The sequence below is a fragment of the Sphingobium sp. EP60837 genome, from assembly GCF_001658005.1.
GTDB lineage: Bacteria > Pseudomonadota > Alphaproteobacteria > Sphingomonadales > Sphingomonadaceae > Sphingobium > Sphingobium tyrosinilyticum.
The window spans coordinates 288,357-403,416 of the sequence record NZ_CP015987.1 but is presented as its reverse complement, the minus strand read 5'-3'; the positions used below and the strand labels follow the sequence as shown (position 1 = coordinate 403,416).

General features: G+C 61.0%; 101 protein-coding genes and 4 pseudogenes (2 of these 105 only partly in view). 57 read left to right on the top strand and 48 right to left on the bottom strand.

The window, feature by feature from the left end; all coding sequences use genetic code 11:
* Positions 1–95, bottom strand: partial view of a hypothetical protein gene (locus tag EP837_RS14900; RefSeq protein WP_197486403.1) — the beginning only. It extends 193 nt beyond the left edge of the window; the window shows 95 of its 288 coding nt (coding positions 1–95); its start codon is at positions 93–95; its stop codon lies beyond the left edge, outside the window.
* A gap of 170 nt (positions 96–265) precedes the next feature.
* The gene (locus EP837_RS14895; protein ID WP_066530289.1) at positions 266–1,018 is read right to left on the bottom strand and encodes a DUF72 domain-containing protein; all 753 of its coding nucleotides are present in this window, start codon (positions 1,016–1,018) and stop codon (positions 266–268) included.
* A 354-nt stretch (positions 1,019–1,372) separates the two neighbouring features.
* Between EP837_RS14895 and EP837_RS14890 the strand changes: the two genes are divergently transcribed.
* The 3 genes from EP837_RS14890 (at position 1,373) to EP837_RS14880 (ending at position 3,000) form a co-directional block, all read left to right on the top strand.
* Positions 1,373–1,732 (top strand): DUF1622 domain-containing protein, encoded by a 360-nt coding sequence (locus EP837_RS14890; RefSeq protein WP_082919803.1) that lies wholly within the window; start codon positions 1,373–1,375, stop codon positions 1,730–1,732.
* A gap of 120 nt (positions 1,733–1,852) precedes the next feature.
* On the top strand, positions 1,853–2,740 hold the full coding sequence (ku, locus tag EP837_RS14885; RefSeq protein WP_066530286.1) for a non-homologous end joining protein Ku: 888 nt from the start codon (positions 1,853–1,855) through the stop codon (positions 2,738–2,740).
* A gap of 5 nt (positions 2,741–2,745) precedes the next feature.
* The gene (locus EP837_RS14880) at positions 2,746–3,000 is read left to right on the top strand and encodes a hypothetical protein (RefSeq protein WP_066531643.1); all 255 of its coding nucleotides are present in this window, start codon (positions 2,746–2,748) and stop codon (positions 2,998–3,000) included.
* 10 nt (positions 3,001–3,010) lie between these two features.
* On the opposite strand, the gene EP837_RS14875 is transcribed toward EP837_RS14880, so the two are convergent.
* Positions 3,011–3,223 (bottom strand): KTSC domain-containing protein, encoded by a 213-nt coding sequence (locus tag EP837_RS14875; protein WP_066531641.1) that lies wholly within the window; start codon positions 3,221–3,223, stop codon positions 3,011–3,013.
* A 166-nt stretch (positions 3,224–3,389) separates the two neighbouring features.
* Here EP837_RS14875 and EP837_RS14870 point away from each other — a divergent pair, with 166 nt between their 5' ends.
* Both EP837_RS14870 and ligD read left to right on the top strand, forming a co-directional pair.
* Positions 3,390–4,337: a GNAT family N-acetyltransferase gene (locus EP837_RS14870; RefSeq protein WP_066530280.1), complete on the top strand. Its 948-nt coding sequence runs from the start codon at positions 3,390–3,392 to the stop codon at positions 4,335–4,337.
* Between the two features lie 73 nt (positions 4,338–4,410).
* Positions 4,411–6,924: a DNA ligase D gene (gene ligD, locus EP837_RS14865; RefSeq protein WP_066530277.1), complete on the top strand. Its 2,514-nt coding sequence runs from the start codon at positions 4,411–4,413 to the stop codon at positions 6,922–6,924.
* A 340-nt stretch (positions 6,925–7,264) separates the two neighbouring features.
* Here the strand turns inward: ligD and EP837_RS14860 are convergent, their stop codons facing one another.
* From EP837_RS14860 to EP837_RS14835, 6 genes are all read right to left on the bottom strand, one after another.
* Positions 7,265–10,525, bottom strand: coding sequence for an error-prone DNA polymerase (locus tag EP837_RS14860; RefSeq protein WP_066530275.1), 3,261 nt, complete (start codon positions 10,523–10,525; stop codon positions 7,265–7,267).
* Positions 10,525–12,333, bottom strand: coding sequence for a DUF6504 family protein (locus tag EP837_RS14855; protein WP_082919729.1), 1,809 nt, complete (start codon positions 12,331–12,333; stop codon positions 10,525–10,527). The genes EP837_RS14860 and EP837_RS14855 overlap by 1 nt, the downstream gene beginning before the upstream one ends.
* A complete protein-coding gene (locus EP837_RS14850; RefSeq protein ID WP_335676265.1) occupies positions 12,251–12,907 on the bottom strand; it encodes an ImuA family protein in 657 nt (218 codons plus the stop codon). The genes EP837_RS14855 and EP837_RS14850 overlap by 83 nt, the downstream gene beginning before the upstream one ends.
* Positions 12,908–13,130: 223 nt before the next feature.
* Positions 13,131–13,553 (bottom strand): DUF1810 domain-containing protein, encoded by a 423-nt coding sequence (locus tag EP837_RS14845; protein WP_066530270.1) that lies wholly within the window; start codon positions 13,551–13,553, stop codon positions 13,131–13,133.
* Positions 13,553–14,170, bottom strand: a complete 618-nt coding sequence (locus tag EP837_RS14840) for an SOS response-associated peptidase (protein ID WP_066530268.1) — start codon at positions 14,168–14,170, stop codon at positions 13,553–13,555. The genes EP837_RS14845 and EP837_RS14840 overlap by 1 nt, the downstream gene beginning before the upstream one ends.
* Positions 14,171–14,254: 84 nt before the next feature.
* Positions 14,255–14,644, bottom strand: coding sequence for a type II toxin-antitoxin system VapC family toxin (locus tag EP837_RS14835; protein ID WP_066530262.1), 390 nt, complete (start codon positions 14,642–14,644; stop codon positions 14,255–14,257).
* A 439-nt stretch (positions 14,645–15,083) separates the two neighbouring features.
* On the opposite strand from EP837_RS14835, the gene EP837_RS14830 reads away from it, so the two are divergent.
* Together EP837_RS14830 and EP837_RS14825 are read left to right on the top strand one after the other, a co-directional pair.
* A complete protein-coding gene (locus tag EP837_RS14830; RefSeq protein WP_225870663.1) occupies positions 15,084–15,524 on the top strand; it encodes an SOS response-associated peptidase family protein in 441 nt (146 codons plus the stop codon).
* Positions 15,525–15,868: 344 nt separating this feature from the next.
* Positions 15,869–16,975 (top strand): extracellular catalytic domain type 1 short-chain-length polyhydroxyalkanoate depolymerase, encoded by a 1,107-nt coding sequence (locus tag EP837_RS14825; protein ID WP_066530258.1) that lies wholly within the window; start codon positions 15,869–15,871, stop codon positions 16,973–16,975.
* A 168-nt stretch (positions 16,976–17,143) separates the two neighbouring features.
* Here EP837_RS14825 and EP837_RS22075 read toward each other — a convergent pair whose 3' ends face one another.
* Positions 17,144–17,560, bottom strand: coding sequence for a BLUF domain-containing protein (locus tag EP837_RS22075; protein ID WP_066530256.1), 417 nt, complete (start codon positions 17,558–17,560; stop codon positions 17,144–17,146).
* Between the two features lie 157 nt (positions 17,561–17,717).
* Between EP837_RS22075 and EP837_RS14815 the strand changes: the two genes are divergently transcribed.
* Positions 17,718–18,446 (top strand): Crp/Fnr family transcriptional regulator, encoded by a 729-nt coding sequence (locus tag EP837_RS14815; RefSeq protein WP_156518621.1) that lies wholly within the window; start codon positions 17,718–17,720, stop codon positions 18,444–18,446.
* Positions 18,447–18,654: 208 nt separating this feature from the next.
* On the opposite strand, the gene EP837_RS14810 is transcribed toward EP837_RS14815, so the two are convergent.
* Positions 18,655–19,755 (bottom strand): PepSY-associated TM helix domain-containing protein, encoded by a 1,101-nt coding sequence (locus tag EP837_RS14810; RefSeq protein ID WP_082919726.1) that lies wholly within the window; start codon positions 19,753–19,755, stop codon positions 18,655–18,657.
* A complete protein-coding gene (locus EP837_RS14805) occupies positions 19,752–21,956 on the bottom strand; it encodes a TonB-dependent receptor (RefSeq protein WP_066530253.1) in 2,205 nt (734 codons plus the stop codon). Before EP837_RS14805 ends, EP837_RS14810 begins: the two co-directional genes overlap by 4 nt.
* Before the next feature lie 265 nt (positions 21,957–22,221).
* Here EP837_RS14805 and EP837_RS14800 point away from each other — a divergent pair, with 265 nt between their 5' ends.
* From EP837_RS14800 to EP837_RS14780, 5 genes are all read left to right on the top strand, one after another.
* A complete protein-coding gene (locus tag EP837_RS14800) occupies positions 22,222–22,533 on the top strand; it encodes a hypothetical protein (protein ID WP_066530251.1) in 312 nt (103 codons plus the stop codon).
* Positions 22,534–22,698: 165 nt separating this feature from the next.
* On the top strand, positions 22,699–23,715 hold the full coding sequence (locus EP837_RS14795) for an MHYT domain-containing protein (protein ID WP_066530248.1): 1,017 nt from the start codon (positions 22,699–22,701) through the stop codon (positions 23,713–23,715).
* Positions 23,716–23,798: 83 nt separating this feature from the next.
* Positions 23,799–24,635 carry an IS5 family transposase gene (locus EP837_RS14790; protein ID WP_066530244.1) on the top strand — a complete coding sequence of 279 codons (837 nt, stop codon included), beginning with the start codon at positions 23,799–23,801 and terminating at the stop codon, positions 24,633–24,635.
* Positions 24,625–26,034: a putative bifunctional diguanylate cyclase/phosphodiesterase gene (locus EP837_RS14785; protein ID WP_066530238.1), complete on the top strand. Its 1,410-nt coding sequence runs from the start codon at positions 24,625–24,627 to the stop codon at positions 26,032–26,034. Before EP837_RS14790 ends, EP837_RS14785 begins: the two co-directional genes overlap by 11 nt.
* Positions 26,035–26,648: 614 nt before the next feature.
* On the top strand, positions 26,649–27,533 hold the full coding sequence (locus tag EP837_RS14780) for a VOC family protein (protein ID WP_066530235.1): 885 nt from the start codon (positions 26,649–26,651) through the stop codon (positions 27,531–27,533).
* A gap of 305 nt (positions 27,534–27,838) precedes the next feature.
* Here EP837_RS14780 and EP837_RS14775 read toward each other — a convergent pair whose 3' ends face one another.
* Positions 27,839–29,110, bottom strand: a complete 1,272-nt coding sequence (locus EP837_RS14775) for a TetR/AcrR family transcriptional regulator (protein WP_066530230.1) — start codon at positions 29,108–29,110, stop codon at positions 27,839–27,841.
* A gap of 106 nt (positions 29,111–29,216) precedes the next feature.
* Entirely contained in the window at positions 29,217–31,571 is a 2,355-nt protein-coding gene (locus EP837_RS14770) for an arylsulfatase (RefSeq protein WP_066530228.1), read from the bottom strand.
* Between the two features lie 90 nt (positions 31,572–31,661).
* On the opposite strand from EP837_RS14770, the gene EP837_RS14765 reads away from it, so the two are divergent.
* Both EP837_RS14765 and EP837_RS14760 read left to right on the top strand, forming a co-directional pair.
* Positions 31,662–33,431 (top strand): alkyl sulfatase dimerization domain-containing protein, encoded by a 1,770-nt coding sequence (locus tag EP837_RS14765; protein WP_066530225.1) that lies wholly within the window; start codon positions 31,662–31,664, stop codon positions 33,429–33,431.
* A gap of 61 nt (positions 33,432–33,492) precedes the next feature.
* Positions 33,493–35,646 (top strand): TonB-dependent receptor, encoded by a 2,154-nt coding sequence (locus EP837_RS14760; protein WP_066530222.1) that lies wholly within the window; start codon positions 33,493–33,495, stop codon positions 35,644–35,646.
* A 589-nt stretch (positions 35,647–36,235) separates the two neighbouring features.
* Here EP837_RS14760 and EP837_RS14755 read toward each other — a convergent pair.
* Genes EP837_RS14755 through EP837_RS21615 form a run of 3 tightly spaced genes read right to left on the bottom strand, consistent with a single transcriptional unit; the run spans position 36,236 to position 42,617 of the window.
* Entirely contained in the window at positions 36,236–39,631 is a 3,396-nt protein-coding gene (locus EP837_RS14755; protein WP_225870662.1) for an acyl-[ACP]--phospholipid O-acyltransferase, read from the bottom strand.
* A gap of 24 nt (positions 39,632–39,655) precedes the next feature.
* On the bottom strand, positions 39,656–42,319 hold the full coding sequence (locus tag EP837_RS14750) for a DUF2339 domain-containing protein (protein ID WP_225870661.1): 2,664 nt from the start codon (positions 42,317–42,319) through the stop codon (positions 39,656–39,658).
* The gene (locus EP837_RS21615; RefSeq protein ID WP_066530211.1) at positions 42,267–42,617 is read right to left on the bottom strand and encodes a hypothetical protein; all 351 of its coding nucleotides are present in this window, start codon (positions 42,615–42,617) and stop codon (positions 42,267–42,269) included. The genes EP837_RS14750 and EP837_RS21615 overlap by 53 nt, the downstream gene beginning before the upstream one ends.
* 151 nt (positions 42,618–42,768) lie before the next feature.
* On the opposite strand from EP837_RS21615, the gene EP837_RS14740 reads away from it, so the two are divergent.
* Together EP837_RS14740 and EP837_RS14735 are read left to right on the top strand one after the other, a co-directional pair.
* The gene (locus EP837_RS14740; RefSeq protein WP_225870660.1) at positions 42,769–43,326 is read left to right on the top strand and encodes a TetR/AcrR family transcriptional regulator; all 558 of its coding nucleotides are present in this window, start codon (positions 42,769–42,771) and stop codon (positions 43,324–43,326) included.
* 220 nt (positions 43,327–43,546) lie between these two features.
* The gene (locus tag EP837_RS14735; protein ID WP_066530208.1) at positions 43,547–44,734 is read left to right on the top strand and encodes a site-specific integrase; all 1,188 of its coding nucleotides are present in this window, start codon (positions 43,547–43,549) and stop codon (positions 44,732–44,734) included.
* A gap of 42 nt (positions 44,735–44,776) precedes the next feature.
* Here the strand turns inward: EP837_RS14735 and EP837_RS14730 are convergent, their stop codons facing one another.
* Positions 44,777–45,025, bottom strand: a complete 249-nt coding sequence (locus tag EP837_RS14730) for an antitoxin (protein WP_066530205.1) — start codon at positions 45,023–45,025, stop codon at positions 44,777–44,779.
* Between the two features lie 68 nt (positions 45,026–45,093).
* Here EP837_RS14730 and EP837_RS14725 point away from each other — a divergent pair, with 68 nt between their 5' ends.
* A complete protein-coding gene (locus EP837_RS14725) occupies positions 45,094–45,501 on the top strand; it encodes a type II toxin-antitoxin system VapC family toxin (protein ID WP_066530201.1) in 408 nt (135 codons plus the stop codon).
* A 661-nt stretch (positions 45,502–46,162) separates the two neighbouring features.
* Here EP837_RS14725 and EP837_RS14720 read toward each other — a convergent pair.
* The 3 genes from EP837_RS14720 to EP837_RS14705 form a co-directional block, all read right to left on the bottom strand.
* Positions 46,163–46,441: a hypothetical protein gene (locus tag EP837_RS14720; RefSeq protein WP_066530199.1), complete on the bottom strand. Its 279-nt coding sequence runs from the start codon at positions 46,439–46,441 to the stop codon at positions 46,163–46,165.
* 611 nt (positions 46,442–47,052) lie between these two features.
* Positions 47,053–47,343, bottom strand: coding sequence for a hypothetical protein (locus tag EP837_RS21395; RefSeq protein WP_066530194.1), 291 nt, complete (start codon positions 47,341–47,343; stop codon positions 47,053–47,055).
* An 88-nt stretch (positions 47,344–47,431) separates the two neighbouring features.
* The gene (locus EP837_RS14705; RefSeq protein ID WP_066530192.1) at positions 47,432–49,219 is read right to left on the bottom strand and encodes a chloride channel protein; all 1,788 of its coding nucleotides are present in this window, start codon (positions 49,217–49,219) and stop codon (positions 47,432–47,434) included.
* 74 nt (positions 49,220–49,293) lie between these two features.
* Here EP837_RS14705 and EP837_RS14700 point away from each other — a divergent pair, with 74 nt between their 5' ends.
* Positions 49,294–49,707, top strand: a complete 414-nt coding sequence (locus tag EP837_RS14700) for a MarR family winged helix-turn-helix transcriptional regulator (RefSeq protein WP_066530190.1) — start codon at positions 49,294–49,296, stop codon at positions 49,705–49,707.
* A 175-nt stretch (positions 49,708–49,882) separates the two neighbouring features.
* Here EP837_RS14700 and EP837_RS14695 read toward each other — a convergent pair whose 3' ends face one another.
* From EP837_RS14695 to EP837_RS22070, 4 genes and pseudogenes are all read right to left on the bottom strand, one after another.
* Complete coding sequence (locus tag EP837_RS14695) at positions 49,883–50,143, bottom strand: DUF5985 family protein (RefSeq protein ID WP_066530187.1); 261 nt, start codon at positions 50,141–50,143, stop codon at positions 49,883–49,885.
* Entirely contained in the window at positions 50,140–50,421 is a 282-nt protein-coding gene (locus EP837_RS14690) for a DUF5985 family protein (protein ID WP_066530185.1), read from the bottom strand. The genes EP837_RS14695 and EP837_RS14690 overlap by 4 nt, the downstream gene beginning before the upstream one ends.
* Entirely contained in the window at positions 50,418–50,789 is a 372-nt protein-coding gene (locus EP837_RS14685; protein WP_066530183.1) for a hypothetical protein, read from the bottom strand. The genes EP837_RS14690 and EP837_RS14685 overlap by 4 nt, the downstream gene beginning before the upstream one ends.
* A gap of 430 nt (positions 50,790–51,219) precedes the next feature.
* Positions 51,220–51,509 (bottom strand): annotated as a pseudogene (locus tag EP837_RS22070) (DUF4158 domain-containing protein); the annotation flags it as partial.
* A gap of 62 nt (positions 51,510–51,571) precedes the next feature.
* Between EP837_RS22070 and EP837_RS14675 the strand changes: the two are divergent.
* The 4 genes and pseudogenes from EP837_RS14675 (at position 51,572) to EP837_RS20620 (ending at position 56,148) form a co-directional block, all read left to right on the top strand.
* Positions 51,572–51,850 carry a hypothetical protein gene (locus tag EP837_RS14675; protein ID WP_066530177.1) on the top strand — a complete coding sequence of 93 codons (279 nt, stop codon included), beginning with the start codon at positions 51,572–51,574 and terminating at the stop codon, positions 51,848–51,850.
* A gap of 114 nt (positions 51,851–51,964) precedes the next feature.
* Positions 51,965–54,157, top strand: a complete 2,193-nt coding sequence (locus tag EP837_RS14670) for a thiamine pyrophosphate-dependent enzyme (protein WP_066530174.1) — start codon at positions 51,965–51,967, stop codon at positions 54,155–54,157.
* Entirely contained in the window at positions 54,154–55,194 is a 1,041-nt protein-coding gene (locus EP837_RS14665) for an ACP S-malonyltransferase (protein ID WP_066530171.1), read from the top strand. The genes EP837_RS14670 and EP837_RS14665 overlap by 4 nt, the downstream gene beginning before the upstream one ends.
* A 13-nt stretch (positions 55,195–55,207) precedes the next feature.
* Positions 55,208–56,148: pseudogene (locus tag EP837_RS20620) on the top strand (Tn3 family transposase).
* Positions 56,149–56,642: 494 nt separating this feature from the next.
* On the opposite strand, the gene EP837_RS14650 reads toward EP837_RS20620, so the two are convergent.
* Positions 56,643–57,959, bottom strand: coding sequence for a glycoside hydrolase family 16 protein (locus EP837_RS14650; protein ID WP_225870658.1), 1,317 nt, complete (start codon positions 57,957–57,959; stop codon positions 56,643–56,645).
* A gap of 680 nt (positions 57,960–58,639) precedes the next feature.
* Between EP837_RS14650 and EP837_RS14645 the strand changes: the two genes are divergently transcribed.
* From EP837_RS14645 to EP837_RS14630, 4 genes are read left to right on the top strand one after another with little or no spacing between them, the layout of a single operon-like run.
* Positions 58,640–59,422: a tetratricopeptide repeat protein gene (locus EP837_RS14645; protein WP_066530165.1), complete on the top strand. Its 783-nt coding sequence runs from the start codon at positions 58,640–58,642 to the stop codon at positions 59,420–59,422.
* On the top strand, positions 59,419–62,136 hold the full coding sequence (locus EP837_RS14640) for a response regulator (RefSeq protein ID WP_082919723.1): 2,718 nt from the start codon (positions 59,419–59,421) through the stop codon (positions 62,134–62,136). The genes EP837_RS14645 and EP837_RS14640 overlap by 4 nt, the downstream gene beginning before the upstream one ends.
* Positions 62,133–62,510, top strand: a complete 378-nt coding sequence (locus EP837_RS14635) for an Hpt domain-containing protein (RefSeq protein ID WP_066530161.1) — start codon at positions 62,133–62,135, stop codon at positions 62,508–62,510. The genes EP837_RS14640 and EP837_RS14635 overlap by 4 nt, the downstream gene beginning before the upstream one ends.
* Before the next feature lie 16 nt (positions 62,511–62,526).
* On the top strand, positions 62,527–64,176 hold the full coding sequence (locus tag EP837_RS14630) for a Glu/Leu/Phe/Val dehydrogenase dimerization domain-containing protein (RefSeq protein ID WP_066530159.1): 1,650 nt from the start codon (positions 62,527–62,529) through the stop codon (positions 64,174–64,176).
* Between the two features lie 804 nt (positions 64,177–64,980).
* On the opposite strand, the gene EP837_RS14625 is transcribed toward EP837_RS14630, so the two are convergent.
* From EP837_RS14625 to EP837_RS14590, 8 genes are all read right to left on the bottom strand, one after another.
* Positions 64,981–66,558, bottom strand: a complete 1,578-nt coding sequence (locus tag EP837_RS14625; protein ID WP_225870657.1) for a class I adenylate-forming enzyme family protein — start codon at positions 66,556–66,558, stop codon at positions 64,981–64,983.
* 152 nt (positions 66,559–66,710) lie between these two features.
* A complete protein-coding gene (locus EP837_RS14620) occupies positions 66,711–67,250 on the bottom strand; it encodes a nuclear transport factor 2 family protein (RefSeq protein WP_066530154.1) in 540 nt (179 codons plus the stop codon).
* A 10-nt stretch (positions 67,251–67,260) separates the two neighbouring features.
* The gene (locus EP837_RS14615) at positions 67,261–67,713 is read right to left on the bottom strand and encodes a nuclear transport factor 2 family protein (RefSeq protein ID WP_066530152.1); all 453 of its coding nucleotides are present in this window, start codon (positions 67,711–67,713) and stop codon (positions 67,261–67,263) included.
* Positions 67,706–68,146, bottom strand: a complete 441-nt coding sequence (locus tag EP837_RS14610; RefSeq protein ID WP_066530150.1) for a nuclear transport factor 2 family protein — start codon at positions 68,144–68,146, stop codon at positions 67,706–67,708. Before EP837_RS14610 ends, EP837_RS14615 begins: the two co-directional genes overlap by 8 nt.
* A gap of 75 nt (positions 68,147–68,221) precedes the next feature.
* Positions 68,222–68,968 carry an SDR family NAD(P)-dependent oxidoreductase gene (locus EP837_RS14605; protein ID WP_066530147.1) on the bottom strand — a complete coding sequence of 249 codons (747 nt, stop codon included), beginning with the start codon at positions 68,966–68,968 and terminating at the stop codon, positions 68,222–68,224.
* 28 nt (positions 68,969–68,996) lie between these two features.
* Positions 68,997–69,461, bottom strand: a complete 465-nt coding sequence (locus EP837_RS14600; RefSeq protein ID WP_225870656.1) for a nuclear transport factor 2 family protein — start codon at positions 69,459–69,461, stop codon at positions 68,997–68,999.
* A 31-nt stretch (positions 69,462–69,492) separates the two neighbouring features.
* Positions 69,493–70,650, bottom strand: a complete 1,158-nt coding sequence (locus EP837_RS14595) for a sulfotransferase family protein (RefSeq protein WP_225870655.1) — start codon at positions 70,648–70,650, stop codon at positions 69,493–69,495.
* Positions 70,651–70,699: 49 nt separating this feature from the next.
* Positions 70,700–72,172 carry a flavin-containing monooxygenase gene (locus EP837_RS14590; protein WP_066531626.1) on the bottom strand — a complete coding sequence of 491 codons (1,473 nt, stop codon included), beginning with the start codon at positions 72,170–72,172 and terminating at the stop codon, positions 70,700–70,702.
* Positions 72,173–72,381: 209 nt separating this feature from the next.
* Here EP837_RS14590 and EP837_RS14585 point away from each other — a divergent pair, with 209 nt between their 5' ends.
* Genes EP837_RS14585 through EP837_RS14560 form a run of 6 tightly spaced genes read left to right on the top strand, consistent with a single transcriptional unit; the run spans position 72,382 to position 78,481 of the window.
* A complete protein-coding gene (locus tag EP837_RS14585) occupies positions 72,382–73,152 on the top strand; it encodes an SDR family NAD(P)-dependent oxidoreductase (RefSeq protein ID WP_066531624.1) in 771 nt (256 codons plus the stop codon).
* A gap of 17 nt (positions 73,153–73,169) precedes the next feature.
* Positions 73,170–73,676: an SRPBCC domain-containing protein gene (locus EP837_RS14580; protein WP_066530138.1), complete on the top strand. Its 507-nt coding sequence runs from the start codon at positions 73,170–73,172 to the stop codon at positions 73,674–73,676.
* Positions 73,677–73,708: 32 nt separating this feature from the next.
* Positions 73,709–74,971 (top strand): MFS transporter, encoded by a 1,263-nt coding sequence (locus EP837_RS14575; RefSeq protein WP_066530135.1) that lies wholly within the window; start codon positions 73,709–73,711, stop codon positions 74,969–74,971.
* Complete coding sequence (locus EP837_RS14570; protein WP_066530133.1) at positions 74,968–75,756, top strand: SDR family oxidoreductase; 789 nt, start codon at positions 74,968–74,970, stop codon at positions 75,754–75,756. The genes EP837_RS14575 and EP837_RS14570 overlap by 4 nt, the downstream gene beginning before the upstream one ends.
* A gap of 11 nt (positions 75,757–75,767) precedes the next feature.
* Entirely contained in the window at positions 75,768–76,808 is a 1,041-nt protein-coding gene (locus tag EP837_RS14565; RefSeq protein WP_225870654.1) for a zinc-dependent alcohol dehydrogenase, read from the top strand.
* A gap of 5 nt (positions 76,809–76,813) precedes the next feature.
* Positions 76,814–78,481, top strand: coding sequence for an FAD-dependent oxidoreductase (locus tag EP837_RS14560; protein ID WP_066530126.1), 1,668 nt, complete (start codon positions 76,814–76,816; stop codon positions 78,479–78,481).
* 21 nt (positions 78,482–78,502) lie between these two features.
* On the opposite strand, the gene EP837_RS14555 is transcribed toward EP837_RS14560, so the two are convergent.
* Positions 78,503–79,360 carry an SDR family NAD(P)-dependent oxidoreductase gene (locus EP837_RS14555; RefSeq protein ID WP_066530124.1) on the bottom strand — a complete coding sequence of 286 codons (858 nt, stop codon included), beginning with the start codon at positions 79,358–79,360 and terminating at the stop codon, positions 78,503–78,505.
* 116 nt (positions 79,361–79,476) lie between these two features.
* Between EP837_RS14555 and EP837_RS14550 the strand changes: the two genes are divergently transcribed.
* The 11 genes from EP837_RS14550 (at position 79,477) to EP837_RS14495 (ending at position 96,369) form a co-directional block, all read left to right on the top strand.
* Positions 79,477–79,929, top strand: coding sequence for a nuclear transport factor 2 family protein (locus tag EP837_RS14550; protein ID WP_066530122.1), 453 nt, complete (start codon positions 79,477–79,479; stop codon positions 79,927–79,929).
* A 67-nt stretch (positions 79,930–79,996) separates the two neighbouring features.
* The gene (locus tag EP837_RS14545; protein WP_066531620.1) at positions 79,997–81,064 is read left to right on the top strand and encodes a Rieske 2Fe-2S domain-containing protein; all 1,068 of its coding nucleotides are present in this window, start codon (positions 79,997–79,999) and stop codon (positions 81,062–81,064) included.
* Positions 81,065–81,097: 33 nt separating this feature from the next.
* Positions 81,098–81,871 (top strand): SDR family NAD(P)-dependent oxidoreductase, encoded by a 774-nt coding sequence (locus tag EP837_RS14540; RefSeq protein ID WP_066531619.1) that lies wholly within the window; start codon positions 81,098–81,100, stop codon positions 81,869–81,871.
* A 132-nt stretch (positions 81,872–82,003) separates the two neighbouring features.
* Positions 82,004–84,136 (top strand): oxidoreductase, encoded by a 2,133-nt coding sequence (locus tag EP837_RS14535; protein WP_066530120.1) that lies wholly within the window; start codon positions 82,004–82,006, stop codon positions 84,134–84,136.
* 11 nt (positions 84,137–84,147) lie between these two features.
* The gene (locus EP837_RS14530; RefSeq protein ID WP_066530113.1) at positions 84,148–84,864 is read left to right on the top strand and encodes an SDR family NAD(P)-dependent oxidoreductase; all 717 of its coding nucleotides are present in this window, start codon (positions 84,148–84,150) and stop codon (positions 84,862–84,864) included.
* Positions 84,865–84,958: 94 nt separating this feature from the next.
* Positions 84,959–86,092, top strand: coding sequence for a helix-turn-helix transcriptional regulator (locus EP837_RS14525; RefSeq protein WP_066531618.1), 1,134 nt, complete (start codon positions 84,959–84,961; stop codon positions 86,090–86,092).
* A gap of 271 nt (positions 86,093–86,363) precedes the next feature.
* A complete protein-coding gene (locus EP837_RS14520; RefSeq protein WP_156518614.1) occupies positions 86,364–88,703 on the top strand; it encodes a TonB-dependent receptor in 2,340 nt (779 codons plus the stop codon).
* 105 nt (positions 88,704–88,808) lie between these two features.
* A complete protein-coding gene (locus EP837_RS14515) occupies positions 88,809–90,014 on the top strand; it encodes an LLM class flavin-dependent oxidoreductase (protein ID WP_082919718.1) in 1,206 nt (401 codons plus the stop codon).
* A 924-nt stretch (positions 90,015–90,938) separates the two neighbouring features.
* On the top strand, positions 90,939–91,883 hold the full coding sequence (locus EP837_RS14505; protein WP_197486402.1) for a Coq4 family protein: 945 nt from the start codon (positions 90,939–90,941) through the stop codon (positions 91,881–91,883).
* Positions 91,884–92,776: 893 nt separating this feature from the next.
* Positions 92,777–93,622, top strand: a complete 846-nt coding sequence (locus tag EP837_RS14500) for an SMP-30/gluconolactonase/LRE family protein (RefSeq protein WP_066530109.1) — start codon at positions 92,777–92,779, stop codon at positions 93,620–93,622.
* Between the two features lie 278 nt (positions 93,623–93,900).
* Positions 93,901–96,369, top strand: coding sequence for a TonB-dependent receptor (locus EP837_RS14495; protein WP_066530106.1), 2,469 nt, complete (start codon positions 93,901–93,903; stop codon positions 96,367–96,369).
* A gap of 64 nt (positions 96,370–96,433) precedes the next feature.
* Here EP837_RS14495 and EP837_RS21390 read toward each other — a convergent pair whose 3' ends face one another.
* The 4 genes from EP837_RS21390 to EP837_RS14475 form a co-directional block, all read right to left on the bottom strand.
* A complete protein-coding gene (locus EP837_RS21390; RefSeq protein ID WP_197486401.1) occupies positions 96,434–96,676 on the bottom strand; it encodes a class II aldolase/adducin family protein in 243 nt (80 codons plus the stop codon).
* Between the two features lie 101 nt (positions 96,677–96,777).
* A complete protein-coding gene (locus EP837_RS21385; RefSeq protein WP_066530100.1) occupies positions 96,778–96,990 on the bottom strand; it encodes a class II aldolase/adducin family protein in 213 nt (70 codons plus the stop codon).
* A gap of 6 nt (positions 96,991–96,996) precedes the next feature.
* Entirely contained in the window at positions 96,997–97,803 is an 807-nt protein-coding gene (locus EP837_RS14480; RefSeq protein WP_066530098.1) for a Coq4 family protein, read from the bottom strand.
* 1 nt (position 97,804) lies between these two features.
* Complete coding sequence (locus tag EP837_RS14475; RefSeq protein ID WP_066530096.1) at positions 97,805–99,637, bottom strand: acyclic terpene utilization AtuA family protein; 1,833 nt, start codon at positions 99,635–99,637, stop codon at positions 97,805–97,807.
* Positions 99,638–99,718: 81 nt separating this feature from the next.
* Between EP837_RS14475 and EP837_RS14470 the strand changes: the two genes are divergently transcribed.
* Positions 99,719–100,417, top strand: a complete 699-nt coding sequence (locus tag EP837_RS14470; RefSeq protein ID WP_066530094.1) for a Crp/Fnr family transcriptional regulator — start codon at positions 99,719–99,721, stop codon at positions 100,415–100,417.
* A gap of 212 nt (positions 100,418–100,629) precedes the next feature.
* Here EP837_RS14470 and EP837_RS14465 read toward each other — a convergent pair whose 3' ends face one another.
* On the bottom strand, positions 100,630–101,109 hold the full coding sequence (locus tag EP837_RS14465) for an RES family NAD+ phosphorylase (RefSeq protein WP_066530091.1): 480 nt from the start codon (positions 101,107–101,109) through the stop codon (positions 100,630–100,632).
* The gene (locus EP837_RS14460) at positions 101,106–101,540 is read right to left on the bottom strand and encodes an antitoxin Xre/MbcA/ParS toxin-binding domain-containing protein (RefSeq protein WP_066530088.1); all 435 of its coding nucleotides are present in this window, start codon (positions 101,538–101,540) and stop codon (positions 101,106–101,108) included. The genes EP837_RS14465 and EP837_RS14460 overlap by 4 nt, the downstream gene beginning before the upstream one ends.
* A 644-nt stretch (positions 101,541–102,184) precedes the next feature.
* Here EP837_RS14460 and EP837_RS14455 point away from each other — a divergent pair.
* Positions 102,185–102,631 carry a ferritin-like domain-containing protein gene (locus EP837_RS14455; RefSeq protein WP_066530084.1) on the top strand — a complete coding sequence of 149 codons (447 nt, stop codon included), beginning with the start codon at positions 102,185–102,187 and terminating at the stop codon, positions 102,629–102,631.
* A gap of 71 nt (positions 102,632–102,702) precedes the next feature.
* On the opposite strand, the gene EP837_RS22065 is transcribed toward EP837_RS14455, so the two are convergent.
* The 3 genes from EP837_RS22065 to EP837_RS14450 all read right to left on the bottom strand — a co-directional run bounded on the left by EP837_RS22065 (position 102,703) and on the right by EP837_RS14450 (position 104,133).
* On the bottom strand, positions 102,703–102,930 hold the full coding sequence (locus EP837_RS22065) for a PilZ domain-containing protein (RefSeq protein WP_443019156.1): 228 nt from the start codon (positions 102,928–102,930) through the stop codon (positions 102,703–102,705).
* Between the two features lie 316 nt (positions 102,931–103,246).
* Positions 103,247–103,564, bottom strand: a complete 318-nt coding sequence (locus EP837_RS20605; RefSeq protein ID WP_156518606.1) for a hypothetical protein — start codon at positions 103,562–103,564, stop codon at positions 103,247–103,249.
* On the bottom strand, positions 103,525–104,133 hold the full coding sequence (locus tag EP837_RS14450) for an ATP-dependent DNA ligase (protein WP_082919714.1): 609 nt from the start codon (positions 104,131–104,133) through the stop codon (positions 103,525–103,527). Before EP837_RS14450 ends, EP837_RS20605 begins: the two co-directional genes overlap by 40 nt.
* Before the next feature lie 775 nt (positions 104,134–104,908).
* Between EP837_RS14450 and EP837_RS14445 the strand changes: the two genes are divergently transcribed.
* Positions 104,909–105,097, top strand: coding sequence for a DUF3606 domain-containing protein (locus tag EP837_RS14445; protein ID WP_066530081.1), 189 nt, complete (start codon positions 104,909–104,911; stop codon positions 105,095–105,097).
* A 113-nt stretch (positions 105,098–105,210) separates the two neighbouring features.
* On the opposite strand, the gene EP837_RS14440 is transcribed toward EP837_RS14445, so the two are convergent.
* Positions 105,211–105,813, bottom strand: coding sequence for a hypothetical protein (locus tag EP837_RS14440; RefSeq protein ID WP_066530078.1), 603 nt, complete (start codon positions 105,811–105,813; stop codon positions 105,211–105,213).
* Between the two features lie 200 nt (positions 105,814–106,013).
* Here EP837_RS14440 and EP837_RS22060 point away from each other — a divergent pair.
* The 9 genes and pseudogenes from EP837_RS22060 to EP837_RS14410 all read left to right on the top strand — a co-directional run.
* Positions 106,014–106,112 (top strand): annotated as a pseudogene (locus EP837_RS22060) (hypothetical protein); the annotation flags it as partial.
* Between the two features lie 143 nt (positions 106,113–106,255).
* Positions 106,256–106,336, top strand: a complete 81-nt coding sequence (locus EP837_RS21775; protein WP_082919800.1) for an excalibur calcium-binding domain-containing protein — start codon at positions 106,256–106,258, stop codon at positions 106,334–106,336.
* A gap of 1,160 nt (positions 106,337–107,496) precedes the next feature.
* Positions 107,497–108,030, top strand: coding sequence for a hypothetical protein (locus EP837_RS14435; RefSeq protein ID WP_066530074.1), 534 nt, complete (start codon positions 107,497–107,499; stop codon positions 108,028–108,030).
* Positions 108,031–108,214: 184 nt separating this feature from the next.
* The gene (locus tag EP837_RS22055) at positions 108,215–108,418 is read left to right on the top strand and encodes a type II toxin-antitoxin system VapB family antitoxin (RefSeq protein ID WP_082919799.1); all 204 of its coding nucleotides are present in this window, start codon (positions 108,215–108,217) and stop codon (positions 108,416–108,418) included.
* A gap of 46 nt (positions 108,419–108,464) precedes the next feature.
* Positions 108,465–108,746 (top strand): type II toxin-antitoxin system VapC family toxin, encoded by a 282-nt coding sequence (locus tag EP837_RS14430; RefSeq protein WP_066530072.1) that lies wholly within the window; start codon positions 108,465–108,467, stop codon positions 108,744–108,746.
* A gap of 329 nt (positions 108,747–109,075) precedes the next feature.
* Entirely contained in the window at positions 109,076–109,246 is a 171-nt protein-coding gene (locus EP837_RS21380; RefSeq protein WP_335676244.1) for a DUF6771 family protein, read from the top strand.
* A gap of 414 nt (positions 109,247–109,660) precedes the next feature.
* Positions 109,661–109,795: a hypothetical protein gene (locus EP837_RS21880; protein ID WP_257784377.1), complete on the top strand. Its 135-nt coding sequence runs from the start codon at positions 109,661–109,663 to the stop codon at positions 109,793–109,795.
* 434 nt (positions 109,796–110,229) lie between these two features.
* Entirely contained in the window at positions 110,230–110,376 is a 147-nt protein-coding gene (locus EP837_RS21045; RefSeq protein ID WP_156518604.1) for a lmo0937 family membrane protein, read from the top strand.
* Between the two features lie 204 nt (positions 110,377–110,580).
* A pseudogene (locus EP837_RS14410) lies at positions 110,581–110,917 on the top strand (IS110 family transposase); the annotation flags it as partial.
* 331 nt (positions 110,918–111,248) lie between these two features.
* On the opposite strand, the gene EP837_RS14405 reads toward EP837_RS14410, so the two are convergent.
* Positions 111,249–112,565: an NAD(P)/FAD-dependent oxidoreductase gene (locus EP837_RS14405; protein WP_066530066.1), complete on the bottom strand. Its 1,317-nt coding sequence runs from the start codon at positions 112,563–112,565 to the stop codon at positions 111,249–111,251.
* A gap of 4 nt (positions 112,566–112,569) precedes the next feature.
* A complete protein-coding gene (locus tag EP837_RS14400) occupies positions 112,570–113,835 on the bottom strand; it encodes an MFS transporter (RefSeq protein ID WP_197486399.1) in 1,266 nt (421 codons plus the stop codon).
* Positions 113,836–113,918: 83 nt separating this feature from the next.
* Here EP837_RS14400 and EP837_RS14395 point away from each other — a divergent pair, with 83 nt between their 5' ends.
* Positions 113,919–114,536, top strand: coding sequence for a TetR/AcrR family transcriptional regulator (locus EP837_RS14395; RefSeq protein ID WP_066530063.1), 618 nt, complete (start codon positions 113,919–113,921; stop codon positions 114,534–114,536).
* Here the strand turns inward: EP837_RS14395 and EP837_RS14390 are convergent.
* A protein-coding gene (locus tag EP837_RS14390; protein WP_066530058.1) for a TonB-dependent receptor crosses the window boundary here: on the bottom strand, positions 114,526–115,060 show its final stretch. The gene runs 1,796 nt beyond the window's last position; the window shows 535 of its 2,331 coding nt (coding positions 1,797–2,331); its start codon lies beyond the right edge, outside the window — the gene reads right to left on this strand; its stop codon occupies positions 114,526–114,528. The two genes, EP837_RS14395 and EP837_RS14390, sit on opposite strands and share 11 nt — an antisense overlap.

Genomic DNA, 115,060 nt, shown 5'->3' with positions numbered 1-115,060 from the left:
GCCGCCTCAAGCTTGAGGCGGTCCTTGGGACCCACATCGCGCCGCGCGGCCTGAAGGCTTTGCTCGAACGCGGCCTGGCTACTACCATCAATCACTGTAGGACCGTCATTGCGGTTGCAGGCCCCCAGCAGAGCGTAGGCAATCAGGAGCGGCGCAAAGCGAAGGGGCGAAGTTCTTCTCGCATTTTCAACCATCAGCTACCAAGCACTGACGATCAGAAGAGTTCCGACGGCGGCTTCACCCGCGCCGCAGGGCGGACGCTCCTTCATGATCTACTTGAAGGGGGAACCGTGAGCTTCTCGACCTCATCCATCAAAGCCAGGGCGTCACTTACCGCCGCCGAGGAAGCCGTATTGTCGAATATGCACCAGGTCTGCCGGTGCGCTGCTGTTTCCTGATGAAGCAACGCCGCATAAGAATGCACCCGATCGGCATAGCTGGACCGGTACATAACCGGGGAGCCGTGCAGCCGCCAGTAGCGTAGGCCGTTCCATCCTCCGGGGTAGGCGGCTGCCGGGCAGACGGCTGGATCGGCCCCTACACGCGCAATCTGGTGCTGGTTGAGCAGTGCTTCGGCTTCCGCCTCGAACCAACTGGGATGGCGCGGCTCGCAAGCAATCGAGGCTGAGCTGCTCGAGCTCAAATCGCTGAAGAAGCGGCTCGCTACCTCCAGCTTGAATTCGAGCTTGGGCGGCAGCTGAACCAGCAGCACGGCCAGCTTCCTCTCCAATATGTGCGCCTCTGCCAGAAACTGGTCGAGTGGCGCAGCGCAATCCAAAAGCTTGAGTTCGTGCGTGATGCGCTTCGGCAGTTTGACCGAAAAGAGGAAACCTTCAGGCGAGTTATCGCGCCAGCGCGCCCAGGTCGAAGGCCGGTGCGAGCGGTGGAAAGAACTGTTGATCTCCGCGACCTTGAACCGCGAGGCATATCTTTCGAGGCCAGAACCCTCGCTGGGAAAGGCCTCCGCTGACGCGCGAGAAATGCTCCACCCTGCCGTGCCGATATTAATTGCCTGCATCGCTCTGAAACCTCGAGGGTGGGATTTTTCCGATCGCCTTAAAGCGACACAGGGTGACCTCATGGCTGAGGGAGAGCCGTGCCGATCGGCCGGCTGGTGGTGTCCGGCCGCGTTGCAGTTGCATGCTCAATGCTTGGGTCTCTTGCCAGCGCCTCGCCTGTCCCTCAGTCGCGGCGGCGAGACGGGCGGTCGTTTGGCTGTATATCCGTGTGATTGCATCTTCCCCATGCTAGCTGTCCTCCGACCGAGCATCAGCTTCTCATCGCGAACCCTCGGCCTTCGATGGTGTTCCGCTGACGAGGCCCGCCTTGGAACAGCTTTATCTCTGTTGCACTTGTATCGGCTATGGAGCAGATGCACGCAGCAATTGATTTCCTGGCGAAAATGGTCGAGCTCGCGGGAGTGGCGATCATCGTCGGCGGCACCTTCCTGTCGAGCGCATATTTCCTGCGTGGGGGAGTACGGGGCGATTGGCGCCAAGCCTATGATCGATATAGGGCCAACCTCGGACGGGGGATCCTGCTCGGGCTGGAGCTTCTGGTTGGCGCGGACATCATGTCTACAGTTACTGCGCCGCTCACCTTCACGAGCCTGGGCTTACTTGCTGCTATTGTCGTCATACGCACATTCCTCAGCTTCTCGCTCGAAACGGAGATAGAGGGCTGCTGGCCCTGGCAGCGATCACGCCGCGCGGGTGCCGAGGATGTCCGGTGACTGCTCGCGGCAAACCGCCGACCACCTTGGGAAGGCGCCACGGTCTGCGCAGGACGCATGATGAGGGAACAGGCACGAGGGCGGGGGGTTCATCATCCCACCAAGCCGGAGAGACTGATCATGGCTGCACGACCTTATTGGAGAGGCCAAATCCGCCTGGCCTTGGTGTCCATTCCTGTCGAAATTTATTCCGCGACCAAGAGCGGCGCGACTATCGCATTCAACCAGATCCACGAGCCGTCGGGCAAACGCATCAAATATGAGAAGGTCGTTCCTGGGATCGGTCCGGTCAACGTCGAGGACATCGTAAAAGGGTTTGAATATGCCAAAGGTGAATATGTCCTGCTCGATGAGAAGGAAATCGAAGGCGTCAAGCTCGAGAGCAAAAAGACGCTGGAACTGACGCAATTCGTCGATGCGCAGGACATCGACATGATCTATTTTGAAAAGCCATATTATGTGGTGCCGGCCGACGATCTGGCGGAAGAGGCCTTCATTGTACTGCGTGAAGCGCTGCGTCGGAGCGGCAAGATCGGCCTGGGCCAGCTTGCCATGCGCGGCCGCGAATATGTCGTTTCAATTAAGGCCTGCGGCCGCGGCATGGTGATGGAGACGCTGCGTTATGCCGATGAGGTGAACAAGGCGGCGAGTTACTTCCGCGACATTGGCGACGCAGACCCGGATGAGGAATTACTCGATCTCGCAACGACCCTCATTGACAAGAAGACGGGTAAATTTGACGCGAGCGAGTTTCACGACCGCTATGTTGACGCGCTGAAGGACCTCATTGAGCGCAAGAAGAAAGGCAAGACCCTTAACATCGATACGGATGAGGGCGGAGCCGATCCGCGCGGCAGCAACGTGGTCGATCTCATGGCAGCACTCAAGAATTCGCTCGGGGGCTCGGGCGGCGCAAAGCCTGCAGCGAAGAAGCCGGCGAATAAGGCAAGTGGGAAGAAGCCTGCCGCCAAGGCTCCGGCCAAGTCGCCTGCACGAAAGCGGGCTTGATCAAGGTGGCTGGGGCGATCCGACAGCGCGATGACGATGACAATGATGCCGCTTTCGCTGAAGGTGCCATCACCTTATGGAGCAATCTCCTGGCCCTTATCGGCACCCACCTTCTCGAGGCGGGGACGCCGCGGCAAGAAGTGCTTGATATGCTCACGATGCTACATGAAGCAAATGAGGAGACAGTGCGCTCGCCTCGGGCCCGCGCCATTGCCGGGCAGCATCTGATGTCGGTTTACCGCGCGCTGGGTGATGCTTGACGACAAGAGATCAGGCGTTCGGTCCAAAGCGGCGTCGCGCAGGATCGCGGCGACACGGATAGCGACCTTTGATTTCCTGATTGAAGAATGCACCGGCTGAGCGGGCCTTGCACAATTCTTCGAATATGATGCCGGGCACATCATAATATACATATTTGCCAGTCTGCCGGAATGAGATGGTCAACATCCTTGCGTCATCATCAAAGGCGGCGCGATCGATCATCGACGAGTTTGTGAAGCGGCACGCGCGCATGAAGAAGCAGCGCTCGCCCGACTCCTGCGTTCCGACGGTTGCGCCCGTGCGAATCGGTTTCAAGTTGAGGTGAGTCTGCGTTCAGGCTTGGCGATCGCCGCCAGGACCCTCGCTTGTCGTTACGGGTTATCCACCCATGGACGACAGGACCATCGGTGAAAAACTGCGGGGCATGGCCGAGCATCGCGGCCTAAAGCTCGTGAAGTCACGTAGGCGCAAGCCGGGAACGGGAGATTATGGCAAATTCGGCCTGACGGATGCCACTGGAAAGGCGTTGCTTGGTATTGGAGACGATGGGCTCACGGCGTCGGCTACTGAGGTCGAGGAGTATCTTCGCGCCGGAGCAGCCAATACATGGAAGGCGTCGGCCGACGCGACGCCTGCGAGACCCGCAAAGCCTGCGCCCGGCGCCAAGGCGAAGGACGCTAAGGACAGAGATGCCGACACGCCGCCACCCACGAGAATAGCGAGAAGAGGTGGAGCTCGGCCCGCCGGCGACCGGCTAGGGCGTGAGCAGGATCCGGAAAAGATCGCGGAACTGAAGTCTCGGCAGGGGCGCCCGATGCGTGAGCGGGCTGCTGAGCCTGGCTCGACGCGAGTGGGACCGGCGCGTGCGAAGCCTGAGCAGACGCCGACGCCAAAGCCAGAACCCAAACTTGCAATACGGGTTGCTAGATCGGGTGACGCCGCCGCACTGGCGAGATTGTTGGACCAACTGACCCATATCGAGATCGACGAGCTTGCGATCGCCCGCAATCTAGCCGCTGTTCAACAAGCAAAGGGGGGCATGCTGGTTGCTGAACTGGGTGCTTTGGTCGGCTGCTGTGGTTGGGCTTTGGTGCCCACGGTACAGCATGGGGAAGTCGGCCGCATCACCATGCTGCTTGTGGATGCCAACCATCGTCGCCGCAGGATTGGATCTGCCATGCTCGAGGCAGCCATGACCGCGTTGCGTGAAGCCGGCTGCACCATGGTTGAGGTGATGAGTGACATTGAGATCGCGCATTCTCATGGATTTTTCCGGGGGCTCAAATTCGAACAGACCAGCTACCGCTTCTCGCGTGCTATCGGCGCTCCTTCTTAGGCAGTGCGCCCCGCGTTTGGGAACAGGCTCCATGTCTGCGGATTGAAGAGAGACAATTACCAGACGGAACGGCATGCCAAAGGCGCAAACCAATCAAGCCGGCGAAAAGCTGACGAAATACCGCGCAAAGCGCGATTTCGCGCTGACTCCGGAGCCCACAGGCGCGAGCGTGCCGTCCACCGGTAACGGCTTTGTCGTACAGAAACATGCCGCAACCAGACTCCATTATGATTTCCGCCTGGAGCTCGACGATGTGCTTGTCAGCTGGGCCGTGACACGCGGGCCAAGCCTTAATCCTGATGATAAACGCTTGGCTGTGCGCACCGAGGACCATCCGCTCGACTATGCCCGGTTCGAGGGCACCATCCCCAAAGGAGAATATGGCGGCGGGACGGTAATGCTCTGGGACAATGGCACGTGGGAGTCGATCCCCGGAAAGGACCCGCGGCGGACATTGCCTGAAGGTCATCTCCATTTCATCCTTCATGGCCGCCGGATGCAGGGCGAGTGGATCCTCTTCCGCCTGAAGCCGCGCGGCAAGGAGAAGGGCGAGAACTGGATCCTCCGCAAGGTGAAGGATGAATTCGCGGGTGGGTCAGATGACCTGGTTGGCACGCATCTCACCAGCATCGAAAGCGGTCGCACCATGGAGGAAATTGCAGCGGGGAAAAAGGGGGCGAAGCGCAAGAGTGCGAAGGCCGCCACGGCACTTCCGAGCTCGCCCAGGACAGCGACAAGGGTGGCGGCAAAAAAGGGCAAAGCCACCGGAAAGCTGCCGCCCTTCCGACCCGTGCAGCTCGCTGCGCTGGTCGACCATGTGCCCCCGGGCGATCGTTGGCTGCACGAGCTTAAATATGACGGTTACCGCACGCTTCTCGCGGTTGGCGGGGGTGAGGGGCGTGCCTATACCCGCTCAGGGCTCGATTGGTCCGATCGCTTTGCCGCGCTGATTGCCGATGCGCTCACACTCGACATGTCCAGTGCCCTGATCGACGGTGAGGCGGTTGTGCTCCTGCCCGATGGCCGCACGAGCTTCCAGGCTCTCCAGGCCGCCCTCAAAGGCAATCCCCGAAAGATCGACTACTTTGCCTTTGACCTCCTTGAATTGAACGGTGAAGATCTCACGCAGCGGCCGCTCACCGAGCGGAAGGAGATGCTGGCCGCTTTGCTGGGGGATGGTATTGGTCACCTGCGCTATTCCGATCATATTGTCGGGCGCGGCGAGCAGTTGTTCGACAGCTTTTGCGGCGCAGGCCTCGAGGGCGTCATCTCCAAGCGGATTGACGCTCGCTACTCGGGGTCCCGGTCAGGCAGTTGGGTCAAGACCAAGTGCATCCGGCGCCAGGAATTTGTGATCGTCGGCTGGACGCCCTCGGACAAGCAGCGCGGATTTCGCTCGCTGCTTCTCGGAGTGAATGAAGAAGGCACACTTCGCTTTGCCGGCAAGGTCGGCACAGGATTTACAGGCGACGAGATCGAACGTCTCATGGCATTGATGGCGCCCCTCGAGCAGGAGAGCGCTACCGTGGAGGCGCCGCGCCCAGCTGTCCGCGGCGCGCACTGGATTAAGCCAAAGTTGGTCGCCGAAATTGCCTATATCGAATTTACAGATGAAGGGGTGCTGCGGCATCCGAGCTATCTTGGCCTGAGAGAGGACAAGAAGCCCGAGGCCGTTGTCCTTGAGGTTGAGGCGCCGGTAGAGATCGTCACCTGCGCGCCGGTCGGCAGCGGCGTCAAAATCAGCAATCGCGAGCGGGTGATCTTTCCAGAGGGCAAGCTCACCAAAGGGCTGCTGGCAGATTATTATGAAGCGGTGGCAGAGGTCATGTTGCCATGGGCAGGCAGTCGCCCCATCAGCCTGGTACGTTGCCCGCAGGGCAGGGACAAGAAATGCTTTTTCCAGAAGCATGATGCCGGCAGCTTCGGGGAGGCGGTCAAGCATGTCGCCATTCGGGAGAAGGATGGGCATGAAGAGCCCTATCTGTTCGTCGATACGCCAGCAGGCCTTCTCACCTGCGTACAAATGGGCACGATCGAGTTTCATGGCTGGGGAGCCCGGATTGAGGATGTCGAAAAAGCTGACCGGCTAGTCTTTGATCTTGATCCCGATGAAGGCCTCGATTTCAAGGATGTGGTCTCAGCCGCTTTCCATGTGAAGGATGTGCTGGCGCAGATGGGGCTCGTCACTTTTCCCATGGTGACGGGCGGCAAGGGCGTCCATGTGATTGCGCCGCTTACCCCCGCGGCCGAGTGGCCGCAGGTGAAAGATTTCGCTCACCGCTTCGCCATGGCCCTTGCACAGGCCGAGCCCGCCCGCTTCACCGCTGCCCTTGCAAAGGCAAAGCGCACCGGACGCATTTTCATCGATTATCTGCGTAACCAGCGCGGCGCGACCGCAGTCATGCCGTATAGTGCACGCTCACGGCCGTTCGCGCCTGTAGCAGCGCCGCTCACATGGGAAGAATTGCGGGACCTGGATAGTCCCGCGCATTGGCATATCGGCAATGGCGCTGAACTGCTGAAGCGCGCCAGCTCGAAGGACCTTTTTCATTGGGGCAGGGCTGATCAGATCCTTCCTGACCTTTGATGGCGGCGCTTCCCGTGTCGCTCCAGTGCCTGAGCATCCAGCTGAGCTGCTAGACAGCCGGAAATTTTTAAGGCCTCTGCTCCGGCTTACTGGAACGGCGGCGAATGCTGCTAGTTGTCGATTAGCTTAATGGGTGAGAAGCTGATGTTCTTTTTCTTTTCGAACAAGTTTGGGTGCCTGGGATCGCTACTCATATCGGTGTTTCTCAGCCTTGTCCTTCTAGGGGTTCTTGGTGTTATAAACTTCCGTGACATGGGGGGCTGGTAATTATTCAAGAATAGCGCCGCCATTCTTTACAGGGCCGTTGCGGCTAATCGGCTATTGATGGCTTATCTGCTTTTCAATGAAAATCATGGCTGCGGATAGGCAAAAGCTGGTCCGGCTCCGTGATTGTCCCGAAAGGCGGTGAGGCTAAAGTCCGTCCCCGAGGGAACGCGGGATCGCGTGGATCGGGGCCCCCGCCATGACTAGCGCCATCACCCCGTCCGGGCGTGACGCTGAACTTGGTCCGCCCGATCGAGCGCAGCATCGCGTCATGATCGGTGATCCTATCGCATATGATGTGGATCACCTCGCCCTCCTTCTGCAGCCGTCCCCGCATCGCGATCATCGAGGCGGACATGACCTGCCGCCGATAGATCTCGAACCGGTCAGGCCAGAGAATGCCCTGAGCGACCCCCGTCTCGTCCTCGATCGTGACGAATAGCACCCCCTTGGCTGACCCGGGCCGCTGGCGCACTAGAATGACACCTGCCACTTCGACATTGCGGCCATCGCGGATGGACCTGAGATCCGCGCAGCGCACGATCTGCATCGCCTCAAGCTCGGGACGAAGGAAGGTGAGCGGATGATTGCGCAGCGAGAGCTGGAGCGAGCGATAGTCCTCCACCACCTCACGGCCTTCGGTCATAGGTTGAAGGGCGACTGGCGCTTCCTGGCCTTCAGGTGAGAATCTGCCCTCGCGCGCGTCCGCAGCGGCAAAGAGTGGGAGGGGGGCTTCGCCCAGTCCCTTGACCCTCCAAAGCCCCTGGCGCCGGTCCTGGGCGATGCAGGCAAAGGCATCGGCCTCTGCAAGCCGTTCGATCGCAGCGCGGGGTACGCCGGAGCGGCGCCAGACCTCCTCAACGCTCTCGAACAGCGCCGGCCCGCGTGCCCCGGCGATCGCAGCGCCATGGCTATTGGCTAGCCCACGTACTTGCCGAAACCCGAGCCGCACGGCCTTGGTGCGACCGCGTGCGGGCTCGAGCGTACAATCCCAATGGCTGTGGTTGATGGAGACTGGCCGAACCTCGACACCATGGTTGCGGGCATCGCGCACGATCTGAGCCGGCGCATAGAAACCCATGGGCTGGGCGTTCAGCAAAGCGGCGCAGAAGACATCGGGATGATGATGCTTCATCCAGCAGGAGGCATAGGCGATCTTAGCGAAGCTCGCTGCATGGCTTTCGGGGAAGCCATAGCTCCCGAACCCCTCGATCTGCTTGAAGGTCCGCTCGGCAAAGTCCTTGGGATATCCGCGCGCGATCATGCCGTTCACCAACTTGTCGTAAAAATGGCTGACTCCGCCGGTCAGCTTGAAGGTCGCCATGGCACGTCGCAGCTGGTCGGCCTCAGCGGGGGTGAACCCGGCGCCGACGATCGCGACCTTCATCGCCTGTTCCTGAAAAAGCGGCACGCCCAGCGTCTTCTTCAGAACAGCCTTCAGTTCGTCCTTAGGATATTCGGGCACCTCCTTGCCCTCTCGCCGGCGCAGATAGGGATGCACCATGTCGCCCTGGATCGGCCCGGGGCGGACGATCGCGACTTCGATGACAAGATCATAAAATTCCTTGGGCTTGATCCGCGGCAGCATCGACATCTGCGCGCGGCTCTCGATCTGGAAGACGCCGAGCGTGTCGGCGCGCTGGATCATGGCATAGACGGCCGGATCATCATCCTGAAGGTCGGCCATCGTCTTCTTGATGCCCTTATGCTCGCCTAGCAGATTGAAGGCGCGGTTCATGCAACCAAGCATGCCAAGGCCCAGCACATCGACCTTCATGAAGTTCAAGGCATCGATATCATTCTTATCCCATTCGATAATTTGCCGGTCTTCCATCCGCGCTGGCTCGATCGGCACGAGATCATCGAGCCGGTCCTGGGTCAGCACAAAGCCGCCGGGATGCTGGGAGAGGTGGCGGGGCGTGCCGATCAGCTGGCGGGATAGCTCCAGCGTCAGCTTCAGCCGATGATCATCGGCATTGAGGTTGAGGCTCTCAATCTGCTGGTCGGTGATGCCGTCAATCGACCACCCCCAGACGAGGCCGGTGAGCATCTTGGTCAAGTCGCGTGGCAGCCCCAGCGCCTTGCCCACCTCAGCGACAGCGCCGCGCGTGCGATAGCGGGTCACCACCGCTGTCAGCGCCGAGCGGGTCCGGCCATAGGTCTGGTAGATCCACTGGATGATTTCCTCGCGCCGCTCATGCTCGAAATCGACGTCGATATCGGGCGGCTCCTTGCGCTCGCCTGAGACAAAGCGCTCGAAGAGCAGCTCATGCTTGATGGGATCGATCGAAGTGATGCCCAGCATGAAACAAACGCAGCTATTGGCGGCCGAGCCCCGCCCCTGACACAAAATGCCCCGCCGCCGACTCTCAGCGACGATCGCATTTACTGTCAGGAAATAGGGGGCGTAACCCAGTTGCTCGATCAGTTTGAGCTCATGGTCGATCTGCTGCGCATAGAGCGGCGGCAACCCGGTGGGGAACATGCGCGCGCCGCCCTCTGCAGTAAGGGCGGCCAGCGCCTCCTGCGCGGTGCGGCCCTCCATCACCTGCTCATAGGGATATTGATATTGGATCTCCCCCAGGTCAAACCGGCATTGATCGGCAATATCCGCGCTGGCCTCGATCGCGTCGGGGAAGGCAGCGAAGCGCCGCTCCATCTCCTCGGGCGCTTTGAGGTTGCGGTCCATATAACGCTCGCGCCTGAAGCCGAGGGCATCGATGCTGGTCTTTTCACGGATCGCGGTCATGACATCCTGCAGCGGTCGCATCTCCGGCGAATGATAGAGGATATCGCCGGTGGCAACGCTGCGCACGCCCGTGGCGCGGGCCATTGTGTCCAGCCCATGCAACCGGGCGATGTCTCCCGGCCGTCGGCGCAGCGATAGTGCCATATAGGCGCGGGCGCCAAACGCCTCTTGCAACTCGGCCAAATTGGACAGCATGCTGTTGCCGGGAAGATCAGGTACGAGGATCGCGACCTGCCCCTCGGCATGGGCGACGACGTCGGCCCAGTCGAGAAGACAAAAGCCCTTGCCCCCGCGGGCCTTGCCGATGGAAAGCAGCCGGGTCAGGCGAGACCAGGCCGAGCGATCGGTGGGATAGAGGAGGAGGGTGCGCCCGTCCCGCAGACCGACCCGACACCCGGCGATCATCCGCACCCCGGTCACCTTCTGTGCGTCCCAACCGCGCACCACGCCTGCAACGCTGCCCCAATCGGCAAGGCCGAGTACCGTGTGCCCCAGCAGCGCTGCGGCGGAGAAAAGCTGTTCGGGCGAGGAGGCGCCGCGCAGGAAGGAGAAGTGGCTTGTTACCTGCAGCTCGACATAGCGGGCCATCAGCCGAAGATCCCGTGCATGAACCAGCTTAAATTACCGGTCTGCTCATCGACCCCATCGCCGCGGCGGAACAGCCAGAAGCGACCACCATCTTCCGCCTCGACCCGGAAATAATCGCGCACCGCCCATAGCTCCTCACGCGAACGCCACCATTCGCCATGGATGCGCTCGGGTCCGTCGCCTGCGACGACACGATAGGCTTTTCCTCGCCAGGTAAAGCGTCGCGGCGGATGGTCGGGCATCAGGGCGACGACATGGACAAGAGGCTCAGGGTGCCTGAGCATCCGCACCGGCCGCCTCCAGCGCGGCCAGCCCAACGGTTTTGCCAGCGGCCCGATCCGCCGCACCGCCCGCTCGGGCACATCGCTCTCATGGGAGGTCAGGCGGAAGGGCCTGTCCGGCTCGATCCTGCCCGTAAGCTGATCAACGAGCGGCGCGACGTCGGGCGGCCGTTCATCCCGGCCGAGGCCAGCCTCAATCGTCTGGGCTGTCAGCGCTTCGACGCGCGCGGCGGTGAGGGTCATCGCCTCGATACCGAGGCCCGGATCGATCCGCTCGACGCGCATAGATAACATGCGCTTCAAATGTATGGGCTCCCGCGTCGCCCGGGCCGTGCCGATGGCGATGTGCTGGTCGCTCCCATCGACAATCAAACAGGCAAGATGCGCGGTGCGCAGGCCAAGGCTGCGTTGCTGCAGCATGATCACAAGGTCATCGACGAGATCGCGGATCACCTGAATGATCGCCTCTGCCGTGCCGATCGGCTCAAGCAGCCGGCGTTCCACCCGTGGCGCTTCGAACGGCACCATCGGGACTAGGGGTTCTGCCACAATGCCGCGCGCTTGGTCGAGCCGTTGCACCGCCCTCAGGCCCAGCCGCCGGGCAAGGGGTCCGCGCGGCATGGGGTATAGGTCCGCGATCCGCTCAAGCCCGAACCGGGCGGCCCCCTGCAGCGCCTCAGGCTCAAGACGCAGCGCTGCCAGAGGAAAGTCGGCTAGCGCTTCGGTTTCCTTTCCAGATGGTAAGAGCCTCACCGCTTCGCCCCCATAGCGTGCCAGCGCATGTGCGGCGCCTGGCGTCCCGGCGATCGCGATGCTGGCGGTAAAACCCAAGCGTTCAAGGAAGCGCAGCAGTCGTCGACAGAAGCGCTGCTCCCCGCCGAAGAGATGGGTGGTGCCGGTGAGATCCAGCCAAAGCCCATCCTCACCGCTGACGCTCGCCGTCGGGGTCCAGTGAGCGACTGCATGAAGAGCAAGCCGATCGAGCCAGGCGCGATCCGCGTCCGGCTCAGCGTCACGGACGTCGAGCTCTGTCACCAGCGCGCGGGCGTGGGCTGCCGCCATGCCTGGGCGAAGCCCGAGTTCGAGCGCGACTGGGCAGGCGGAGGTGACGATGTCGCGCTGCCCCGTGCGAGAGATCAGGATGGTTGGCCTGCCCCACAAGCGCCTCCAGCCGATCGCAGGCGTTGACACTGACCCGCCCCCTTCATCGGCAGGCATGGCCCGGAAGGGATGCTGGGCCGCTTCGCTCCGTCGGCCCATCTCGCGCATGGACGGGCGCTGATGCGCCGGCAAGGCGTCGATCTCGGCCTCAATAGGTTTATGTCTTAGCACCCCGTCGCGGGCCCAGCGCGCACCGGGACGCCAGCCGCCGCCGCGCGGCACGGAGCATGCACCCGGATCATCGTCGACCGGCGGCGCGAAGCGGGGCCCGGCCGTGACGTGCTCAAGCGGCTCGGTTGGTTGCTCTAGCCGTCGCAGCCGCTCGATGGCGAGCTGGGGCAGGTAGAGCGAGGCGACCCGTGTCATCGCACGCTTCCAATTCAAGAGAGAAGGGATTGCCATTGCGCTGCCGGACGAGCTCGACCGACCAGCGCGGCCGGCCGATACCGGGATGAGGCAGGGGCTCTGATGGCGCGCAGCCGATCCGCCAGCGCGTCATCGCCGAGGAGAGGCCCATCAAAGGGCATCGTTCGCGCAAACGGTGGCGCCGGAAGAGGAGCATCGGCGTTTTACCGTCAGCGGCAGCAAGCTGCAGCCGGCGCGTCGCCGTCTGATCAGCCGCCTTCACCTCCGCAATGACGCAGGCCAGCGATCCATCGCGCAGGGCATCCTCCGCCATGGCCAGGACCGCGCTGTCTTTCAGCCCTTGCGCATAGAAAATCCGGTCGGGACCAAGGCCCACCTGTTCAAGACCCGGCGCATAAAGGTCAAAACGGCTCAAGGCCCAGAAAATATCTGCCTTTTTACGGGCCGCGAAGCGTGCGGCGATGCCCGCGATAAAGAGCGTGGCGGCGGCATCGTCGTTCAGCGTTGCCGAGGCCGCGGCAATCTCATGCAGACCAGCGCCATGGAGGCCATGGTCGGCAAGCGGGTCGTCCATATCCGGCACCCCAAAAGGCAGCGAAGGGACGTGTACCGCGCAACTCTGCCCGAGGTTCGCGCGAAGCGCTTTAACAGCATCCACCTGATGCTGATCGAGAGAAGGAGAGGGGCTGGGCATGGGAACATATCGACTCAGATGTTCCCTTTATGTTCCGTTGTTCCACGGGATTCGTCAAGGCTGATGAATCCTGTTGCTCTAGCCTCTTGGCGTGTCTCTCTGCTCAGCCCTTCAGCATTTGCAGTGTTGCCGGATCCCACTCACCGTCAAACCAGCGGTCCAGTGCGTCAGCGAAAAGCGGCTGAGGGTCGGCGCACGCGAACAGGGTCAAAGAGGAGCGCAGCTTCCTGGCATCGATCAAACCGAAGACTGAGATGGGGTCTTGGCTCGCAAGCGCCTGCAGCGCCGTCACGCATTCGAGGTAGCGCGGACCCAGCAAAGCATGGTCGAGATAGGCTCGGGCTTCCGCGAGCGAGGCAATGCCGTAATAATGGGCAGTCGGGCTCTGGCCCAGACCACGAAGCTGCGGGAAGATAAACCACATCCAGTGCGACCGCTTTGCACCTGTCCGGATTTCCGCCAAAGCCGTGTCATAGACGTGGGCTTGCGCCTCGACGAAGCGCGCGAGGGTTGCATCGGTGATCATCAAACAAGCGCTCCCTGCGCGGGCGGAGCGCCATAGACCTGGGTGACGGGCAAGCTCCCCTGCGGCAGCCAGCGAAGCACTTCGCTGGCCGGAACTGTCGGGTCAAGCCAGTCGGCCCATTGGTCACGGGTCAGCGGGATGATCTGGCGATGATGATAGGGCGCAACGTCGGGCCCGGCATCCATGGTGAGCATGGTGAAGGCCTCGCCAGCGGGGCTCTCTCGCCAAATGCCGGCAATGCAGAACCATGGGTGATCCTTCAACGTGAACAGCCACTTGTCGCGCCGCTTCCGTGTGGGGTCGGCCGGATCGGTAAATTCATAGAAGCCATCGGCCACGATCAGGCAGCGGTGCGAACTGAACGCGCGACCCTCGCTGCGGAAATTATAGACCGGCTTGCCCTTGGGCCCCGGCCAACTCCACCGTCTATTGACCAGTTCGCCCACACCACGTTCACCTTCGATGGAACGGACGATGGGCGCCATGTCAGTGATCTTGATGTCCTCGCGCGCCGGCACATTGGGTGCGCCTTCAGGCATTTTGATCCTGATCTGCAGGTTTTTAAAATCCTCGGCGATCGAGGCGATATCGACCTCCAGGCGGTAGTCATTGCACATCGCATGCTCCTCACCAGTTGCGCCTCTCGCTTCGGCTATCCAAAGAATGCGGTTGATCTGACCGCACGCGTGCCTTCTATGCTGTTACGATGTTCGGTCGGAGGGAAAGTCATCGCCCTTGTAGAGGAGGGGCACACCTGCGATCCGGGCACAGGCATAAGCGAAGCAGTCGCCGAAGTTGAGCGAGGCCGGGTGCCGTGACTTCCCGTAGCGATCATAGGCGTCGATGGCGTGGTTGCGGGCCTCTGGCGGTACGGCTGTGACCTGAATTTCGGCAAGGGCAAGAAATTCATCCACAGCTTGGTGGGCGTGACGGACCTCCAGGTCGAGAATTCGAGCAATTGCCAGTACCGTCTCCCCCACCGCCAAGGGGGATGTGAGGCGAACGCGCGCCTTTTGAAGGCGAGCCAACAACTCCGGAGCATCGCTTTCGTGCGCTAGTATCGATGTGAGAGCAGACGCGTCCACGAACATTATGGTTCACCATAGAGGCTATCGATAAATTTCTTGTCAGCCACCCGTCCCGCATCGGGTCCGGCTTTTGCCCGCAACGAACGGGCGAACGCCAAACCGCGTTCCACCAGCGACGGCATTTGTTGCTCGCGCTCGAGCTCGTGTCACAGAGCGCGGCGGATAGCTTCAGTTTTGCCTACTTTCTGCAGCATCGCGAGGCGTTCTGCCATGCGGTTCACTTCATTCATAAAGCGGCATGGGATTTCCTCCGATGAGGAGAATATCTCCATGAATATCAGCTGAGCAGCTACACATGGACAGGCAGAAAACTGATCGTTTCAACGGACCTTGATACCGATCGACGTTCCGTTTATGTTCTGGGCATGGATTTGAAGGGCGCTCCGTTCGACCCCGATGCGCATGAAGCCGGCGCGCGATCATCAGGCGAAACCCTGATGACATGGCTGAAATTGAGATGATCGAGGCGATCTGGGGTTCCAATCCCCAGTTCAGCGACGGCATCTCCTACGAGTTCATACGTGCTGAAGGAAAGCGCTTCCCCAGCAACCGCTGCCTGGTACCGGCGTCAGAATTCCATATCCGCAATGGCGAGAAGAAATTTCGTGCCTTCAGGCAGGACGGCAATTTCTTCTACCTCGCCGGTTTCTGGGAGCCGCCCATGGGTAGCTGGCCGGTCAGCTACCGTATCCTCACGGTCGACGCCAATCCGGAGGTGATCCGCTACCAGGCCCGACATGGAGCGATCATCGAACGCCGCGGTGCGCAGGAGTGGCTCGATTTCACGGTGCCAGAGGAAGAGCTGCTGGTGACCCCGCCTGCGGGCATGTTCGCCCTCGAGGAAATACTGACGCAGCCGGTGCAGACGAACCTCGCGTTCTAAGCAAAAGGCGCACCAGAAGCGTCTGGTGTTTAGGCAGGTGGTCGGCCTCTCGCTTGGGCAGGTCGTATCCCGGGGTTCTGACATATTGGGGCTCAGTTCCAGCACGTATCAGAGCCCAAGCCGACGGTACGTATCCTCTCAACGGCGCCGCGCTGTGTCAATCGGAACATCGCATATCGACGATTGGCTTGGGAAATTGGTCACTGAGGTCAAAGAGAGGCCGCGATAAGGGACAATCACGGATGAGGGGCTTGTGCATGCCGAGAGAACATCCATATTGTGCAGTGCAGCAAACGCGGCCCCATAATGGCTGCCCGGCAGCATTGAGGACCGGAGATCAGCCCATGAAGAAGTTATCGGCCACGATCGCCCAATTGGCAGCCATGCATCCCATGTCCGCGGCCTCGGCAAAGGAGCCTCAAGGCCGCTTGAAGGACCTCGCCGGTTTCGGTAGCAATCCCGGTGCCTTGAGAGCGAAAGCCCATGTGCCGAAAAATATTAGGGGACATCCAGCCCTCGTTGTCGTTCTGCACGGCTGTACCCAGACGGCGGCGGGGTATGACCGGGGTTCAGGCTGGTCGCAACTGGCGGATGAACATGGCTTTGCCCTCTTGTTTCCTGAGCAGCAGCGGGGCAATAATCCCAATCTCTGCTTCAACTGGTTCTCGCCGGCGGACGCTGCCCGGGATCGTGGCGAGGCGCTGTCCATTCGTCAGATGATCGCTACGATGGTCGAGACCTATGACATAGACGCGTCGCGCATCTTCGTCACAGGTCTGTCTGCAGGCGGCGCAATGGCATCTATCCTGCTAGCGACCTACCCGGAGGTCTTTGCGGGAGGCGCGATCATAGCAGGCCTGCCGTACGGCGCGGCATCGAATGTGTCGCAGGCGCTGGAGGCAATGCGCGGAGCAGGCCGGCACAGCGGCGCTGAACTGGGTGATCGAGTGCGACGTGCCGTTGGTCATTCCGGTCCGTGGCCCAGCATCTCCATCTGGCACGGAACAGCCGATGCGACTGTCTCTGATATCAATGCGGATGCGATCTTGGCGCAATGGCTTTCAGTTCATGGTCTGGACGGAAGGCCGAGCACCACCGCTATGGTCGGCAGCCATCCCCACCGCCGATGGATGGATAAAGCAGGGCGGACTGTGATCGAGGACTATCGCATAACCGGGATGGGCCATGGCACCCCACTCGCCACAACCGGGCGAGATGCCTGCGGAACCGTGATGCCGCACATGCTGGAGGTTGGCATCTCCTCAACCCGCAGAATGGCCGCGACCTGGAAATTGCTCGACGGGAGCTCTTCTGATGCGACGTCGACTCTGCCCGCCGAGAAGACGGCGCAGCTGGAGCGATTGCCGTCCGCCGAGCCCGCGCCTGCCGCGAAGACAGACGTGGAGAAGATCATCGAGGATGCCTTGCGCGCAGCTGGCCTCATGCGCTGACAAAAACCTCCAAGCATGCCGATAGAAGCTAGTGACGAACCGAGGGGAAAACTCGTGAGAAAGGAAGATTTGCCCATCGGGCAAAACCTATGTTGAGTTCACGCATCTCCGAACTCGTAAATATCTGCCTGGACCATCGGATTGTTGTGAAACATTTCGATAACTTGCCTATTGTCCCAAAGATACTAAAGATTGGAGTAGCGAAATCATCTCCTGAGTTGCGAACGGGTTGATCTTCCCGTCCGCTTTCACAAGCGGAGCCAGTTGGGGTTCAACCAACGAAGCAGGACCTACATAGGCCATTGCCCAATCAGTAAACCTCCTAGAGGTGAGAGCTTCCACCTCGAGCACCCGTACATTCTCATGGCGACTGTCTCTTTTGATGCTCGCCATCAATTCATCTAATGCTGTAGGCGAGCCCTCCAGGACCTGCACGAAATTGCTATGGGTGAACATCAGCGCGCCCGTTACGGCTAGATCGCCATTTCTGCTTCGCGCGACTTGGATGATGGCATCAATCTCACCCTCTACGGCCGCGGCAGATAGGGTGCTATCGCTCACATATATGAGAGATTGTAACGGCATATTTCCCCTACTTACTTAGTCTGGCAATTGCGCCCGTGTGCCAAGGTCAATTCTGCTTAATGGAGTGGCTTGATCTACATTAGTGCGCGTAGCTGCTTTTATTCCCTATGATAGTTGAAGAGGCTGTTGTTGGTCGATGATAAAATAGGGTAAGTCGTTGGTCGATGCAAAGCACCCGCTGAGAAAACTTGCAGCAAAGCTCAGCGACAGAGCGGAACTGTCGGACACTGACCGTGAAGCCATTGTTGCGCTTCCCTTCACAACAAAGGCAATGACGGCCGGCCAGCACATCATCCGTGCCGGTCAAATCCCTACATCTTGCACGATCCTTTTGAGCGGCTTTGCGCAGCGGTACAGGTTAGTGAACGATGGCGGTCGTCAGATTGTCGGCTTTCATATGGAAGGCGATTTTGTCGATCTCCATTTTTCGATGCTACATGGTGCCGACCAAAGCGTTCAACTGGTCACACCCGCAAAGCTTGCCGATATTCCGGTCGCAGCGGTTCTAAGGCTCACACGTACCCGCCCGGCTGTGGCTGAGGCCCTCTGGATTGACTCACTCGCTGATGCCTCCGTTTTCCAAGAATGGGTCGTCAGAATAGGTCGGCGCGATGCGCGAGCAAGACTTGCCCATCTGTTGTGTGAACTTGCACTGAAGCAGGAACATGCTGGCTTAGGAAGCCGATCCGAGATCCATCTTCCACTCACTCAGGAGCAGCTTGGTGATGCGCTGGGTCTGACTCCGGTTCATGTGAATCGCACCTTGAAATCACTTGAGGTCGAGGGCGTCATAGAGAGAAATAGGCGATCGGTCATAATCCCGGACTGGAACCGCCTGGCACAAGCAGGGGGTTTCACATCCGCCTATCTTCATTTGGCAGGTTGATGAATGGGTACGGCTCGCGGTGGATAAGTCGCGCGACACCACATCTCTTCATGCAAGCCATGCCGGCCCACAAAAAGGTTTACCCACCAAACATAGGCGACGGCACCAGTCGGAGAACCGGTAACAACCATAGTTGGGCGTATCGAATGGAATAGCGGAAGGGCAGCAGCTGTAAGCAGAAAATTGGCGGCGGGACGGTCCAAAAGTTTCACGCCTCGTTGGAAGGTTGGGCAGTGGCAGCACGTTGCGGTCGCCTGATCGGCTGTCGGCGTCGAGCGAACCAAAAGGACCAGAGGGTCAAACTTCCCAAAAGAGTGAGAGCCAGGCCGGCGAACGTCATCACCAGCCGATAGGCCAAGCCGCCAACCTTTGCTGCGTGCAAGGGATAGACCATGTTGTAAAGTTGCACGACCGCAGGCAGGCGTGAGGCGTCCCGCGCTGCAATCAGCCGACCACTATCCGCTGCGAACCAAAGGGTCGTGCGCCCGTTAGGCAGCCACTCCTCAGGCTTCCTCATCCGCAGGGTGATGAGGCCGCTCTGTTTGCGAGGCAGCGCAAGACTGCGCAGTTCAGCATCCGGGAAGCGGGCGTGCGCCGTTTCGACCATCGCTCGCCAATCGAGGCTTTTGGAGAGCGGCGCCACAGGCGCTTGCGGCGGCTTTAAGCTCGCGTCGATCTGCGCCGGGGCGCCGGGGCCAAGGATTAGCACCGCCACGGGCCGGAAAACCAAAATGGCGCCGGTCAGCGTCGCCAACAGTAAGAGCGGTGCGGCCACCAGGCCTAGATCGCGATGCTGGCGCACGATCGCGGAACGGCTGGGCCGCTTGGGCAGCAGGCGAAATTCAAAAGTCTTGCGCGTTCGTGTCCACAAGATCACGCCCGAGATGACGAAGAACAGACCCAGCAGCGCCGCGACACCGATGATCGTTTCACCGGCGTCGCCCGCGAAAAGGTGATGGTGAAGATCGAACAGCCAGAGTTCCGGCCGCTCCCACTGGCTGTTCCACCGCGTCACCAGGTCACCCGCCTGACTCACATAGGCGCCCGAACCATCTGCGAAGCGCAGCCGATCCAGCCCGAATTCCGGGCTGGCAAAGCTGATCATTTCCGGCCGGCTATCGGGGTCGGCCATGATCCGCTCTACGGTCCGCGCAACCGCCGCACTGTCCTGCACTACCGGATCGGAACCGTGGGGCAAAAAGACCCAGGCGTCCTTGTGCACCAGCAGCGCGCCGGAAAATCCCAGCACCGCCAGCACAAGGCCCATCAGCCCGCCAATCCAGCGGTGCAGCAGGTCAAGCGTCTTCAAAAGCTATAGTCCCAACTCAGCGTGAAGCTGCGACCCCGCCCCGCGAAGTAGGCGAGATTGTCGGTCGGCAGCCGCGTGTCGCTGCTATAGTCGAGGTAGAATTTACCGAACAGATTTTGCACGCTCAGCCGCAGCCCCCCAAAGGCGGTCTGATAGCGGATGCTGGCATCCGTCACGGAATAGCCCCCGAAATTGTTGAGCGGGTTGGGTTGCGCCACGCCAGCATCGGCATGGAAGCTGCGCGAAAGATAATATTGGGTCTGGATGATCGCCGAAACCGGCCCGCGATTATACGTTGCCGACACATTCACACGGTCAGGCGAGATGTTGACGCCATCCAGATCGGTATCGACCTTACTATCGGCATTGCTGTCATAGCGGCCCTCGATATGAGCATAGCCAATGCCGAGCTTCAGCCCAGGGACCGGCGTCTCGCTGCGCAAATTAATCTCTATGCCTTCGATCTCGATACGCTGACGCTGCACATCGAAATTGCGTCCGATGCCCGGCACGAGCAGCTGTCCCTTGTCGCTGGATGACCAGAAATATGTGGCAGACCCGTCAAATGGCCCGCGCTTCACTTCCACGCCGATCTCGCGGTTGTTGGACACAATGGGCTCGATGGCGAGATAGCTATCGATGTCGATGCCGGTCAGATTGATCGACCGCGTGATCCGTCCCACATCAGACGCGGTATAACCCTCTGCATAGCTGGCATAGGCGCGAATGCCGTCCCAGGGCTCCAAGATAATGCCGCCATTCAGCAGCAGATCGTCGAACTTGGGCTTGCCGCCCGCGACATCCACCCCGCCCCAATAGCGTTGGGCGGCGGGTAGCGTCTGGGTAGTTTGCGCCAGAGTGTGGTAATCATCGATCTTGATCTGGACATTTTCCCAGCGCGCACCGCCAGCAAGGCGCAACAGCCCGTCGAACAGCTTCAGATTGCCCTGCACGAACGGAGCCAGGCTGCGGAATTCGGCTGGCGGCACCCAGACGCGATCGGAGGCGATCAGGCGTTGCTGCGTCTTGTCCCATAACGCGTCGAAGCCCAGCGTCGCGGTCAGCGCCTCCAGCCCCGGCACGGCGCGCTCATAGCTGAACTTCGCGCCGCGTTTGCGGGAACGGTTCTGCGACTGGTCGAACAGGTCACCGACAGGTGCGATGCTGGGGTCCTGGAAGGACGCGATATAATTGCCCGTGGCGTCGCGATTTTCCCCGCCGAACGTGTCACGTGAGCGGTTGAAGAAAATCTGGCTGACGAAATGGCCGCCCCACAGCGCCGTGTCTGTATAGGACAGGGCGAGGCTTTCGGTGCGATTGGCGGCGGGTTCACCGGGTGAGTCGCCCCGCACGGCGCTGGTCGGCAGGCCGGTCAGGCGATTGCCGGGAACTGCGATATAATCGCCATCGCTCTTCAGTTCGAAGCGGCTGGCGATCAGATCGATGCGGCCGGTCGCGGACACAGCATAGCCCACCCGCGCAAAGATGTTGGTTGCCTGCGAATCCTGCGTTTCACCCTGTGTGAGATTGAGCCCCACGCGGCGGTCCTGCCCGTCATAACATACGCCGCGCTTTTCGTAGGTGGCGCCCATCGTAGCATCGAAATCGCCGGCCTCATACTGGAACAGCCCCCCAGCCTTGCCACCCATGCCATTGGAGTGAAACCTGTTATCCGCCGTGCCCTGCAGCAGCACCCGTCCGCTCAAACCTTCCTCTTGCGGCGCGCCAACGGTCACCTGATTGATGATACCGCCCGTGCCGCCTATCCCTTGCAACGCGTTGGAGCCGTAGATCAGTTCGACCCGATCGACGAAGAAGCCATCAATAGTGAAGCCATCGCGGCTGCCGTCGCGCAGCGGCGTCGATTGCGGAATGCCGTTGATCGCATAAAGCGGCGAGCGGCCACGCAATGTCTCTCCCGCGCCTGAGAGCTTTTGGCGCGTTGGAGAGAAAGAGGGAGTCAGCGTCGCCACCGCGTCGGTGACCGAGCCGGAAATCGCGATCTGCTGGTCGAGCGCCTCCTTATCGACAACATCGATCGTCAACGGCAGCGCGTTGGCAGGCAGAATACTGCGCGCGGCCGTGACGATGATGGGGCCATCTGCCTCCGCATCCACGGCAGGTGGCGGCGATTGCGCAAAGCCCGTGCCCGTGACCAGAAACGCACCCGCAGCGAGGAGATTTCGAACGGCTTTTTTCATGATGGGCCCCCCTAATTCTTCGGGCTCGCTAGCGAACGAACGATACTAATGCAAGTCAATCTCATTTAACGAGGGGTCGCGACCTTTTCTGTTGCCGGAGCATCGATCGAAGCCGTCGGTACATTGTCTCGACGTGCCGGTGCCACTTCCGGCAACTATCTCGAGGCGCTCGATTCCGTAGAAGCATATCGCCGGGGCGAGGCGGCACTCGTCTCGGCACCGCGTTGTCGACAATCTGCTCGGCACGACGGACCTGTGCCCCACGGTGCGCCGCACGGCGAAGCTAAAAGGGCAGATCAGCGTCCATATCGATGCCGAAGCGCGCGCGATCATCGAACGCTATGACCCGGCCGTGCTCGCCCGCGGTGCGGATCTCATCACCAACGAGACCTGCCTTCGCGATCGAAGGGGAGGCGCCCCGCCCGGATCGACCGAGCAGATCGTCGCGGCGATGCGCTCCTCCTCCAGCTTTGAAACGGGCGACAAGGAAGCGATCGATGGGTTGCAAAATGCGATCGTCGATCGCGACTATGCCGGACGGCCGCGCGGCATTGCGGATCCGCCTCCTGCTTCATAAAGGCGGACCTCTTCCAAGAGCGCCGCTAGTTCGACGAACTGCAGTCCAGAGCTGGCGTATCAACGATCCTTAAAATTGAGGCAGTCAGGGGCCGGCTGCTGCTCAGCTGGTTAACCCGATTATAACTTACATAGGCTTAGCTGTGCCGTCAGCGATGAGGGCCTTATGTTTCGTGTGTTCGAATGCGTGTTGACGCAGCATGACCTTTTCGTCGTGGGTCTCGCGGCCGCCATCTGGATCGTGGGCAGCCTGGCTTTTTTTCTCGCACTTGCCCGTGCGCAGGAATGTCGATGGGAGCGCCGTGCGTCCTGGTTAGCCATTGGGGGCTTCGCCGGTGGTCTCGGTGTGTGGGCGACCCACTTTGTGGCCATGCTAGCTTATGATGGTGTTCTGCCGATTGGCTACGCCTTCTTTCCTACATTGATTTCTGCGGCCGCCGCGATCCTCGGTTTCTGGACCGCGCTACGCTTATTGGGCCAAGCATCTGCCGCACGCTGTGCGCTCGCGGGAATTATCGCTGCCTGCAGCGTAGGCGTGATGCATTTCATCGGCATGGCGGCCATTCGCGCACAAGCCCATATTTCCTATGACTGGAACGCTGTCGCCATCAGCCTTGCGTTAGCAATGAGCCTTTTCGCAACCGCCTTCTACATCTTCGGTCATCTGATGGGCGGACGCAGGTTCTTTCCTGCAGTTTCGGCCTCGGTACTCGCCGTTTGCGCGCTTCATTTTACCAGCATGTCGGCCACGACGCTGAAGTTCGACCCGACCCTGGCCGCGGTCCACGCCACGACCGGACGGGAATGGTTGATCGGGGCAATCGTGGCATCGACCATGGTCGTGGTGATCCTGACGGCCGCGGCGACCCTGATCGATCGTTACCTCACCGATCTCAAGGGCTTCGCCGGAGCGACGCTGGAGGGCATCTTGATCGTACGCGATCACAAGATCGTTGAGGGCAATGAGCGTTTTGCTGAATGGATGAACAGTAGCCCGTCCGACCTGGTGGGACTGGATCCCGAAAGCCTGCTCGCAGCCCAAGACGGCCGTCCCATTATAGAGGAGCGGCACAAGGCGGTGGAAGCCGTGCGGCGCGGAGGCGATGCCGAGCAGTTGTTCGAAGTTGGCGTGCACGAAATCGAATATCGCGGTCGCTTGTCTCAGTGTCTGCGCCGAAATTAAGTTGAGTGATATCGGCCTCCTAGCTTGACAGCGTGGGCGACCGTTGATTCCGGGGTTTCGCCAAAAACTACCTGGATTCAACGATGTGGACTGACATCACTCGCGGACACCATGCCCGCAAAGGCCTGCATTTGCCAACCGATTTGACGGATGGCGAGTGGGAGATCCTGAAGCGGTTCTTTCCCCCGGCATCGAAAGTGGGCCGACCACGGAAGTGGGCAATGCGGCGTATTGTCGAAGCGATCCTCTATCTGCTGCGCGGCGGTCTGCCTTGGCGCATGCTGCCGCCTTGCTTCCCGCCCACATCAACCGTCCGGCGCTGGTTCACGCTGTGGCGTGACACCGGGCTATGGCTGAACATCAATCACGCCCTCTTGATGCTGGCGCGCGAGACCAGCGGCCGGGAGGCGTCTCCCAGCGCTGGTGTGATCGATAGCCAGTCGGTGAAAACCACAGAATCCGGCGGCCCACGGGGCTACGATGCAGGCAAGAAAGTGAAAGGGCGCAAGCGGCATATCCTCACCGATACCGAAGGACATCTGGTCCATGCCGTCATTCACACCGCCGATATTCAGGATCGTGATGGCGCACCGCTGGTGCTCGCAGAGATCTTGGGACGCTTCCCCTGGCTACGCCACGTGTTTGCCGACGGAGGCTATTCGGGTAGCAAGCTCAGAGATGCCTTGAAGCGCATCGGGCAATGGACGGTAGAGATCATCAAACGCTCGGACGCTGCCAGCGGCTTCGAAGTCCTGCCAAGACGCTGGGTTGTCGAGCGAACTCTTGCATGGCTCAACCGAAACCGCCGCCTTGCCAAAGACTTCGAACAGACCATCGCATCCGCGACCGCCTGGCTCTTCGTCGCCTCGATTCAACTCATCACGAGGCGGATCGCAAGGCATTGTTTCCATGCAGTTTAATTTCGGCACCGACTCTCAGGTTCTGGCTGTCCGTGATCTGACGGAAACGAAGGCAGCGCAGCGGCAAATCGAACATCTGGCACGGCATGATGGTCTGACGGGGTTACCTAATCGAACCCTGCTACAGGAACGGTTAGAACATGCCCTCGCATTGTCCAAGCGCACTGGTGAGCCTCTGGCGCTGCTAGCGCTTGACCTCGACCGCTTCAAAGCAATCAATGATATTTTCGGCCATGGGGAAGGCGACCGGATACTCGAGCGGGTCGCCTTCATGCTGAAGCGCTGCGTTCGTGGTGCCGACACGGTCGCGCGCATGGGCGGCGATGAGTTTGTCATTCTCCAGGTTGGTTCGGCGCAGCCTGATGGCGCTCGGGTGCTCGCCCATCGCATACTGGAAATCTTTCGAGAAGAGATGAACCCCGCCATGGACCCGACTGCCGTTGGCATCAGCATTGGTGTGGCGGTTTTCCCACAGGACGGAGCCGATGCCGCGGCGCTGCATCATGCTGCCGACATCGCCCTCTATCGCGCCAAGACATCCGGCAGGGGGGTCGCTGCCTTCTTCGACGCACAGATGGACCTGGAAGCGAGGCAACGGCGGCAGCTGGAAAGCGACCTGCGTCACGCTATCACGCGCAACCAGCTATATTTGGTCTATCAGCCACTGGTCACAACCGTAGACGGTAAGGTCTCCGGCTATGAAGCCCTGTTGCGCTGGACCCACCCAGATCGTGGCGAGGTGCCACCGGACGAGTTCATCCCCATTGCCGAGGACACAGGAGCGATCCTTCCCATCGGCGACTGGGTCCTGCGCCGTGCCTGTCGGGAAGCAGCGCTCTGGGTGGAACCGCTCACCCTGGCGGTGAACATTTCAGCAGTGCAGTTCCAAGTGGCGACATTGGAGGAGACGGTAACCTCTGCACTGATGGACGCCGGGCTAGCGCCTGATCGTCTCGAACTGGAGATCACCGAGACCGCACTGATGAAGGATCGGGACCAAACCATTCGGGTCCTTCACGCCCTGAAAGAGCGAGGCGTGCGGGTGGTCATGGACGATTTCGGCACGGGCTATTCCTCGCTGAGCAATCTCCAGAGCTTTCCCTTCGACAAGATCAAGATCGATCGGAGCTTCATACAGACGATGGAGGACGACGAGGCGGCCCGCTCGATCATCCGCGCGATCGTCGGGATCGGCAAAAGCCTTGCTTTGCCGGTTGTCGCTGAAGGGGTCGAAACAGATACACAGCGCCGAATGGTCCAGGAAGAAGGTTGTCCGCAGGCACAGGGTTTCTTCTACGGTTTTCCAGGCGCAGGGCCGGCAAGCTCAGCGCAACTGTCCGCTTCACAAGCGAACAGCGGACTTATCGCAGGAAGGGTGGCGTCGCACGCGGGGCCATAGTTTCGATAAGCCACGGCGGCTCGCCGACATCGCGACAGGCTCAAAGAATTCCCCAGTGTGCTCTCGGAACTCGCGCGTCCCAGAACGCCGAGGGTCTGCGATAACCTTCGCGGATCGATGACGTAAGGGGCGCCCAAAATCAGTGCGACTGGTATCGAGCGCACGGCGAAATTGGCCCTGCCTTGGCTCCGTTTCTTGAGGACTAGCAGGACAGGGGGCGTCCCCAGCACGGTGCCCCTCTTTCAAATATTAGGAGAGCTAAACAGATCCAATGGGCGGTTCTTTCCCGGTGAGGGTCTATTTCATCATATCGACGAAGGGATGGAATGTTGCTAACTCTGTCATTTCGGAACGCTCGCATTCCAGCTGTGCGTCGCGCGGTACTTCATTTAGACGAGGTACGGCCTCAGCAGATTTGTAATCAAGCCGCAGTCCACGCAACTGATAACATCACGGCACCGGACGGAGGGAATCGAGGAGATCGCTCGTCGGCAAGGCGAATATTATAACTGCCGGCGCTTCCGACATTGTCACAAACAAGGCCGCAGCGAGCGTGGATCACCCGTTCCAGCGGGATAGGTTAAGCGACAATAGCTATAATGAAGGAGAGGCCAATGGTCAGACTGTCACATCGCGGGATCTGCGTGAACGATATCGCGGCGTCGGAACGCTTCTATCGGGACGCACTCGGCTTCGAGCCTTATCAGGATCATGGGGTTATCGAAGGCCCCGATATGGCGAAGACCATGCAAATTCCTGGCGTTCAGCTGCGGGCGGTGATGCTCAAACGCCAGGACGGCCCGGTGATCGAATTGCTGCAGTTTCTCGAGCCGCCGGCGACGGGGCCGCGTGAGAAACGGTCCACCCTTCAATATGGCTTGGTACACATTTCATTCTATGTGGATGACATTGACGCCTGGGCCGCACGGATCGCGAAAGCAGGTGGCACGATTTATGAAGAAACCCGCGCTTACTTCGCCGCCAATGATACTACCATGCTCTACTGCACCGACCCGGACGGCGTGCGTGTCGAACTGATGAAATCGCCCGGCGAGGCCGAGCGCTTCTCCCACAGCGGTATCTGCGTGGAAGATATCGACGCCTCGCTCAACTATTATGAAGCGCTTGGCTTCACTCCCGCAGAAAATTATGTCCTTGATCAGGGCTTTGACTGGTTAGGCGTCATCAACGAAGTCCCAGGCATCAAACTGCGCGCGCAGATGGTGCGCGATGCGGGGGGCAACACGATCGAACTGCTGAAGGTGCTTGAGCCCGCTAGCTTCGGATCACGCGAACGCCAACCGCTTAACCGTTTCGGTCTCACCCATATCGCCTTCTGGGATGACGATCCTGCCACGACGGCGGCCGAGCTTGCAGAGCGCGGTGGCTATTTCGTTGAAGAGGCCCATGTGACAACCCCGATGATCGAGTTAATGCACGGCGCGGACCCGGATGGCGTTCGTATTGAACTCATGCGGCCGATATCGTCTGCTGGTTAAACTGAGGCGTTTAGTGTAGGAGTGGATCAACTCCCCACGTTGTCAGTTCCTTGCGCGCGCCATAGCTGGCCGATCGATGGAAACAATCGAAGGAGGAGATGGTCGGTTGTTGAGCGAAGGCCTGTATCGACAGGCACGACCTTGCCGCCAAAGACCCTGTCATTAGGGTTTTTGGCGGGCGTGGGTTCAGGGAGTTTGAACATAGCGCTATTGAGCGTCATCCGCCGCTCGCATTTCCGCGATCATTCGCCGCTGGATTATGCCTTGCTTAACCAAAGGCTGACGCTGGAGGTACAGAATAATCCTCACAAGTAACGGCCGTTGTCCGTCCGCAACCCGTGTAGAAACAAGGAGGCGCATTCTCTGGCATAGATCTCCCGATCTTCTGCCACAGGCGGCGTGGTCGCTGTGAAGAAGCGCACGGCAAATGTCGCAAGTGTGTAGAAGATGCGCGTCGCAGAATGGCTCGGGCGCGGCAGGCCCAATGTGTTCAGTTGATTTTCTAACGCCTCGCCCAGGCGGCGCACGCGGCCTTCATAGAATAGCTGAGCAAGATCGGGGATGAAATCGGCTTCCACGACCAGTAACCTATGCATGCGGATATTGTCAGGTTCCAGATGGCGATCCAATGCTTCCCGCGCCAAGACAATCAGCCCGGTTTCCGGGTCCGTGCTGGTGGGACGCTGTCCAAGCGGCCGCCGGCTGGCTTCGAAAATGTCGCGTTGAACGATATAGCGGAGCAGATTTTCCTTGTTGCCGAACTGGCGATATATGGTCGCCTTGCTGACCCGAACCGCCGCTGCGATCCGGTCGATGCTCGCACGGCGATAGCCATATTCGAGAAATTCGCTGGTCGCCGCATCCACCAATGCCAGGAGCTTTTCTGCCGGCAGGCGCAGCGCCGTTACGCCTTCGCGGACAGGCGGTTCAATCAGCGGAGGCGCAGCCTTAACTCGATCCACATCCGCAATGCTGCGGTAGCCATCCAGGAAGAGATGAACGGCATGAGCTACGACGCGTTTCTGGGCAGCCTTGCCGGGCAAGGGGGTGCCTAGAAAATAACGCGCGCCCTCCACTGCGATGCCCCCGAAACGGATGGCCATGGCGTGCGGGTCGCATGGCACTATCATCGCCTTATCGATCAGCGTCTCAAGATAATCGGCGAGAGGCTGGGACGCGGCCAAGCGCTTTTCATGCAGTTCCGCTGCCAGGTCCGGCACGTGGTTCGCCGCCGCGATATTAGCGCGGAACAGGCCGAAATTCACTGGCTCGGCAAAACCCTCAAAAAGGCGCAACGCATAGCGGGCGAGCGTGTCCTCTGCACTCGCGCCGCCATCGATGGTGGAGAGATTGAGCCACGCGCCGTTCAACTTGTTCCGGACGGCAGCTTCGAACAAGGCGAGCTTGCTGGGGTAAAGCTCGTAAATGCTCTGCTTGCTCATATGCGCCACAGCGGCGATCCTATCGACGCTCGTTCGCTCAAAGCCCTCAGTTAAGAAAACTTCGCCCGCCGCATTCAGGATTTGCGTCCTGTTGTCGCGTTCGGCGGAAATGGGGGGAGAGGTGATTTCGACCATGCGGGCTTACCTTAGCGGCCGGACGGGGTGCGACGTCAACGGGTAAAGCCGAAAAGCACCTCCCAATGCCTGCGGCCCGCGACCGCAAACATCGGGACCCGGCTTCTCAGGGCGCTTTGCCAGCAGCGCCAGGCTTGCCGACCGATATATCGACCTTTCCGATCCGGCCAGGGAAATGGCCTTCATCCCCATAATCGGAAGTGACCGGCGTGTCGGCATCAAAACCGATGTCCAACGTGTCACTCATCTCCGGCAGCTTAGAGATGGTCCGCCTAATGCGGCCCTGCGCAATCTTGTCGCCATTGACAGAGATGATCATTTCGCCTCCGGCGTTCACGCCCCCGTCATAGTGGAAGTCAAAGACCATGCGACTGCGTCCCGATGCGATCGGTTGCGTCGCCGCGACCTGCGACTCGTCGCCAGTGAGTTGCGATGCCGCCATCAGGGCGACGGGCCGGCCCTCTTTCAAATAGAAGCTCCAACCGCCAAACTTGCTCCCCAGCGCAACCAGGACGCCAGTCGCGGGCTCCTTCGCCACCTCGATATCGGCAGTGATACGGAAACTGCGCGCCAGCAGCGGAGCGGCATTGACCGATGGGATGCTGATGCCCGCTCCCCAATAGCTGTAGGTCGAGCGATGCGGCCGCTGGCTTTCGGCCGCCTGGAACCTGGCAAGCGTCATCCGGTCGTCAAGTGGGAAAACCTGGTTTCGCTCCGCCTCTTTCCGGAAGAGTGCCTGCATCTCCTTCAACTTCGCGCCCTGCATGGCCGCCAGATCGTGCGCTTGGGAAAAGTCCTTGCGCAGGTCGTATAGCTCCCACTTATATTGGTTCGGCAGAACCGACCCGTCGCCGCGTTTCCATGGCAGGTTCACCGGCGTGGTGCTGGCCAGCCAGCCCTGATGATAGATGGCGTGGTTGCCCATCATCTCGAAATATTGGGTGTCATGCCGCTCGGGCGCCTTGGGCGCGGCGAAGCTGTAGGCGAAACTGACGCCGTCGATCCGCTGTTGTGCGACGCCATTGACACTGTCGGGAGCCTTAAGGCCAGCCGCTTCCAAAATCGTCGGCATCACGTCGATGACATGGGTGAATTGGGAACGGACGCCGCGTGCCTTGATCTGGTCGGGCCAGGACACGACCAGTCCATTGCGCGTACCGCCAAGGTGGGAGGCATATTGCTTGAACCAGCGGAACGGTGCGTTCGTGGCCCAGGCCCAGCCATAGCCCCAATTGCCGACCGCATCAGGACCGCCGATCTTGTCCAGATTGGCGAGCAGCGCCTTGTCATCCTCCTGCATGGCATTGGCAAAGGCGGACATCGGGTTGGAACTGCCATTGTCGCCCCCTTCGGCGGCAGCGCCATTATCGCCTTCGATGAACATGACGAGCGTGTTGCCGCTCTCACCCATCCGATCGAGTTCATCGAGGACCCGGCCGATCTGCGCGTCCTGATAGGCGAGCATCGCTGCATAGACTTCCATGAAGCGCGCATTGATCCGGCGCTGGTCCAGCGTGAGTGCGCCCCACGCCGCCAAGCCCTCCGGCCGCTGCGTGTCCTTGGTGCCGGAGGGAATGATGCCGAGCCGTTTCTGGCGGCTTACGGTCTGTGTACGCACCGCGTCCCATCCCTTGTCGAAATGGCCCTTGAACTTGGCGATCCAATCCCCCGGCGCCTGTAACGGCGCATGCGCTGAGCCGGTGGCATAATAAAGGAAGAAAGGCTTGTCGGGCGCGGCTGCTTTCTGGTTGTGGATCCATTGAATGGCCTCATCGGCAAGCGCCTTGTCGAGCACTCCTTCCTTCAGCGTATCGATGGGGGTGGTGCCGCGATAAAGAGCCGGCGAGAATTGATTGGTCTCCGCTGACATGAAACCATAGAAATGTTCAAAGCCTAGTCCGGTCGGCCACATGTCGAAGGGTCCGGCGGGCGAGACGTCGGCTTCGGGCGCATTATGATGCTTGCCGACCATCGCGGTATTGTAGCCATTTTGGCGCAGCACTTCCGCCATCGTCGCGGCGGTTTTCGGCAATATATTGGAATAGCCGGGGAAGCCCGTCGATAAATTGGCGACGATGCCGTTGCCCACAGCATGATGATTTCGCCCGGTCAGCAGCGCGGCGCGCGTGGGCGAACACATGGCGGTGGTGTGGAAGCGGTTATAGACAAGGCCGCGCGCGGCCAGCCGATCAAGATTGGGCGTCGGGATCGGCCCTCCGAAAGTAGAAGCCGCGCCGAACCCAACATCGTCCGTCAGGATCAGCAGCACATTGGGCGCGCCCGCAGGCGCCGTGACGGGCTTGGGAAAGGCGGCGGTCGAATCGGCATAGGTCTGCCCGATTGCTCCCCCGAAGGGTTCGGGCGCTCGCGGCAGCACGGTCTGCGCCGCTAGCGGCGCAGCGCTCCCGAGCATAAGTGCGAGAAACCCAGCTAGATAATAGGGGGCAGACCCTTTTCGCATCACTCTTCCACTCCGTGTCCTTTAGCATCTTGTACGGAAGAGTTTCGTACACTACAAGCGCCGGAAACGAACAAAATCATGTAGGAGAGAATGGTGCGCTATCTGACCGCACTTCTGCTGATGCGCGCGTCCGCCCCGGCTTTGGCTCATGCTCCCGACCTGGATGTGCCTTTTGCGGCACCCTCCAATTACACGGCGCACGCTCAGCTCTTTCAGGAACGCGTCACTCATGTGGGGAAGACGCCGGTTTGGCAGATCGAATTTCAGGGCATGAACATCGTCGTTGTCGAAGGCAGCGACGGCTTGATCGTCCTTGATACCGGCATGAACCGCGATGTCGCGACGGCAGCCCTGGCGAAGATAAGAGCGCAGATCTCGACCAAGCCAATTAAGGCCATTATTTATACCCACCATCATCCGGATCATGTGAATGGCGCGGCCGTGTTCGTCCCGCCAGCCGATGTCGCCAATGGCAAGGTCCCGATCTTCGCCGCAGCCAATTTCCTGAAGGAGCTTTCGGATGAAGGCATTGCGACGCTGCCCATCGTGGCGACCCGCGCCGCCTATATGTACGGCTTCAGCTTGGCTGGAAAAGAAGCCGAAGATTTCCATGTCGGCTGCTGCGGCGGGCTGAACACGCCGGGAAAGAATGAATCCGCTTATATTCCGCCCACCCAATTCGTGGATGTGGATGGCGCGCGGGATATCGAAATCGCTGGGGTGAAGCTGCACCTGTTTCACAGTGGCGGCGAAGCGGCCTCGCACATCGCGGCATGGCTTCCCGACTATCAGGTGCTGATCTCAGGCGACGAGGTGCAGGGCCCCACTTTCCCCAATCTCCACTCGATGCGCGGCACCAAAATGCGCGATGCCAATCGCTGGATCGAGGCACTGCGCCGGATGGAGCGCTATAACGCTGCCTGGATGGTGCCGATGCACGGCCCTGTCGTTGAGGGAGCGGCGCAGATCAAGGCTCTGCTGACGCGCTATGAGGACGTAATCCAATATACGCATGACCAGACGATCCGGCTGATCAACAAGGGCATTACGCAAAATGAACTGCCTGATGCGTTGGGACCGCTGCCCGAATGGCTGCGTTCAGAGCCCTATACGACTGAATATTATGGCGCCGCAGCAGATGCCGCGCGCAGCTATTATGTCGGTTATATCAGCTGGTTCTCCGGCGATGCGACCGACCTAGCGCCCACGCCGCGTGTTGAGCGCGCCCGCCGCGAAGTAGCGCTGATGGGCGGTCGTGCGCCTGTGCTCGCCGCGGCGGAGCGCGCGTTCACACAGGGCGACGCGCAATGGGCGGCGGAACTTGCCACGCTGCTGATCGCGATCGCCCATCAGGATATGGAGGCGCGCCGCCTGAAGGCGGCCGCTTTCCGGAAGCTGGGCTATGCCACCTATAATAGCAATCGCCGCGGCTTCTACCTCATGGGTGCGCTTGAACTGGAAGGAAAGCTCCAGCAGGCGGGCCTGACCGCGCGTTACATGAACCCCGATAATATCCGGAAAATGCCAGTCGCCCTGATGCTTGAGCAGATCCGTTACAAGGTCGATCCCAAGCGGGCGGGTGCTGCTGACCGGGCCGTCACGCTGGTCGTCGATGGTGAAGGCGAGCCATGGCTGCTCGAACTGCGAAACAGCACCTTGAAATTTCACCGGGGCCAAGCTGGGGTAGCGCCTATCGTGAAACTGGGCCGCAGCGCCTTGGGTGATCTCGTTTCCGGCAGCCAATCGGTCGAAGCGCTGGTGAAAGCGGGCGCACTCTCGGGCGAAGGCTCGCGAGTGCTGCATCAGATTTTCAACGCGCTCGATCTGACGGGCACTCCGATCAACCTCGTCATACGCTGAATAGTACGAAACAGCATCGTACAAAATGGCGCTAGAAAGGCGCCGACATGGGAGAAACATCATGAACAACATCATATCCCGCCAGGCACTGGCATTGTGTCTGCTAAGCTGCGCGTCCCCCGCATTTGCCCAGGACGGCACTTCGGCGGTTAACGGTGGCATCGAGGAAATCGTCGTCACCGCACAGAAGCGGTCCGAGTCTCTTCAGAAGACCCCAATTTCGATGATGGCCATGACGGGTGCCGACATCGAAAAGAAGGGGATCGCCGACATCACCGACCTACGGACGCTAGTCCCCAGCCTTGCGGTGACGCCCCATCCGAACAGCGCCACGACGGCTCGCGTATTCATTCGCGGCATCGGAAATAATCACGATCAAATCACGGTTGATCCTAGCGTCGCGGTCTATCTGGACGGCATCTACATCGCCCGGAACCAGGGTCTTTCCGCCGAAGTGGCCGAGGTCGAACGGATAGAGGTGCTGCGCGGCCCGCAGGGCTCGCTCTATGGCCGAAACGCGACGGGCGGCGCCATCAACTACATCACGCGCGCACCGGAACTGGGCGAATTTTCCGCCAAGCAAACCCTCGCCATCGGCAATTACGACCAGTTCCGGTCCCGGACGCGGGTCAATATCCCGGTTGGTGACCGGTTCGCGGTGGAACTGGGCTACCTGCACAGCCAAAAGGATGGCTTCGTCGATAATTCCGGCACGGGCGTTGCGCGCTGGGGCGATCAGCGGCGCGATGCCTATCGCGCGGCAATATTGTGGCAGCCGACAGATGCGCTGCAGTTGCGCTACACCTATGATCGTTCCGACATCAACGACACGCCTGTCTTCATGGTCGCGGCGCCTTTCTACCCGCGCATGGCGGATCGGCCGACGGCAGGCTCTCCCTTGGTGCGCAACCTCATGCCGAACGACGCGACCTCGCAAGGGCATAATCTTACGATCAGCTGGGAAGTGGCTGACGACGTGACGTTGAAGTCGCTCACCGGCTACCGGAAATTGTCCAGCATCACCAATCAAAATTATCTGACCGGCGTGGTAGGGCCGTTCCCTTTGATCCTAACCGGCTTCGACCAAAAGCAGGACCAGTGGAGCGAAGAAGTGCAGCTCGTCGGTTCCGCTCTTGACCGTCGGCTCGACTATGTACTTGGTGCTTATTATTTCGACGAAAATGGAGAAAGCGCTGATTATTCGGCGATCACCGGCCGTCCTCGCATGGATCGTGTCGCTACGATCCACAACCGCGCCTATGCGCTCTATGGCCAAGCAACCTTTCGTCCGGCTTTTGCGGAGGGGCTTTACCTGACTGGAGGCCTACGCTGGTCTCGTGACGAGCGCGAGGCAACGCTCGACCAAAGCATCGTGCCGGCAACCGGTTCTCCAACCGTTCTACCTCACGGCATGGGAAACAATCACTTCTCGAACCTTAGCCCCAGTTTCGTGATAGGCTATAGCGCCAATGCCCAGATCAACATCTACGCGAAATATGCGCGGGGCTATAAGACCGGTGGCTATAATATCCGGGCCAGCAGCGTTGCGCGCTTCAATGAAGGCTTTGGACCCGAAACCCTGGCTTCATTCGAACTGGGTATAAAGTCGAGCTGGCTCGACAATCATTTGCAAACCAATCTCGCCTTGTTCCGGTCAAACTACAGGGATATTCAAACCAACATCCAATCCGATCCGTCGAACGTAGCGATCACGGATGTGTTCAACGCGGGGAAGGCTCGAATCCAAGGCTTTGAACTGGATGTGATCGCCAAGCCGATCGATGCCCTGACGCTATCGGTCAGCTATGCGTATCTCGACGCTCAGTTCCAGGAGATCCTTGATCAGTCAGGCAACGACATCACATTCCGCTATACCTTTGTAGAAGCGCCGAAGCATACACTGACGACGTCTCTTGAATATCGTTTTCCGGAAACAACAATCGGCGTCCTCACAGCAAATATCGACTATTTTATGAAGAGCAAAGCTTCGACTTCCACGGCCGATCCACGCTATGTGATTGGAGACTATGGCCTGCTGAACGCCCGTCTCACGCTCTCAGATATTCCGGTGGGCTTTGGCAACTGGCGCCTTTCGGCCTTTGGCAAAAATCTGGCCGACAAGGAATATTATATCGCCCACTTCAATGGCGGCTTGCCAAGTGCGATCTTTGGTGACCCGCGCACCTATGGACTCGAATTATCCTTCGAATATTGAGGGATATTAAGTTGCTGAGGCCATTGAATAGCCTCAGCAACCCCTGAATTTTGACGCCGCATCTGCTCTGACGCAGGCTCTATCGCGGCTTAGGATGTTGGGAAGCCGGAACGCGCAACTCGCTGACGATCCGGTTTTCTCGCGATGTGAACACTGCCACATAGGGTTTCGTGCTGTTGTCGCCCGGCGCTGGGTTGCTGCACGATCTCACCCGCAGCACACTCCGGTAATTGCAGCCACTGTCGGATTGACCGGGGCGGTCGCGCAAATGCCATCGCGCATATAGCCAGAGTAAATAATCTGCCGTTCATTAATAGTTTTCGTGTCGATAATCCGAAACACGACACTGCTCTGTTGCAAATGAAGTAGATTAAATTCTCACCGATCATATATAGACCGGTCATGGCATTCTTCCAAGCTGTCATCACCCGCATTGAGGATGCAGATATTGGGCACGGCATCTTTCTGGACCTGCACCGGACCTAACGCCATCGCCGGACCCTTTGCAGACGATTAGTTTGAAAATTCTATTCCAGATTTTGCCGTTCGTTCACTATCGCGGTACATGGCCGCAATACGCAGATTGTAGTTATGCCATCGCGAACTGCGTGATGAGCGCATAGTCGATCTTCCCCGTTCCCAGCAGTGGCAACGCGTCCAGTATTCGGATCTCGCGTGGCAGGGCCAACTCCGTTACGCCATTGATCTTTCCCCACGCCACCAGCGCCGCCGCCTTGGCATCCTTTGCAGTCGTGAACAGCACCAACTGCTCGCCCTTACGCGCATCGGGCCGCGTCACTACCGCATGCTCCGCCTCCGGCCACAGCGCCGAGGCATAGCCCTCTACGGCGGGCAGCGAAACCATCTCGCCCCCGATCTTGGCAAATCGCTTCGCCCGACCCCGGATAGTCACAAAGCCCTGATCGTCGAGAGTTACGATGTCGCCAGTGTCGTGCCAGCCCCCCTCCGGCGGTTGCAGCACGCCGGGCGCATCGGCCTTCATATAGCCTGCCATGATATTCGGCCCCCGGATCGAGAGCCGCCCCCCCTCGCTGATCCCCGGCACATCGTCCAGCCGCGCCTCGATCGCCGGTAGCAGCCGTCCGACCGACCCGGCGCGGAAATGCATCGGCGTATTGACTGCGATCACCGGCCCGGCTTCCGTTGCGCCATAGCCCTCTAGGATGCGCAGCCCGAATTTCTCGGCATAGATTTTCCGCGTCTCGTCCCGCACTCGCTCGGCGCCGGCAAAGATGTAGCGTAGCGAGTAAAAGTCATAGCCATGCGCCATCCGCGCATAGCCCGAGAGGAAAGTGTCCGTCCCGAACAGTATCGTGGCATTGGCGTCATAGGCGAGCGCGGGCACGATCCGGTAATGGAGTGGGCTGGGGTAAAGCAAGGTCTTCACCCCATGGAAGATCGGCAGCAGCGTGCCCCCCGTCAGCCCGAAACTGTGGAACACCGGCAGGGCATTCAGCACCACATCGGCCGAATTGAAATCGATCCGCGCCGCAAGCTGGCGGCAGTTGGACAAGAGGTTGCGATGGGTCAGCACCACCCCCTTTGGCAGCCCTTCCGACCCGCTTGTGAAGAGAATGACCGCAGCATCTTCAGGCGAAACTTTCAGCCTTTTGTGCACCCGCCCGGCAAAGCGGCTCGCGACGAGGCCGCGCAGCTTCGCCCCGGCGCCAATCCCCGCCGCCACATCCTCCAGCCAGAGGAAGCCAATCCCCTCGGCCTCGAGTCCCGCCACGACATCGCTCAGCTTCCCCTGATCGACGAAGGCCCGCGCGGTGATGATCGTCCTGACCTGCGCGGCGGTGCAGGCGGCCTTCAGGTTCGCTAGCCCGGCAGTGAAGTTCAACATGGCAGGCACGCGCCCACCCGCCTGCAATGCGAAGAAGGCCACAGCCACTCCCGCCACATTTGGCATCAGCACGCCGACCACCTCGCGCGGCTTGGTCGAACGGTTGAGGGCTCGGCCCAACACCAGCGCGCCCGTCACCAACCGCCCGTAACTTAAGGGCTCGCGCTTCACATCCTCAACGACGGCCGAGCCTCGCCCATGGATATGCTGCGCCTCCAGCAGCGCCTCGAACAAGGTGCGATCCGTGTCCGAGGTAGCGAACATCATCTGGCTCATTTGGTCATAGAGCCGCCGCCCGGCAATCGCGCGCCGCGCCCGCGCCGTCATCTCACCTTCTATGGTGAAGCGGCGCGGCGGCAGCACGGTGAGCGTGATCTTGGGAAAACGCCGCAGCCTGACCTTGCCCTTCAGCCGCGAAAAGGGTGTGAACTGCGCCCCGTCGATCCGCACCGGGATGATCGGCGCATCGGCCTTGTCCGCGACCATGCCGGGGCCGTCGAACACTTTCATCAGCGCGCCCGTGACGGTGATCCGCCCTTCCGGGAAGATCACCAGGGTCCGCCCCTCGCGCACTGCCTTCACCATCGCCTTGGCCGACAGCGGGTTGGTGGGATCGACTGGAAAGGCATCGAAGAGCGGCAGGAAGGGCTTTATCCACCAGGCTCGGGCGATGCGCGTATGGACGGCGAAGGTCGGCTTGCCCGGCAGGAAAGCGGCCAGCAGCAGCCCGTCGAGGAAGGAGACATGGTTCACGACCACCACGGCCGGTTCGCCAGCGGCGGGCATATTCTCGGACCCCAGCACCTCGACCCGATAACAGAGCCGCAGCAGGCCGCGCACGATAGCCTTGATCACCGTCTCGGGCAGCAGCCAGCAGGAAATCAGCGCCACCACCAAAGTCGCAAAGCCCATCACCCCGATCACGCCCGGCACGCTTTCGCCCCGCGCCAGCATCGCAGTGACGACGCTCACGACCGCCACGGTGGTCGCCGCATTGACAATATTGTTGGCTGCAATGGTCCGGGACCGCTCCTCACGCCGGCTATGCGTCTGGAGAATGGCATAAAGGGGCACGATGAACATGCCGCCGGCAAAGGCGATGCCAACCAGATCGAGCATGATCCGCACGCTCCCCGGCGAGCCGACGAACTCCGCAATCCCTGAACCCCGATGCACCGGCACATAGCCACTGGTCGACAGCCATAAATCGATCATGCACCCGGCCAGAACCAGCGCCGACACTGGCACGAAGCGCGCGGACACCTGCCCGCCCAGCAGCCGGTTTACCAGCATCGACCCTAGCGCCACGCTGACAGAGAAAATCAGCAGGAATAAGGTCGCAACCTCCTGCTTGGCCTTCAACACCCCGCTCACCAGCGGCGCGAATTCGGCCAGCAGCACTGCGCCCACGGCGAAGAACCAGCTGATGCCGAGGATCGACAGCCACACGCCTCGTCCATGCCGCGCGGCCTTCAGGATATGCCAGGTGCTTTTGAAGACATTGCGCTCGATCCGCAGGCCCGGCACCACGGTCGGCGCGGACGGCACGGTGAGGCTGACGAAAAAGCCGAAGGTTGCGATGCCCACCGCCACCACGCCGGCTTTCCACGGCGGAATGACACCCGCCAGCAACTGTCCGCTCAAGATCGCGAGGAAGGTGCCCGCCTCGATCAGCCCGGTTCCGCCCATAATCTCATGCGGCGCAAGATGCTGCGGCAGGATTGAGAATTTGACCGGCCCGAAGATAGTCGAATGCAGCCCCATCAGGAACAGGCAGGACAGCAGCAGCGGCACGGACTGCAACCAAAATCCGGTGACGGCAAGGCTCATGATGACGACCTCCGCCGCCTTGACCGCGCGCACCAGCTTCGCCTTGTCCCACGCATCGGCGAGTTGCCCGGCCAGCGCGGAAAAGAGGAAATAGGGTAGGATGAACAGGCCCGTGGCGATGGTCGCCAGCATCTCCGCCTTGTCCGGTTCGGCGCGATAGAGGCCGAAATTGGCGAGGAACAGCAGCGCGAACTTCAACAGATTGTCGTTGAACGCACCTAGAAACTGCACCACGAATAGCGGCGCGAAACGGCGTTTACCCAGCAAAGACAGATCAGGTGCGGACATCTTCTTACCCCCGTCCTTCACGCATTATGCGGCAATTCTGGTTGAGTCATTAAGCGGCTCGCGCAGTACGCGATTATAGAGCCAGCCGATACCGATCAGGCTGAAGCCCAGCGCCAGGAACGACCCGATCCGGAGCAGCCCGGAAAGCCCCGACGCGTCCAGCAGGAACACTTTGGCTACCGCCGCCAGCATCAGCAGCAGGGATGCCATACGCCAATCCTTCGCCCGCCGATGGATACCCCAGAGGAGGAACCCGATCGCCATCCCGAGAGCCAAGACGGAACGCAATATGTCTTCTGCCTGGCTGAGGCCGGGCACCGTCAACATCGACCCCACGAACATTTGCCGCAAGGTTGCCAGCGCAAATAGCGCCATCAGCACCATCCGCGCCATGTCGACAGGCCGCCGCGTCCAGCTCCATTCCGGCCCCATCTTTTCGATCAGCCAAAGCGCCCCAAAAGCCAAGGCAGAAGCGGGAAGCAACAGATTCATCACAGGCCAGGCGCCCACCGTCTGGGGGAACCACAGCGGGTTATGCAGCAGCATCGTGTAGATCAGCAGATGCGCCAATCCCGCCGCAGTCAGAGGCATCGCGACCTTCCGCCCAACCCGCCAAAGCCCTAAGCCGGCGCCAATCAGCAATCCCTGCCAAACCGTCCGCTCTGCAAAAGCTAGGCGCGTCACGTCCGCCACATTCGTCAGCCCGAAAACTTGCTTATAAGCGACGTGCGCAGCGACTACGCCAAGCATCCCAGCCAGCCCCCAGCCCGCGCGCCTCTCCCAGGGTCCCAAAACAGCCCCAGCGCGCCACAAGGCCACTCCGAGCAGCCCGGCCGGCACCGCCAACCGCCGCACGCTCTCGCCCAGCGCGGGCAAATCCCGCACCAGAACCGGTTCGCCCAGCAGCGAGAAAAGCGCATGGACAAGCCAGATGGCGAGCGGCCACAGTGCCCAGAGCCCTACAAGCGCCGCCGCCACTCCGAGCCCGGCCAACATCCGCCCAGCTTGCAACCGCCGCGCGCCCTCCGCCACCAAAGCGAGCAGCAGAGCGGCTCCCACCGGCACCCAGATCGATGGCACGACCTGCGTCATTGCCCCATAAGCCAGCAGCACCGCCACGCCCTGCGCCACCATACGCCCTTCCGCAAATATCGCCCGCCAAGCGAACAGTCCCGCCGTCGCCGCAACCGCGATCCAGCGCAGCGGCATGCCCGCCGCCCCCTCGCCCCACAGCCGCACGACATCATCCGACCCCGCCACAGCCACCAGCGCGGCGAAAGCAAAGCCCCAGCCGCTATATTCCACCCGCCGGTCCCCGGCTTTCTCCCCCAGCGTCAGCAAGCCAGCCGCCACGGCCGCGATGACCGCCGCGAAAGCCCAGCCCGGCAGCCCCAACGCCCCGGCCACGACCAGCAGCAGCCCCGCCGCCGTCGCCAGCGTCACAAAGCGCGCATCGTCTCGCGGCCTTCGCCATCCCGACACCAGAGCCCCCGCGGGCAAAACCGCCGCTCCCAGCGCCAGCCCGGCAAACGTCTGATCCAGCCCCGCACGGTAAAAATGCAGGAAGGCTACCGCAAAGCCAGCGAGTGCCAGCCCTGCGAACTGACCCGCCTCGATCAGCCCGCCGCCCGCGCGCCACAGCCGCCAGAGCGCCGCACCACCATAAATCGCGCCGCCGCCAGCTAAGACCAGCGCGAACCGCCCTATCTGCGGATCACGCCAAACCCCTGCCAGCATCAGCGCGACGCCCATCCCGACCGCCGCTAGCGGCCGCAAGCTCGCCTCACGTCCCAGCCAGACCAGCGCGATGGAGAGCAGCCCGAATAGGCCCCAATGCAGCAACGCAAAGCCGCCGGTCGCCACCAGTGCCGCCATCTGCGCCGCGGCAACCACAGCCGCGCCGATGCGCAAAGCCGTGGCCCGCGCGCCTCTTAAGGCGAAGAAGGGCAGGGCCACGCCCAGCGTCAGCACCAGCAACCCGACCGACAGTGAGGACGCCCAATCCAGCACCCCCATGGCGAGCAGCGCAACGCCCCAACCCGCGCCGCCGATCAGCGCGCTGACGCCCAGCCACATCCACCGCTGGGTTCGCGACAAAGCAGAGAGGCCTCCGACCGCAAGCGCCAGATAGAAGCTAAGCAGCGGCACATTGGGCTGCCCTGCCTCGACCAGCGCGGGCGCTGCGAGACCGCCGGCCAACCCCAGCAACGCACTCGGCGCCCCAAAGCGCAACGACAGCCCCATGGCCAGCGCCGTTACGCCCGCCAGTCCCGCAAAAGCCGTCACCGGACCCACCAGCCCATAGAGCCCATGCGCCGCCAATATGCTGAAATAGAGCGTTGCCAGCCCAGCCCCTGCGAGCGCCTGTCGCACCCTTCCATCGCGCACCCGCTCCTCCTGCCGCAGCGCGATTTCCGCCGCACTGATCAAGGCCCCGCCGAACAGCAGCCCAAGCACGACCCGCACCAGTGGCGAAAGCAATCCTACATCGATCGAATATTTGACCAGCAGCACCCCCGCCACCGTCAGCGTCCCCCCGCCGGCCCAGATCGGCAAACGCCGCCCGAACATCTCTTCAAAGCCAAAGGACGGCCGGGCGGCTTCGATCGGGGGAGGGGAGGCGTCTTTTGCAGGTTCAACGGGCGCGGCTGCTTCCACCTTTTTCGGCAGGGGGCGGGGCTTCGACACTCTCTATCCTCCGCGCTACCACTCGCGCAGGCGGCACCACTCTCTCCCCCGCATCATTTCCAAAAAAGGGGGAAGCCGAGTTGGGCGTAGGCTGATCCATCTCCGGCAGTTCACCCAAAACGGAACGCGCAGGAGACGGGTCCCCGCTCTGGCTTGCATCGCCCTGCGGCTCGCGGGGATGACGGGCAAGGATGGGATCCCCTTCCAGCGACGCCAGCCGCGTTTCCGCCACCTTCAGCCGCTTGCGCATGTCGAGCAGCAACACTCCGAAAACCAGCAAAATGAGCGTCACAAACATGAGTCGCACCCCTGAAGCCCGACGATCTAAACCGTCGCTAACGTAAAATTAGACGCTGTTCAATAAATTTATTAGACATCGTTCAATTCCCTTATTATCCTTTTGAACGATGGGAAGACGCTCAGACCATAGCCGCGAAGAACTTGCCGAGATGATCGTTGCGCAGGGCCACCGCCACATGGCGGAGGTGGGCTTTGCTCATTTCTCCTCGCGGGAGGTGGCCAAGCGTATCGGTTATTCAGTCGGTACGCTCTATAATGTGTTCGGCAGCTACGACCGACTGATTGTTGCAATCAACACGCGCACCTTCGATCTTTGGGCCGATTTTCTGGAGGCCCGCCTGTCTGACAATCCGGAGGACCGCATCGCTGCGCTGGTTGAAGGCTATTTCGACTTCGCCCGGGACAATCTCCACATCTGGATGGCGATTTACGATCATCGCCTGCCGCTTGGCGTCCGGATGCCGGAAGACTATGCCCGGCAGCGCGCGGGCCTCACCGAAGTCGTCGTCCGCGAAGTAACCGCTGTCCTTCCGCGCAAAGCCAAGGATCTTGCGCCGCGCCTGGCGCGCTCACTGGTCGCCACGGTCCATGGCCATTGCACCTTCGCGCTCAACGGCAGCTTCATCCTTTTGGGCGAGACGGAGCCGCTCGAAATGGCCATCACCCGCGTCAAGGAATCCTTGAGGGCCGCAGGGGCAAAGCTGTAAAAGAGAACGAAGTTGTGATACAGACCTATCGGGGCCGCACCACCATGCCCGGCTATGAAGATTAGTTCGTACTGATGAAAGAATACAGAAAGTCTTCTATGAGCGCCGGCTTTCGTCACTCGTGATAAGTGCAATCACAGAAGCGGATTTGTTGTCTTCTCAGAAGGTGGGCTAAACGGAGCAGGATGGAACAAGGGCCCGGTCTGACGAGAGTGCACCGATTTCCGTCGATACCGGCGGTCTCGCGTGCGCATCGGCCAACGATCTCGCCTGGGCCGTGACTGCCATGCGCGTCGGCGAGCGTGTCGTGATCAACGAAGCTTATCAGGCGGCCTCATCCCCGCATTCGATCCGCGCGCTGAAAAGCGACCTCGAGGCCTTCGACCTGTGGTGCCGCCGCACCGGCCGGATCGCCCTGCCCGCCACGCCGCAAGTGGTGGCCGACTATTGCGACGCGCGCGCCGGGCAGGGGGCGAAACCCGCCTCGCTCGCCCGCTACAAGGCCTCGATCGCCAAGCTCCACCAGCTGCTCGACCTCAAGGATCCGACCCAAGCCGAACTGGTCAAGCTCACGCTGCGCGCGATCCAGCGGGCGCAGGGCAGCGCGCAAGCCCAGGCGCGGCCGCTGCGGTTCAAGGGGCCGGTCCGCGATGTCGTCGCCGAGGCGCCGCGCGGGCTCAATATCCGGGCGTTGCTCGACAGCTGCGGCGACACCCTGCCCGAGCTGCGCGACAAGGCGCTGTTGTCCACCGCCTATGATAGCGGGCTGCGCGCTTCCGAGCTGGTGGCGATCCAGGTGGAGCACATTCTCGACGCGACCGACCCCGAGGCGCGGCTGCTGCGAGTGCCGCGTTCTAAGGGCGATCCCGAAGGGGAGGGGGCAACCGCGTTCCTGAGCCCGCGCAGCGTGCGTGCGGTCACCGCCTGGTTGGAGGCGGCGGGGATTGCGGCGGGGCCGTTGTTCCGCCGGGTGCAGGTGCGGCGGATCCGCGCGCGCCCCGCTGTCCCAGGGGAGCCGGTCGGCACCCGCGACGCGGACGGCCACTGGCGGTGGCGCCGCGGGGAGGGGACGCCAGCGCAGCCCGCCCGGGTCGCCTATGACGTGGGGACGGCGGCGCTGCATCCCGGCTCGATCGGGCCGCTCTGGCGCGCGATCATCCGCCGCGCCTTCGCCCGCGGCGCGCTGCCGGATCTGACGGCGGAGGACCTCGCGCACCTGCTCCAGGGGATCAGCGCCCATTCGACGCGGGTGGGGCTCAACCAGGATCTGTTCGTCAGCGGCGAGGAACTCGCCGGGATCATGGACGCGCTGCGCTGGAAAAGCCCGCGCATGCCGCTCGCCTACAACCGGAACCTCGCCGCCGAGCAGGGGGCGGCCGGGCGGCTGATGCGGAAGCTGGGCGCATAGGCGGTTGTTGCGGCCATCCTAATCTCCCCGTGCCTGCGGCGATCAAAGCGGGCCGGGGGACTGAAGCGTCATGGCTCGCCTTTCGAATTGGCCTATGCTAAAATCCTCCTCGATGGGCTGCAGGGTTGCCAGATAGGCAGCCAGCGACAGGACAGGCGCGGGTTCGATGATCAACCGCTGGCCTTCCTTGCGCATGATCGCGTCGTTGCCCGGCAGTTCAAACTCACGCGGAATGCGGACCGCCTGGCTGCGGCCGTTCTCGAACAGTTTGACGTGGCGCTCGGCGTTCATGGCATCTCCTTGGCCTATGACAATAGCGCGATCCACGATCGGCCTGCGGACGACGTTGCGTTCTGATCATGTACCTTCTTGACACCGACATCCTGTCAGACCTGGTCCGGCATCCCCGGGGCGTGATTGGGGCGCGGATCACGGCGCTGCCGGCGGAGGCTGTCAGCACGAGCATTATCGTCGCCAGCGAGCTGCGCTTTGGCGCCGAACGGCGCGGCTCCGAGCGATTGACCGCGCAGCTTGAGGGTATCCTCAAACGCCTTCCCGTCCTGCCGCTGGCTGATGACGCAGACCGCCACTACGGCGTTTTGCGCGCATCGCTCGAACGACACGGCACCCCGATCGGCGCGAATGACATGGTCATCGCGGCGCATGCGCTGGCGCTCGATGCGACGCTGGTAACGGTCAATGTCCGTGCGTTCGCCCGTGTTCCGGGCCTGAGGGTGGAGAATTGGCTCCGGCTGGCCGGTGCATGAGCTGCACTCAATGATGTTGACTCGATCGTTGCCAACAGAGCGGTTCTAACCAAAGTGGGTAGCACCCGTTAAACAACCCAGAAGTGCCAGGATTCTTAGCCGGCTCTTTTGCAAAGGACCGCTTGAAATTCTCGATTGGAAAAGCCGACATCGCAGCGCTCAGGTCCATCTATACGCGGCGACGGCAATGCGCCAATCTTGCCGTTCGTCGCTGACTGATGTCCCGCCGGAAGCTGTCGATCCGCTCCATTACCGGCTCAACTGCTTCCCGGTGCAGGTGGCAGATACGCCTCTCTTGCCGATAATTTGCCCCGCCTCAGAAGGGGGCCGAGGCGGGGCTGTCGGGATCCTCACTATGCATCCGCCGGGCGCGAGTCGTCTATCCATCACGCGAGATAGTCCATTAGATTCGTCGGTAGCAGCGAACGACATAATCCCACCGCGCCATCGTTGCTTCGCTGCCCCCGACGTATGATCCAGATCACCGAAGCCTCTCGGACTCGCCCCGGGTCACAGGACGTCGGCGCGGGGCATCTCTGTTGCGCGGCGTGGATGTACTCACATCGGCAATGATGATTGATGGATTGCGAACAGGTCAGTGGCGGAAGCTGTTTATAGTGGTCCATGTGTCCTACGACCCGGACCCCGAAATGCGGCTCGGCTAAGCCGCGGTCATTAAATTCTGCTCGTCGTTCGATGCGCAGAGTTGCTTCGCATGGGCGCCTAACGCGGCGCGGGCCGCATTAATCATCTGCCGATGTGCATCGCTGCCTCGTGGGACATCGGTCCACGGCTGTCCAGTCACGCAGCCGTGGCTGCTTCTCCAGATCTCTCCGGCGATCAGATCAATTTCTTCTTCTGTGGGACGTCTTTGTTGCGAAAGACATTCGATGAACAACTTGTGAAAAGACTTATGGTAATCAACCTGCGTCAGGCTCATGGGCATCCTCTCATGTGCCGATGTCCCTCGGCTGCCGCAGCGGCCAATGCCTGATTTGCAGTTCAGCGTCAATGGTCTGCGTACCGTCGACCTGACCTCGATAAATATAAAGTGGGCGGTTTTAATATTTTAGATGGCGCTGTGAACTAATGATGGTGAATGCTGATGCTTGTCGGATTTATACAATCCGAATCAGCCGATAATCATATTGTACGGGTGCGACCCTGAGGTTCTTCATCTGAAGAAACTCCTCCTTGTGGGCTGGTCCGTAGGCCAGCCCATTTTTCATCAATTCTCCATCTGTCGCTGTTCTAGCAGATCAGCAGCCCGGCTGAATCTCGCTTAAGCGTCGCCGAGAAGTGAAGATGGAGGGAGCGGCTGCTTCGGGTAACCGTCAATTCGTCCGCCAATGGCGAGGCAACGTTATCGCCGCCCTAAAGCCGCGATGACGGCCTGTCGTACTTGCCATCTTTGCAGCGCTGGCTCGCTGCTTTCAGGAAAGGCTTCCCGGCGCATGCGTTGCACGAGAACGCGCAGGGCTGCCCGGTCTGGCTGCTGTTCTTCGCCAATGCGCGAGACGAGGGCGGGATAATTCCAGCAGCGCGATCCCATCACTCGCCTCTCCGCCTGACCATGCCCGAGGGTTCATTTCGATCGCGAGTCAAAATCGACAGCAACAGAGCGCCGAACAAGCCAAAGATCGCGCTTAGCCGAACGAGCTGGTTCTGTGTCAGGCCACTCAGGAGGAGAATCGCCAGCAGGACCACAACAAAACATGCGGCCCAGTCTTGATGGTGCATCCGGCTAGCGCAGATCAATGCCAGCCAGCACAGTAGCGAAGCTATCAACGCGCTCCCGATGACGAGAGGGATGGACTCGAGGATTATGGTCATAACAAACATGGCCGCCTCTCCTTGAGGCTGACATCACGGCGATCCCCGTCAGACGGCATCCTCTTTCAACAAGATATATATCGCGTTGCGATATAGGTCAACTGGTAACGAGGGGGTTCACCCTCCACCTGGCGTGACGCGTCCGCTCCGTTTCGCCGGTCCGAATTTTGTGCCGGGCTTTTAACAGGTCCTGGCGCGTCAGAATGCCGACTACCTTGCGGCTTTCCCCTTCAATGATGGGAATGCGCCCGACGCCAGACTGAACAATGAGGTCGGCCACCACCCCGCCTGGGCTTTCCGGAAAGGCGGAAGGCTGGGAGGGGTCCGACAAATTCTCAACCAACGAAGTCGCGCCATCCACCCCTTCAACCTGCCAGCGCAGCACATCGCTGCGCGACACCAGCCCTTGCAAGCGTCCGGCACCATCGACCAAGGGATAGCTGCGGTGGTTTGCGTCATTGTGGAAGAACGCGATCGCCGCCTCCACGGTCATCTCGCCCGAAAGGGTGTCGGGATCTACCGTCATCAATTCCCTCGCCTGCAACAGATCCAGCGCATCGACGCTATACTCCTGAAAAATGTGCCGCCCGCGTCGCGCGATCTTCTCTGTCAGGATCGACCGGCGCATCAGCAACACGCTGACGGCGTAGGCGCTCACCGCTCCGGCGATGCAAATTGGCAGCGCATCGAACTCGCCTGTGAGTTCGGCGGCGAATAGCGCGCCCGTCATCGGCGCCCGCATCGCCCCACTCATGATGCCCGCCATACCGATCATGGCCCAAAAGCCGGCGTCCCCCGGCAGATACTGTCCGACCAGACACCCCAGCGCTCCGCCCAGGATCAACAGTGGTGCCAGCACGCCACCTGAAGTGCCTGAACCGAGTGCAATGAGCCAGACAATTGCCTTTATAGCCAACAACGTCGCGATCGCCCGCATCTCAAGGCTGTTTCCTAGCAGAGCGTGTATATTGGCATATCCTGCTCCCAACACCCGGGGATCAATCAAACCGCCTAGCCCGACGGCGATCGACCCCAGCGCAGGCCACCACATCCAATGGAGGGGCAGGCGGTGAAAGCTATCCTCAATCTGGTAAAGCGCTGTCGAAAGCAGTGTCGCCTCGACACCAAGAAGCAGGCCCATCCCGATCGCGCACACCAACGGCCATACGCCAGCGGGCACATGTAGATCTGCAGCGAACATCGGCCCGCTGCCGATGAGCCAAGGCCGCCAGGCAAAAGCAACCAGCACGGCAAGCACGACCGGCACGAAGCTCCGCGGCTTCCATTCGAACAGCAGCACTTCAGTCGCCAGCAATATGGCGGCCAGCGGCGTACCAAAAATCGCCGTCATCCCGGCGGCCGCTCCCGCGACGAGCAGCGTCTTGCGTTCCGCGGCGCTCAAATGAAAACATTGGGCAAATAACGACCCGATCGCGCCACCTGTCATGATAATGGGCCCTTCCGCCCCAAACGGACCCCCGCTGCCAATAGAAATTGCGGAGGAAACAGGCTTGAGGACCGCAACCTTCAGCGAAAGCCGGCTTTCCCCGAACAATATTGTCTCGATGGCTTCGGGTATGCCGTGCCCGCGTATCTTCTCTGACCCGTAGCGGGCGATCAGACCGACGATCAGGCTGCCAGCCAGCGGAATGATCAACACGCCCATGCCCACGACGCTGTCGGCCATGTCCGCCTCCGCCGATGACAAGCGCCCATACCAAAAAAGGTTGATCGCTAGCGCAATCATCTTGAGCAGCATCCATGCCCCAACCGCGCCGCCGCTTCCGACGAAGAGCGCCATTGCAGCCAGCATGATCATGCGCCGATCCGCGCTGTGATCACCCAGCTTTGCATTTTCGGACGACGCGGGGGCTTCTCGAATCATGTAAGATCCCTCTTTGTATCGACAACCCCGCGCAACTATATCGTAGAACGATACATATCAAGGTGACGGTAAACATGAAGGCTGCAGACGCCGAACTGAAGGATGAAGATTATGCTGCGCTCGCAGAGTTCCGCTTCGCGCTGCGACAGTTTCAGGCGTTCAGTGATGATCGCGCGACGCAAATGGGTCTCACGCCACAGCAGCATCAGGCACTCCTGACCCTACGCGCCGCGCCGCCGGAGGATGCGACGGTTGGTTTTGTCGCGAAGCGACTTTTGCTGAAGCCACACAGCGCAACGGGGTTGGTTGATCGCCTGGAGAAGTTGGGCATGGTGACCCGGTACTCGACGGAGGCGGATCGTCGCCGTGCGCAGCTGCAACTAACGCCGCGCGCCCTGGAGCTGCTGGCTAACCTGTCTGCTGCGCATCGAGATGAAATCCAGCGTCTGCGGCCTCTGCTTGATCAATTGTTCACCCGCTTTTCATAATCTCGATACGATCTCCATTTCTGGCGACGCAAGAATGGGACTATCGCCTGAAGGGTGGACGCTCCGGCTCCTGCGATCGAGATATCGGGATTGAATATTCTGCTCTTCACCATCTCGATGTCGCTCGCCTAGATAAGAGCGCTCAACGCTTAGGGGCGCGCTCACTGATCCACATTTAAATCGCGCGGTTCTTGGCGACGACAGCTCGGATGATCAGCAGGAAGGCGGTGAACCGCACGAGATACACCAAGCTCCTTTGTTCATCCGGCATCCCGCCAAGCCCGAGAATGATTTGGCCGATACCCAGGAGCAGAAACGAGACTGAGAAGGCGACGAAGAGAGGGTCGCGCGTTTCCCGCCAAAAGCGCAGGAAGAACAGCGATATCAGGAAAAAGCCAAAGGAAACGGCTCCGGAGAGAAAGGCCGGCAAGGTCATATGTCCTCCTCACTTTCCCAGATGAAGCCGAACAGGAGCACGCCGACTGCGCAAAGCGATAGTAGCAGCCGCACAAGCTGCAGGTCGGCGGTCGGGATAAGTGCCAGATCAATTACGAGAAACAGGTTGTTCATGGCCAGCAGAGTGAAGCACGCGGCGCTCCAGAATAGCAGCCGTGCACCACTCCGCGCATAGCTACGCCAAAGCAGAATGGCGCAAGCCGAACTTGTCGCAAAACATAGGGCGTACACAATCGCCGGGAAAATCGCTCCTGTCATTCTCCCCTCCGTAGGCGGAATGCGTCGGCGAAGAGACTGGCTGACGAGGTCGGCGCCACGATCATTCGTCGAACGGCATCGGGCCGCTCGATATACAGCGCTTCGGCAGCCGCAGCCATCCGCACCGTGGCCTCGTTGGCAGGCTGATACCGGACGCCACCGTCCGCATTCGTCACCACCAAGCCGGCGGTAAGAAGCAGCTCCACACTCTGTTGAACGACTAGGTCACTGCTGCGCATGGCTGCAACAAGTTCTGATTGACTCCACGAGCGCTCCGGGGATTTCCGCAGAACACACATCAGTTCGAGCGACCAAACCGAGCGAAAGGCTGAGCGGATGAACGCCGAGGTTTCTTGCCGGCTGGGCATGCCGAGTGCCGTCTCCCACTACGATGTTCCCCCGTGTGCGCGAGCCTTCTAGCTGCTTTGCCCTTTGTTGCAATTGAATTTGCGGGATTTTTGTTCACTTCTCGTGCCGGCCGCTGCTATCAAAAGCGCGGGTCCGGGGCCCATTCATATCTCGACGCTCATAGGAGATGCCAGGAGTGTTAATTATGAGATGGCCCGCCCCTTTTTCCTGACGCCGGATTTGATGTCCATGCTGAAGAGGAAAGGAGCGAACCACTGTCCGTACATTTGTGTGACCCTATAGGCGGAGAAAACGTAAAATGAGACGGACATGCTGCCATTCGTTCCGCCAGCAGGGCCACGACGGCCCATTCCAGCCTCCATCGAGCTTCCGCGTCGGCCATGTCAGGAGTACCACACCCGGCCCAGCGTCGAAGGTACGCCAATCAACGGCCAGGTCCGTTACGCGAAGGCCGATTTGCTCCGCGACAAAGGTCGCCAGATCATGCGGTATCGCTCCCCGGTCCCGGATGATCTGCGCAAGCGTTGTGCCCGGATGCCGCAGCAGTGCCAGTTGCAGCGCTACGCCCAATCGGTTCCGTCGCTCCCGCCGTACGCCGAAATGTCCAGGTCCAAGGGCTCGAACGTATAGAGCCGGGCCAGTTGGCCATGGTCGGTCGGGATCGCCAGGACCTGATCGCGCTCATTCTCCGACAGGAGTTGATGCTTGCGCTTCATCATGCCGATTCCCGTCCACAAAGGCCATTCGAGCCTATGGACACCGATGAGTAAAGGGACATAGTATGTGGACGGATATGGATGGCCTGGGACGCTCTCCAGACGACGGCACGCCGGTTTTTGCCACTGTGGCACTGACAGAACGCAAACTGATCATCGAGGTCAACAGTGCGGCCCGCGCAGAACGAGCGATTGAGCAGATGCGTGAATGGCTGGGCGATTGTCTCGATGCACCTATGACCGAAATCCGAACGCCGGCCCAACTTATGGCTGAGGAGGCCAAAGGCGGCCAGCAGAGCGAAGCGCTGGATATCCCACCCCACGAAATGGAGCGGATCAGGTGATTCGGCACATGGTGAACCTCGAGACGGTCAACACCTACGAAGGCGCGCACGACGTTCACGCGCTGATCCTGGGTCGCGCTATCACCGGCATCGCAGCTTTTTTCTGAGGTCGCCATGGATCGCGTCCAGATCGTCCACGAGAACTTCCTCACCAAGGTCGGCGGCGCCACGCTCCCGGCCGGCCGCGCGCCTGCGGGCCCGCTCAGCAATGCGCAGGCCGTGTCGATCTATCGCTCCGGCTGCCTGTCGCGCTCGCTCGACCGGATCAGCCGGGTCATGCAATCGAAGGGTGAGGGCTATTATACCATCGGCTCTTCCGGCCACGAGGGCATGGCCGCGGTCGCCGCAGCGCTGCGACCCTGCGACATGGCGTTCCTCCATTATCGCGACGTCGCATTTCAGATCGAGCGGGCGAACCAGGTGCCCGGCCAGTCGATCGCCTGGGATATGCTGCTCTCCTTCGCCTGTTCGTCGGAGGATCCGATCTCGGGTGGCCGCCATAAGGTGCTGGGTTCGAAAGCGCTCAATATACCGCCGCAGACCTCGACGATCGCGAGCCACCTGCCCAAGGCCGTCGGTGCTGCCTATTCGATCGGCCTGGCCCGCCGCCGTCCGCCCGAACATCAGGCGCTCGACAATGATGCGATCGTGATGTGCTCCTTTGGCGACGCATCGGCCAACCACTCGACCGCTCAGGGCGCCTTCAACACGGCGCAATGGACCGCGTATCAGGGCGTCCCCATGCCGCTGCTCTTCGTGTGCGAGGATAATGGCATTGGCATCTCGACCAAGACTCCAAGAGGCTGGATCGCCGCCGGCTTCTCGCATCGCCCGGGGCTTCAATATTTCGCCTGTGACGGGCTCGACATCTACGATACGTATCGCGTCACGCTGGAGGCGGCGGAATTTGTCCGCACCCGGCGCAAGCCCGCCTTTCTCCATGTCCGCACTGTCCGATTCTATGGACATGCCGGCGCCGATATGCCCACCACCTATATGGCGCGCGAGGAGTTGGAGGCTGAGGAAGCCAATGATCCGCTTCTGCACGCCGTTCGCCTGATGGACGAGGCCGGCGCCCTCGCGCCGCCCGATGCGCTTGCGATCTACCAACAGACCGAGGAGCGCGTGGAGCGCATCGCTGCCGAAGCCGTCACCCGACCACGGTTGAAGACGGCGGCCGAGGTGATGGCTCATCTGATCCCGCCGCACCGGGCCTGCCAGCGCGTCAACGGCCCCTCGGCCGACACCCGCGCCGAAGCCTTTGGCGGTGACCTCAAGGCCATGGCGTCGCCGCAGATCATGTCGCGCCTGATCAATTGGGCGCTCACCGACCTGATGCTCGCGCATGGCGAAATCATTCTCATGGGCGAGGATGTCGGCCGCAAGGGCGGTGTCTATGGCGTCACCCAAAAACTGAGCGCGCGCTTTGGCCGGACCCGGGTGATCGACACGTTGCTCGATGAGCAGTCGATCCTCGGCCTGGGGATCGGCATGGCGCACAATGGTTTCCTGCCGATGCCGGAAATCCAGTTCCTCGCTTATCTTCACAATGCCGAGGACCAGCTCCGCGGCGAAGCGGCGACCCTCCCGTTCTTCTCCAAGGGCCAGTTCACCAATCCGATGGTCCTGCGGATCGCGGGGCTCGGCTATCAAAAGGGTTTCGGAGGCCACTTCCACAACGATAATTCGGTAGCGGTGCTGCGCGACATCCCGGGTCTCATCCTCGCTTGCCCGTCAAATGGCGCGGACGCCGCCATGATGCTACGCGAATGCGTGCGCCTGGCGCGGGAAGAGCAGCGGCTCGTCGTCTTTCTCGAGCCGATCGCGCTATATCCGATGCGCGATCTTCACGAGCCTGGGGATGGGGGCTGGCTCCACCTCTATCCCGACCCATCGGAACGCATCCCTTTCGGTCAGGTCGGCCGCCATGGCGATGGCGACGATCTTGCGCTCCTCACCTTCGGCAATGGCACCTATCTCAGCCGCCAGGCGCAAAAGCGGCTTGGAGGAGAAGGGATCGCTGCGCGTGTCATCGACATACGCTGGCTCTCGCCCTTGCCCGAGGCGAGCATTGTCGAAGCGCTCGGGGGCGCGCGCAAGGTTTTGATCGTCGATGAGACCCGCCGTACGGGCGGCGTCGCCGAGGCGCTGATGGCGTTGCTCACAGAGCGCACGAATCTACCCCATGCCCGGCTCACCGCCGAGGACAGCTTCATCGCGACTGGGCCCGCCTATGGCGCGACGATGCCGTCGGCCGACGACATCGTCACCGCCGCCCGCAAGCTCGTGCGGGGGGACGCGCAATGAAGGCCGTGGTCATTTGCCCGGGTCGGGGCACCTACAACAAAACCGAACTCGGCTATCTGCAGCGCCATTTTCCCGACGCTGCCTTGCTGTCTCGCCTCGATGATCAGCGCCGCGGCGCCGCGCAGCCGACGCTCACCGAACTCGATCAGGCGGCGCGCTTCTCGATCGCTAGCCATACGCGCGGAGACAATGCCTCTGCGCTGATCTTTGCCGCCACGCTTGGCGACTTCCTGTCGATCGACCGCAGCGCGATCGACATCGTTGCGGTGACCGGCAATTCGATGGGCTGGTATTCGGCGCTCGCCTGCGCCGGAGCGCTGTCGCCCCATGACGGGTTTCGCGTCGCCAATACTATGGGCACGCTCATGCAGCGATCGCTGATTGGCGGCCAGCTCATCTATCCTTTCGTCGGCGAGGACTGGCACCCACAGCCCGAGCGCCGGGAAGCGTTGATTGATGCTGTTGAAGACATCGCAAGCCGACCCGGGCATGCGCTGTTCGTCTCGATCGAATTGGGCGGCATGCTGGTGCTCGCCGGCAACGAAGCCGGGCTCTCGGCCTTCGAAGCGGTCGCAGAACCGACCCAGCAGCGGTTTCCCTTGAGATTGGGCAATCATGCCGCGTTCCACACACGGCTAATGGCCCCGGTCGCCGAGCAGGGGCGCGACGCGCTGCCAGCCAGCTTGTTCGGCAATCCGGTTCTACCCCTTATTGATGGCCGCGGTGCGATCTGGTGGCCGGGGGCAACAGATCGCGACGCCCTTTACGCTTACACGCTGGGAACGCAGGTTACCGAAACCTACGACTTTACGCGCGCCATCACGATTGCGGCACGCGAGTTCGCGCCGGACCTTTTCATTATCACCGGGCCCGGAACGACGCTCGGAGGCGCTGTCGCGCAGTCGCTGATCCTGAGTGGCTGGCGCAACATGGCCAGCAAGGATGATTTCCGCGCGGTTCAGACGACGCAGCCGCTGTTGATGTCGATGGGTATTCCAGAACAACGCGCGTCATCCACGGGCTTTAGGGAGGCGTAATCACCTTGGAGTCCTGCAGTTCTTCTGCACCGGCCGCAGTCGATCGACGGCGGCCGGCATCAATGCAAAATATGGCGGCGAGCCGGGCCTGAAGATCTACTCCCACCTGTCCGACCATTTCGCCTCGTTCGGATCGCGGATTATGTCGGCCACCGCTGGCGATGCCCCTTATGTGCTCGACGGCCTGATGCTGCGCGCCGGTGCGCTGCCGCTGCATGAACATTACACCGATACCGGCGGCGCTACGGACCATGTCTTTGCCCTCTGCCATCTTCTCGGCTTCCGCTTCGTGCCCCGTCTGCGCGACATTGCGGACAGGAAACTCGGCTCCATCGCCGTGCCCTCGACCTACAAGGGCATCCAAAGCCTCAAGGGGCGCACGATCAAGACCGCGGCGATCGAAGCCGATTGGGATGACATCGTCAGGATCGTCGCCTCTATCAAGGAGGGAGCCGTCGCGCCCTCCGCGATCCTGCGCAAGCTGGCCGCTTACAAACGCCAGAACAGGCTGGATTTCGCGCCGGCCGAACTCGGCGGCATCGAGCGGACGCTGTTCACGATCGACTGGCTGGTGCAGCCCGACTTACGCCGGCCTGCCAGGCCGGCCTCAACAAGGGGGAAGCACGCCATACCCTCGCCGCCGCCATCTACACCAACCGGCAGGGTCGGTTCACGGACCGGTCGATCGAGAACCAGGAATATCGGGCATCGGGTCTGAACCTGCTGATCGCGGCGATAGCATATTGGAATACCATCTATCTGGACAGGGCCGCCCAGCACCTCACAACATCCGGCGTCCCTTTCAATGACGCGCTCCTCGCCCACCTTTCCCCAATGGGCTGGGCCCATATCAGCTTGACCGGAGACTATCTCTGGCAACGGGCAAAACCGCTCGCCCCCGGCGAATTCCGCGCCCTCAACGATCCCATGGCGCGCCTCAAACGCGTGGCATAGCCTTTGTTCTCACTATGTCCGCCAAATCGTTGTCTGGCGCACAAACCTTGAGGTGGCGCCTCTCATGCGACATACCGTCCTGGGGGACTTAATTTTCGTAGCAGTCGTCGAGCCAAGCCGGAATGCCGCCGCGCGCGCCAACACGCGCCCTATGTCGATATGGTCGCCTTGCTCATTGAATAGAAGATCCACGGGGAGAACGGGCGAGCAGGCGATGACGAAGACCCGGCATGTTCAACTGATGTACCGTAGCGCGAGGAGTTGTCCGGCATGCTCTGCCGCAAGCGGCCGAGCGACTGCTCAAACTTCTCGGGCGATCTGCCAGGCATCGGGTTTATAGTAATTGCCGCAGTGCCAATCTTCGTTGGCGCGTTGAGGTAGCCGGACTCATCAAGCAAGACCGCACTGGCGGTGCCTCTACAGCAATGCTTGGCTACCCAAAGCGCGACACCGATGGTCCGTCCCTGTAAGCCGTAGAGAGAGCCTGAAATCGATCAATTGGAATAGATCTTGATATCCTTGACGAGCATGTCACCCGAACCGTCGCGATAATCTCCGTTCGTTTTCACTGCCACGTCCATGATCGGGTACCAGCGAAACCCGGCAAAGGGATTGACGGCTTGATAGGTTTCTTTGCCGTCGATGAACCAAGTTATATAATCGGGCTGAATATCCACGGCAAAGCTGTGAAACCCCTTGGTGAATCCACCAATGCCATAAACCTCGTCGGTGTTCATGAATATGCCCTGCTGGAAGGTGCGGTTGATATTAGCGCCTCCATGCAAGGTATTGGCTGTATAGCGATCAAAATCCCACCAACTCTCGAAACCAAATCCCTCGTAAATATCTATCTCGGGTGGCCAACCGGCCGTAGAGATAAGCCAGAAAGCCGGCCAGGAACCCCGCCGATCCGGCATTTTGGCAGTAAACTCATATTGACCATAGCCGATTTGGAGCGGCTTGCTGTTGTGGCCGCTGAGGACTACCGAGCCATAATTATAGAAAACGCCATTCCACTCCAGCGGCTGTTTAAGCTTCTGGGTATGCATCACAAGACCTTCATCCGTGTAGCGGAGCGGCGGCTCGATCCCAGCATCACGATATAGCCAACCGTCAAGATAAATCCCGGTTTCCTGATTGCCCGGCTGCGAACGGCCGTTCGGCAGTTTGGTCGACCAGGCCTTGTCATGACCTGCATCGGACCACTTCAGCGTGTCCCGGCTCATCCCCCACTGAAGCGTCCCACTCGGCGTGAAGATACGAGGCGCTCGGCCTTCTGTCTGTGTTGGCGTAGGTTCCTTCTGGAAGTCGCACTGCACATAGGCGCGATCGGTTCCCAACTTCCCGCCCCAAGGCGCCTCGACGAACCGGACGATGAAATCAGCCTGTGGAATCCCGAGGATGATCGGCACCTCTACCGTTTTTGTGAGCGGATCGCCGGGGCGGAAAATCACCGATTTATAGATGGGCTGGTAATTGACCCCGGCGACGCCTCTCACCAAGCCGGTGCCATCCTCGGTCATTACCCTGGCGATAATCGTGTTTGGGGTCGGCCGGTCGAGGGTAATCGGAACATGCGCGACGGTAGCACCAGGTTTATAAGTGGCTGGTCCGACCGACGCAGTGGCCTGCTCCGGATATCGCGTGCCGTTCGCAAAATCGAAGTCAGCGAAATTAGCCGTACCCAACGATGAGAATGATACCGTTGAGTCCGTCTCCGCGACAGCCGCAGCGGCGTCGATCGCAGGGCGCAGAAAGTCGGCAGTTGTGAATTTTGCCTCCGATGCCTGCCTACCCGCGACCGCAGCCATCGACCGCGCGTCCCCTTTCGATTGATGGAAAAAGCTCGCGTTTGATGTCAAGCCCCACGCGCTGACGCAAGCCAGGCAAAGGCATAGGAATAGAGCGCTCGAAAACGAGCGCGAGAGTGTTGGTTTTTTCATGAGGCGACACCTGTTGTCCTCTTTGGAGATTGACTGTTTTGTCGTTTCCTCCTTTCACCAGCGGGTGGTGTGTGAGTCTATCCTATTGATTATCGCTGATTTTTCTTAGTCCCCAACGACCCATATACTCATATCGCCGGTTTCACGGCACGATTTGCCGCCGCAATATGCGTGTTGCGCCCGAGAAGGCGCGTCGATCGCGGAAGAGTGGCACGATCACAGCATGGTTAGTTCCAGGGACCGGCCAACCTGAATGGGCGCGATGCGCCCTATCCCCTCACGCAACGAAAGTTTTACGCACGCTCAGCGTGAGACCTCGCATCACTAACACGGTGACTCACATGCTTGTTGCCGCAATTGGGCCATAGGGGCGGGGGAGTCGGCTCGCCAGGTTCGCGGCGAAAGCTAAACGGCATCTCGGCGAGAAGTTTCAGGCCCGTCCATCCGGCTTTACAAAAAGTCACGCCTTCCAGCCCCATCTAGGTTAAGATGGGATTTGCCCGTCAAATAGGACTCGATCCGGCACGATCTGCCGGAGAGGTATCGGCATGAAGGGCCCGAGCACGTTGCGGCATCCAACGCCGAGCGATGGCATGCTTGCCAATCCGCTCTCCCTTTGTCTCCGGCGAACCCTTTTTCTGAGCCTGCTGCTGCTCTCGGCGCCATGTCTGGCGGGGCCATTCGAGGATGCCGCCGCGGCCTTTAAGCGCGGCGACTATGGAAATGCCATGCGCCTCTATCGCTCCCTAGCGGATCAGGGCGACGCGCGCGCCCAGAACAGCCTTGGCCGCATGTATCTTCGCGGGCAGGGTGCGAGCCGGGACTATAGGGAAGCGATAAAATGGTTTCGTCGGGCGGCCGCGCTGGGGATAGCGGACGCCCAATATAATCTGGGCGAAATCTATCTGCGGGAATATGGGGTCGAACAGGATATGGTGGAGGCCGCGCGTTGGTATACCCGGGCGGCTGAGCAGGGTCATGCCGCCGCCCAGTTCACCCTTGCCGTCCTCTACACGATCGGCCGGGGCGTCTCGAAAAATCAACCTAAGGCGGTCTATTGGTTCGATCGTGCTGCGACACAGGGCCATGCCGACGCACAGGTTGAATTGGGCATTCTCTACGGCACTGGCCGGGGCGTGCCCAAAGATGCGGTAACAGCTTACAGGTGGATCCTCCTGGGCCAGACCTACGCCCGCACCACGGCTCTCCGCACACGGGCGGCGCAGTCGCTCGGGCGCCTGTCCAGGGGCATGACGCCGACCCAGATTGCCGAAGCGCAGCGCCAGGCGCGCGAGTGGAAGGCTGTCCCGGCCAAGGGAGGGCGCTCATGATGCCCTTTTCCGACCCTCCCTCGATGGAGGATATGACTCCCGCCGAACCTAAACCGGCGATCGGCGGCACGCGTTATTGGTTTGCGATCATTGTTGCCGTCGCCAGTCTGGCTCTCACCTTCATCGCGTGGCGCTGGCTCTCGCAGGAGCAGAGCCAGTCGATCGAGACCGAATTCACGCTGGAAGCCGATCAGCGCGCCGAGGGGATCAAGCGGCAGTTTGCGGCGGAAACCAGCGTCGTCAAGGCGCTACTGGCCTACTATCAGGGCTCCGACGATGTCAGCCGGGATGAGTTCGGCGCCTTTGCGAGAGTCTATCTAACCGGGCTTTCGAGCCTCGATTCCGTCCAGTGGGTGCCCTATGTGCCCGGCGGCGGCCGCGCCGAACATTTTCCCATCCTCTATGCGGAACCCTCCCTCGGCAGCGCAGGCCATATCATCGGCTTTGACTGGGGATCGGACCCGTTCGCGCAAGCGGCGATCCTGGCTGCGCGCAGCAGCGGGGAGATCAACGCGGCCGCCCATGTCAAATTGCTGCAGATGACCGATGACGCGCCGCGCATCGCGGTGTTCGCGCCCGTCTTCGACGGCGCGATCGAGGAGATGACTGTCGACCAGCGGCGTGCACATCTTAAAGGGTTAGTCGTGGCGGTGGTGCGGGTCGGAGATTTGATCCAGGGCGCCATCGATCTGATGCCGCGCCAGGGAGTCGACCTTTATCTGCTCGATTCAGCCGCCCCGCCGTCCCAGCGCGTGCTACTGTCGATCCTGTCGCCGGGCAGCGACAGGAAACGGCGCCCCGGCACCGGCGCCGAAATGGCGGGCGAACTTTTTCATTCCAGTTCGCTCGTGATCGGCGACAGCGTCTTCACCATCTACAGTGCGGCCACAAGCGCCTATGGCGCCAGGCGATTGACCTCGACGCCGACCATCGCGCTCGCCGGCGGTCTGGCCGTGACCCTCATCCTGACGATCTACCTTATCTCGCTCGCCAATCAGCGGGCGCGTACCGAGCAGGTCGTAGCGCAGCGGACGGCGGAATTGCGCGGCCTCAACGCACGGCTCGAAGAACGGACCATGCAGCTTGTCACATCCGAAGCCGAGCTGCGCGCCGCCAAGGACAAGGCGGAAGAGGCGACGCGGGCCAAAAGCCAGTTCCTCGCCAATATGAGCCATGAGATTCGCACGCCGATGAACGGCGTGATCGGGGCCGCCGAACTGCTCGGCGACACGCCGCTGACGGCTCCCCAGCGCGAATATCTCTACATGGTCAGCCAATCGGCAGACGCGCTGCTCCACCTCATCAACGATATTCTCGATTTCTCCAAGATTGAGGCGGGCCGGCTCGAACTCGAACATGTCTCGTTCAATTTGCGCGATGAGCTGGCCGACACGCTGCAATCCTTCGCCGCCCGCGCGACCGAGAAGGGCATCGAACTCGCCTGCCATGTCGCGCTTGACGTGCCCGACGCGCTGGAGGGCGACCCCTATCGGCTCCGGCAGGTGATCATCAACCTCGTCGGCAATGCGCTGCGCTTCACCGATCAGGGCGAGGTCGTCGTCGACATAGCGGTCGGCGCGAAGACCGATGAGGAAGCATTGCTCCGCGTTGCGGTGAGCGATACTGGCCCCGGCATCCCGCCCGACAAGCAGCAGCTGATCTTCCAGGCCTTCTCCCAGGCCGATTCCTCCTTCACCCGCCGGTATGGCGGCACGGGCCTCGGCCTCACCATCGCCGCACAGCTTGTCCAGCTGATGGGCGGGCAGCTGCATCTGGACAGTGAGGTCGGGCGCGGCAGCCGTTTCCACTTCACGATCCCCTTCGCTCTGTCCGACGCCGCGCCGACCGGCCAGCCGGTCGAACAACCCACGCTGCTGGGATTGCCGGTGTTGGTGGTGGACGACAACGCCACCAACCGCCGCATCCTCGACGAGATGATCCGCGGCTGGGGGATGAAGCCGCTCGCGGTCGATAGTGGCCCTAAGGCCCTTGCCGCGCTTAAAAACGGCGCCGGGATCGGCCGCCCCTTCCGGCTGGTGCTGCTCGACATGATGATGCCCGGTATGGACGGCTTTGCAGTTGCTCGCGAGATCGCTGGTGACGAGGAGGCGGAGCGGCCAGCGGTGATCATGCTCTCCTCCGCGCGCAAGGACGAAATGGCCCGCCGTACCAAGGCGGTCGGCATTGCCTCCTTCCTGCTCAAGCCCGTGCGCCAGTCCGAATTGCTCGAAGCCATTTTTGCCGTGCTGAAGGTGACGGTGGCCGAGGAGAGCCATGCGCCCGAACCAGTGCCCGATCGCCAGACCCCGCTCCATGTGCTGGTGGCCGAGGACAATGCCGTCAACCAGCGCCTTGCGCTGCGGCTGCTCCAAAAGCGCGGGCATCGGGTGAAGATTGTCGGCAATGGCGCGCAGGCGATCCAGGCGCTGGCGCAGGACGATTTCGACGTGGTGCTGATGGATGTGCAGATGCCCGAAATGGACGGGTTCCAGGCTACGGCGGCGATCCGCGAACAGGAGAGCGCGTCGGGCAACCACATGCCGATCATCGCCATGACGGCGCATGCGATGCGCGGCGACCGCGAACGCTGCCTGGAGGCCGGCATGGACGATTACATCTCTAAGCCGCTCCGCGCTGAAGACTTTTACGCGGTGGTGGAAGGACGGTTCGCGGGTGCCGCGAAATTTCACAACAAGGAAGGGCCGGCGGGATGAACACGCTTCTTGATTGGACCAGGGCGCTCCAGAATGCCGATGGCGACGAGGAGTTGCTGATCGAGCTGGCGGGGGTCTTCATCGATGAAGGACCCGAAATGATGCGGCAGGTCCGCGCCGCGATCGACGCCCAGGACGCGCACGAACTGCAACGCGCCGCGCACAGCCTGAAGGGTTCGGCCCATATCTTCGCCGCATCCGCCGCCACCGACGCCGCCTTCCGGCTCGAAGCCATGGGCGCGGAGGGCAATTTTAAGGACGCGGCGGATGGCTGGTCGATCCTGCGGTTCGAGATCGACGGATTGCTCGCTGCGCTGAAGGAAAGGGTCGGCGGCCAGAGACCCGACCAGGCCCGGAATGAACATAATATATGAGCAAGGGTGAAAGGTCATGGCCAACCAACGCATCACCGTCCTGCTAGTCGAGGATAATCCGGTCTACTCCCGCCTGATCCAGAAGCTGCTTGCTAAATCGGAGCATCAGCATTTCGAAGTGGCCGTGGCAAGCACGCTGGAAAGCGCGATCGAGCGGCTGGCGGTGGGCGGCATCGATGTCGTGCTGCTCGACCTCATGCTGCCCGATAGCGCGGCGCTGGACACATTTTATCGGTTGCGCGCGCATGACATGCACACTCCCATCATCGTACAGAGTGCGATGGACGATGTCGGCCTCGCCAGCAAGGCGGTCGAGGGCGGGGCGGAGGATTATCTGCTCAAGGACGGCATCAGCAGTGCGTCGCTGACGCGATCGATCCATTATGCGATCGAGCGGACCCATGCGCGCGGGGCGGAATGGTCATCCTCGATGCTCCACCTCGCCCAGCAGCAGTTCCTCAAAGCCGCCTATATCACCGGGCTCGATCCCAATATCCGGCAACGCCTGCTCTTTCCGGAACGGACGCAGATTTGCGCCCTGCCATTCAAGCGCGATGGGACCGATCAGGTGGAAACCGTCTTTGCTTATCGGGTGCAGCATGTGCTGACGATGGGGCCGACCAAAGGGGGGCTTCGCTACCATCCCGACGTTAGCCTGGGCGAGGTGGCGGCGCTGTCGATGTGGATGACCTGGAAATGCGCACTGGCGAAACTGCCCTTCGGCGGCGCCAAGGGCGGGGTGCGGGTCGATCCCACCGCCCTTAGCAAGGATGAACTGGAACGGCTCACCCGGCGCTATACATCGGAATTCATCGGCATGATCGGTCCCGAAAAAGATATCCCAGCGCCCGACATGGGGACAGACGCGCAGGTCATGGCCTGGATCATGGACACCTATAGCGAACATGTCGGCTATTCGGTCCCCTCGGTGGTGACAGGAAAACCGGTGGTTCTTGGCGGGTCGCTGGGCCGTAATGAGGCGACCGGGCGGGGCCTTGCCTATCTGGTGAGCGAAACCTGCCGGCAGATCGGCCTCGACCTCAATCGCGCCACCGCCGTGGTCCAGGGCTTTGGCAATGTCGGCATGCATGCGGCCACTTTCTTGGCCGAGGCCGGTGCCAAGATCATCGGGATCAGCGATGTTAGCGTCGCACTGCACAATCCTGGCGGCCTACCGATCGACAAGCTGAAGGACTATGTCCGCCAGCATCGCCAGCTCTTCGGCTGTCCCTTTGGAGAGATCATCCCCAGCCGCGACCTGCTGGAATTGCAGTGCGACATCCTCGCGCCCTGCGCCCTGCAGAACCAGATAACCGCGGAAAACTCGTCACGGATCAATTGCAAGATCCTGGCCGAAGGGGCCAACGGCCCCACGACCTTGGAGGCGGACGACATGCTGGATGCGCGCGGGATCATCGTGCTCCCAGACATATTGACCAATGCCGGGGGGGTCGTCGTGTCCTATTTCGAATGGGTGCAGGGCCTGCAGAACCTTACCTGGCCGCTTGAAGAGATCAACAACCGCATGCGCGAGATATTGACCGACGCCCTGTCCCGTACGCAACGCCGCGCCCAGGCGGAAAAGGTCGATCTGCGAACCGCTGCCATGATCGAGGCCTTGAGCCGGGTCGGCGCGGCCAATCATCTGCGCGGGCTTTTTCCCTGAATGACCTATCGGCCAGCCTTGAAGTTTGCCGCCGATCCAAATCGCCGCTGCAGCTGATTGCGGGCAAGCCGCCAAAGCGCCCGCGGGCGCAATGAATGTGCGCCGCCTCGTCTCGTGATCCATGACCTCCATTAAGTCGCCGTGCCGGCCTTTTGGCTCGAAGCATCGCTGGAAAGTCCTGCTTAGCGCAAGCATCACGTCCGCGCGTGCTTACCTCTTTCGCGATGGTTTTGCTCGTTCATAAGTATCGCTTACCAACCAGTTCGACCCTGTGTGGACGGCTCTCCGTTGGCAAGGGTTTGGAGACTTTGCTCAGCTGGTTGGTGCGGCCATGTGTCCGACCCGTTTTAGCGGCTTTTTGATGCCGCCCTGCGCAGGTTCGTATCCTGCCCCCCAGCCACACATTCCGACATGACGAGGCACGTTCCCCCGGCTCTCGGGACCAAGCCCAGAATAGCGCGGTTCCGCGCGCTTTCACGTTTTGCTGTGAAATTGCGGACCGCAGAGACGTGCATTTCCGCGCAAATCCCACAAAAAGGCCCCGCGTCTCCCGAGGCCTTTTCAGGTGGTCCAAAGTTTTTGAGAGAGGTTAAAAGCCGAGCGCCTTGCGCTGAATTTTCCAGTCGAGCGGGACGCTGGTGTATTTCAGGAGCCGCCGTGATGTGACCGATGGCGTCGGCCCAGGGGGTGCATGCCCGATCGTTCAGCCAATGCGGGGCAAGCGTATGGCGACAGACGATCGACGCGAGATCGGCTCGCTTTGCAAGGAGCGCTACGCCACGGGAGCGAAACTATGTGCGGCTATTATTTACGCGCCTCGGCCCTGAGCGCAGCCCGCTGGATCTTTCCGGTCGGCGTCTTGGGAAGTTCCTCAAGTATGATGATGGATTTCGGCACCTTGTACGCCGCCAACTCGTCTCGACAATGTTGAATGAGCACCGATGCCTCTACCGCAGCGGCTTGCTTCAAGGAGATATAGGCACGGACAGTTTCGCCCCGGTAGTGGTCGGGAACGCCAATAACCGCGGCCTCTTTCACGGCAGGATGCGCAACAAGCACATCCTCCACCTCCCGCGGCCAAACCTTGAAGCCCGAAGCGTTGATCATGTCTTTCTGGCGATCGACAACATAAAACCAGCCGCGCTGGTCCATTACGCCGATGTCTCCCGAGCGAAGCCATCCTCCTTTCATCGTTTCCGCAGATTCTGCCGGCTTATTCCAATAGCACTGCATCATCTGCGGGCCGCGCATCCAGATTTCACCCGGATTTCCTGGCGAGAGCGGCTTGCCATCGGGGCCGGCGATCATCGCCTCGGTAGACGAGATTGGCAGGCCTACCGCCAACGCTCCGGTGTCCGGATCCAAAGGTACGTCCACTCCGATCGGCGCTATGTGCGTCGGGGCCGTGGACTCGGTCATGCCGTAAACCGGCTGAAGCGTAACGCCCAGTCGATCCCGTACAGCGTCTCGCAACGCCGGGGCAATGGGGGCGCCGCCAGAGAAGACGTTTTTGAAACTGGCGAAATCCTCTCGATCCACATCTTTGGTGTTCATCAGGGCGTTGAAGGCAGTGATGGCGCCTATCGTGAATGTGGGGCTATAAATGCGGATAACATCCAGCACGGCTGCGGCGTCGAACCGATAATGAAGCGCAAGCGAGCAACTGGTCGCAAAGGCCACCCCCATATGCAGCACGAAACCGGTGATGTGGAAGAGCGGAGCAAGCCCCAATATGCGGCTGCCCGGGTCGATGCCCATCCACAAGGCGCTGGTAAAAGAATTGAAGGCCAAGCTCCCATGGCTGATCAAAGCGCCCTTCGGAACGCCAGTCGTGCCCGAAGTGTAGAGTATCAGCCCGATGTCCTCGCCTCTGGCCGCTTCCACAACGGGCCGCTCGCCTCGGCGTTCAACGCAGATGCCGAACATATCCGCCCGATCTGGTGAATCCTGTGCGATCGGGCGTCGAGGCAAAACCCGCTGGTCGTCCTGGCTCTGCCAATCATATGCCGAGGCGTGGGCAACAGGGACGGAACTAAGTCCGGCATCGTCGAGGGCACGACTGACGGTCGCCAGATGCTCTCCGTGACAGATCAACGCGCCGGGAGTATAGTCGGCGAACATACGGGTCAGTTCACTCGAAGTGTACATCGGGTTTCCTGGAACCGGAATTGCACCCAGCTTCCATGCGGCGAGAATAGCGATGATCAGATGTGGGACATTTTGAAGAATGATCCCTACCCGCGCGCCACGCTGCACTCCCACCTCCGCGAGCCACGTAGCAAAGGCACCGCTGAGTATATCGAGTTCCCCGTAGCTCAGCGAAGCGTCGAAATAACGGATCGCCTCCTGGTCGGATGATCCAGCCACTGCGCTTTGGAACATCGAGAGCATGTCGCCATGGCCCGGAGATAAAGTGGCCGGGAGATTGTCGGGATAGCATCCCAGCCACGGACGTTCTCTGGCGCAGCCGCCAGCGCGGCTTGGCTGCCCGTCATGTTCCGAAGACGTCATACCCCGACCTCAGCTTCCCCAAGTCATTCGGCAGGAGGCATGTTGACCTGCAGCATGTCTATCAGCTTGCGCTTCATCGGCAGCACCCAGTCGCGCTTGAGTTGCAGGTCGAGTAATCCCGCCTCCTCAAGCTCGTCGCACAGCTTCATCTGGTGGGCGAGGTCGAACAGATCATATTGCGAGGAGAACTTGCCATCGCCGCCATAGGTGATGAACGACACGCCTTTGGTCTCATAATAGCTGCCGTCGGGCCGCTTTCCGGGACCGCGATTAACCCAATAGCTGATGATGCGGTCACCGTTGATCGCCCAGTCCAAAATGGGAAAGCTCCAGCCGGCCCAGCCTGAGCCGACGTCCATATCGCGGCCATAATGGGTACGGCGGATTGCCTCGCGCCCCTCCGCCACCACGGGTGTGGCCCCGGCGTAGGGGCAGATATAGACGCAATCCTCATGATACAGCTCATCGGCGATCCACGCCCAGCTATTGCGTTTCTCCGCCTCGACGAACGCATCCTTCAGCCGAATAATCGACGCTTCTACTTCCTTATAGGGGTAGTTCATGACGGTCTCCTCAATCCTTGTGCCAATATGTACCGTGGTGCTTTTCCCACGAACCCATTTCATACGCCCATGCTTCGGGCGGCAGCATTTCGGCTGCATATTTCGTGTCGGGATATTCACGCACGTGCAGGATGCGGCCGTCCTGCACAACGAGTACATAGCAGTAGCGGTTGTTATACGTCCCTCCGCCCGGCTTGGGGGAAATGCTCTCCGTCTCGATCAACACGGTGTCGCCCTCCGCGATGACGCCGTGCAGGACGAAGCGCATTGGCATCATCCGCATGATCTCCCGACCCGAGAGCTTGAAGGTGGTCATCGGCACGGCGGTACGCGGGCCGACGTTCCACCAACTGCCCGTGTCGTCGAGTACCGCCATGGCATCGTTTATCCGGCCCTCGTTCAAAAGTTCGAAGAAAGAGCATGCGATCGCCTTGGCGGGCGCCGTTCCGCTATGGTCAGGCATTGTCGTAGGCGTCCGCGATATTGGGCACGAACAGTTCCCAACCATCCGGGCAGCCGATCGAGCTTTCGTCCCAGAACGCCCGCAGGCGTTTGAGTTTGCCCGCATCGTCCAGTTCGGCATGCTCGATGATCGACAGGTCAAGACCCTTACCTTCGTCAGGCAGGCGCACTTCCATGGTGAAGCGCAATATACCCTGATTACCGCAGGCACGGATCTCCTCCAGACGCGGCGTTATCTGCCGCGACGGGTCAGATAGCGCGAAATCCCAGAATTTGCCGATGCCCGCATGGTCGCGGAACGGCGGCGTGCCTACTGGATCCTCGAGCACCGCGTCTTCGGCGAACAACGACAAGAGCAGCGGCTTGTCCTTAGTGGTCCAAGCGCGAATATAGTCCTGCAGAGTCTTGCGTACTTGATCGGGTGTAGCGGTCATGATCCTCTCCTTATTTTTTATTGGAAGATGCCGGGCCAATGGGCGCGGTGCCTCCTCGATTCCGACTAGTCAAACTCAACCGGCGGTCTGCGCGCCATCGACAGGGAGAGCGATGCCGCTCACGGTGCGGGCGTCCTCCGACCCAAGATAGGCAATGGCGCCTGCCACCTCCTCCGCTTCGATCAGATCGCCCATCTTCGACGCGTTGCGCATCAGCAGCGCGACATCGACGCCTTCTGGGAGGACGCCCGTGCTCATCGGCGTTTTGACGCCTGTGGGGCAGATGGCGTTAACCCGCACCCCCGCACTCGCAAATTCGATTGCGAGCGACTTGGTCAGGCCGATGACGCCATGCTTGGCTGCGCAATATGCCGTAGTATAGGCGATGCCTACGAGGCCCGCGGCCGAGCTGATGTTGACGATATTGCCCTTAGTCTGCACGAGATGCGGCATCGCGGCCTGGCAGAGGTAGAAGATGCTCGACAGGTTGACGCGCATCATCCGTTCCCAGCGCTCTTCGCCGAACTGCGCGAGCGGTCCCCAGTCCATGATGCCGGCGACGTTGCACAGCATGTCGATGCGCCCGCTGACTTGCGCGGCAGTGGCGATGAAGGCGCGGCAGGAAGCGGGATCGCCCGCGTCGAAGCCGATTGCCAGCGGCGTCGCCCGCGCGTCCAGCATGTCCGCCACGGCGCGTGCGCCCTGTTCGTTGACGTCGCCCAGCACGAGGGTCGCACCTTCCACCGCCAGGCGCTGCGCGGTCGCCCTGCCGATGCCCGAGGCGGCGCCGGTGACGATCACTACCTTGTCCCGATATCGCATCTTCTCTCCTTTTATTTCAGTTTTTTTTTCAGTTGGCCCGGCTCGGCTTGATAATGCCGATCTCTCGGCCGTGGCAGGTCAGATCGCCGATCATGTCGTTGGCCATCCGTCGCGCGACGAAGCGCCATTCGCCATCCACCTTTTCCACCACGTCGCGATAGTCACCGCCAATGACCGGTTGCAGCGCGAGCGCATCGGTCTGCTGAAACACCATGACATAGGAGCTGACGACGGCCCGGCCCGGCCCCTCCGGGCGGATGATGACGTTGGCGAGGAAATGGCGGGTGCGCGGCGTGCCGTCGGCATAGGTGATCACCCAGTCGCGGAAGGCCGCCGCGACGGCAAGCGGATCCTTCTCCGCCATCAGCGCGCCGCCGCTATAGACGGTCGCATCGCGAAACAACTCGCCCACTCCGTCAAAATCCCCGGAATCCAGCAAATAGGGGTAAGAGAAGAGCAGGTTCTGGATTGCGATATAGTCCTCGCCAGTCATGATCATTTCTCCGGTTCTGGGCGCGCCGCCATCAGGCGAGATAGCGGGCGCGATAGGCGGCAAAGCGCGCTTCGACCTCTTCAGCTGTGAGGCCGTAGCGCTCAAGCGAATAGTCATGCGCAGGACGCTGTTCCCGGCCATTGCCTGCGAGGAACTCGGTCAGCGCGGCTTCCGCCTCCGGCGTGTCGCTAATCCCGAAGCGGGCAAGCGCCCGCTTGGCCTGCACAAGCGGCTCACGCGCGACTTGGCGATAATCGATGTCGATAAACCGGTCCTCGCCTATCCGGTTTCTAGCGCCCTCGAAGGCACGCAGCCATTCGTCGAGCCGCTCGATCCAGAAGCGGCCGACCAGTTCGTCCGGCACTTCCGCCGACATGCCGTAGAGCGATGCCATCATGCTGATATAGGATGGCACCACCTGCATGGGATCACGATGGGTCATGATCAGCTGCGCGTCTGGAAAGGCGCTGGCGGCGACCTCGGCGAAGGGTAGGTTGGACGGGCTTTTCAGGATCCATTTGCGGCCGGCGCGGGACGGGTCCTGCCATTGCAGATATTGCAGTACGACGATGAGGTCGCGATGGCCGCACGACTGGTCATAGCCGCTCAGCCAGTCCGCGAAGGTGGGAACGAAGGCCATGCCCTCGAGCATGGTGCTGACGAACATCTGCCCCAGGATGATGATCTCTTCGTCGGGGCCGTCGATGTCGAGCGGATGGATGGACATGAGACCCGGCGCAACGCCCAGCCAGCCGTCCAACATCACCTGCGCGGCCGCGCGCCGTTCGACGGGGCTGCCGCGTTCCTCGCCGGGGAAAGGGGCATAATTTTGTCCCTCCCACCAACGGATTGCCGTCATCCCCGGGGTGCTGGCGAGTAGCCGGTGGAAGATGGTGCTGCCAGTACGAGGCAGGCCCAGGATGATGCCGGCGACCTCCACCTTCTCGTCCAATATCTCTGGATGACGTTTGAGGTCGTCGATCAGGCGCAGCCGGCTGACGAGGCCCTTAACCATCACTTCCCGCTGCGCGGCCGCGCCGGCGTCGGTCAGCCGCGCTTCGCTACGCAGAGACTCAAGGTAGCGGTCCATCGGCTCGATGAACCACATGTCCCCGAAATCCCCGAGGCCGGAGCGCCCGCGGGCGGTGGCAAGCAGCGCATCCTTCGCCAGAGTCGGCGTATCATCCACAAAAATCTCCATTATGCTGTCCCGGCACGCGGGCAGACGGCGCGATCCGTCACGCCAGTTCAAAGTCGCTGAGCTTGGGCGCGGCCATCGCCTCGGCGAAACGGTCGTAGCTCCATGGCCAGGTCAGGGGCACGCCGTGCGCATCGAGATACCAGCTCGTGCAGCCCGAGCCGAAGATCGTGTGCCGTGCGGCGGTGATGCGCCGTTCCTCATAATCGGCCAGCGCATCGTGCCTTGCCGCGACGGCGCTGCACTGCCCCTGCCGCAGCAGATCGAGCAGCTGGTCGATATAAGCCCATTGCCGTTCGGCGATGTCGATCAACGAGAAATTGCCAACCGGCGCGGTCGGGCCGTTCAGCAAGAACAGGTTCGGAAAATCGGGAATGGTAATCGCGTAATAGGCTGTCGGGCGGACCGCCCACGCCTGATTCAGGTCGGCCCCGTCGCGACCGGTCATGATCATCGGCCGCACAAACCTGTCAGCATGAAATCCCGTGGCAAGTACGAGCAGGTCCAGCGCATGCAGAGTGCCGTCTCGCATGCGCACGCCCTCCGGCTCCACCCGCTCGATCGGGCCGGTTTCGATGAAGACATTGGGTCGCTGTACGGCGGCGTAATAGTTTGGGGAGTAGATCAGCCGTTTGCACGCGGCGCGATAGCTGGGCCGCAGCTTCTCACGCAGCTCGGGATCGGTCACGCTTTCCTCAAGATTGCGCAGCACGATCGCCTCGATCTCCGCCATTTCGGGTGAATCCGCGTCGATGATTGCCGCGTTGAACCGACGGATGCCGCCCCAATAATCCTGGCCGAAGCGGATCGCGTCGATATTGGAGACATCGGATCGGAAGGCATGCCGATCCGTCTCGGAATAGATGAAGTTTTGGACCGGCATGATCCATTGCGGGGAACGCTGGAAGTGGACGAGGCGGGACGCGCGTTCCGACAGGGCGGATACGATCTGGACGCCTGTGGATCCGTTGCCGATCACGCCGATGCGGCGGCCGTCAAGCGGAACCGTGTCATCCCAGCGCGTGCTGTGAAAACAGTCGCCGGCGAAGCTGTTGAGGCCGGGAATGTCGGGCGTCCGCGGATGGTGCAGCACGCCGGTGGCGGCGATCACCACGTCCGCGACGTCGGTGGACCCATCGGACAGCGTGATGTGCCAAAGGCCCCCAAAATAGCGACAGGCCGCGACCTCGGTGCCGAACCGGATATGCTCCCGGATGCCGTAATCGTCCGCGATGCGCTCGAAGTAATGCTGGATTTCCGGGCCCGGCGCGTAAAATTGCGACCATTCCGGATTGGGCGCAAAGCTGTAGGTATAGGCATGCGCCGGCACGTCGCAGGTTAGGCCAGGATAGCGATTTTCCCGCCATGTGCCGCCAACCTTGTCACCCTTTTCGTAGATGACGAACTGGTCGCCCTTTTCCTTCAGGCGAATGCCGGCGAGCAGGCCGGCCATTCCCGCGCCGATGATGACGCACCGCAGCCGGTCGCGGGATTCAAGTTCAGTGCCTGCCATTCTCTCCACAGCCTTCCCGCGCCTTCCCGGCGCTGACGTGATCCGCCATGGCTGGTCCGAAATCGTCGCGCTTTCCACCTCCAAATCGATTAGGGGGAAAGATCTTCTATCGGTTCCTCCTCATCTGTTTCGACGAGGCGCGGGCGAATCAGGTCCGCCATGTTGCGATCGGCGATCGGCGAGCGACCGACGCAGATGGAGAGGATTGCATGAGCCTTGCGGGGAAGTCCGCGCTTGTGACCGGAGGCGGATCAGGTATCGGCGCCTCTGCCGCATTGCGACTGGCGGTCGAAGGATGCCGTCTTGCCATCGTCGATATCCGCAAGGGCGACGCGGAGCGCATTGCAGCTCTCATCACCGCGCGGGGTGGCAGGGCTGTGGCGATCGCGGGCGACGTGTCGCTGGAGGCGGACAATGAGCGCTTCTTCGACGAGGCGGAAAGCGCATTGGGCGGCCTCGACCTCGCTTTCCTCAACGCCGGTGCGATCCAGAACTACGGGCCATTCGACCGCATGAGCATCGCCGAATTTGATCGCATGATCGCGATCAACCTGCGCGGCCCCTATCTTGGCCTGAGGCAGGCCCATAGGAGGCTGCGGCTGGGCGGGGCAGCGGTGGTTACCGCTTCTGCGGCGGCGCTCACCGGCTTCTCGGACGCGGCAGGCTACACCGCCGCAAAGCACGGCGTCGTTGGCCTCGTTCGCGCTGCTGCGCGCGAGTTTGCAAGCCGGGGGCTCAGGGTCAACGCGATCTGCCCCGGACCGGTGGCGACGCCCATGATCGGAGCGGAGCAGCAGGATAGCGTCCAGGACCCGAGCCAGCTGGGCACCCCCGCCTATCGCGGTGAATTGAGCCCGCAAATGGTGGCGGAAACGGCGCTGTTCTTGCTCAGCCCAGCCGCCGCGGCCATCAACGGCCAGGCGCAACTCGTCGACGCGGCGTTGCTGTCGGCATTTCCTCCCGCTCCCGAAGATCAGTGAACCGGAGAACCCAGATCATGTCGGATACCACCGTGGACCAGAAAACCAGCTACGACCCTGCCAATGTCGTTACGTCCGAAACGGTCGTGATCGAAGCGTCGCCTACCCTCGTATGGGAAATTCTCACCGACCTCGACCGCTATGGCGAATGGAATCCCTTCTGCGTGAAGGCCAGTTCCACGCTGGAGATGGGCGCGCCGGTCTTCATGAGTCTGGTCAACTACCCCAATCCCGGTGCGCTGCTGCAGGGATGCGAATATGTCTGCGCCTTCGAGCCTGAGCGGCGCCTCGCATGGGAAGCGCGCTGGCATGAGGACTGGCCCTATGCCGCACGCCGCGACCAGTTTGTCGAGCCGGTGGCGGGCGGCCACTGTCGCTACTGGTCCACGGACGCGTTTTTGGGCGAGAATGGCGTCCACGTCATGCGGTTCTGCGGTCCCTGGGTGAAGCGCGCCTTCGACGACACCGCCTATGCGCTTAAAGCGCACGCGGAAGCGCTCCATGCCCAAAGGATGGGGCGCTGATGGCGGGACGGATTTTAAGCGAGCCCAGGGCCATGTCCGTCCGCCAGAGGCGTCCCACCCCGAAAGTCGAGCGCGGCTTTCTGGGATGGCGCATGGTTGCGATCGCGGCGGTGACGCAGAATGTCGCGGTCGGCCTGACCTTCGGGTCCTTCGGCACGCTCGTCCTCGCCATCGAACAGCGGTTCGCCACCACCCGGACCCTGTCCGCACTGGGCATCTCGCTTGTCATCCTCCTCTATTCGCTGAGCGCGCCGCTCATCAGTCCGCTCCTGGCGCGGACGTCGATCCGCCGGGTGTTGACCATCGGCGCGTTGCTGGGCGCGGCCGGCTACTGCCTGCTGCCGCTGGCGGGCAGCATCGGCCAGTTCCTCGCCATCTTCGCGCTGCTGATCTCGCCCGGCTTCCTGTTGCTCGGCGTGTTGCCGTCGAACATCCTTGCCAGCAACTGGTTCATCCGACACCAGGGGCGGGCCCTGGGTTTCGTCACCATGCCGGTGTTCGTCATGCTGGTGCCGATGATCAGCGCCTGGGCGCTGCACCATTTCGGGCTGGATAGGGTGCTGATCGGGATTGGCATCGCCCATCTGCTCGTTCTCCCGCTCATGCCCTTTGTCATCGACCGGCCGGAACAGATCGGCCAGCATCCCCTCGGCCATGAAGATGCCATCGCGCGGACCGAGACACGGCAGATGCTGCCTTGGAAGGCACTGCTCACCAATCCTTCCCTGTGGCTCCTCACCGTCGCGGTGGGCATCGTGGTTGGCGGCGGCGTGCTCAAGGCCGCGCATATGGTGCCGCTCGTCATGGGCCAGGGCTGGAGCCTGGAGGAGGCTTCCTTCCTTTTCGCCGTTTCCGGCGGCACCGGCGTTCTGGGAGCGATCGCCTTTGGCTGGCTCGCCGACCGCCTGGGGCCAGGTCACGCGCTGGCGGCGAACAGCGTCGTGCAGGGGCTGGTCTGGTTCATCTTTCTTCAGCCCGCGCCCTATTGGTTGTTGGTGGTGGATGCGGTCGTGGTCGGCGCATGCGGCGGCGGCATCGCCGCGGCGCAGGGCGTGCTGCTGACCCGCTTGTTCGGCCCACGCAACTTCGCGCAGGTGATTGGGCTGGTCACGATGTTTACGGTGCCCTTCACTTTTGGTGCCGCCCCGCTCGCCAGCGCCTTGTTCGACGCGACCGGCAGTTATTGGACGCCGATCGCGCTGCAGATCGGCGGCTTTGCCTTCGCCGCCGCCATCTTCCTACTCCTGGAGCGGCAAGTCCCCACCCTATCGTCAACGACGGAGAGACGAACGTGATTCTCAAAGACAAGGTTGTTATCGTTTCCGGCATTGGCCCCGGCCTGGGCCAGGAACTCTCGTCTCTTGCGGCGGCAGAAGGCGCGCATGTCGTGCTCGCGGCGCGCACGCCCGAAAAGCTCGACGCGGCGGAAGCCATGATCCGCCAGGCCGGACAGGATGTGGGCGTCCTCAAGGTGCCGACCGACATTTCCAAACGGGATGATGTGGAGCGGCTGGTCGGCGCGACCATGGACCGCTTCGGCCGCATCGATGGGCTCATCAACAGCGCCTACATTCCCGGCGCGTTCACCGATGTGGTCGATGCCGATCTCGACGAATGGCGGCGGACGTTCGACGTCAACCTGTTCGGCACGGTGGGCCTGTGCCAGTCGGTCATCCGCCAGATGCGTGAGAGTGGCGGCGGTTCCATCGTCAACGTCAACACGCAGGTGACGCGCAAGCCCTGGGTTCAGCAGGCGGCCTATGCGACGTCCAAGGCAGCGCTCGCCATGGCGACGGTGCAGATGGCTACCGAGGTCGGCCGCTGGAACATCCGGGTCAACTCCACCTTCATGGGGTGGATGTGGGGCCATTCGGTCGAGCAGGCGCTTGACTATATGGCTAAGGAAAGCGGGCAGAGCGTCGCCGAGCTGAAGGCTGCCCAGGAAAAGACCATCGCGCTTGGCCGCATGCCGACCGATCGGGAATGCGCGCGCCCAATCATCATGCTGCTTTCGGACTATTGTTCCGTGGTGACGGGCGCAAGCCTCGACATCAATGGCGGCGAATTCATGCCCGGTTGAGGAGAAGCGAGATGGAAGGAACCACCATGCGCGTTGCCGACTTCGTCGATCCGGGACAGGTCGCCGCCCGCGGCGACGCGACCCGACCTTCACCCGAACCGGGAGAGGTGATCGTCGCGGTCGCCGCCTGCGGCATTTGCGGGTCGGACCTGCACATGTTCCGCAACGGAGCCTATCGTGACCAGCTCGTCCGCGCGACGCCGGAGGGCTATCATGTCCCCGGCCATGAGTTCGCCGGCACGATCGCGGCGGTCGGAGCCGGCGTGGAGGGATGGGCTGTGGGCGACCGCGTCGTCGGGGTCACCGGCTTTGGCGGCGGCATGGCCGATTATGTCGCCGTGCCTGTCAACCCTTTCCAGCTCGTGCCCGTGCCCGACGGTGTCGACATGATCGAGGCTGCGACGACCGAGCAGCTCGCCGACGGCCTGCAGATGGTGCGAAAAGCGACGATCCAGCCAGGCGAAAATGTCGCCGTGTTTGGGGTCGGCATCATCGGGCTCAGCGTCATCCAGGCCATTCGCGCGCGCGGCATCGAAACCGGACATGTAATCGCGATCGATGTCCATCAGGCGAGGCTGGACGCCGCGCGCGCGCATGGCGCGACCGCGGCAGTCAACGCACGCGACGGGGACGTATTCGATCAGGTGGCGGCGATCACCGGCACCGAAGAAGGCTATCAGGGTATATCGGCGCGGATCGGCGCCGTCTTCGATTGCGCCGGCTATATCAAGCATATGCCGGGCCCGCCGCCGCTGGAAACGGCGCTGCGCCTCATCGACCTTAATGGCGGGCGGATTGTCTGCTTCGGCGGTTATAAGGACCGCATGACGATCGACTTCGGCCCCGTGATCCAGAAGCAGCCGACGATCATGGGGTCGAACGGCTATGCGGCGGAAGAACTGGTCGAAGCGCTGGCGATGATGGCCGAAGGGAAGGTCGATCGGTCGGCGCTCGTCTCCCACCGCTTTCCCATCACGCAGGCGCCGGAGGCTTTTGCCGCCCAATGCGCGCCCGAAGCGATCAAGGTAATGCTGACGATGGACAGGAACTGAGCGGAATGGACGCATTTGACGAGGAAATGGACCTTCTGGTCGTGGGATCGGGCGCGGCGGCGCTCACCGCCGCCATTGTCGCTGCCGACAATCATGCGAAGGTCGCCGTCATCGAGAAGAGCGATCAGTTCGGTGGAACCTCGGCCACATCGGGCGGCGTGATCTGGATACCGGCCAGCCATTTGGCCAAGGCGGCGGGCGCCGACGACAGCCCTGACGAAGCGGCCCGCTATATCGACGCGCTGGCGGGCGTCGACGCGGAGCCGGATCGTATTCGCGCCTTCGTCGATAATGCGCCGCGCATGCTCGCCTATATGGAAGAGCGCACGGAGGTGCGCTACGCCTCCATCCCCTACACCGACTATCATGCCGAACTCCCCGGTGGAAAGATGGGCTGGCGCAGCCACGATCCACAGCCCATCGACGGGCGGCGGCTTGGCGATGACCTCGCACGGCTGCGTCCCACGCATCCGGCGGGCATGCTATTCGGCCGGATCAGCTGGACGGCTGCCGAAGCTGCGCCCATGATCACGCGTATGCCGGGGTGGCGAAAGATGCTGATCCGGGCGCTATGGCGGCACTATTCCGACATCGGCCAACGGTTGCGATCGAGGCGCAGCCGTTTCCTCACCTCCGGCAATGCCCTGCTCGCGCGGCTCAAGCTCTCGCTGGACGCGCGCCATGTGCAGATACGCTACTGTCATGCGCTTGACTCGCTGATCAAAGAGGATGGACGGGTGGTGGGCGCAGTAGTGCGTACCCCTGCAGGCGTCAGGCGAATTGGCGCTCGTCAGGGCGTCGTCCTGGCGGCCGGAGGGTTCGAGCGTGATGCTGCCATGCGCGGCCGGCACCTCACCGGGTCGCCGGATCCCGCTTGGTCAGGCAGTCAGGGCGGTAATACCGGCGACGCGATCCGTGCTGCGCAGCAGATGGGCGCCGCGACGCGACGGATGGATTCGGCCTGGTGGGCGCCCACGATCAAGGTGCCCAAGGAGGATCGTGCCCGACCGCTCTTCTTCGAACGGTCATTGCCCGGCTCAATCATCGTCGATGCCCGGGGCCTGCGTTTCCTCAACGAGGCGGCCTCCTATCACAAGGCGGGCGAAGCGATGCGCGACGCGGGCGGTGGGCAGGCTTGGGTTATCCTCGATGCGCGGTTCAAATGGCGATATCCGATGGGTCCGCTGATGCCGATGATCCCGGCCTGGATGCATCCTGCGGCCGTGCGGCGCATTCTGCGCAAGGCCCGCAGCATCCGGGAGCTGGCGCCACAAATCGGCGTCGACCCGGACGTGCTGGAGGACAGCGTCACCCGTTTCAACGCGCATGCAAGCCGGGGCGAGGATCCCGATTTCGGTCGGGGGCAGCAACCCTATGACCGCTATTATGGCGATCCCAAGGTGACGCCCAATCCGAACCTGCTGCCGCTGGAGAAAGCGCCCTTTTACGCCCTGCCGGTCAATGCGGGCGACATTGGCACCAATGGCGGTCTCGCAACCGATGCCTGGGCGCGGGTGGTGGATGATGCGGGCCGCCCGATCGAGGGGCTCTATGCCATCGGCAACAGCGCGGCGTCGGTGACGGGGCGCTCCTATCCCGGCGCCGGATCGACGATCGGGCCAGCCATGACCTTCGGCTATATCGCTGCGCGGCATGCGACCGGCGCCAACTGAGGACGCCGGTCGCCGCCCCCTTCATTCGATGACCGCCGGATGGAACGGGTGCGGCTCGCCCAGCATTGCCGCGAAGGAAGGCGGCCGCCTGCCGTCCAAATCGACGATGCCATACCGCTCGGCAAGGTCGGCCGTGTAGAAGGCGCGCCCCGACAGCGCCATCCGCTCGGCGTCGCGCGCAACGGCGTCGATGACCCGGCCCTGCAACTCGGGCGTTTCCGCCGCGTCATAGATGGCGCCATAGATTTCCGGCCGCTCCGCGCGCCCTTTCTCCAGCCGCTCGGTGCGCATGGGACCGGGCCAGAGCGACAGGGTGGCAACGCCGAAGGGGCGGAAATCATGCGCCATATCGAACATCATCTTGTCCAGTCCCGCCTTTTGGGCGCCATACCCCGGACCGTGCATGTAGCAATGCGCGCCGGGCGAGGAGATCGCGACCACCAGCGCGCCCTCCGCCTTAAGCAGCAGCGGCGCCGCCGCACGCGTCGCCACATAAGCGGAGCGGAGCCCGACATCGAATATGTCGGCAAGGTCCGCCGATTTATCCCAGAAGGGGCCGGGCCTCACCAGATCATCGGACAAGGCCGTCGCGCTGTGGACCAATAGGTCGATATGGCCGGCTTCCTCAGCGATCCGCGCCATCAGCGCCTCCACCGCGGCATCGTCGCGATGATCTACCGCAACGCCGATGCCGCGCCCGCCCGCCTCGTCCACCGCCCGCGCCGTGGCTCCGATCGTGCCGGGCAGGGGCAGTCCTTCCTCCTTCACCGACCTGCCGGTGAGGTAAACGGTCGCGCCCGCCGCACCCAGTGCAACCGCGATCCCCTTGCCCGCACCACGGCTGGCGCCGGTCACCACTGCCACTTTCCTGCCACTCATGTTTTGGCTCCTCTCTTTCCCTCACCATAAAATGGCCAGCGGCCGCGCGGCGTCCTCCAAATCGAGTAATCGGGCTCTTCCCGCCTTCGTTATCCTGACGGCCAAGGAGAGAAAGCATGACAAGCAATGTAAACCGGGATCTGTTCGTAACGATGCTGACCGCGCTGGGGCGCAAGGAGTTCGACACGGTCGAACGCTGCCTCGCCGACGACATCGTCTTTGAATGGCCCTTCCCCGTGATGGACGGCTTCCCGACCGAACATCGCGGCGCCCGCTGGTTCCTGCAGGCGATGGAGACCAGTTGGCGCGATTTTGACGATTATGCCTACAAGATTGAGGTGATCCACGATCTGGCGGAAGACACCCGGCTGATCGCCGAATATAGCTCGCACAGCCGCTACCGTCCGACCGGCGAACCCTATTCCAACCGCTACATCAGCATTCTCGATTTCGCCGATGGCAGGATCACGCGCTGGCGCGAATATGTAAATCCCAGGGTGGTGGCGCAGGTGCTGGGTGAACGCGCGTCCTGGAGCGAGGATAGTGGCGCGCACACTGCGCCAGCCTAATTGATTTCGACGTATCGGGGGCCAGCCCGGCACGTCACCTTGTGGCAACAGATGAAGGAGAGCGATGATGGCGCGCACAGCAGATTATGGGCTGGGCGAATTTACCTACCCCCGCGGCTGGTTCATGGTCGCGGAGGCGGCCGAGGTGACGACGAGGCCCAGCACGGTCCATTATTTTGGACAGGATTTCGTCCTTTACCGGGGTGAAAGCGGCACGGCCCACATGGTCGATGCCTATTGCCCGCATATGGGTGCGCACCTGGCGAAAAACGTCACCTCCTACATCGTCAAAGATGGCGAGCAGGTGCAGGGCGAATCGATCCGCTGCCCCTTTCACGGCTGGCGCTTCGGCCCGGACGGCGCATGCGACCACATCCCCTATTCCGATTTCGTGCCCAAGGCGGCGCGGCTGCAAACCTATCCGATCGTCGAGCGCGCAGGCATCATCTGGTACTGGCATGATCCCGAAGGTCTGGAACCTGATATTGACCTGCCACCCTTCGCGGAATGGGACGATCCGAGCTGGGTGCGCTGGAAAGTCGATCATCTGGGGGTGATCGACTGTCATCCGCAGGAGATCATCGATAATATGGCCGATGCGCCGCACATGGTGCCGGTGCACGGATCGACCGACTGCGCCTATTTCACCAACGCCTTCGAAGGCGCCATCCTGTGGCAGAAGTTCGGCGCTGGGCATCGCACGCTCGTCGGCAGTGAGGCCATGCTGGAAACCGACACTTGGTACACCGGCCCGGCCATCCTTCAGTCCCGCCTCACCGGCGCCTACCCCTCGCTCATGCTGATCTGTCACACGCCGGTCGAGGATGGGAGAGTGATGGTATGGCATGCGCTCATGTCGCAGGCGGCGAACACGCCGCCGAGTGCGCAGGACATCGCCACTGCCGAGGCCTATGCGGAAACCGGGCGCCTCGCACTGGCGCAGGATTTCGAAATCTGGGGCAACAAACGCGCCTGCTTCAATCCCCTCCAGATCCCGGCGGACGGCCCGGTGCACAAAGTGCGCATCTGGTACAGGCAATTCTACAATCCCCGAGCTCGTGCGGGCGAGTTTCAGCGGCGGGTCGAAGGAAGCGTGACGACCTTTGACACACGTCCTGAACATGCAGCCGCCTGAGTGGCATCTGAAACAAGAGAGAAAATGAAAATGATGGAGAAGGCACTCTTCCCGGCGGGCGCCGCCCTGGTGTTTGGCGGCAGCGGCGGCATCGGCCGCAGCGTGGTGCAATGTTTCGCGGAGGCGGGATCGGACGTCGCGATCGGCTTTCATTCCAAGGTCGAAGCTGCGGAAACGCTCGCCCGCGAAGTCGAGGGGCTGGGACGCAAGGCGTCCGTCCACGGCGCCGACGTGCGCGACCCGGCGCAGGTGGAGGCGGCGTTCGAGGCGGCGGTCGCCGCCCATGGCCGTGTCCATACCGTGGTATGGGGCGCCGGCCCGCTCGTCGATCAGGTCATGCTGAGTGAAACGACGCACGAACAATGGCGTCGTGCGATCGATACTGAAGTGCACGGCTTCTTCAACACGGTGCAGGCGGCACTGCCGCACTTCCGTGCGCAGGGCGGCGGCTCCTTCGTGACGCTCGGCTCGGCCGGCCACATGCGCTGGCCCGATAAAGACGGTTTGTCCGTCGCGCCCAAGGCCAGCAATGAATCGCTCGTGCGCGGCATCGCTAAGGAGGAAGGCCGCCACAATATCCGTGCGAACAGCGTCCTGGTCGGCGTGATCGAGGCGGGCATGTTCCTCGAACTCACCCGTCAGGGCGTGTTCGGCCCTGAATGGGTGGCCGAGGTCCAGAAAGGGCTGGCGCTTAAGCGTTGGGGCCAGCCGGAGGAGATCGGTCACGCCGCCGTATTCCTGGCGTCGAGCCGCGCGGCCTATGTCACAGGCCAGCAGATCAACGTCTCGGGCGGCTACGGCATTTAAGTCCCCCGGACGCCCCGGCCGCGCGCAGAACGGCCGGGGCGACGTGCAACGGAGGGCGCGGCACTTCGGCCACGCCGCCATCACCTGCGATCGACGCCCGCCATTTGAGCTGGCGCAAGAGAGAGGATAGTCATGTCGTACCGCCATCTGCTGGCACCCGGGCGCATTGGCGCGATGCCGCTGCGCAACCGCATCTTCATGACGCCGATGGGATCGAACCTGGCCGACGATGATGGCATTTCGGGCGACCGGCTGCGCGCCTATTATGAGGCGCGGGCCAAGGGCGGGGCGGCACTCATCATCATGGGTTCGGTATCGATCGGATATCCCGAGGGATCAGGCAACTGGCGCAACGAGGCGATTTCGGACGAACGGCACGTGCCCGGCGTCCGGGCGTTGGCCGATGCGGTCCATGCCCATGGCGCAAAGCTCGCGATGCAGCTCCAGCATGCCGGCCTCGTTGCCATGAACGACATGCGCGCGGGGCGGCCGATCTGGACTCCCTCCATTCCCGCCGTGGGGAAGAGCGACGGCGACATGATGGATGGCTTCCTAGAAGATGAGCTGGCGATCTTCACTGCGCCCTTCGCGGCGATGGGTGAGCCCAATTACAAGGTAATGACGGCGCAGGATGTCGAACATCTTGTGCAGATGTTCGCCAGCGCCGCCGAACGGGCCAAACGCGCCGGTGTCGATGCCGTGGAGATCCATGCCGGCCACGGCTATCTCATATCGTCCTTCCTCAATCCGCTGATCAACCAGCGTACCGACGAATATGGCGGTTCGATCGAAAACCGGTCGCGCCTCTTGTGCGAGATCATCCGCGGCATCCGGGCCGCCGTGGGCCCCGACATGCCGATCTGGCCGCGCCTCGACAGCCAGCATTTCCTGATCGACGGCGGCATCACCGTGGAGGACGCGGCCACCACCGCGCGGCTTGCGCAGGAGGCAGGCGCGGACGCCATCCATGTGTCCGCCGACGGGCATCCCGGACGGGGCCTTACCTATTCGACCGGACATGCCACCGACATCCGCAACGGCTTCGTCGAGGCGGCGGCACGGATCAAGGCACGGGTGGACGTGCCTGTCATCTGCCCCGGCCGGATCGAACCGGCGGATGCCGACCGCTTCATTGCGGACGGCAAGCTCGACTTCGTGACCATGGGGCGCAAGTTGCTCGCGGACCCGGAGCTGCCCAACAAGCTCGCCGCGGGCAAGCGCGAAGCGGTGCGTCCCTGCGTCTATTGCTATACCTGCATCAGCCAGATCTTCTTCAGCCGTCCGGTCAAATGCGCCGTCAATCCCGAGACGGGGTTCGAACGGGAGCGCGCCCTCCATCGCGCCGATCGTGCGCGCCATATCGCCGTGATCGGCGGTGGACCTGCCGGCATGGAGGCGGCGCGGCGGCTGGCGGAGCGCGGCCATCGTGTTACCCTGATCGAGGCGACAGGCGGGCTTGGCGGCACAGCGCGCTTCGCCTCCATCGCCTATGCGCCCAATCAGGGCATAGTGGACTGGCTGAACCGCGAGGTGCGCGGCCATGCGAACATCAGCCTGCGGCTCAACACCCGCGCCACGCCCGACCTGCTGCGCCAGATCGCTCCCGATGAAGTGGTGGTGGCGACTGGCGCGCGGCGCGAACTGCCGCCCATCCCCGGCGCGGATCGGGACAATGTGTTCAGCGGCGATGAAATGCGTAGCCTGATGCTGGCGCAGGACCTTGATAAGCTGGACGGCAAGATCGACGGCAAGACGCGGCTGATGATGCGTGCGGGCAAGGTCACGGGGCTGACCGCTCGCCCCGGCTTCATCCGGACGGCCAGCCAATATTGGATGCCATTCGGAAAGCAGGTCGTCATCATCGGCGGCGAGCTGGTCGGGCTTGAACTTGCCGAATTCCTCGCCAATCGTGGCCGCCGCGTCGTGGTGGTGGACGAGGCCCAGCGCATGGGCGCGGGGCTCCAGGTGGTGCGCCGCTGGCGTGTGCTCGACGAACTCAAGCATCTGGACGTCAAGCTGCTGCCCGGCGTCGCCGACATTGCCATCGGCGAAAGCACCGTCAGCTATCTCAACAATTTTGGCCAGCGTCGTACGATCGCGGCCGACCAGGTTATCATCGCGAAGGGCGCGCAGGGGGACCACCGCCTTGCCGACATGTTGCGCGATGCAGGCTTCCCGGTCCGCAGCATAGGCGACGCCAATGGTGTCGGCTATATCGAAGGCGCGATGCAGGATGCGGCCGATGCCGCAATCGCGATTGGATGAAGGGAGAGGCAATGTTCGACTTTACAGGAAGCCATGTGCTCGTCACCGGCGGTAGCAGCGGCATCGGTGCGGGCATCGCTACCGCTTTCCTCCAAGCGGGAGCACGGGTCATCATCACCGGCACGCGCGACACCGTTGAGCCGGAATTGATACCGCCCGGTGCCGACTATCTACCCCTGCGCCTTCACGATCGCGACAGCATCCACTCTCTGGCGCGCGAACTCGATAAGATCGACATTCTGGTGAACAATGCGGGCGGAACGGCCGTGCCGGAGGACTTCGACGCCGCGATCGACGCCAATCTGAAGGGCGTCCATGCACTGACGACCGCCTGCCTCCCTCTGCTCGCGCAGAGCGACCATGACGGCGGCGGGGCGGTGGTGACGATCGCCTCGATGATGGCGATCTTCGGCAATTCCATCTTTCCAGGCTACAGTGCCGCCAAGGCCGGGCTCCTGCTGCTCACCAAGTCGCTGGCGCAGCAATGGGGCGCCAAGGGCGTGCGGATCAACGCGGTCGCGCCCGGCCCGGTCCGCACCCGCATGACGGAGCGCTATGCCGACGATCCTGCCTATGGTCCGGCCACTGCGCAGCGGATGGCGCTCGGCCGCTGGGGCACGCCCGAGGATATCGCCGGCCCGACGCTCTTCCTTGCCAGCTCGGCCGCCCGTTTCATCACCGGGGAATGTCTTGTGGCAAGCGGCGGCTACATGATCGCCGAAGCCTGATCGACGCCTCCGACCTCTTCGATTGGCAAGCCGCATGCAAGCCTCTACCATGCTTCCCAAGGTCCAGAAGGACCCGAGCGGGAGAGGCGCTGGAATGACCGATGAGGCAGGCAGGCTTGCGGAATTTTCCCGCCTACTACTATCCCTGAACACATCGCTGCTGAGCGACGATCCCTGGCGCGACTTCCTGCTGATCCTGCGGGACCAGACCCATGCGCGCTATGGCACGTTGATCCTGACGCCGCCTGATCCTTCACTGACGACGATGATCACGCCGACCGCGACAAGCGAATCGATCCAGCGCTATCTCGACCGTTATCTCGAAATAGACCCTTTTGTCGGGCTGCCTGAAGGCAAGGTTGTGACCCTCTATGAATATGTGGGGGAAGCGGCGCTTAAGAATACGACCTATTACAAGGAATGGGTGGAGACGATGGACGGCTCCCATGTGTTGGGCGTCGATCTGCGCATGAGCGGCGGCTACGAAGCGCGCCTGCGCCTTACCCGCGCACCGGGAGGCGAACCGTTCGACCGGGAGGAAACTCGCCGTGTTGAGGAGATCGTGCCACATCTGCGCCAAGCGATCGAACTCTATCAGCGGCTGGAGACCTCGCGCTCCGAACAAGCCGTGATGATCGGCGCGATCGAGCAGTTCGCGGTGGGCACAGTGATCCTCGACCATCATCTCAAGGTGCTTAAGATGAACGAGGTTGCCGCATCGATCCTGGCCGATGGAGACGGGATCAAACTGGTCGGAGGCCGCGTCGCCCTGTCCAATCCGGCCCGCGACGCGGAATTTCGCAGGCGGTTGAAGGAAGCGGTTTCCGCAAGCGGCTCGAGCGGACGCTCCGTCTTCCTGGCGGAGCGTCCCTCCGGTCACCGCGACATCGGCATTGTCGTGCAGCCGGTGCAGATACCCGGCTTCATGCACACCGGCAGCGCGCCCGCGATCGCCCTGTTCCTGGGCGATCCAGAACGCCAATGCGTCGTCACGAGCGATGCCGTGCGCAAGCTGTTCAATTTCACGCCCACTGAAGCCGCGATCTCCGCTTCCCTCGCGAATGGCGTTTCGGTGATCGATACCGCGCATCGGCTGGGCATCGCGGAGAACACGGTGCGCGCGCATCTGCGCTCCATCTTCGCAAAGACGGGCGTGGCACGGCAGTCCCAGCTGGTCCATCTCATCCACACCAGCCTGCCGGAGCTGACGCTGCAGCGTGGCGGCTGATTTCCCCTTGTTTTGACCTAATTGATTTGGAGGTGTCGCAGCCTCATCAGGTGCGCCAATCTCCGCTTCGACGATCTGCACAAGCAGACGCGAACGAGGAGAGGACGGGCGAGCAAGCCAGGTTCTCGTGGCCTATCCGACGACCGGCGCCATCGATTGCCGCCGGCGACGGAGGCCGCGCGTGCCGCCCCGGCGAGCCGCACCATCTCCCTTCAACGCGCTGAACGATCGCGCCATTCGTCCGGCGCGCTAACTGGTGGGGAGGAATATCGTGTCTCGTATTTCCTATTATGCGCTACTTTCCTGTGTCGGGTCCGCGGCTCTCATGACGGGCACCGTTTATGCCCAGGAAGCGCCTGCCGCCGATCAGTCGGCGGAGCGCGGCGACAGCGGCCTGACGGACATCGTCGTCACGGCGCGCAAGCGTGCGGAAAGCCTTCAGGATGTTCCCACCGCCGTGACCGCGATGGACGCCGCGCTGATCGCCGACCTGCAGATCGAAAGCTTCCAGGATGTCGGTAAGACCGCGCCCAATGTCGTCATTCAAAAACAGGCAGGTTCACCGACCGCGCCACAGTTCAACATCCGCGGCGTGTCTTCCGGGTCCATCAATTTCCAGATCGATTCCGGGGTCGCGCTCTACGTCGATGGCGTTTATCTCGGCCGGCCGGGCAACTCCGCCTTCGATCTGTCGGATATCGAGCGCATCGAAGTGCTGCGAGGCCCGCAGGGCACCTTGTTCGGCCGCAACTCGACTGGCGGCGCGATCAGCTTCGTGACGGCCGCGCCTACGGGCAAGTTCGGCGTGATCGCCGATGCGACGATCGGCAATTATCAGCGCCGTCGAGGCCGTATTACGGTCAACACGCCTGAATGGAACGGCTTAGCCGCGCGCATTACCTACGCGCATGATGAAAATACCGGATATGTCAAAAATTCCGGGCCGCGCCGCACCTACCTCTTTCCCGAACCCTTCGGTCCGAAGACCAGCGCCGACAATTTCGGCGCAAACAACAATGAGTCTGTCTTCGTCGCCGTGCGATACAGCGGCATCGACAACCTGACGGTAGATTATCGCTTCGACTATGCCGACTTAGTGACGACGCTGGATGCGATGCAGTTGCTGAACGGCGGGGCGGCCTTCGGCGGCATCACCAACTTCCCGAACCAGCCGGCGCTGGGCGGCACGGCGGTCGAGAGCCTCAAGCGTCTATCCAGCGTGCCCATCGATGGCCTTGCACCAGCTACGCAGAAGACCTGGGGACACAGCCTGACGGCGGTCTATGACCTCAATGACATGCTGACGGTCAAATATATAGGCGCGCTGCGCGGCTTCACCGTCAACAGCTCCTCTGACCTGGACGGCAACGCGCTCGTCGATCCCTATGGCGGCACCGGCGGTGATTTCCAGGCGCTTGCGGCGGTGCGCTACGCCAAGCAGCGGCAATGGTCGCATGAGTTGCAGCTGCTCGGCCACACCAGCGCGGTCGATTTCGTCGGCGGCCTATTCTACTATCGGGAAAAGGCGTTCCTCAACAGCCCGGTAATCTTTGGCCTGGTTAGCCAACCGGGGCAGCCGATCCCTATCGTTAACCCCGACAGCTATCTTGCCGGCGGTGATCTGCTGCGCGTCCTCAATAAATCCTACGCCGCCTATGCCCATGTCGACGTTCGCGTCGCCGACGGCCTGGAGATCAGCGGCGGCACGCGCTATTCCTATGATGACCGCACCGAAAATGACCTCCTCGCCGCGCCGCGCACGCCAACGGTGCCGCGCGGCAGCTTCAGCGCCAAGCAGGGACGCTTCGATTATGACGCGTCCGTCCGCTACCAGTTCGCACCCAACAACAGCGTCTATGCAAAATTCACCACCGGCTTCGTGTCGGGGGGCATCTTCCACGGCGCCGAGTTCGAGCCGGAGACGATCAAATCCTATGAGCTGGGGCTCAAGTCGGAATTCCTGAACCGTCGCGTCCGCGTCAACCTGGCGCTGTTCCAGGCGGATCGGAAGGCGCTCCAGGTCACCGGGTTCGACCCGAACCAGGGCGGCAACATCCTGCTCAACACCGGCACCGAACGGGCGCGCGGTATCGAGCTGGAAACGACGGTCATACCCGTGGATGGCCTGACGCTGACGGCCAACTATGGCTTCACCGACGTGAACCCGAAGGCGGAGACCTCCAATCCGGCCGCGACCCCGGTGCGAACCTACCAGCCGCGGCACACCGGCTATCTCGCCGCGCAATATGAAGCGGCGGCCTTCCCGGACGGCACGACTTTGAGCTTCCGGATCGACGGCCAATATGAAGGCAAGCATTACCGGCTCCAATGCCCGATCGGCGCGCTCCAGTCTCCCACAGAAGGCTGCCTTGGCAGCGGCGATGCCGTGCTGGACCGCGCGCTCGTCATACCGTCAAGCTGGGAAATCGGCGCCCGGATGACGTTCGCCGAAATCCCGCTCGGCAGCCTTAAAGGCCGCATCTCGCTGTGGGGCAAGAATCTCAACAACTCCGACAAGCCCGAATTCCTGTTCCCCGTCTTCGATACCTGGGCCGTGGGCACCTTCCAGCAACCACGCACCTATGGGGTGGATTTCGGCCTCCAGTTCTGACGCATGGATCATCCGGCGGCCTTGGGTTCACCTTCTCATGGCTGCCGGACATGAGCGCCATGCCCGGCAACGTGACTGCCGCCCTTACCCCATGAAAGGAGAAGCATGAGAAAGGTCCCTCTACGCGCCGGCATGTTCCTGGCGCCTTTCCATCCTCTGGATGAAAGCCCCACTCTGGCGCTTGAACGCGACCTTGCATTAGCCGAGTTCGCCGACGAGATCGGCTTTGCCGAATTCTGGTACGGCGAACATCATAGCGGCGCCTATGAATTGAGCGCGTCTCCTGAACTGATGATCGCAGCGGCCGCCCAACGCACGAAGCGGATCAAGCTGGGCGCAGGCGTCATCTCTCTGCCCTATCACAACCCGCTGATGACGGCGAACCGCATCGCCCAGCTGGACCACCTGACCTTCGGCCGGCTGATCTTCGGTGCCGGGCCCGGTCTGCTGGTAAGCGATGCGCATATGCTGGGGCTCGATGCGCGGGAGTCGCGCGACAAGTTGGACCAGGGCCTGTCGCTCATCACACGCCTTCTGTCCGGCGAGTGGATCAGCGAGACATATGAGGGCTGGTACGACCTTCGCGACGCTCATGCGCAACTGCTGCCTTACAATCCTGATCTTGAAATATGCGTCGCCAGCACCTTCTCTCCCAATGGCGGCAATTTGGCGGCGAAATACCACGCCGGCATGCTGTGCCTCGCTTCGACCATGCATGGCGGCTACGATGCGCTGACCAATAACTGGAAGATCGCGCGCGATACGGCCGCGAAGCTCGGCACGACCCTGTCGCCAGCCTCCATCCGTTGCGCAACCGACATCCACATTGCCGAAACGCGAGACAAGGCCATGGACCAAGTGCGGCAGGGGTACGAAAAATGGCGTCTCTACATCAAGAACCAGTCCGAGCAGCTCGAGGAATCACCCGCGCACAAGTCGCTGGAAGATCTGCTAGAAGCCAATGAGATCGTGGTGGGCACACCCGACGACGCGATCGCGCAAATTCGCAGGCTTGAAGAAAAAGTTCCGGATTTCGGCTGCATCCTCATGCTCGACAAGAATTGGTCGTCGCAGGACGACAAGAAGCAGTCGATGGAAATGATGATGCGTTATGTGCTGCCTGCGATCAACGGAGACAATCGTAATCGCCAGAAATCCTTCGACTGGGCGCGAGAAAATCGCGACGGCTTCATCGACGTTATTCAGAGCGCGACGAAGCGTGCCTTTGACAAGCATGCAGCGCAGACCGGCCAGCCCGTCGGGGAATTTGAAAACTTCGCTGCGGACCCCGGGCTATCACTGGGTGAATGATGCAAGGGAGCAACGAAGAACCAGTCGCGCTTGGGACTGATGGCAAAAGTGGAAATACGGAAAGTCTCTGGTCTACCGACACAGCACAGGGTCTGGTTCCCCACTAAGAAGAGGAGCCAAGCAGTCAGATTTCTGTGACCCTGCCAATGGGCGCCCTCAACATCCACCCCGAAATCTGACCGTGCTTTTCTATTTTCGTATACCCCCGCATGATCTGGAGAGCGCGGAGATGGCCGGCGGCTTGGTATATGATAAACGCCTTGGTTCGCCGCAGGGAATGGGTGCCATAATCCTCGCTCAGAAAGGCAATTTCTGTGACCCCTTCGTGAACAAGGCGGGCATATTGCCTTGTGCTGATGTGGGTCGCGTGTTCGGTGCGGCTGGGAAAGGCGTAATCCTTCAAGGATCCACCTTGGAGCTCAAGCCATTTGATGAGGCTGAGCGAGCATCGTCCATCAGCTCAAACTGACCTGGCGTTCGGGCCTTTTGCGGAACCACGGTGGCTCGCGTTAGAATTTTCCGATCACAAACTATGTCGCTGATCCTCATCTTCCCAGCTAGCGGGAATTGACCTCGCCAGCTTTCCGATGGCTAAGCGCGGAAAAAGGCTAGCGTTGCGACCGCGCGCGGAGATCCTGGCGTCAGCAGCGGCTTATTCCTGAAATTCAGGTGCGGTCGGTCGTCTTTGGACGGACCCGTCGTTGCAACTACCGATTGATCTACTGACGTCGGTAGGTTGCCGTCCATCCGGCCACTGTTGCGGCCGGCAGGGACTGCTGGCCCTCGGGGGGTCCGCAAACAGCACCCGATCGGGTTTGCACGCCTGGATGCGGATGAGGGTCGATAAGGCATTGAAATCGACCAACCAATTGACAAGGATATTCTAAGTTAATATCCGATTAAAAATTTTGAGTGGGTATGCACATGGAAAACGTCTTATCTCGTGTCAAAGATTCTGACATCGATCAATTTGCGTTTTCAGAGCTGCCTGCTGCGGAAAACTGCGATGATCGGACACTAACTGCGGATGCCTTTGGTTTCTACAAAGATGGACATTTCGACGCGAGTATAATTGCCCGCAGGCGAGGCGATGCGGTGGACGTCATACCCCTGGTCCATCCCGACAGGCAGCGACCAAAATGGAATTTTGTCAAAGCATGGCGCCACTTCAGCCATGTGCGAAAAGACAAAGAACAGACTGATCAAATCATCGGCGTTTTCGACGCGCTACCTTGGCGCGGAGCCGCAGAAGCAGCGATTAATTTTCTTACAAGCCCGCAGGGACAGGCGATCTATCAAAGCGAACCCTATCTCCCCGACATACTCGATGATCATGTTGCCTTGCGCAAAACTCCCAAGGGGAGCTTTGCTCATGCCTATTGCGACTTTATGGAGCGTGAAGGTTTAAGCGCAGCAGGACTTGTCGCGGCTACAGGCAATGATCGCAATGGCCAGCCTTTACTCAAGGATGGGGTGGAATGGTATAATGACCGCTTGCGCGATATCCATGACATTCTCCACATTCTGACGGGATATGAGCGAGATCCCTTGGGTGAGCAGTGCCTGTTGGCCTATTTATTCCATCAACGTCCTAGTCCCGGGCATTTGGCAGTATCTACAGCAGGAACGCTGCTGATGAAAGTTCAGCTCAAGACAAAGGCGCCGATCCTCCGCGCTATTATCGAAGCGCATCGCCACGGCAGGCTTTGCACAAGGATTGTCGAACAATCGATCCGGGGAATACTGCCCATGCCGCTGGCAGAAGTAAGAGAGCGGTTCAACGTGCCAGCACCCTTTTGGTATAAGAAGGTGCATGATGTCTGGAAATTCGAGGGAGTCGATCCCCATGCATTTCTGGCAAAACAATAACAACCTGCATGAATCACAACACGCTGGCTCATTTGCGGCGTCCAATGATCATGATGCGCCACAGCTGATCGACCAGCCTGTGCTAGTCCACGCAGCAAAGGTGGACGATGAAAAATGTCGTCACCTGCTCGCACCGCCGCCAAGGGAACTTCCGAGCGCCTTTCTTCGGCCCACGATTGCGACTTCGTAGATGCATAGTGAGCGAGGATGTTCGCGCTGAGACTTTGGCGCATCGCACTCCGTCTGTCGGGCAAGTTTGCTGTGGGGGCGCGGAACGGAGGCACTCAGCGCGGATTTCCCATCTCGACCCTTACCGATGCTCAGGAGTAAATCTTGCTCCCCGATTCTATCCGCTCTATCGATTTTCAGAGCTAAGGCTGGGAACGAGCCGATTTCAGGCCTTGGTTCGTAGGAGCGGAAATAACCGCCTTTAGTTCATATCACCCGTTTAGGGTGGTTTGACGCCGCGCCGAGCAAACCGGTGCTGATCACCGAAAGGGCATCGACACAAAGATGATGCCAAGCGCATCCGCTAAACGCCGGCAACGCACCCGGACTGGGAACTTGCCGCGCGAGGGGAATTCCTCTGCTCGGCTATCCTGAGGCGCCGGTAAAATGATGCTTGATCAGGCAGACCTGCAGCCGTCACGCAAAAAAACTGCGCAGCATGGATATGGGATATTTACGCGTATTGGAGCGTATTCGACGCACAGAAGTGATCTGCATGTCCCAAGCGATTTATTATTCCGCAAAAAAGGACATGTCCTTATTGCTAAGCTTTGCCGAAGTGCGTAACATCGAAGAAGGGCGCAAACAATAGCGCGACGGTGGGGAGGTAAGAGCTTGGTTATAACCAAAGAACTCACCGCGGTCTTCGCGCGGGTGCGCCGCTCATGACCCGAACGATTGCGCGCGGCTTTGCCTTTCCGGAAGGGCCACGCTGGCATGAAGGGCGTCTGTGGTTTGCCGACCAACACGGCGGAACCGTGTACGTCCTTGACCCTGATGGTCATGTTCACGAGCATTTCGCTGTGCCAGGCGGGCCGTCGGGCATGGGCTGGCTGCCAGATGGCGCCCTGTTGGTGGTTTCGATGGACGAGCGTCGGCTTTATCGCAGAGGCTCGGATGGGCAATTGGTCATGTATGCCGAATTGGCGGCTATTCACTCCGGGCAGAGTAACGACATGGTCGTTGATCATCGGGGTTGGGCTTACGCGGGCAATGTCGGATTTGATTATTACAGTGGTGAAGCTCCTTGGCCGACATGCATCGCTGCGGTCGCTCCTGATGGGGCAGTTGCGGTAGCGGCGGATCACCTGCATTGCCCAAATGGTAGCGTAATCACTCCAGATTGTCGGACATTCATCGTTGCCGAGACATTCGCGTCTCGCCTCACCGCTTTCGATATCGATGAGGAAGGGCGGCTCTTTAATCGGCGCATATTTGCTGACCTGGACGGCTATGCACCAGATGGCATCTGCCTTGATGCAGAAGGCTGCGTTTGGGTGGCCGTCGCCCTTGCGAACTCTGTGATACGCGTGCGTGAAGGCGGCGAGATCTTGACGCAAATCCCGATCGAAGCCGCCCGACCCTATGCCTGTATGCTCGGCGGAATGGATGGGCGCGACCTGTTCATCTGCTGCGCTTCAGATCATGATCCAGCAGTGACAGTTAAGGTCAGGAGTGGTCGTATCGATGTCGCTCGCGTCAATGTGGGATCATCCGGAGGATGGCCTTAATTGAATAAGTTTCAAATAAAGTCATGAGGAAGAAGTTGTTATTGCATCTAAATGGTCATTGCGGGCCCTATGCTGTAGTGATAAGGATAAAAAAAATGCGCAAAAAATAATAAAGAGGGATGGAGGGGCGCCGGAGTGGAAACGCTCTGCCATGCCTGTCGGTGAAGTCAGCGGGCCTAAGGTCGGTATGACGGTAACTGTGCGTTTTCGGCGGCAATATCCTTCCTTTTCTTCCAATATCTAATGGTTCTCGCACGAAAAGATAAGGAGAGGATGACATGGGGGCTGAATTCTTAGCGTGTCGACGGCATGCAGGCCGATTGTTATTTACGGGTGTTGCTGCGGGTGCGCTGATCGCGCCTGACGTCGCACTGGCGCAGACTGCGATCGATGAGATTGTCGTCACGGCCACGCGGCGTGAGGAGCGTGCGCAGGACGTTCCAATTGCCATAACCGCGGTTTCAGGTGAAGGGCTGCGGGAGCGTGGCGTCACGAGCCTTCAGGACATGCAGGCATCGGTTCCGTCGTTGGTAATCGCCCCCAATGGTCAGGCATCACGCGATGTCATGTCGCCTTCCATTCGCGGCCAGTCGGCATCGTTTCAGGGATCGCCCGCAGTCGTCGTCTACATGAACGAAGTGCCGCTGCCGTCCGGCTACACGCTCTCGAACCAGGGTGGCCCGGGTAACTTCGTCGACCTTCAGAGCGTGCAGGTCCTGTCGGGTGCACAGGGCACCTTGTTCGGCCGCAATACAACGGGTGGTGCGATCCTGCTCACTCCGGCGAAACCGACAGGTCAGCTTGAAGGCTATATCGGAGGCGGCGTTGGTAACTATAACATGACTGAGCTGGAAGCCATGCTCAACGTTCCAGTTACGGACAAGGTGAGCATCCGCCTGGTCGGCGCAACGCGCGATCGTGACGGTTTTACCTATGACGTCAATTGGCGTAAGGATCGCGACGACACGCACTGGCGCATGGCTCGCTTCGGAATGATGTTGAACCCGACCGAAAATCTCCAGAACTATACGATGGCTTATTACGGCTATTCTCGAACAAATGGCTCGGGCTCGATCGCGAAGGGGTTTAACACGGGATATTTTCAGGCGCTCGACAGTTTTGTGCCGTCTTTTGATTTCTGTCGTTCCGCTGGGAACTGCAATTATTACACCGACCTGGTAGCGCAAGCCAACGCTCTTGGTCCCCGCAAGACTGCTCATGGAGTGGATGATTTCGCCAAAACCGTGACTTGGGGGATCACAAACACCACTGACTTCGACGCGACTGACAATATAAAAATTCGCAACATCATCAGCTATGCTCTCTTTAAATCCTATTATTCGAACGATCAGGACGGCACGATTGCTCCGATCTACAACACTGGTACCACGATCGAGAGTCGCCGGTCGCCGCGTGATTACTACAAGCTGTTCACGGAAGAACTGCAGTTGCAGGGCAATGCGCTGGACAACAGGCTCACCTACACCGTGGGCGGATTCTACTTCAAACAGTCTCCTGCAGGTCTGATGGAGTCCTTCTCCATCAACGTTTGCAGTAGAAAGACTGAAGTCGGCTGTGCGCTGGGCACCAGCCAGGTCGGGGTAACCAATGAATCGAAGGCGCTCTACGCGCAAGCGAGCCTCGATCTCGGAGCGTTGGTGCCCGGGCTAGATCGTGTTCGACTGACTGGAGGGTATCGCTATACCTGGGATCATGTAGAGGGCTTTACGGCGTCGTGGTCGGCGATCCCGATCGGCGGGGGCGCCGTCATTAACCTGTGCTCCTGGAAGTCGCAGTTTACTGCGACTCCGCTGACTGATTGCCGGTTTACCGGCAATCTCAAAAGCTCGGCGCCGAACTGGACAGTGGGTATCGATTATCGGCCGAATGACGACCTGATGCTGTATGCTAAGGTGACAAAGGGCTACAAGGCAGGCGGCTTCAACGCCTATGCAGTGTTTCCGAACACCCGGACTTTCGGGCCGGAATACCTCACCGACTATGAAGCGGGCTTCAAGTCGGACTTCGAGGTCGGCGGTATGGCGACCCGCCTCAACGTCAATGGCTTCTATTTGGACTATTCGAACATCCAGCGCGCCGCAGGTGACCGCAACAGCGCCACCGGCGGCAACGGCGCGATCACGCTCAGCACTGCTTCGGCCGTGATCAAGGGTGTGGAAGTAGAGGCGATGATCCGGCCGAGTCGCGAAATCGAGCTGGGCTTGAACTACAGCCACACCTCTTCCCACTACAAGTCGTTCAAGTTCGACTCAAACTCGGGCGTCTGGGACTGCACGGCTCAGTCGATCACTTCGCCTAAGGTTTTTGCCGGGGCAGACATGACCTGCCGCCCGTTGCAATATCTGTCGCCCAACATTCTGTCCGTCTACGGTCGCTTCACCATTCCGACCGCAGAGAAGTTCGGCAACCTTAGCCTGTTCGTTAGCTACAACTGGACGGATGCGCAGGAGACCGCGCCGTTCTCGACAGAGAAATTCCCGGACGGCACCACCAACGAGCCGGGTGTGCGTCTGCCGGCATTCGGCTTGCTCAACGCCACGCTGGACTGGAAGAATGCTCTTGCCAGCGGACTGGACCTGTCACTATTTGCCACCAACCTGACCAACAAGCTCTACGCCATCACCAATACCGGCACTTACCAGACGATCGGTGGCTGGACACAGATGTATGGCGAACCGCGAATGTTCGGCCTGCGCGCGCGTTACAAGTTTGGTGGTTCGGATTAATCATGTGATGACCGGCTCGTAACGGTTTGGGGTCTTTGCCGGAGTAAAAGGAAGGCTCTGCCGTTCACAGGCGGTGGAGCCTTCCTTGCCATTGGCCCTCGCCAAGCGCCTCCGCAGCGGCCTGCGCATCTTCCGCGCCATCAACTGGTCCGGCATACTCGTCGTAAAATGTTGGATCCTCATCCACATGGCCCGATGTCTGGTCGTAAACTGGAGGGATACGGCCCGACGCCGACCAGACCGAACCCCAACGTGAATGATTGTGGATCACAACGCGCAGATTGTGACGACGATGGTGCACGGCCATATGGAGCCCGACGGCCGGCGTGACACTTCAGGCGCCTTCGACGATGCGCCCGTCGCCGTCCACGCGGATAATATCGGATGCGGTCAATTCATCCAGGCAAGTTACCAAGGATTGACGAGAAAGGTGCCATCCGGTTCGGCCAGGGTGATATGCCCGGCAATATGATCGTCATAGTCTTCGCGATGGAGCGCTCGGCACAGCAGCGCAAGTTCCGCGCCGTCAAATCCGGGATCAACGTGTCGCGACCCGGCATCGGAGCCAGTTCTGCGAGTGTAGGGATCCGTCGCCTCGACATTTCCATTTCGGTCTCTCATAAATCTTTAGCACCATTGGGCCGACGCCTCTGCCGTGTCGGCCAGTTCGACGCACTTGATACCCAGCGCATCACGCGCGGCTTCAGGTGTCAGCCCAAGCACATCTTCATAGCGCATCATGTAGATCGGCGCCGATGCCCGGCCCACCCTTGAACCACGCTCGACGGCATTTTGGGTGGTCAGCCAGGTCTGCGGATAATGCAGCACAGCGCGCGTGATTATACGCGTCGATCCAAGGATAGAGAAAACCGAGAGTTCCCCGGCAAGCTGAGGGCTCATATGCATGAACAGATTGGTGAGCCGCATATAATAAGGAACCAGTTCGCCGATGAAATCAAATCCCCCTCCGCCAAGAATATGTTCCAGGTCGTGCGTCTGTCCGGCACGAAGCTGGAAATATTCATAGTCGTTACGCGGCGTAAAGGGCGGGACGATATCGACCTGAAGATCATTGTTGGTCAGTTGCGCATAAAAGATGCCACCCACTGTTTCCGGTCCATAATGCTTCAGGTCATCGAGCTGGAAGGTTGAAACAAAAGCTTCCTTGAACCAGGCGTCGAGGGAGGCGTTCTTCTCTCGTTCGGCTGCGAAAAGTGAGTTGATATGATCGATGTCTTGCACCTCGCGGAGAATCTGGACGAGCTGGATAGAGTCCGATGGTGTCGGAATATCGGGGCCGTTGCGGCGCAACAGATGCGTGGCCACCCAATCGCGCACGCGCGCATCATTCAGATAGCGGGAGGAACTGACCAGGACGCTACTGTCGGTTGTAACCTTCTCGATCCCCTTCATCAGATAGGAATAATCCGCCATTTCAATTTCCTTTGCCTGAGGGGGGAGTGCCGCCGAGTTCCACCGCCAGCGCGGCCGGCACCGGAATCGGGAAGCGCAGCAGCATTTGCGCCATGCCTTTGGCTGCGGGATCGAGCCGCGTGCTGGCGTTGATCCCGCCAACAAGCGCGTCGTGGATCACGAAATTGAGGGCGTGGAAGCCAGGCGCCGCATAACGATCGACGCGCGGGGCTTCATCTCCGGGTCCGAAGTGGCGGTACCATTCGCTTACCGTATCCGGGCTGAGCGCGGTGTCGAGATAGGGAAGATATTTGGGATGGCGGGCGATGACCGCGACGTTGAACAACTGGCCTTTGTCGCCGCTGCGCGCCCAGGCCAGCTGCACCAGATCAACGGGAACATCGCCGGGGTCGGCGGGGGCGGGCAATGACGCTCTGCTGGCCGGCGCGCGCGCACCGGAAGGAACTCCGGGCGGTACTGGCACTTCCTCGGTGGCGCCATCGAAGGTTACCCGCGCTGTCACCGTTCGCTTGTCCAGGAGGAATAGAAATATACCCGTCATCGGCAAGACGTTCGTGGCAAGATTGATCGAGGTGCCTACCGACATACCCGAAATACCGGCCCATTGTTCACGTGCGAAAATCTGGGCGCCTTGAGCGTCGGGATGATCGGCCACAAGTTTGCAGATCAGCTCTCGCGTCTCGACCTGCTGGCGGTGCGCGCCGAAGCTGGCTTCGCCGCCGATCATCACCATGTCCGTCAGAGAGAAGTCTGGCATATTGCGCGACCGCAGCAGTGCGCGCGCTCTGGCGAACAACGCCTCACCCTGCCGCTTCGCCTTTTCGACGGCGTCCTCGCCAATGATCGGCTGATAGGCGATGCAGCGCCACCCCCCGTCGAAGGTGACGCAGACCTTATAACTGTCGGTCGGCGGTCGCCCTCGCGCCCCGGTTACGCGCACCCGATCCTTGCCGATCTGTTCCAGTTTGACATTGCTGAAGTCGCAGCGCACGTCGGCCACGATATAGTCAGCCGGGTCGCTGACCTCGTAAAGCAACTGCTCGGCAACCGTGCCGATTGACACTAGCCCGCCCGTGCCTTCAGGCTTGGTGATCACCACGCTGCCATCCGCCTGGCACTCGCCGATAGGGAAGCCGATATTCGCCCAGTCGGGCACATCGCGCCAGTCGGTGAAGGTCCCTCCCGTGATCTGTGCGCCGCATTCTAGCAGGTGACCGGCGAGCGTGCCCGCCGCCAGGAGGTCGAAATCGCTCGGTCTCCAGCCAAATTCATGTATCAAAGGTCCGAGCACTACCGCACTATCGACCACGCGGCCGGTCACGACGATGTCCGCCCCCTTCGCAAGCGCCGCGGCGATCGGGAAAGCGCCTAGATAAGCGTTGGCGCTGATGACGTTCTCGGGGAACGGGGCTCCGGTGAACATGTCACGGTGGCCGGCTGCCCGCAGTTCCTCGATGCACGGACGCAGATCATCGCCATCGACATAAGCCACCGTCAGCGACAGATCCGCTTCGCCGATCATCCGTTCGAGCGCTGCGGCGAGCCCTGCGGGATTGACCCCGCCGGCATTGGCAACGACCTTCAGCCCTTGGGCGGCAATCTCGTGGAGATAAGGGCCGACATGAACCGTCAGGAAATCGGTACCATAGCCCGCTTGGGGGTCAGCAGCCTGCATTCTGCCGAAAATACCCATCGACCCTTCAGCGAGGTAGTCGAAGATCAGATAGTCGAGTCGTCCGCCGGCCAGCAATTGCGGTACCGAGAGCGCGGTGTCGGAGAAGGATGCCGTCGCTCCACCGATGCGTACAACTCTATTTGCGCCAGCAACCGCCATTTCTCATCCGCTCCTTCGTTTATAGGAGCATTGTTAACGGTTTCTCTGGCAGCAAACTGTCACCCAAGTTACTATGCTGCGATGAAAAATGAAAAGCGAAATTCGGCGCTTCTTGTGTTGCGCAAGGCGGAGTGGCTGAAGGACTATCCGGCAGAACTAGCCGAGAGCCTCGTTTCAGAAGGCGCACTCGTGCGGCTCAACGTCGGAGAATGGGCTCAGGCCGAAGGCGATGATCGAAGCGGTCTGTTCGTGGTGGTCGAGGGCGTGCTTTATTCCTATTGCGCGTCGCGAGGTGACCGGGAAGTGATGATCGGTCTTGCTGAGGCAGGATCAGTGCTCGGCCATGCCACACGGTTTAGTGGCGGACCACGACTTGTTACAGCCGTCTGCGTGGAACCATGCGTCTTGTTAGAGATATCGGAAGTCGCGCTGGATCGGGTGGCAGAACGCCGGCCCGAAATCTGGCGAGCCATCGCCGGTTTTGCTTACGAGAATATGCGCAGCGCCGTTCGTATGGCTGCTGAAGTGATTTCGCTCCGCCCGCGCGAGCGCATCGCCGCTCGCCTGCTGGCCGCCGGCGAGGGCCATCGCAAAGCTATGGAGGAGCTAATGCCGACCATCCGGCTCAGCCAGGAATTGCTGGGTGAAATGACCGGCCTCACCCGCAAGACTGTGAATGTCCATTTGTCCGCGTTCGAGCGAGAGGGGCTGATCAAAGTCGGCTATGGCCGGATCAAGCTATGCGATCTTGCGCGCCTACGGACCGTCGCTAACGGCTAGGTTTCGCGCGCAACTGTGTTGATGCCGATCCTTCTCGTTCGCTCCAGATGGCATTTTGCGGCAGGCTGGGCCGATGGAACGGCATTTTAGATGAGCCGGGCGCATCAAAATGCGATGCAGCGACGCTGTAGACTGTTCCGTCACTGTGGGGCTATCCCCTGCTGGAGCGTTCGTGGCAAGAAGCCTGCTGGACACGCGTTGCACCCATTTCCTCACCCGAAGAGCCGCTCGTCCCACCAGACTGGCTCGGGCAAGTCATGCGTGATGCCCGCCGCATCGGGGTGATGCGGGTTGATTAAAATGTTGCGCTCGGCCCGAGCGGCAATAGATGGAACGAGCAGGATCGCACTGCGCCGATCCTGGAACCACGCCAGACCGAATGCCTTGCACAGGCTTTCATCCTTGCCGTCCCAGCCGGGGTGGGCGGCCGGCTGGAAAATCTCATAACGGATGCCGTTGGGAATGGTGATCCGGATATAATGCTGATTAGGGGGTAGCACGTTGTTGGCATGCACCAGCTTTTCCAGCATCGCAGTCGAATAATGTTCCGACGTGTAGATGATCGGGCAGGCGGGCCAGTTCCCGCGGCCCGGGTAGAGGCGCGCGCCTTCGCTATCGTAGATCGGGTGAACGCCGTTGGGATCCCCGATGCGATAAGCCGTCAAAACCCGATCCGTGATGCCACCCTTCATACCCCTCCGCCATAGGCTGCGCGGCCAAGGAGATTGATGACCAGGTCCGCGCCCGGACTGGTCGCCAGGGCCACGTCTAGCGGCGCTTTGCCGTCGAGCATGGCATGCGGCCTGTTCAGGAATTCACGTGCGCGCTCCGGCTCCTTGTAGATATCAAGGGCAAAGCTGAAAACCTTGGCCAAGCGGGCCAATCGGTCGCCTTCCTCGCTTGTCAGCCGCTTCGAGGAAGACTTGCGGCGACGTTCGAGCGTCGCCTTTGGGATTAGCCGAAATTTGAACCGCGCATCTCCCGGCGCCACGCTGTCAGCCAGATGATCCAGTGCAGTGACGGGAAGTCCCCTCTCGATGGAAGAGGGGAGGGCCAGACGCGACGCCGGCAGCCCGGCCTTAACGCCCAGCAAGGCTTCTACGGAATGGGATTGCGCGGCCATGTCTATTCCTGTCTCAAGTGAGGTGTATATATGCCTCATATGGGGCTTGCGCGAGCGGGGGAAGAAAGGATTGGCGCGCCGAGGTTTTTGCAAACCGAGGGCCGATGCCGCGTGATGGCGGCTATCTTCGAGCGCCTTCCCGGCAAACGGCGGGTCCGCTTTCCACGCAAGTAGGACGTCCGGGCGCTCCATGAGCGGCGCTTGACTCCCGCGGTTACGCCTCTCACCTTTCGGGCATGTGCAACCGAGCTCAACGCGGCGACATTCAGAAGGAGCTGACCCTGTTTGGCGCCAAGAAAGGCGCGCGTTTCAATGAGGGGCCGCTTCAGATCCACCCTGCGCAGCCGGGAACCGTTATTCGCCTGCAGGATGGCGAGCGCGTGCTCGAGCAGATGACATGAGGCTTTCCCCTCGCGCAGAAGAGCAAGAAGTTGATGATCGACACATGCGCGCAGGAACGAGAGATGCAGCTGTTCTTGGAGTGGACAGTCATTCGAAACTGCGTCGCCATGATCCCGAAAGGCAACGGCAGAACGGCAGCCCACTAGCAGCCCGCCTTCCGCTCCGGATTAACCCGATAGGACAAGCAGCGGACCTTTCCGTCGCGGCGCCCGTTACAAGTCCTCCACTCACAGGAGGATGCCATGAGCACCGATAGCACAATCAGCACCCTGAACGGCCTGATCAAGACGACCCTCGACAGCATGAAGGGTTTCAAGGATGCGGCCGAAGACGCTGAGAGCACCCAATTTTCAACGATGTTCGCCGACTTCGCGCGGGAACGAAGTGAGGTTGCGACGGCCCTGCAAGCGGAGGTTAGGCGCCTCGGCGGCAATCCGGAGGATGACAGCAGTTTTCTGGCTGCCGCTCACCGCAGCTTCATGGACCTGAAGGCGGCGTTCACAGGCAAGGATGACAAGGCGATCATCCAGGAAGTCGAACGCGGCGAGGATTACATCAAGGGTAAATTCCAGGCCGCTCTAAACGATGATGATCTTGATCCATCATCTCGCACGGTCGTCGAGCGCGCTTTTCAGTCAGTAGAGGCGGGTCACGATCGCGCCAGCGCACTGAAGCACAGCATGCCCTGAGCGCGCGAGGGTCGCTCGACTAAAGGGCGACCCTGCCGCGGGCGAATAGACAGACAGCGCCTTTACTGTTGTCACGCGTTCGCCCTACGAAGAACATCGTCAAGCACCGCCTGATGCAGCGGTTCATCAAAGCTACACCCCGCCTCAAATCCTGGTACCCAGGCGACTTTAGCCCAGCGTGCCCCAAGGCCCGGCAGCGTAAGTGAGATGTCGCTGCCAGAGGTAAACTTCATATGTGTTCGGATACGGAAACCCGTGAGTGAAAGATCGGACACAGTGGAGGAAGATGATGGCTCCATTCTGCGACGCAGCTTCACCTGCGCCGTGATCCCGTGTCGGACTGCCCGCCGTTCATCCTCTTCCATGTAACGCGCCCCTTTGTTTCTCACATATTTCCTAGGCACCGAGCTCACGCCACAACGCAGGACGCGCTCAAGGGTCATTCACCGGCAGCAGTTCATGCTCCTCCTCCGCGTGGTACAGCACATCTCCTAAGCGCCTCATGTCCACCTGCTCCCCATACAATGGGCCAGGTGTAGAAGTGCTCCGCTTCATCTTGAGGTACCGAAAAGACCGGCAGACGCTTGTTCAGATCCTCGCGGGTTTTCTCATCGATCATAGCAGCTCCAGAACAGTCGCATGGCGCAGCTTCTCTTCGCCGCGCAGGTGGCGCACCCGAGCGTGCATTACTGGCTCTAGCCAGCGTGCAGCTTTCCGCTTTCCTGCCTCGACCGCTGGTGTTGAGCGCTGCAGCCGTTCGGCCGCGGCCCAGAAGCGATCGCGATCCTTTGCCGTAAGCGTGAGCATGGCGCTGCCAGCATATTCCAAGCCGTGCAGCGTCTCGCGCGCACAAAGGGCTGTCGTGGGACCCAACCCCTGCTCAGTTCCCACGATCACGAACTGCCCAACCGTAAACGCCTTGATCTCAGCCATGACGTCGAATAGCCGGCCCGATATCGGCTATCCGCTAATTTGGAGACGATCCCCTCGAGCCCGAGTTGCTCAGCTTTGTGGAAAAACTCGGCTCCGTGCCCCACGATATGGTCGCTGAACTGGATCGGAAAGGCAGCGTCATGCTCACCGATCATATCGCGCAGCCGCGCGCGTCTATCGGTCAGCGGCTCCCGACGGATGTCTTGGCTCTCCAACATCATCAGGTCGAAAGCATAGAAGACGAGGCGTTCGGGATGTGACGTGATGGTCCGGCGAACGGCATGGAAGTCGGACAAGCCTGCTTCGCCCTGGACGATCACCTCGCCATCGAGCAGCGCCGGGCTCCCGCGCAGGCTCTGCGCCGCTTCTAGGATCAAGCGGTACTTGTCGCTCCAGTCGTGGCCGTTGCGGGTGTAAGCCCGGCCGTTATTGCCATCGAGCAACAACTCAGTCCGGTAGCCATCATATTTGATCTCGTGGAGCCACTGATCCCCCTCCGGCGCGTCGTGAACAAGCGTCGGCTGCATAGTCGGGACAAAGCCCAGATGGGGAACCATCGTCTGCAGCATAAGTCCGCGACTCCTGCCGTTCGAGTCGGGTTCCTGAACGCTGGTAGATTTACTGAGGAAACTTGCGGTGCCTCAGCGGGGGGGGGGGGGGGCGAGGCACCGCAAGCACGGCACCAAAGGCCCCTCTCCATGAGGAGACGGGGCGAGTTTGGGTCGCAATGCAGGTGAAACCTGCAAGGGAATAAACATCTCGCCGAGCGAATGTTGCGGCATAATCCCATTGCGCAGCCCTGGGCGAATAGGGGTTATAGGCCAAGTCGGATGTGAGAAGTCCCAGAGTTGCGGTGGGTGAAGGCCCCAACATTACAATCGGTTAATGAAACTGTTTGCTGATCGAGCCGTTGCTTTGCGCATATGAGAAATTTCGAGGTGAACCTATGCGGACGGCAGCATTCAATGAAGAAGGGACCCGATTCCGGTTAGCCTACATCCCGCTCTACAGAGATGAAGAAATAAATCATTGCTCGGGATGTGGAAGGGATAATTGGATCATCGGCCGCATGACTGCAGAATGTGGTTTCTGCGGGACCGCCGCGCTCCTCGAGCGGTTCAACACTTGGAGCGCGGCGCCTCGCTTCGAATGCCGTGACTACCAGGCCAGTGAATTGCCGGAGCATCTCAGGCCTGTCGTTTGATGATCGGCCCGTCGGAAGGCAGCCGCGCTAGCATGGCCATCGTAGCACTTGGGCCAGGGCCTTTTCCGTCTGGCACCATCATTTCAGGAAAGGGAACGATAGCGAAAATCGCGGCCGCTACTTAGAAGGAGAAAACATAAATGGCAGACAATAAAAGCAAACGGGATGGCGCTGATCGAAGCCGGGTTGCCGGAGGTGAAGGCTACGAGGTAAGCTATTTCGCCCGTAAGCACGGCATCACGTCCGATCAGGCGCGTGATATCATCAGAAAGGTCGGTAATGACCGGGGAAAACTGAATGCAGCGGCAGAAAAGCTGAAGGGTAAATGACTGTGCATCCTTCGATCGATGCGCTCCTCTAAAAGGGCGTGCGGTAGCCCCTGCTATCCAGTTCGACGGCACCTGTGGCAAGCGCGGTCTCGACACAGGGCTAAATCTGACGGCTAGCAGGTGATGCACCTGATTGCCGAGCTGGGGTTGATGCCGGCGGGCTGAGTCGGAATTGAAGGGGACGGAAGTCGATATTGTGACGTGCTGCTGGTCGGGAAGAACGGCGAAGACGTAATTTCCTCGGCCGTGAACACGTTAACAAGCTGACCAGGCGTGATGACCGCAGAGCGTCCGGTGATGATGGCCGCGCCAAGAAGTGCGCCAGTGGTGTTTCCGCGGCCCTCCTGACGAACTGAACCCCGTAGCTTCCACTCCCGGCCACCAGACCTGACGGAATTGAAGCTAAGCTCGAACTTGGCTGACTTCCCCACAATTCCCTTGCCAGTACGCCAAGTGACAGTGGCCTTCACGGGTGACCCGCGCCTGATCATTACAGCACCATCCTCGATGACGTCGTTCACGACCATGAAGTTGCGCACCTCACCGACCTTCATATCTATTGAGGTGATTTCTTCTGTCGGCGTTACGACGACCAAAGTGTTGATGGGGATGACGACGGCTGAGGCGCCACTGACCTGCATGGGGGATAGCTGGGCAGCAAGCGGGAAGCTAAAGATGAAGAGCCCGACTGCTAATGTGTTTCGCAGAATGTGCATCTGAAAGATTCCCCTGCCGAAAATGACTCGTTTGCTATCACTGGCAAAGGTGACGGATGAATGTGGATGCGCGCAATATACCTCAAGTGATACTCCATGATGCAATTTTGGATTTTATGCTGTGGCTGACGCATCCCGACAGAAGCAGGATAACAATTGGGTGAGAAATAAACGATAGTACCGCCAGCGGAAGGACATCCATGCGGTACACGGTTTTATCATCAATAATCTTCAGCGGATTGACCGGCCTTGGAGCTGCTGAGGCCCATCCTGGCGGCTTGAACGCTGAAGGATGTCATAACAACCGGAAGACGGGCGAGTATCATTGTCACAGGGGAACAACGGCCTCATCTTCAACCAGACAACGCAGCTTCCTCACTGGGAGTGGGGGGGTGCTTTTCGGAATTGCGCTGCCGCACGTGCGGCCGGCGCCGCGCCAATCATGGCTGGGCAACCTGGTTACGGGGCTCACCTGGATCGGGATGGAGATGGAGTTGCTTGTGAACCGTACTGCGGGCGGTGAAAAATTTTGTCGCGTGACAGCGCGGTCCAATACGTCAATATCAATGGCATGGGGATGATTTCGACTTCCGCACGACCATGCGTAACCGGCCGGTACGGCGGTGGCGCAACAAGGTTGTGCAGTTTCGGCGTCTAACACGGCGGCACCAGCCGCAGTTTCGTAAGATCAGCTTGCTTCCGCTGGTCGTATGCGGCCTCATCATCGGCAGCGCCATCGGATGGGCAGCACTCCAGCATGGCGACAGGCTGCTAAGTTGGCCGGCAGCAGCTTGAGAAAACGACGATCAAGGCGTCGGTTGCGTTAGTCCAAGGGTAGTAGATGGCGATACTCTGCGCTGCGGCTCGACCCGCATCCGGCTATCATCGATCGACACGCCGAAGATGCCGGGTCATTGCCGACCCGGCCGCGAGTGCACACCCGGTGACCCTTATGCCAGCACAGGCAGTTTGCGGTCGCTTGTTAGCGGTCACGCAGTGGAATGTCGGCAGGTCGACACGGACCATTAGTCCGCACGGTTGCCCGATGTTCGGTGCAGGGCGAGGATTTGTCGTGCGCGCAGGTTGAGGTGGCTCTGCCGTGGAGCGGTATGGTCTCTTAGTTTGCTGAGATTAGCGCGCAACCGCGGGTTAATCTGACGGGCGCATCGGCTCTCCACGTGGCGGTGGCGCGCCCTCGGGCGTCCGGGACGCTGGATCGGGCGCCTCAATGCTCGAGTAAACGACAAAGCCGAGAATTGTGATCATACACAGAATTATAGCCACCAGCAGTAGCCAGAAGCTGGCACGCCGCCGAACGTCGTTCATGACGTGCAACTGTACGGATAACCCCGCTGAGGTGGTATGTGTTTCAGCTTTTGAAGCAGGTCATCAAATGCGCCGTCTGCCGTCACAGGAAACTGCCGCCTCAATGAACGACGCAGTACATCGATTACGCGATTGCTGAGCATGTCAGTGGTAGCCGGTCGACCAGTCATTTCCATTCTCCTCAACAGCGAACCGTCATCGTCGTCGGAAGTGCCCAGGATTCCACCTGCGACATAAGTTTTGCGACGAATGTCCTCATTGGGCCGTGCCACATCCTGTCAATTTAGTTCGCTTATGTGGAACGCCGTGGCCACCCCTTCCGTTTTCCACGCTCCACACTCATGCCAGGAGAATAGAATGACGAAGATCGCATCAGCCATTTTCGATAGCCATACCGAGGCCGAGCGCGCCGTCTCTGAACTGCGGTCAGCTGGCGTGAGTGACAGCGCGCTTTCTGTTATCGCTCAACATAACGGCGAAATTACCACACGCGGCGGCGACGGCGACGTCACGGACGATGACCACCGTAATTTGCTCCGCGGCATCTTAGGCGGTGGTGCATTAGGTGCCGGTCTAGGCGTTGCAGCTCTGGCGATCCCTGGAGTGGGACCCCTTGTAGCAGCTGGCGCCATCGCCGCATCCGCTGTCCCAGGAGCAATGGCGATCGGGGCTGCCGCAGGAGCCGCCGCGGGTACCCTAAATGAGACGCTTAAGCAGCACGGCGTCGATGATGAAGACGCGACCTACTACGATGAGCGCATCAAGAGCGGCAGTGTATTTGTCTCTGTCGATTCAGCAGGGTCATCAATTGCCTCAGACACTGCACGCGAGATCCTGTACCGCAACGGTGGCCATAGTTCGTCGAGCGGCAGGACCACGGGCCCAATCTGAGTATTTTCCGGGAACATCGGTTCTATCCAGCCGATCTTGTCGCGCCGGATATTTCTACCCGCCCCCAAGCACGCGTCCGGCACGACGAGGCCCGCTCCTGCTCAATGGGGCGGGCCTTTCGCTCAGGCTGCCTTATCGGGCGGGATCGGCTACACGGACAGATATTTGAGATAGCGAATAGAACATCAGGGACATAGTAGCCGACCGCCTCTTACGGACGCTGGCGAAGCGGCACAAAATCGGCCTGACCGAGGCCGTAAAGCTTGCCGTCCGCCATGAACTTGCGCGGGAGGACGAAGCGATCCCGCTGGACGTTCGTATCAAGGCGCTACGCACCGAGGTGCTTCGGCGGCCGTCGACTGGGCATGCCGCGGACAAGGCTCTTTGACGAAATGTCCGGGGACCTTTGATGTTTCTCGACGCTTCGGCCATCGTTGCAATGCTCACCGAAGAGGGATGGCGACAGGCTCGCGCGCAAGATCGCCGCGTCGTCGGCGCGATGCACGTCTGCGATCGCCATATTCCAGACCGTCGCGGCGGTCGCGCGCAAGAACAGCTACAGCGTCGATGAAGCAAGGGCGATTGTTGCCCGTTTCTTGTCGCTTGCGGAGGTGACGCTGGTTCCGGTCGACGAGCCGGTCGGCCAAGCCGCTCGCCTTGCGTTCGAACGCTACGGAAAAGGGCGGCATCCCGCTAGTCTCAATATGGGCGATTGATCGAAGCGGGACGTCTGCCCAATGGCGAACCCGATCTCTTCTTCCGGGGCTTCCTGGCGCGGGTTGTCCGAAGGACACCCGAGGTGCTGGTCAAAGTCACCGGACGCAATGAGGGCGCCGAGCATCTAGGTGCTCATCTCGCCTATATCGGGCGGCACGGCGAGGTTTCTGTCGAGACGCGGGATGAGGAGGGATCGCCGACAAGCTCGAACTTGAAGGTTCGATCCGGGCCGGGAAGATCCTCGCCCCCCGATCAAAGGCGATAGCGGAACGCAGCTTAGGATTGCCGCATTGCGCCGGCGGTCATCAGGCGGCATATGCCGCCAGCGATGGATGAGAATATGACCGCGATGATTCTGCGCGTTATCGAGCGCGCCCCGCAATGGCTGCGCCATGATCTAGAATCGAAAGATGACAGCGTGCGCCGGCGCGCTGAAGAGACCTTGGCAGCTATGATCGCTGACGCGCTTGATAACGGCTCTGCCGCAGAAGCTGACTGAAACGCATGTTTGCGCACGTACTAAGAGCATCGACATGAAAAACGGCCCGACTATCCGGGGACAGTCGGGCCAGTAGAAGTCTCTCAGCATTTAGCCGGAGCCTTCGGGTCGCGCGACTCCTATAGCGGAACTGAGCGGCGAGCCGAACAGGATTAACTATCGTTCAGGTTAAGTTTCTCGGAGCGTGAGGGGTAAAGGGCAGCGGTTGGTGCTGCGTTGAGGATCGCTATATCGATATGGGGCGCACGCTGCCGGCGCTGGACTGCGGTGCAATCCTGACCGGTTCGGGCCGTGGTGGAACCTGTTCGATGCCAAGGACATGTATATACGCCAGTGGCGCATATACACCTCAGGCAGGGCCAACTTGCAGACCGTCGTAGAACTGGCGAATTTCTGCGGCAGGCCAAAGCGATCATGTCTGATGAGGATCGCTCTGCGCTCGTGGATTATATCGCCGCCAACCCTGAGGCGGGTATCTCGTTGGACGGTGGCCTTCGCAAGGTGCGCATCGCTCGCGAGGGCGGCGGCAAAAGCGGCAGCTGGGTTTGAGTGAAGCGCTCGCGTTTGCGGAAGGTAAGGAAGCCGAAGCGCGCATCCATCAGCTGGAAGTGCCCGCCGTCGGTGTCGCGCGATCCGCGCCAGCACCGGCCTCTCACGAGGCGCGTTCGCGCGCAGCTTTGGCGTTGCCAAGGGCACGCTGCTCAACTGGGAGCATGGCCGCCGACGTCCCAGGGGCCCGGCACAGGTGCTACTCGCGATGATCGCCAAGAAGCCTTCGCTGGTGAGAGAGTAGCTGCGTTAGTCACCCGCGTTCCGGCGACAAAGACGACATCTACGGTCCGGACACCGATCCCCGAAATCTGCCCGACGTTGAGCTATTTCTGGAAATGAACCGACCGGCCAGCTTTGGAACTAAGCTGTCCATCAGGAACAGTCCGCCTTCCAGAATGTTTAGATCTCGTAACTGTGATTGGAGATGGGTGATGTTGTGGACACTGCTGCTCATTCTGCTCGTTCTTTGGGTGCTTGGTGCCTTCGTGGTGCCCGTTGGCGGCGGGTTGATCCATCTGCTCCTGGTTGTGGCGGCTATCGTGCTCATTTATCAATTGGTCGCGGGGCGTCGGGTCTAAAGACGATAGGGGCAAAGTCAGCCCGGAACGATAGCGACTGGCATTGGGACATGTACGAACATGACGTAATCGGGAGCACCGGCCGCGGGCCAGGGACACGAGATTACTGGAAGGTTGGTGCCCCCGATAAGATGAAGATCGGGCTCAGGATTTAGGACCGGGCCCAGCATCAGACGGAGGACAACCATGGATCAGTATATCTGACTGGACGTTTCTCTGAAAGACACTTCGATATCGCTTCGTCAGGATGGGAGGCGCGTTTGGCGCGGCAAGTGCGCGTCCGATCCCAAACTGCTTGCCGAAGCGATCCGCAAACGCGCGCCGAATGCAAAGCGTGGTACTTGAGACCGGACCGTTGTCGGTTTGGTTTTATCATGCGCTTACTGCAGAGGGCTTACCTGCCATCTGTATAGACGCGCGCCATGCAAAGGCCGCCCTCGATATGACCACCAACAAGACCGATGCAAATGACGCCGATGGCCTGGCGCATTTGGCTGAGGTGGGCTTTTATCGGGAGGTGCGCGTCAAAGGCTTCGACAGCTCGACCAGCGGGAGGCAGGGCTTGGCGGGCCGACATTGAACAGTGTCGTCTCGGCGCTGTGGTTCTACTACCCGCATTACGATCGATCGTCCGGACCTGACCCGCAAGCTCTTCCGGGTAAAGCATCCCCGGTCATTGGACGGCGAACTTTGCCGACCGGGCGCATGTTCGCCAACCTTTATCGTGATCTACTTGTCGTTCTGCTACGCTGGCGTCCAATGTCCGGGAAGGAACCGTTGCCTCAACACTTTGCTGCTTTGCCCTTGCACCAAGGAGTGGGGACGGTAGCCCAGCAAAGAACGCCGATTCAGGCACACCTCAATATCATCAGCTAGAGAAACCCCCATCGTTGCGCCGTCCGCGCAGCCGGGATCAAAATGTGGCGAATCAGCACCTCATATTTGCGGTTGAACGACACTGGCTCGGGCCGCTCGACCGGGAAGGGCAGGCTCGCTATGTCGTCGCGCGCCAGTCCGCTGGCAAGAATCTTGCCCATCAGGGGCGCCATGACATTGCCCCAGGCGTTGAAATACATCAGCCCGAAAATGCCTTTGCCAAGCTCAAACACGCCGGGGAACTGCGCCTTCCGCAAGGCAACCCGGCCCGTCCAATAATCCTCCATCTCGATCCTCATGCCGCGCGTTCCCGGCCAGATGCGATGCAGCCAGCGCAACTGTGACTGAAAATGCCATGACGCATCATGCGCGCCGCCGACCCGCGGGATCGATGAGAGGATGAGCCGGCCATGGCGATCACGAACCATCGGATTGAGATCGATCGGCGCCTGCGCGAAAGTGCCGCCGCCCGGGAGAATATGGTCAAGCGCCCCTGCCGGTAGCGGCCTGGTGGTGAGGGCATAGGCGGTCAGCGGATAAAAAGCTTTTCGGAACGTGGGTTCGACCCCTGTTGGATAGGCATTGGTGCAGAACACGATGCGCTCCGCCAGCACGCTGCCGGTCCGCGTGCGGATGCGCCAGCGCTCGCCGGCCCGCTCCAGCGCCAGCGCCTCGCTATCGCCATGAATACGCGCCCCGAGCCGCGCGGCTACTGCAACCATGCCATTGGTGAAGAGATAGGGATTGATACGGCCGCCATCTTCGAACAGCACGCCGTAAGGATAGGCGGCCGATCCGATACGGGCCTTCATGTCATTCCCTGACATGCGGACCAGCTTTTGCAGGCCATAGTCTTCCAGATAGGAAAATTCCCGCAGAAATCCTTTAAAGGTCCGCCGGGTCTTCATCCCGTTGATATATCCGGAGCGGACGGCATCGCAGTCGATCGCGTAGCGGGTAGCCAGATCGAAGGGGATGGTGTGATGTTCGCGGAATAGGTCCAGAAATCGCCGGCCCTCGTCCGAAAAACGACGGAACACGCGCATGTCGCGCAGGATCGGAAGGACGTGCCCTGCGTTGCGGCCCGATGCTCCCCAGCCGGGCTGGCGTGCCTCCAGCACGGTGACTGAAATACCCGCTTCCGCCAGATGCAGCGCGAGGGATGACCCTGCAAGGCCAGCGCCGATGACAGCGACATCGGTGGAAACCGTTTCCGTCAGCGCGGGCCAGTTGGGCGCGAGACCTTGCGGCTTGGTCCAGCCACTGGCGGATATCGGAATCTCGCCCCGTTCGAAGACGGCTCTGTTCTGCATCTACTCAATCTCCAGCGAAAATTCTGTCAGTTGGCGCGTGCTGCCTTGGCGCCACGAACAGGTCACTGCGGCAGAAAAGCGAGGCGAAGCCCGCGAGCAGGGTCAGCAAGCCAAAGCAGAAGACCGGTAAGGCATAGCTCCCGCTCGCCTCAAAGGCCCACCCGACCGCTACCGGCGCCAGTGCGCCGACAAAGCCGTTAATGGTGAAGATGATCCCCAACATCGCGGGATAGGCGCGCTGGCCGATCATTTCGGTCAGCAGCATGGATCCCGCCTGTGCCGGCAAACCGGCCACGCTACCCCAGAGCATGATGAAAAGCGCGATCGCAGTCCGGCCCTGCCACAGAGGATCGCCGCCGGCCCCCAGCAAGGCTAGCGTGCCTGCTGCCTGCAAGGCGAGGATGACGGGCAGGAGGATGCGGGCGCTGATCCGGTCGGAGGCCATCCCGCCGATCAGGAGTCCCGGCAGGCTCATGAAATTGGCGACGCTATAGACGGTGACCGCGTCCGCATGATCGAAGCCGCTGTGCCGAAGATAGGCGATCAGGTTGAAAAGAATGGCATTCAAGGACAATTGGCTGATCGTGAGAACGATGGCCAGCAACCAGTAGCCGGGCTTCCTCAGGGCCTGTTCTCTTGTCAGGCCGAGGTCCTCCGCACCGTCTCCATCGGAGGGGCCGCATCGGGTGCACGGAAGGACATACACTAGCCCTGTACATATCAAGCCCGCCGCCGCGCCGATGGTCCAGAATGTCTCGCGCCAGCCCAATGCCGCGATCAGCCGCCCGCTGATCATCGGCATGGTTGCACTGGCAAGCGCACAACCGCCTATGAAGAGCGCAATGGCCAGCCCCCTGTGCCGGTGGAAGCTCTGCGAGATGACCGCGATGCCGGGGACGATCGTGGCCATGCCGACGCCCAAGCCCGCCAGCGCCATCGCCGCCATGAAGGACGCCAAAGTCCAGGTGAAGCCTGCCGTGACCCAGCCGCAAACCGCCATGCCAACCCCAAAGGCGAACAGCCTCCTGACGCCGACTGCCCGCATCGTCCGGCCAGCGCAAAGATTGCCCGCGCTCATGCCGAGCAGCAGCGCCACCGGCCCGGCGCCCATTTCAGCTTCGCCCCAGAGGAAAAGGGGCTGCATGACGGACATATAGACGGTGAGCGACGTCAGCATGCCACCAATCAGGAGGAAGGCGATGACGGACAGAACCACCATCACCCCCCACGGATCGGAGCCAAGGGAGGCATTGCCTTTGCCGTACTTCACCATGTATTTCCTTCATTCCGATTGCTTGTGGCATCGGGCGATTTGCTCTTGAATCTGCTGGCCGCGGCTCGATATGAGGGCGCATGACGCGCGGCAGCATTCGCCCTGGTGGGCGCACGGAAAGGGTCAGGCAGACGGTTGCCGCCACCGTCTTGCAGTTCATCAAGAACGGCGAGACCGAGTTCACGATGCAGGACGTCGCGGAGCAGGCGGGCATTGCGCGCTCGACCCTTTACGCCCGCTGGCCGACGCGCGAAGCGTTGATCGTCGAAGCGCTGACGGCGCATAATGCGACCTTCCGGGTGAAGCCGCGTGCCGACTGGCGCGAGCATCTGCATGTCATTGCCATCGCCTTTCGCGACTTTTCGGTGCGCCCTGACGAAATCGCCATCAATGGCTTGATCGCCCATCTCGGCTCCGGCTTCGTGAATGAGGAAACGCTGCGCCAGTGGCGCGCGATCTCCGAAGAGATGGTCGGCCCGCTCGATGTCGCCCAACAAGAGGGAAAGATCCGTGCGGAAGTGAACACGCTGATGGTTATCACGACCCTGTTCACTTCGATCGCGGGCCTGATCGTGATCGCCAAGGACCAGCCGTCCGATGCCTATGTGCGTCAACTTGTCGACCTGCTGATTGCCGGTTGCGAAGCACGAGGGGACCGCGATGAGCGCGGCCCCATCCCGGTTAGCGTCAATAGCTGAGCTTTGCGTCTACGCCGAAAGTGCGCTTCTTCTTAAAGGAGGCGCTGCCATAGCCAAGACTGCCGAAGTCGATACCGAAATCGATATTGCGGTCGTTGGTCAGATTGTCGCCCCAGAAGCCCAGGTCCAGCTTGCCGCCGCCGACTGCGACATCGCTCAGCGAGATGCGGGCGCGCAGATTATGGTCCGGGCGTGAGCGGATATCGCGATTGAAGGGATTGATCCGGTCCAGCGTGAACCAATAGACGGTGCTGCGATAGGAATAGTCGGCGCGCAGCGACAAGGTACCGATGGCCAATTCATGTTCATATTGCGCGCCCGCATGCGTGTTCAATTTGGCGGTCTGCGACATGCGTGCTTCAGACGCGACATTGATCACCGCGTCCGAAACGGGATTACGGTAGAGATAGCTCTTATATTTGGGTGAGGTATAGCCAACCGAACCGTCGATCGTCAGGCCAGGGACAGGGATGGCGGTGAGTTCGGCTTCCACCCCGCGATAGGCGACTCGGCCTGCATTGGCG

Bases quoted from the DNA above. Each gene is read 5' to 3' on its own strand.
- EP837_RS14845 (WP_066530270.1), bottom strand. From the start codon at position 13,553: ATGATCACCGATGCAACCCTCGCGCGCTTCGTCGAGGCGCAAGCCCAC.
- EP837_RS21775 (WP_082919800.1), top strand. From the start codon at position 106,256: ATGGCTGGGCAACCTGGTTACGGGGCTCACCTGGATCGGGATGGAGAT.
- EP837_RS14535 (WP_066530120.1), top strand. From the start codon at position 82,004: ATGTCGTACCGCCATCTGCTGGCACCCGGGCGCATTGGCGCGATGCCG.
- EP837_RS14685 (WP_066530183.1), bottom strand. From the start codon at position 50,789: ATGCCCAGCCGGCAAGAAACCTCGGCGTTCATCCGCTCAGCCTTTCGC.
- EP837_RS14855 (WP_082919729.1), bottom strand. From the start codon at position 12,333: ATGACACGGGTCGCCTCGCTCTACCTGCCCCAGCTCGCCATCGAGCGG.
- EP837_RS14775 (WP_066530230.1), bottom strand. From the start codon at position 29,110: ATGGTCGAAATCACCTCTCCCCCCATTTCCGCCGAACGCGACAACAGG.
- EP837_RS21045 (WP_156518604.1), top strand. From the start codon at position 110,230: ATGTTGTGGACACTGCTGCTCATTCTGCTCGTTCTTTGGGTGCTTGGT.
- EP837_RS14550 (WP_066530122.1), top strand. From the start codon at position 79,477: ATGACAAGCAATGTAAACCGGGATCTGTTCGTAACGATGCTGACCGCG.
- EP837_RS14555 (WP_066530124.1), bottom strand. From the start codon at position 79,360: ATGAGTGGCAGGAAAGTGGCAGTGGTGACCGGCGCCAGCCGTGGTGCG.
- EP837_RS14835 (WP_066530262.1), bottom strand. From the start codon at position 14,644: ATGTTCGTGGACGCGTCTGCTCTCACATCGATACTAGCGCACGAAAGC.
- EP837_RS14720 (WP_066530199.1), bottom strand. From the start codon at position 46,441: ATGAGCCTGACGCAGGTTGATTACCATAAGTCTTTTCACAAGTTGTTC.
- EP837_RS14665 (WP_066530171.1), top strand. From the start codon at position 54,154: ATGAAGGCCGTGGTCATTTGCCCGGGTCGGGGCACCTACAACAAAACC.
- EP837_RS14780 (WP_066530235.1), top strand. From the start codon at position 26,649: ATGGTCAGACTGTCACATCGCGGGATCTGCGTGAACGATATCGCGGCG.
- EP837_RS14565 (WP_225870654.1), top strand. From the start codon at position 75,768: ATGGAAGGAACCACCATGCGCGTTGCCGACTTCGTCGATCCGGGACAG.
- EP837_RS14610 (WP_066530150.1), bottom strand. From the start codon at position 68,146: ATGACCGCTACACCCGATCAAGTACGCAAGACTCTGCAGGACTATATT.
- EP837_RS21385 (WP_066530100.1), bottom strand. From the start codon at position 96,990: ATGAGAGACCGAAATGGAAATGTCGAGGCGACGGATCCCTACACTCGC.
- EP837_RS14625 (WP_225870657.1), bottom strand. From the start codon at position 66,558: ATGTTCCAAAGCGCAGTGGCTGGATCATCCGACCAGGAGGCGATCCGT.
- EP837_RS14725 (WP_066530201.1), top strand. From the start codon at position 45,094: ATGTACCTTCTTGACACCGACATCCTGTCAGACCTGGTCCGGCATCCC.
- EP837_RS14870 (WP_066530280.1), top strand. From the start codon at position 3,390: ATGGACGACAGGACCATCGGTGAAAAACTGCGGGGCATGGCCGAGCAT.
- EP837_RS14840 (WP_066530268.1), bottom strand. From the start codon at position 14,170: ATGTGCAATGACTACCGCCTGGAGGTCGATATCGCCTCGATCGCCGAG.
- EP837_RS14765 (WP_066530225.1), top strand. From the start codon at position 31,662: ATGGTGCGCTATCTGACCGCACTTCTGCTGATGCGCGCGTCCGCCCCG.
- EP837_RS14825 (WP_066530258.1), top strand. From the start codon at position 15,869: ATGAAGAAGTTATCGGCCACGATCGCCCAATTGGCAGCCATGCATCCC.
- EP837_RS14635 (WP_066530161.1), top strand. From the start codon at position 62,133: ATGAACACGCTTCTTGATTGGACCAGGGCGCTCCAGAATGCCGATGGC.
- EP837_RS14690 (WP_066530185.1), bottom strand. From the start codon at position 50,421: ATGACAGGAGCGATTTTCCCGGCGATTGTGTACGCCCTATGTTTTGCG.
- EP837_RS14670 (WP_066530174.1), top strand. From the start codon at position 51,965: ATGGATCGCGTCCAGATCGTCCACGAGAACTTCCTCACCAAGGTCGGC.
- EP837_RS14785 (WP_066530238.1), top strand. From the start codon at position 24,625: ATGCAGTTTAATTTCGGCACCGACTCTCAGGTTCTGGCTGTCCGTGAT.
- EP837_RS21880 (WP_257784377.1), top strand. From the start codon at position 109,661: ATGTCTGATGAGGATCGCTCTGCGCTCGTGGATTATATCGCCGCCAAC.
- EP837_RS14470 (WP_066530094.1), top strand. From the start codon at position 99,719: ATGAAAAATGAAAAGCGAAATTCGGCGCTTCTTGTGTTGCGCAAGGCG.
- EP837_RS22075 (WP_066530256.1), bottom strand. From the start codon at position 17,560: ATGCCGTTACAATCTCTCATATATGTGAGCGATAGCACCCTATCTGCC.
- EP837_RS14590 (WP_066531626.1), bottom strand. From the start codon at position 72,172: ATGGCAGGCACTGAACTTGAATCCCGCGACCGGCTGCGGTGCGTCATC.
- EP837_RS14895 (WP_066530289.1), bottom strand. From the start codon at position 1,018: ATGCAGGCAATTAATATCGGCACGGCAGGGTGGAGCATTTCTCGCGCG.
- ku (WP_066530286.1), top strand. From the start codon at position 1,853: ATGGCTGCACGACCTTATTGGAGAGGCCAAATCCGCCTGGCCTTGGTG.
- EP837_RS21395 (WP_066530194.1), bottom strand. From the start codon at position 47,343: ATGTTTGTTATGACCATAATCCTCGAGTCCATCCCTCTCGTCATCGGG.
- EP837_RS14875 (WP_066531641.1), bottom strand. From the start codon at position 3,223: ATGATCGATCGCGCCGCCTTTGATGATGACGCAAGGATGTTGACCATC.
- EP837_RS14405 (WP_066530066.1), bottom strand. From the start codon at position 112,565: ATGCAGAACAGAGCCGTCTTCGAACGGGGCGAGATTCCGATATCCGCC.
- EP837_RS14850 (WP_335676265.1), bottom strand. From the start codon at position 12,907: ATGGACGACCCGCTTGCCGACCATGGCCTCCATGGCGCTGGTCTGCAT.
- EP837_RS14480 (WP_066530098.1), bottom strand. From the start codon at position 97,803: ATGGCGGATTATTCCTATCTGATGAAGGGGATCGAGAAGGTTACAACC.
- ligD (WP_066530277.1), top strand. From the start codon at position 4,411: ATGCCAAAGGCGCAAACCAATCAAGCCGGCGAAAAGCTGACGAAATAC.
- EP837_RS14395 (WP_066530063.1), top strand. From the start codon at position 113,919: ATGACGCGCGGCAGCATTCGCCCTGGTGGGCGCACGGAAAGGGTCAGG.
- EP837_RS14475 (WP_066530096.1), bottom strand. From the start codon at position 99,637: ATGGCGGTTGCTGGCGCAAATAGAGTTGTACGCATCGGTGGAGCGACG.
- EP837_RS14515 (WP_082919718.1), top strand. From the start codon at position 88,809: ATGAGAAAGGTCCCTCTACGCGCCGGCATGTTCCTGGCGCCTTTCCAT.
- EP837_RS14790 (WP_066530244.1), top strand. From the start codon at position 23,799: ATGTGGACTGACATCACTCGCGGACACCATGCCCGCAAAGGCCTGCAT.
- EP837_RS14495 (WP_066530106.1), top strand. From the start codon at position 93,901: ATGGGGGCTGAATTCTTAGCGTGTCGACGGCATGCAGGCCGATTGTTA.
- EP837_RS14525 (WP_066531618.1), top strand. From the start codon at position 84,959: ATGACCGATGAGGCAGGCAGGCTTGCGGAATTTTCCCGCCTACTACTA.
- EP837_RS14640 (WP_082919723.1), top strand. From the start codon at position 59,419: ATGATGCCCTTTTCCGACCCTCCCTCGATGGAGGATATGACTCCCGCC.
- EP837_RS14620 (WP_066530154.1), bottom strand. From the start codon at position 67,250: ATGAACTACCCCTATAAGGAAGTAGAAGCGTCGATTATTCGGCTGAAG.
- EP837_RS14650 (WP_225870658.1), bottom strand. From the start codon at position 57,959: ATGGCTGCGGTCGCGGGTAGGCAGGCATCGGAGGCAAAATTCACAACT.
- EP837_RS21390 (WP_197486401.1), bottom strand. From the start codon at position 96,676: ATGGCCGTGCACCATCGTCGTCACAATCTGCGCGTTGTGATCCACAAT.
- EP837_RS14465 (WP_066530091.1), bottom strand. From the start codon at position 101,109: ATGAAGGGTGGCATCACGGATCGGGTTTTGACGGCTTATCGCATCGGG.
- EP837_RS14630 (WP_066530159.1), top strand. From the start codon at position 62,527: ATGGCCAACCAACGCATCACCGTCCTGCTAGTCGAGGATAATCCGGTC.
- EP837_RS14705 (WP_066530192.1), bottom strand. From the start codon at position 49,219: ATGATTCGAGAAGCCCCCGCGTCGTCCGAAAATGCAAAGCTGGGTGAT.
- EP837_RS14770 (WP_066530228.1), bottom strand. From the start codon at position 31,571: ATGCGAAAAGGGTCTGCCCCCTATTATCTAGCTGGGTTTCTCGCACTT.
- EP837_RS14435 (WP_066530074.1), top strand. From the start codon at position 107,497: ATGACGAAGATCGCATCAGCCATTTTCGATAGCCATACCGAGGCCGAG.
- EP837_RS14755 (WP_225870662.1), bottom strand. From the start codon at position 39,631: ATGTCCGCACCTGATCTGTCTTTGCTGGGTAAACGCCGTTTCGCGCCG.
- EP837_RS14605 (WP_066530147.1), bottom strand. From the start codon at position 68,968: ATGCGATATCGGGACAAGGTAGTGATCGTCACCGGCGCCGCCTCGGGC.
- EP837_RS14600 (WP_225870656.1), bottom strand. From the start codon at position 69,461: ATGACTGGCGAGGACTATATCGCAATCCAGAACCTGCTCTTCTCTTAC.
- EP837_RS14860 (WP_066530275.1), bottom strand. From the start codon at position 10,525: ATGGCCCGCTATGTCGAGCTGCAGGTAACAAGCCACTTCTCCTTCCTG.
- EP837_RS21615 (WP_066530211.1), bottom strand. From the start codon at position 42,617: ATGTTTGTGACGCTCATTTTGCTGGTTTTCGGAGTGTTGCTGCTCGAC.
- EP837_RS14805 (WP_066530253.1), bottom strand. From the start codon at position 21,956: ATGAAAAAAGCCGTTCGAAATCTCCTCGCTGCGGGTGCGTTTCTGGTC.
- EP837_RS14675 (WP_066530177.1), top strand. From the start codon at position 51,572: ATGTGGACGGATATGGATGGCCTGGGACGCTCTCCAGACGACGGCACG.
- EP837_RS14445 (WP_066530081.1), top strand. From the start codon at position 104,909: ATGGCAGACAATAAAAGCAAACGGGATGGCGCTGATCGAAGCCGGGTT.
- EP837_RS14560 (WP_066530126.1), top strand. From the start codon at position 76,814: ATGGACGCATTTGACGAGGAAATGGACCTTCTGGTCGTGGGATCGGGC.
- EP837_RS14645 (WP_066530165.1), top strand. From the start codon at position 58,640: ATGAAGGGCCCGAGCACGTTGCGGCATCCAACGCCGAGCGATGGCATG.
- EP837_RS22065 (WP_443019156.1), bottom strand. From the start codon at position 102,930: ATGGAGCCATCATCTTCCTCCACTGTGTCCGATCTTTCACTCACGGGT.
- EP837_RS14450 (WP_082919714.1), bottom strand. From the start codon at position 104,133: ATGCTGCAGACGATGGTTCCCCATCTGGGCTTTGTCCCGACTATGCAG.
- EP837_RS14580 (WP_066530138.1), top strand. From the start codon at position 73,170: ATGTCGGATACCACCGTGGACCAGAAAACCAGCTACGACCCTGCCAAT.
- EP837_RS14530 (WP_066530113.1), top strand. From the start codon at position 84,148: ATGTTCGACTTTACAGGAAGCCATGTGCTCGTCACCGGCGGTAGCAGC.
- EP837_RS14615 (WP_066530152.1), bottom strand. From the start codon at position 67,713: ATGCCTGACCATAGCGGAACGGCGCCCGCCAAGGCGATCGCATGCTCT.
- EP837_RS14460 (WP_066530088.1), bottom strand. From the start codon at position 101,540: ATGGCCGCGCAATCCCATTCCGTAGAAGCCTTGCTGGGCGTTAAGGCC.
- EP837_RS14695 (WP_066530187.1), bottom strand. From the start codon at position 50,143: ATGACCTTGCCGGCCTTTCTCTCCGGAGCCGTTTCCTTTGGCTTTTTC.
- EP837_RS14500 (WP_066530109.1), top strand. From the start codon at position 92,777: ATGACCCGAACGATTGCGCGCGGCTTTGCCTTTCCGGAAGGGCCACGC.
- EP837_RS14830 (WP_225870663.1), top strand. From the start codon at position 15,084: ATGGCTGAAATTGAGATGATCGAGGCGATCTGGGGTTCCAATCCCCAG.
- EP837_RS14505 (WP_197486402.1), top strand. From the start codon at position 90,939: ATGGAAAACGTCTTATCTCGTGTCAAAGATTCTGACATCGATCAATTT.
- EP837_RS21380 (WP_335676244.1), top strand. From the start codon at position 109,076: ATGGATGAGAATATGACCGCGATGATTCTGCGCGTTATCGAGCGCGCC.
- EP837_RS14740 (WP_225870660.1), top strand. From the start codon at position 42,769: ATGATCGTTGCGCAGGGCCACCGCCACATGGCGGAGGTGGGCTTTGCT.
- EP837_RS14575 (WP_066530135.1), top strand. From the start codon at position 73,709: ATGTCCGTCCGCCAGAGGCGTCCCACCCCGAAAGTCGAGCGCGGCTTT.
- EP837_RS20605 (WP_156518606.1), bottom strand. From the start codon at position 103,564: ATGGCTGAGATCAAGGCGTTTACGGTTGGGCAGTTCGTGATCGTGGGA.
- EP837_RS14700 (WP_066530190.1), top strand. From the start codon at position 49,294: ATGAAGGCTGCAGACGCCGAACTGAAGGATGAAGATTATGCTGCGCTC.
- EP837_RS14540 (WP_066531619.1), top strand. From the start codon at position 81,098: ATGGAGAAGGCACTCTTCCCGGCGGGCGCCGCCCTGGTGTTTGGCGGC.
- EP837_RS14760 (WP_066530222.1), top strand. From the start codon at position 33,493: ATGAACAACATCATATCCCGCCAGGCACTGGCATTGTGTCTGCTAAGC.
- EP837_RS14890 (WP_082919803.1), top strand. From the start codon at position 1,373: ATGCACGCAGCAATTGATTTCCTGGCGAAAATGGTCGAGCTCGCGGGA.
- EP837_RS14730 (WP_066530205.1), bottom strand. From the start codon at position 45,025: ATGAACGCCGAGCGCCACGTCAAACTGTTCGAGAACGGCCGCAGCCAG.
- EP837_RS14545 (WP_066531620.1), top strand. From the start codon at position 79,997: ATGGCGCGCACAGCAGATTATGGGCTGGGCGAATTTACCTACCCCCGC.
- EP837_RS14795 (WP_066530248.1), top strand. From the start codon at position 22,699: ATGTTTCGTGTGTTCGAATGCGTGTTGACGCAGCATGACCTTTTCGTC.
- EP837_RS14455 (WP_066530084.1), top strand. From the start codon at position 102,185: ATGAGCACCGATAGCACAATCAGCACCCTGAACGGCCTGATCAAGACG.
- EP837_RS14585 (WP_066531624.1), top strand. From the start codon at position 72,382: ATGAGCCTTGCGGGGAAGTCCGCGCTTGTGACCGGAGGCGGATCAGGT.
- EP837_RS14440 (WP_066530078.1), bottom strand. From the start codon at position 105,813: ATGCACATTCTGCGAAACACATTAGCAGTCGGGCTCTTCATCTTTAGC.